Below are 109,004 nucleotides of genomic sequence, written 5' to 3'. Positions count from 1 at the left end.
GCTCACGGCGAATCAGCCCAGTTGTAGCGCATGACGAGCGTCTCCTCGTCGATTCGGTCGGCGAGCGTCTCCACCAGTTCGTCGCGTTCGAGGTCGCCGAACTGCTCCAGTTCGTACGGCTTGACCGTCACGGGGCTCGCCTCGCCGTTTGCGACGCGCTCCTGGAGTTTGGCGACGCCGTAGATGAGCGCCTCGGGGCGAGGCGGACAGCCCGGCACGTGGATGTCACAGGGGATGACCTCCTCTGCACCCTTGATGACGTTGTAGCCGCCCTGGAACGGACCGCCGGAGCACGTACACGAGCCCATACTGACGACGAACTTCGGCTCGGGCATCTGGTCGTAGACGCGGTGCATCCGCGGCGCGAACTTCGAGACGATGGTCCCCGGGACGATGATGACGTCGGCCTGGCGCGGCGACGCCCGCGGCACGCCGGCGCCGAAGCGGTCGAGGTCGTGTTTGACCGCGTAGGTGTGCATCATCTCGAGGCTGCAGCAGGCGATGCCGAACTGCAGCATGAACATCGACGACCCCCGGACCCAGTTCATGAACTTGTCGAACTTCGTGAGGATGAACGGCGACGAACCGAACGCCGTCCGAAGCTTCGAGTTGAACCGGTCGCGGCTCTCGGCTTTGCCCTCCTCGCGACTCGTCGGTTCCCGGAACTCCTCACCGCCGTGCGGGTCGACGGACGGTCCCCCCTCTGACGTGTAGTCTGCCTTGCGTTCGCTCATCCCACAACCCCCGGCCCTGGGTACGGGCCTTTCCGGTGGTTGGGCCGGTACCAGCATGAATGTTCGGGATAGATTCGATGGCGGAGCCGATGACGACTGCCCGGCCGCCGGCGCACGTCGCACGGCCCGGCGTCCGGACGTTGAAATAGGAAGGCGAGGAACCGTCCGGTGTGACGACGCAACGAGAGCGGCGGGGACGAGTCGCCGTGCTGTTCGCCGCGGGACTGGCGGTCGTCGCGCTCGCGGTCGGGCGACTCCGTGGAGCGGTCGCACGCGCCGAGTCGGTGCCGCTCAGCCCGCTGTTCGCCCGCTGGCGGGTCGGCGCGGACTACCTCGACCGCCACGGCGTCGCGACGGGCGACCCCCTGCCGGGAGAGATGGACGACGTCGCGGCGTACGAGAGCCCGGAGTTCGAACCGGACGCGCTCGACCCTGCAGTGCGACGGTTCTACGAACGCACCGCCGAGTACGACCTAGACTACTCGGTTCGCTGGCATCCGGGCTTCCGTCTCGGAGCGGCGCTCGCGGCGCGCGCGACGAGTCGCCTCGAACAGTTGAATCTCCCTGCGCCGGGCGGAATCGACGGGACGCTCCGGAGCCGCATCGTCGCGGTCGAGGAGCGCTCCGACCCCAGGGACGGCGCGCGGGCCTGGATACGGACCGACGACGACGGCGTCGCCGTCTTCGTCGCCGTCTACGCCAGCCACGTGTCCGGCGACCGTCGCTACGTCAACATCGCCGTCCCGCTCCCGGCCTCGAACCTGAGCACCGTCCTGCTCCCCCGAACCTGCGAGGACGGCGGCGTCGAGTTGACGACGCGGGCGGGCACCGACGACGAGGGACTCTACCTCGTCACGCCGCTGGGCGGCGTCGCGCTCCCGCTCGCCCAGCGGTTCCGGGTTCGCCCCGACGGCGACGGCGTTCGTGCCGTCCACGAGATGTGGGCGTTCGGTCGGCAGTTCCTCACCGTCGAATACGGGGCAGAGCCGACCGAGAACCGGCGTTCCGAGGGATAGAAGTATCCGGCTGGCGCGTGAGGCTTCGGCCATGAAGCTCGGAGATGCGGCGAGGGCGACGCGCTCGGTGCTCGTCGACCGCCCCGCGACGGTGCTGCCGGCGTTCCTCGCGGGCGTCGGGGTCGCGCTCGTCGCCCAGTCGGTCCCCCTCGTCGGCGTCGCGCTGGCGTTCGCCGTCCTCCTCGGGTCGGGCCGCATCGACCGCTTCCTCGAGACGGTGCGACGCGTCGACGTCGAGCCGACGGACGGCGTGAGCGACGCGACCGCGAGCACGCTCGCCGACGCGGTGCTGGCGCTGTTCACGCCGACGACCGTCGCGTTGCTTCTCGGCTCCGCGGCGGTCGGGCTGGTGGCGTTCCTCGTGGCGCGGGCGTTCGTCGGCGCGGCGCAGGTCCACGCCGTCGTGAGCGCGCTCGAAGGGGCGACGGACTCGCGTCCGATGGCGGCCGGCGTCGAGGGGGCGAGCGCGGACGGCTGGACGTTCCTCGGACTCGGCGTCGCACGGGCGCTCGCCCTGCTCGCGCCGACGGTCGCCGTGGGCGCGCTGGCGACGGTCGCGGCGAACGGCGGCGGTCTCGCGGCGGGACTGGTACTGTTCGTCGCCGTACTGGCGTGGCTACCGCTCACGTTCGCCGTCTACCTGCTGTTCGCGTTCGCGCCGCAGGCCATCGTCTTGGACGACGCGGGCGTCGTCGAGGCCGTGAAACGTGCTACGGGGTTCGTCCGACGCGAACCCGGGCGAGTGGTCGGCTACCTCGTCGTCGCGTTCGGGGCCGTCGTCGCGACCGGCGCGGCGGCGGTCGGCTTCCAGGCGCTCGGCGTCGGTTCTCTCCTGCAGGTGGCCGTGGCGTTTCTGGTCGCCCCCACCCTCGGCGTGCTGAAGACCGCGCTGTACCTCGACCCGCGCGACCCCGGACCGCCGACCGCGGTTGCCGGACCGGCAGAGAGAGGGGCGACCGGGGCGGCCACGGACGCGGTTGGAGAGCCGTCGAACGGGGCGACGGAGACGGGCGAGTCGGTCGACGCGACGGTGGCCCGCCGGACGCCGACGGACGGGAGCGGTCGCGGCTCCCTCGCGGACGCGTTCCGGCGCGGGTGGCGGGAACTCGTCGGCTTCGTCGCGGCCCGGCCCGGACTGGTCGCGGCCGCGCTCGGCCTGTTCGCGGTCGGCGTGGCGGGCGGGTGGACCGCCGCAAGACCGTATTCCACGCCCGTCCCGGGTTCGGTGAGCGAGAACGTGTTCGGACGACTCCCCATCGACACGTTCGTCAGCCTCACCGCGAACAACTGGACGGTCGCCATCTCGACGGCGTACGCCGGCCTCGGATTCGGAGTGCCGACGGCGGTCAATCTACTGTTCAACGGCGCGCTCGTCGGCGGCATCGTCGGTCTCGGTTCGGACCCGGTCGTGCTCGCTGCGCTCGTCGTTCCCCACGGCGTCGTTGAGATTCCGGCACTGTCGGTCGCCGCCGCGCTCGGCCTTCACCTCGGCGGAGCAGCGTGGTCGTACGTCCGCGGCCGGACGTCCGCCGACGCGCTCGCGGGAGAACTCGTCCGGACGTACTACGTCCTGCTCGGTCTGCTACCGCTGTTCGTCGTCGCGGGGTTCGTCGAGGCGTTTCTCACCTGGTGGGTCGCCAGTCTGGTGGCGTGAGCGCCGGGCCGTGTCGCCGCGGTTCGGCGCGTGCGCGGTCGGCCACGTCACCTCCCGGGTCGTCCGGACGGCCGGCGTCCACCTCGGTCCCGGATTCGTCGCCAGGGAGACCGTCGTGCGGTGGCGCTACCGGACGGGACGTGGCTCTCCGTGCGACGGTTCTCGACCGACGAGGGGGGCGGTCACTGTGCGAGTTCCGTGAACGCGTTCGTGTCGGCGTCGGTGCCCGCGACTATCAGTCTGTCCTCGGACTCGACGACGAAGTCGGGGCCGAGGTCGGTGGTCACCTCGCCGTCGCGTTCGACCGCGATGACGGTGCAACCGGTGCGTTCGCGTACGTCGGCCTCGCCGAGACTCTGGCCGACGAGGCGCGGGGCGGTCGTCCGGACGATCTCTATCTGCTTGTCCGGCGAGATGACCTCCTCGTCCTCCAGGATGGTCGAGGCGAGCATCCGCCCGCTGACGGTTTCGAGCGCGAGCACGTAGTCGGCACCGGCGCTGTACAGCTTTCCGATGTTGTCCGTCTCGTTCGCGCGGGCGACGATCTCCACCGTCGGCGAGAGTTCGCGGGCGACCAGCGTCGCGAAGATGGTCGTCGTGTCGTCGCCGAGCGCGAGGATGAGCGCGTTGGCGTGGTCGATGCCGGCCTCCAGCAGGACCGACTCGTCGGTCACGTCGCCGACCACGTCGACGCCCTCCTTGTTCTCGCGGTCGACGACGATGCTACGAAGCCCGGAGGTGACGAGTTTCTCGCTTACGGTCGAGCCGACCTCGCCGTAGCCGGCGACGATGGCCGAGCGCCGCGAGCGGGAGTACTCGTCGCCGAGCGTCATCTCTTTGAGGCGTTCGAGTTGTGACTCCCGGCCGGCGACCAGCAGGATGGTGTCCTCGTCGAGCATGGTGTCCGGCGACGGTGGCGTGTGGAACTCGCCGCGCGTCCACGTGCCGATGATGCTCGCGCCGGTCCGCTCGCGGATGTTGCTCTCGGATAGCTCGCGGCCGACGACCGCCGAGTTCTCCTGCACGGAGAGTTCGACGATTTCGAAGTCCTCGCCGATGGTGATGGTGTCACCGAGGTCGGTCGTCACCGAGGCGGTCACCTGCTCCGCGAGGCTCTCGCCGAGGAGGTGGCGCGGCGAGAACACCTGGTCGGCACCGGCGTACTGGAGGTAGCTCGCCAGGTCGGGGTCCTGGACGAGGCTGATGACCTCGACGTCGTCGCTTATCTCCCTGACGGCGAGGGTGATGCTGGCGTTCTGCTCGTCGGTCGCGTCCGCGACCACGGTGGCTGCAGTCGCGACCCGCGCGCGGCGGAGCACCTCGGCGGACTCGGGGTCGCCGTGTATCACGTCGAGGTTGCGCTCGTACAGGTCCAGCGACGTCTCCCGGTCTCGAACGACGAGGACGTACTCGCGGTCCCACGACCGGAGTTCGTCGATGAGCGTCTCGGCGCGCGGCGAGTAGCCACAGATGACGACGTGACCGCTGCGCTCGTCGATGGCCGTCGGGGGACTCACCCGCACCGCTTCCTGGACCCACGGCGCGACGAACAGCGGCAGCGCCATGAAGATGAGGAAGACGCCGGTCATCTGCATGGCGACCATCAGCAGTTCCATCTCGGTCGTCGTCCAGAGTCCGGCGTCCCTGCCGTATCCGGTCGTCGTGAACGTCTCGACGACGATGGCGAACGACTCTAGCAGGCTCCGTTCTCGCTCCTCGAACGTCGCCATCCCCCACGAGTAGGCGAAGGTGTACCCGACGACCACCGTGACGAACGCGCCGACGTAGAGCAGCGCCCGACGCTGCTGTCGAATCATCTCCGGTGTACGCTCTCTCGTGCGGGTCCTTTTACTCTGCTGTCTGGCGGGCGCGGCGAGGCGGTACGGAGGACGGTCGCGCCGGGACGACGGACGGGGGTGTGCGAGAGACGGCGAAGCGGCGGTGACGCGAAATCGACGACGTTCTCGCAGGCACGAAATACCAGTGCAGTGGGCGTTTCGACGCAGCCTCGGCGACACGAATTAAGGGGACGGTGGCTGAAACGACACCCATGGAGTGTCACTCGGAGGTGACGTATGGCGAAGAGTAGTCCGGAGCCGGAAAAACTGCGCGTCGGCGTCGTTGGCGGCGGGTTCATCGGCAAAACCGTCGGCGCGGGGTTCATGCAGGACCGTCGCTCCACGGTCGTCGCCATCGCCGACGTGAGCGAGGCGGCGCTCCGGGAGGCAGGAGAGGAACTGTACGTCGGCCACGGGTCCCAGTACGAGGACTACGAGACGATGCTGGACGAGGAGGACCTCGACGCCGTGCTCGTCGGGACGCCGCACGCGTTCCACTACGAGCAGGTGACCGCGGCGCTGGACCGGGACCTGCACGTCCTCTGTGACAAGCCGCTGACGACCGACCGCGAGCAGGCCCGCGAACTCGTCGAGCGCAGCGAGTCCGCCGACGAGGTGTTGATGGTCGGCTACCAGCGCCACCTCAACCCGGCGTTCGTCCAGGCACGCGAGCGCTGGGCCAACGGCGACCGAACGCCGACGTTCGTCACCGCCGAGATAACCCAGAACTGGATCGACCGCTTCGAGGACACGTGGCGCGCGAATCCCGACCTCTCCGGCGGCGGCAACCTCTACGACACCGGGAGCCACCTCTTAGACGCCGTTCTCTGGACGACGGGCCTGACCCCCACTGCGGTCCGCGCGGACATGGAGTTCGCGGACGAGGAGCGACGGGTCGACGTCGAGGCGCTGCTGAACGTCGAGTTCGCGGAGGGCGCGAGAGCGAGCGTCTCCGTGTTCAGCGACGCTCCGTGCGTTCGCGAACACATCCACACGTGGGACGACGAGGGCGCGATATATCTCGAGGGTCGCCAGTGGGAACCCCGCCAGTTGACGAAGATCGAGGAGGACAGCACGGACGTCGTCCCGTACATCCGGCGGGACCACGAGGATACCAAGGCCGAGACGTTCGTCGACTGCGTGCGCCAGGGGAAGACGCCGCCCGCCACCGCCCGCGACGCATTCGCCGTCACCGCGCTCACCGAAGCGGCCTACGAATCAGCCCGGAGCGGCGAGCGCGTCTCGGTCGACCTCGACGTCTGACCGCGGCGAACGCGGACTCGAACCCCACGGCTGACGGCACCGACCGCGCCCAGGAGACCCGACGCGTCGCTTCCCGGCGAGAATCGCGACGGTCGCGAGGCGGCACGCGACTACGGGCTTTGCGTTCGCCGGGGTTATCGCTTCTCCACGTCGGCCAGACGGTCCAGCAGGCGTTCCGCCAGGTCGTCTTCCCGATACCGCACGGTGTCGCTCCGGGCGTCGTACTCGACGAGGCCGGCGTCTTCCAGCCTCGGGAGTATCCTGTGATGGAGCGCGATGGTCGCCCGTTCCGAGTCGTCGAGGTCGTGAGCGAGAAGATGCTCCCGTAACTCCTCGAAGGAGGCGACGTCTCCGTCGGTATCCTGGAGGTAGTAGAGGACGAATCGGCGGTGCTGGTCGGCGACTACCTCGAGAAGTTCGTCGAACGACGTCCCCCCACTGCTTCCCTCACCCTCGTCACGACCGGAGCCTGTATCCGTCATCGTACAGTCCCTTCCCGTAATGTTCACGACGTTTACCTATTTATGAATTTCGCAAATGTCAGTTCGTAAATTCGAACCGGGGACCCCCCATACTGCCAATTTCGCATATTTCTCCAGAATATATTCACATACTAAACTATATTTTTCAATTGTTGCGAAAAGGCCATTAGAGAAGAGGTCCTTGGGATTCCGTGAAGAGTCGATGAACCCCGACGACACGGACAAGGGTATTCTCTACATGCTCCAGAACGATGCCCGTGACGTAACGACAGAAGCGATGGCGGAGGAGGTCGGCGTGTCGGCCAGTACGGTACGCAACCGCATCGAGAAGATGGAGGAGAGAGGCGTCATCCGCGGCTATCACCCGGACGTCGATTACGACAGGGCGGGCCTGCAACTCCACGTCTTCTTCATCTGCAGAGCGCCGAATCCGCGACGAGAGCAGCTGGCGAAGAAAGCCCGTGACGTGAACGGCGTCGTCACCATCCACGAGGTGCTGAACGGGGAGGAAAACGTCCAGATAGAGGCTGTCAGCACGGACACCGACGACATGGCCCGTATCACCGACGAACTCAGCGAGCGGGGCCTCGACGTCGTCAACTCCAAGGTGCTCAAGAGCACGCACATCCAGCCGTTCGACCACTTCGGCGAGCACATCGTCGACGAGGAGAATCATGAGTAATCGACCGACGACCGAAGTGGCCTCGCCCGAGTACGACCCCGACACGAAGACGTACCGCGTCGATTACGACCACGAGAGCGTTCCGCCGAGCGTTGTCATCCCCGCCGCGATACGAGACATAACGGGGACGGAGAGGACGGAACTCGACCCGCTGTACTGGACCGTCGACGGGGACGCGCTCGACGAACTGTTCCAGCCGGCCGTCGAGGGAGACGTCCGAGCGAACGGGAAGGTGGCGTTCACCTACCACGGCTACGAGGTGACCGTGTTCGAGCGGGGACGCATCGAGTTCCGACGCGACGACGAGACGGAGCGGCCGAGGGCCTCGACGGAATCGAACGGAGGGTAGCCGACGGACGCGTCGGTTCGGACGGACGACGGGCGGACGTCGACGAGCGTGCCGACGACCGCCTCGATTCTCACTCGTCCTCCACGAGCGCGAGGTACGGGTCGACGGCGGCGCATCGGTCGGTGGGGACGACCCGGCCCGCGTCGCAGCGGACGAACTCCGAATCTTTCAGTTTCGGCAAGTGATGGTGTCGAAGCGAAACGCGGAGGCGCTCGACCGGCGTCTCGTCTTCGTGACGAGCGACGGCGTCGGTCAGGGCCGCGAACTCACAGGGACCGTCCGCCCGAAGTCGCGCGAGGACGACTCGCCTGTGAGCGTGCCCCAACACGTCGAATATCGTCGTCGGTGAAACGCTCTCGTCTTTCTCGTTTTCTCCCATCCTTCCCAGGGAAGCCGCGGGTGCGTATGTGAAGTACGACTCTGGAAAGTTTTGCGCTCTCCTGTCCGTTGTAGCACGATATCGTCCATCACCTCGGCTCGGGAGCGCTCGCGGGCGGATCGAGGGGCGGCCATCCGTCGGCGACCCGGAAGACGGCGACGTCGTCGTTCTCGAACGCGAGGTGGTACTGGGGCGAGAAGAGCATCGTCGTCACCATCGCCTCGCCCCGGGTCTTCTTCATCCCTCGGATGGTGTACTTGCCCTTCGGGACGAAGACGTAGTCCGGATGGACGCCCGCCTGCTGCAGTTCCCCGGAGAGACAGAGGGCGTTCTCGCAGCGCGACGTCCGTCGGAACTGATGTAGCTGCTCGCGGTAGGCGTCCTGTCCCTCCCACTCCACGCCCCACGGTCCGACGAGGATGGTCCTGCCGGTCTGCTGTGGGAACCATTCGGCGGCGTCGCCGAGGACGACGAACCGGGCGTCCGGAGACGTGCTCCGTTCGGCCCAGTCCATGGCCGCCACCTCGCCGTCGTCGACGAACTGGGGGAGGGAGGGGCTGCCGGCGTGGGCGTCGACGCCGCCGGCGGCGTACAGCGCGCCGGTGCTCACGCCGAGCACGACGAACACGACGACGGAGAAAGCGACCGTCTCCTCCCTGTCGAGCGCAGCGGCCTCGCGTCGCAGACGCGGCAGGAGTCCGTCGAGGAGGAACGCCGCGCTGACGAGCGCGCCGACGAGGAAGACGAATCGCGGCTTCTCGACGGTGAGGATGACGGTGGCCAGCCACGCCGGCAGGAAGTAGCGCCGCCGCGCGAGGAGGTAGAGACAGCCGACGATTGGAACCACCTTCCATATCGACAGGAACAGCGTCTCGCCGAGGAAGCGCTGGATGAACTCCTCGACCGTCGGGATGCTACTGCCGATGCCGCCGTGGGTGCCCGCTGCGGCGGCGAACACCGCGGGGCCGTGGGTCGCGAGTACTTGCGCCCACCACGGCGCGGTGAGGACGACGCCGCCGACTGCGACTGCTGCTCCGTAGGCGAACCCCTGGACCGAGCGGTCGAAGCTGACGTACAGCAGGAGAACGCTCACGGCCAAGAAGACGGTGTACACCGGATGCGTGAGTATCGTCAGCGCGAACGCGGCCATCGCCGGTACGAGCCAGCGGCGTTCGGCGTACCGGAACAGTCGCAGACCGGCGTAGATGCCCGTCAGCGCGAACAGGGTGGCGGGCGCACGGACGATGCCGCCGGCGGAGATGTGCCACTGGAGCACCGGCGGGCTGACGGCGACGACGAACGCCGCTAGCGCCGCCTGGGTGCGTGAATCGAGCAGGTCCCGGGCGACAAAGTACAGCGGGACGAGGTAGGCCACGCTGACTACACCCGGGAGAAAGCGCGCGATGGTGACCGCTCGCAGGCCCGTCAGGTCCTGGAGCACCGCGAGGACGTAGAACATCAACGGCGGATAGGCGAAGGGAACGCCGTCGGCAGTGTAACCCGGGATACGCTCCGGAAGGGCGTACCCGTTGGCGACTATCTCCTCCGCGATGCGGAAGTACAGTCCCGCACCGAACGCGGGGTACTGGTGGGATTCGAGGTAGAAGAGGAAGATGCAGACGCCGGCGACGAGGGCGGGGGTCATCCAGAGGAGTTCACCGACCACCTTTCCCCGACCGTCGTCCATTATACGACTCTCCGTGGAGTCCGTCTCTTGGGTCGTGTGCGTCTGCTCCCGAGCCATGATTCGAAACGAGGTCGTCCCGTCGACGACCGCAGTCTCCGGAAACCCTGTCACCGGACACGTTCTTTGTTATCCAGTGGCTATCGTCGCGTAGGCCCAACCTATCCGTGGAGTTCCGTCGGTTTCACCGCTGTCAATCGACGGTAACGACGGATTGGCCACAGTTCACGGTGGTAAAAGAGGACGAACGCAGCGCCACCCGGTTCGGGCGGCCTACCGTCCGTCCACGCGTCGAACGCGGCGGGACTGCTACTCGTACCGCAGCGCGTCGATGGGGTCGGTTCGCGAGGCGTCCCAGGCGGGGTACAGCCCCGCCAGCGCTCCCACGACCAGCCCCACCACGACGGCGATGCCCAGCCACTCGAAGCGGACCGCGAGCGGTAGTCCGATGAGCTGCGCGGCGACGTACCCACCGCCGAGCCCGACGAGCGCGCCTACCGTCGAGCCGAAGACGCCGAGCAGCACCGCCTCCAGCAGGAACAGCTGGAGCACGTCGCTGTTCTGCGCGCCCACCGCTTTCATGATGCCGATCTCCCGCGTCCGCTCCGTCACCGACACAAGCATGATGTTCGCGATGCCGATGGAGCCGACGACGAGCGAGATGAGAGCGATGCCAGTGATGTAGGCGGTGAACGTGTTGCTCACCTGCCGGACCTGCGCGACGAGTTCGTCCTGGGTAGTGACCTTGAACGTGTACCCACGTCGCTTCAGCTGGCGGGCGTCGGACTGTTCGCCGAGGTAGGTGTACACGCGGCCCTGAACGGCGTCGACCTGCTGCGTACTCTTGGCGAGTACGAGTATCCGCCCGTAGACGCGCTGGTTCTCGTTCGCCGACGGACTGAAGACGGTCCGCTGGTAGAACGGGTCCGTCGGCGCGTATATCTCCGGCTGGGGCCCTTCCTGGATTCCGAGCGCGGACTGCTCGGTCGGTTCGACGATGCCCACCACGGTGGCGTTCAGCGGCTCGCCGTTGGCCGCTCGCGTGATGGTTATCGTATCGCCGACCGAGACGTTGCCAGCGGCGAACATCTGCGCCGCAGGCCGGTTCAGTACGACCTCGCGCTGGCCGCTCTGGAACGCACCGCCGGCGACGAACTCCTGGTTCCTGACGTCGAAGTACGACGGCGACGTCACCGTCACCCACTGACGGCTCACCGTCGAGTTGTCGTACTCGACGGTCGAGGCGGCGATGCCGCTCTGCGGGACCGCCGCTTCGACGCCGCGAAGCGACCGGATGCCGTTCACGTCGTGTTCGGTGAACACGGTCTCTCCGCCGCCGCCGAGGTCCGGAAGGCCGGTGTTGCCCTCCGACTGTGCAGAGACGTACAACGTCGCGGCGTTGCCTCCCGCCACGGTCTGGACGATGTCGGCCTGCAGGCTCGCTCCCAGCGTTACGAACGTGATGACGGCGGCGACGCCGATGATGACGCCGAGCGTCGTCAGCGCGGAGCGTAGCTTGTGCTCCCGGATGTTGCGCAGGCTGATGCGCAGGCTCTCGAGTGCGTTCATCCCCGGCCGTCTCGCCCCGCTCGATTCGACGGTGCGGCCGGCGGGGTCCCCTCGTCACCGTCGGTTGAGAACCTCCGGTCTGATAGCCCACCGTCGGTTGAGAACCTCCGGTCTGATAGCCCACCGTCGGTTGAGAACCTCCGGTCCGTCTGTGTTACTCTTCGCACGTTGTCGTTCCTCGATGCTGCCATTCCCGTTCCCCCGACCACGTTACGCGTTCACCGGACAAAAAGCCACGAGGTAGAAACGCCGGATTAATGGCCTGAAACGTCGGATTAGGCCAGAATCGGGGCGAGCCGAGAGAGCGAACGGGGAGACCCCGACCGTCGAGGAGAGAGGACCCGCGTCTCCTGTATCGGCTGCAGGCTCACGTGCTACGCTTCTTGTTTGAGGCCACGGTCTAGATAATCGAGAACGAGCGGCCAGGAGTTCGCTGCGGCCCGTGCATTCGCTCTCGAGGTGCCACCTCTCTCGTCGTTCGAGGGGCTGCCCGTGTAGTCGGCATACGGCATGCCGAACACGTGGCCGGCATTACAGTACGCCCGAAGGCCGTACGGATGTGAATAGTCGCGTCGTCGTAATCGACTGATAGTCAGTGCTGATACGGGAGCCGATGGCCACTCTCGATCGTCCACTCCAGCGAGCAACAGTACGGGTCCGTCGATATCCTCGACCGGAACGAGGACCCGTTGGAGGGTCTCGTCCGGGACGCGGGAACGAATCGAGTCCGGGAGAGATTCGAGCTCACAGCGGTGCTGATGGATGGCCTCGACCGCGTCGAAAACGGTTCCAACCGGGTCCGACCCTGCCACCGGCTTCCCGTTTCGAGTCCACGCGGGGCGACCGATGAACGCCCTCGGAGGGACCCCGGCAACCCCGTGGCCGACGACGCCCCCACCGGAGTAGCCGATCACCGTCGCCGGCCCGTCGTAGTTGGCTGCGGTCAGTAAGGCGGCTTCGACCCCACGTGAAATCCCGAGGACTCCGATTCCCCCGTCACGAACCGCCGGCCGATTCGTTAGCCACCGAATCGCGTTATCGAAGTATTCGAGCGGAATCTCTTTCAGCGATTCGGGCAACCCGGGCGCGTCGAAGTACTGCAACGCGAGAGTCGCGTATCCCTGCGTTGCCAGCATCTTACTCAGTCGATGCGGGACAGCGGCGTGCGAACCGTGAAGTGCGAGTACGGGCGGATGCGGCCCTGACGTCGATGGCTCGTAGAGCCATCCAACCAGTCCGTTCGTTTCGACTGGCTGTCGTGAGATTCCTGGATCGACGAGGACTCGACGCTGTGAGTCACGAGCTTCAGAGCGTTCGAGAGGGCCGGAGCGGGCCCGAAACGCAATCTCCGCCCTGGTCTGGTCGCCCATGACGAAATTAGACGGCGACGAGAAGAGGCCCGCTGAGGACAGTCGGTGAAGAATCATATCGATCTCCGATCGATCTGCCACCTGGAGACCCCTCTCCGACCCGTACCACTCCGACTTCGGCGCATTAGTCGTTAGGTGGGTAGTCGAGAGCGTGGCTTCCCCGTGGCTATCAGTCCGGAGTGACCACGAACCCTCGAACGTGCGGCCTCGCGCATCGTTGGCGACGAAATCGAGCGTAGCCGAGGTCTCTGGCTCGAAATCGGACAGGCGAACGCGAAGCGGGTCGCCGACCGTGGTCTGGGCCGGAGCCTGGATAGACCCCCTATTCCCGCCGAAGAGTGAACCAGTGAGACATCCGGCGGTAGCGACCGTGCCGATGGCCGCTACTGACGCCAGTAATTCGCGCCGAGAGCGACGTTCAGGAGCCATCTTGGTTAGACAAGAGCTATTTCGTTCAGGTTATCTTAAGATTCTTCTCCCGAGTACTGGATGTGCGTATCAGCTATCGGTCCGAGTACGATAGTGGTCTCATCGCATCCAGTCGCTCTCGAATAGAATCTGCATCAGGCGCTCGATAAATCCGTGCTTCGAGCACACCTGGTCTAGCCCGAACTCTCGACGAGAGCCCCTGCATCGAGAGCCACGATCTCACCTTCCGGCGACGGTGACAATGGTATAGCGCCATGCGGTTTAGGAGGCGAGCAGCGCCACGGCGCAGACGGCCAGCGCGACGCCTGCCACGTCTTTCGCCGACAGTGACTCGCCGAGGACGAGGACTGCGAGAACGGCCGCGACGACGAAGTAGAGTCCGGTGACGGTCGTCGCGACCGCCGCACTCCCGCTCTTCAGGGCGGCGTAGTAGCTTATCGCACCGACGCCGGAGAAGAGACCCCCGGCCAGCGCGTACGTGACGCCCGGCCCCGACAGCGACACCGAACCGGGACCGGCGGCGATGTATCCGAGCGCGACCGCGACGCCGCCGGCGTAGGAGATCACCATCGCCGCCTCGGGCGACAGCGTCTCCGTCGCCAGGTCGGCGAACAGCGCCCAGAACCCCCAGGCGACCATCCCGACGACCGCGAACAACACTGCCGTTCGCATGCGTCGACGGTCACGCGCCGACGAGGAATGGATTCCGGTATCGGCGAGACGCGAACGCTCGCCGGCCCCCGAAGCCGTCAGAAGGAGGACTCTACCGGTCGTGAGCCGTCGCTTTTCGCTGGCTCAGGACGAGCATAACAAACTGCCGGGCGGGCGACCGGACGGCCATGCGACGCGCAACACTCTTCGCCCTCGCGCTGGCGGTCGCGGCCGCAGGTGCCGTCGCGGCCGCCGGCGGCCACGCACACGTCCACGACCGCGAGAGCGTCCCCGACCGCGGCGCGGGAGCGGGCGTCGCGAGCGGTGCACCGACCGACGACGCGGCCCCGCCGGAGCGGTGGAACCGGACGTACGGTGGCGACGGCGAGGACACGTTCGCCGACGTGGTCCGGACGGAAGACGGCGGGTTCGTCCTCGCAGGCTGGACCGAGCGCGGCGGAGACCGCGACGGATGGGTGGTGAAGGTCGACGCGAGCGGCGACCGGCAGTGGACGCGAACGATAGGTGAGAGCGGAACCGACCGACTGTACGGCGTCGTGCGCACCGACTCTGGCTTCCTGCTGGCCGGCCGCTCGGACCGCGACGGCGGGGCGCGAGGCTGGATGCTCTCGCTCGCCCCCGACGGGTCGACGCGCGCCGACCGGACGCTCGGCACCGGCGCGTTCACGGCGATAGCGTCCGGCGGAAGCGACGGGGAACGGTACGCCCTCGCCGGATGGACCCGGACCGACGCCGGCGTCGGCGGCTGGCTGGTCGCGGTCGACGCCCGGGGGAACGAGGAGTGGGAACGGGCGTACCCGGCGCCGGACGGCTACTCGTCGGCGCGGCTGAAGGCGGTCGCACCCGCCCCAGACGGCGGCTACTTCCTCGGCGGCGACGCCAGCCGGGACGACAGCGACGCGTGGGCGCTCCGCGTCGGCCCCGACGGCGAACCGGCGTGGAACCGGACGCGGGGCGGTCCGGGCCAGGAGGCCATCTGGGCCGCGACGCAAAGTCAGAACTCGGGAGTAGTCCTCGCGGGCGAGACCGAACGCGGCGGCGCGCTCGACGGCTGGGTGCTGGCGTACGCCGCCGACGGGAGCCTCGCCTGGAGTCAGCGCTACGGCGGCCCCGAGCGCGACTGGCTCGACTCCGCGATGGCGGTCGACGGCGGCTACCTGTTCACGGGCGGGACGCTGACCGGCCGCGTCGGTAGCGCGGACGGGTTCGTCGTGAAGACGGCCGGCGACGGCTCGGTCCGGTGGAATCAGTCGTACGGCAGTTCCGCCTGGGACAAGCCGTGGCCGGCGGTGGAGACCCGCGACGGCGGATACCTGCTGGCCGGCCGGACCGAAGGGTTCGGCGCGTCGGGGAAGGACGGGTGGTTGCTCCGACTCGAGAGCGACGGTCAGTCCGCTGGAACGGACACCGCGAGTGACGAGACGGACGGGCAGTCGACGACCGAGGCGGGCGGAAACGATGCAGGGGACGGAGACGGGGGCGAGAGCACGTCGACGGCGACACCCTCCGCGGCAGGCGGAATAACCGACTACACCGGGGTGCTCGGCGTGGCCGCCGCCGGCGTCGTCGCCGTCCTCCTCTGGCGGAGACGCTACCGGAAGTAATCGCGATTACCGCCTCGCCGTCGGCGGAAATCCGGCGTTGTCGAACGGCCACGTCTGAATAACAAAGACGGCGACGGTAGTATCGGACGAGAGTAGAGATGTCCGGGGGCGACCAGCCGCGAAGCGACGACGCGAACGGCGGCGAACGCGGGCGGAGAACAGGACGCAGCGATGACGGTGGGCGCGAGAACGCGTCGAGTGGCCCGCGTTACCGGAGCGCCGCGGTGGTGGTCGTCGCGTGGTTGGTGGCGACGAGCCTGCTGGTCGGCGGCGGGGGACTGCTCGTCGGCTCCACCCCGGGCGACGCGACTGACCAGCGGACGACCGACCGACGGGGAGCGGTGCCGCGCGGACCGGCGGGCACCGTCCCGCTCGGGTACGCGGACGTGAAACTCTCGGGGACGGCTGCCGAGGAGCGCGCGGGCTGGAGCGTCGCGTCGGCGGGCGACCTGAACGACGACGGCGTCGACGACTTGCTCGTCGGGGCGCAGACCGACGACGAGGGGGGCGACAACGCGGGCGCGGTGTACGTCGTCTTCGGGCCGGCCGAGCGAGGGTCGGTGTCGCTCGCCGACGCCGACGCGAAACTCGTCGGCGAGAGCGAGGGCGACCGCGCCGGGTTCGCCGTCGCTGCGGGCGACCTGAACGACGACGGCGTCTCGGACGTTGTGGTCGGTGCACCGCTCGACGACGACGGGGGAAAGAACGCTGGCGCGGCGTACGTCGTCTACGGCGGCGATTCGCTGTCGGGAACTGTTCCGCTCGCCGAGGCGGACGCGAAACTCGTCGGAGCGGGGGCCCGCGACCGCGCGGGCTGGTCGCTGGCGACGATGGCGAACGCCTCGACCGGGAGTGACGATGGGGAGACGCCGGGGGTGCTCGTCGGCGCGCCGTACGCCGACGCCGGGGGCGCGGACGCCGGCGCTGCCTACCTCGTCGCCGGCGAATCGCTGGACGGGCCCACCGAGCTCTCGCCGGACAACGCTCGGAGCCTCGACGGGGCGGCCGCCACGTTCGTCGGCGAGAGCGAGGGCGACCACGCCGGCTTCGCCGTCGCCGCAGGTGACGTGGACGGCGATTCCGGGGCGGACGTGGTGGTCGGTGCGCCGAACGCCTCCACCACAGCGCCGGCCGCCGGCGCGGCGTACGTCGTCACCAACCTCCGTCGCTCGGGAACGGTCGACCTCGGCGACGCGAACGCGACGCTGACGGGGGCGAACGAGGGCGACGAAGCCGGCTTCGCGGTCGCGTCCGGCGGCGACCTGGACGGCGACGGTACCGCCGACGTGGTCGTCGGAGCGCCGTACGTCGACGACGAGGCGAGGGACGCGGGCGCGGCGTACGTCGTCTACGGCGGTGACCTGGACGGCGACCGCAGCCTCGCGGCAGCGAACGTGACGCTACCGGGCGAGCGCGCCGGTGACCTCGCCGGCTGGTCGGTCGCACTCCCTGCGGACGCGAACGGCGACGGGTTCGACGACCTCCTCGTCGGCGCGCCGTACGAGGACGAGGGCGGGACGGACGCCGGCGCCGCCTACCTGCTGTACGGGTCCCAGCTGGCGTCGACCCAGGAGCTCGCCGGGGCGCACGCGAAGTTCGTCGGCGAGAGCGAGAGCGACCTCGCGGGCTTCGACGCGGCGGGCGCTGGCGACGCCAACGACGACGGCGCTGGTGACCTGTTCGTCGCCGCGCCGTACGACGACTCGCGCGAGACGAACGTCGGGGCGGCGTACGTCGTGTTCGGCGGTGCGCCGCCGGGAGAGACCACTGCGACGGCGACGCCCGAGACGACGGTGACGAAGACGACGACCCGCGAGGAGAAGCCGACCGAACCGAAGCCGGGAGAGACGAAACCGACCAAGACGACGCCGAAACCCGAGCCGAGGCCGAAGACCGAGCCGCTGGACGTGACGGTCGCGTTCGACTGCACCAAGGCGACCGTCACCGCGGACCAGTACACGCGGGTCGTGCTCCGGTTCCGCGACGGTTCGAGGCAGGCGTTCACTGGCATCTACAGCGGGACGAACGTCTTCGCGGGAACGGCGGCAGACGAGGTCATCACCCGGATTCGGGTGTTCGACGGGCCGAACTCGTTCAAGGTGGTTCGCAACGACGTGTCCGGATGCGTTCCGAAACGGACGACGGGGGAAACGACCACGACCACGACGGAGAAGCCCCCGACTACCACCACGACGAAGGAAGAACCACCGACCACCACGACTACGACGAAGGAAAAGCCCCCGACTACCACCACGGCCACCACCACCACGAAGGAAGGGCCACCGACGACGACAACCACGACGAAGGAAGAGCCGCCGACCACGACTACCACGACCACGGAGAAGCGGCCACCGACCACCACGACTACGACTACGACGAAGGAGGAACCGCCGGCGGAGAACCACATCGTCGTCGTCGGGAACGCCGACGAGCCGGTCCGGTACGACTTCGTGGTCGAGGGTGACGCCGAGAAGACCGCCGAGAGCGGCGACGCGCCGGTGCCGGACGGGCGGATAACGGTCAGCGACGAGGACCGCATCGAGGCGATCTCCGGCGGCGGTTCCCGGGTCACGGGCGCGGTCGCGGGCGACGCCGACGCCTACCGGTTCACCGGCGACGTCTCGCGGTTCCGCATCGAGCTGACCGCGACGACCCTGGAGAAGGCGACCATCTACATGAACGGAGAGGCGGTTCAGCCGGCCGAACTCGGCGACAGTCCGGCCGCTGGAACGCCGGTGACCTACCTCAACTGCTCGGCGGCGCGCGTCGACGGCGAGTTCCCGGAGGTGCGGGCCCACGTCAGCTTCGTCGCCGACGACGGCGGGTTCGCCACGAGCCTCTTCTCGCTCGACCCCGCCAGCGGGACGACGCTCGTCCACCCCACCCAGTTCCAGGACCCGCCGTTCGGCCTGGACTACGTCGAACTGTACGCTGACCCCGCCGGAACCGACCTCCGGTTCCGGCCGTTCAACCCCTACGCCGGCCCGTGGTGTCTGGAAGCGCCGGCGGAGACGACCGCCACGACCGCGACGACAACTACGACGACCACCCCGGCCACTCCAACGACCAGGGAGACCACCACGACGGAGGAGAGACCACCGACGACGACGACCGAGACGACCACGCCCACTGAGACGACCACCCAAACGACGACGACCGAGACGACCACGCCCACTGAGACGACCACCCAAACGACGACCACGGAGACCACCACCGAGACGACCACCACGGTCACCGCGGCGGAGGAGCGGGTGACGGAGGAATCACCGACGACGGAGTCGACCGACGTCCCAGAGCCGGAGCCGACCGAGACGGCAGCGGCGGAGACGGAAGCGGTCGAACCCGTGGAGACGACCGAACCCGCGGCGTCCGAAGTCACGGAGACGGCGACCGTCGCGTCTGGGGATGGATAGTCGTGGAGCGACGGTCGCTAACGACGGAATCAGGGGAGGAGAAACGGTTCGACGAATGCGTTCTGCCGACGCTGCGACTGGTCGTACCTTCGCTGCATTCAACTGCAATCGGGATTCTTTTGTTCCTGTAACCAGTCTGGCACGGTAATCGAATCTCTTGGGACCAGAAACCATCCATGAAGAACGAACGAATCACCGAACGAGCGACGGACCTGGACCGGGACGCGAGGGCAGCGTACCAGGTCTCCGGTACCGACGAGGACGTGAGCACGAGAGTTATCCGAGCCGTCGAAGAGATAGTCGGCGACGACGAGTCGAACCGGACGTGGCTGTACGACAGCGTGGACCCGGACGCGCTCGACGCTATCTTCGACGACAAGCACGACGGAACGCCGCGAACGGACGGGAAAGTCGTGTTCACCGCACAGCGGTGTGAGATAGTCGTTCACGGCGACGGGTCGCTGGTCATCTACGCCCCCGAAGACCACGACCCCGAAGACGACTCCGGCACGACGCGCGATTCCCCCGACGGACCGCAGAACGAGAACGGTGGTTCGCCGAATCGAAGCGACGGTTCGTAGCGCCTGGGGAAGACCGAAACGGTATTGTGGTCCCAACCGTCACCACGGTCAAGGAACGATTGATGACCGACAATGGAGACGTTACCTTCCGGAAGATGCTACGCGAGTGGCCCGTACAGACCAGCCTGTTCAGTTTCGGTCCAGTCGTGCTCGCGGCCGCGCAACTACTCAACGGATTCTACTTCGGCAGCACGCTCACCTACCACGCGCTGTTCGGCGTCGTCATGGTCGCGTTCGCCGTGCTCGTCACGCGCCACCACCTCGTGACGTTCCGTATCCGACAGCTCGAAAACGAAAGCCGAAATTTCTAGGCCCGGGTCGGCGCGCCCGTTCTCGTCTCGCGTCCGGCGTACGCGTTGTACCCCGCGATGCCCGCGACGACGATGCCGGAGATGACGTCGCTCCAGAACGCCGCACCGATGTCCGCGATGACGAACGGGACGAGTATCATCCACAGCCCGAGGAGCGCGACGAATCCGGCGCTACCGACGCTGACCTCGTAGCCGTTCGTCATCCGGTAGTAGTTGTACCCCGCTATCAGGAAGATAGCGAGGCCGACGATTACGTTGTTCCAGTAACTTACGGTCGACATCGCGTCGTACACGAACGCGGAGACGAATATCCACGCGCCGACGAGCGACACGAAGCCGCTGAGCCACTTCAGGTTCGAATCCGCGGTCGTCTGCTCGGTCGTCCGCCTGCGTTCGGTTTCTGATTCACTCATACAACGAGGTACGATTCGTGACGTATAAACCGCGACGACCGTTTACGACTCGGAATCGAGCTTCGATAACTGTTCAACCGCTGCGGGGGGCCGACGACGAGGGCGCTACTGGGGAAACGCGTCGTTACACCCTCTCGGGGTCGTGTGACTCGAACCAGTCGGCGATGGCTTCCAGTCGGTGGACCGCTCTGTCCGGGTCGCCGATGGCGTGGTGTTCGTCGGGGTAGACGACCAGTTTCGCGGGAACGCCCTGCTTTTTCACGCTGACGTAGAGCTGTTCCGACTGGGACGGCGGACACCGCCAGTCCTCGCCGCCCGCGGTGACCAGCAGCGGCGTGTCGACGTCGCCCACGTCGGTGATGCTGGAGGACTCGTCGTACGCCTCGGGGTGCTCCCACGGGAGTCCGAAGTCGTTCTCCCACCACTTGTGGGCGTCGTCGGTGCCGTACGACGAGCGCAGGTCGTAGATGCCGTGTTCGGCGGCGGCCGCCGCGAACCGGTCGGTGCTCGTCACGAGGTAGCCGGTCGTGATACCGCCGTAGGAGAACCCGGTAGCGAAGGTTCGCTCGGGGTCGACCCAGCCGCGGTCGACGAGGTGGTCGACGCCCGAGCAGACGTCGTCCACTTCCCGGTGGCCCCAGTCGCCGCGGATGCTCTCGGAGAACGCCCGGCCGTAGGAGCTACTGCCCCGGTAGTTCGGCCGCAGGACGACGTACCCCCGGTCGGCGAGGTAGGCGTACTCGAACCGGAACTCGGGAGCGTCGTAGGAGACGGGGCCGCCGTGGATGGAGACGACGAGCGGACGCTCCTCGGGGTCGTCTCGGTCGAACTCGGGCGGGAGGTAGGCGATGGCCTCGACCGCGTCGCCGTCGTCGTTCTCGTAGGTGACTCGCTCGCACGCCGGCATCGCGTGACTCTCGACGAACGTCTCGTTCGACGCGGTCAGCCGCCTCGGTTCCGCGCCGTCGGCGTCGAGGTCGGCGACGTCGAGCGCGTAGCAGTCGGTCGGCGCGTCCGGTTCGGTGAGCGCCAGGGCCACCGCGTTGCCCGCGAGGTCGAACCCCCGGACCGTTCGGTACTCGCCCTGCGCGGAGAAGGTCCGCTCCGGGTCGCTCCCGTCGGCGAAACACCGCACGAGGCACGTGCTCCCCTCGTCACCGACGAGCGCGACCAGCGTCTCCTCGTCGGTCCAGCGAACGGTGCCGTCGCGGGCGACGGTACGGTCGAGCGACGCCGAGACGGACCGGTAGGTGGCGTCGTCGGCGCCGACGCGCTCGGCGACGTACACCTCGTCGGGCACGTGCCAGTTCGTCGGCGTGCCGGCGGCGAACGCGAGCCGGTCGCCGTCGGGACTCCATCGAGGGCCGCGAGCGACGACGTCGCCGTCCGTGAGCCGTCGGCAGTCGCCGCCGTCCGGGGCGACGGTGAACACGTCCATCGCGCTCTCGTCGTCCGGGCGCTCACCGTGGTTCGCGACGAACGCGATGCGGTCGTCGCCCCACGCGGGTTGCATCCCCGTCATCGGCTCGTACGCGCCGCCGCCGTGGGCGTCGTCGAGGCGACGTTCCTCGCGGGTGTCCACGTCCACGACGAAGAGATACGTCGCCACGTCGTCGAGGTAGCCCCGTCCGTCGGCCTTGTGCTGGAGACGTTCGAGTTCCACGGGACCGCCGTCGCGGCGTTCGCGGAGGTACTCGGCCTGCTCGTCGGTCGGGTCGCGGGACGCGACGACGACGCGGTCGCCCTCGGGTCCCCAGTCGAACTCGCGGACGCCCTCCTCCCGGGCGGTCACCTGCCGGGCGTCGCCGCCGCGTTCGAGGTCGAACAGCCAGACCTGCGACTGCGGTTCTTCCGCACCCGTGCCGGATTCGTCGCCGTCCTCCTCGGTGCTCTCCTCGTCGGCGTCGTCCCGAACGGCGAGCGCAGCGTCCTCCTCGCGGGCCGCGACGAACGCGAGTTTCGACCCGTCGGGCGACCACTTCGGCGACCCCGCGTCGGAGGCGCGCGTGAGTCGGTACGGCTCCCGGCTGCCGTCCGTCGGGACGACGAACAGCGAGCTTCGACGGTCGTCCTCCGAGCGGTCGAACTCGTCGGCGACGAACGCGAGTCGGTCGCCCGAGGGCGACAGTGCGACGTCCTCGACCAGCGTCAGGTCGTAGAAGTCGCCGAGGTCGAACGTGTCTGCCATGGTGGACGTCCGGACGCGGGGGTTATCAGTGTACGTCCTGCAGCAAACCGACGCCCGTCCGGACGGCACGGAGCAGGGTCCGCTGGTCGGAAACCCGACCGGCCCCGCGCGGCGAGCGTTCCGCCGGGCCCACCGACGAAACCATTACACCCGGGTCCGTACTCGGGCCATGCGCATCGTCGTCGTCGGGGGCGGAATCGTCGGACTCGCCAGCGCCTACTACCTCGCCGAGCAGGGCAACGACGTGGTCGTCTGCGAGCGGTCCTCGCTCGGCGCGGGCAGCACCGAACGCTCTGCGGGCGGCATCCGCCAGCAGTTCTCCACGCGCGTCAACGTCGAACTCTCGCGGGCGAGCGTCGACGTCTGGGAGGACTTCGAGGCGGAGTTCGGCGTGGACATCGCCTACCGCCGTCCCGGCTACCTCTTTCTCGCTCGCGAGGACGCCACTGCCGAGCGGTTCGCCGAGAACGTCGCCGTGCAGAACGACCTCGGCGTCCCGAGCGAACTGCTCGACCCCGAGGCGGCCCGCGAGCGCTGCCCCGAACTGCGCGCCGAGCAGTTCGTCGCCGCCACCTACTGTCCGACGGACGGGTTCGCCGACCCGCACCTCGCGCTCCAGGGGTTCGCCCGCGGAGCGCGGGAGGCCGGCGTGGACGTACGGACCGGCGTCGCGGTGACCGACGTGCTGCGCGGCGGCCGCCGCGCCGACGGCGGCGTCACGGGCGTCGAGACGGCGTCGGGCCGCGTCGACGCCGACTTCGTGGTCAACGCAGCCGGACCCTGGGCGCGGGAGGTGGCCGCGATGGCCGACGTCGACCTCCCGATCGCGCCGAAACGCCGACAGATAGCGGTCGTCGACCCGGAGACGCCCGTCCCGGCCTCGGTCCCGCTGACCGTCGACCTCGACACCGGCGCGTACTTCCGGCCGGAGCGGGAGGGTGCGGCGCTCGTCGGCGGTCACTTCTCGGCCGACGACCCCGACGCCGACCCGGACGCGTTCGACCGCTCGTCGGACCTCGACTGGACCGCGACGGCCGTCGAGCGAGCGGCGGACTGTGCTGGGTACTTCGGCCCGGACTCCCGCGTCCGACGGGGCTGGGCGGGGCTGTACGCCGTCACGCCCGACCACCATCCCATCGTCGAGGAGACGGTGCCGGGACTCGTCACCGCCGCCGGCTTCTCCGGCCACGGCTTCCAGCACGCGCCGGCCACCGGTCAGATCGTCGCGGAACTCGTCTGCGACGGGGAAATCTCGCTCGTCGACGCGTCCGGACTCGACAGCGCGCGCTTCGAGGAAGACCGCACCGTCGAGGAGCACAACGTGGCCTGACCGCGGGCGGGGCCGGGGCCACGTAACGCTCACAAACCCACCGGACGAACGCGAGGCATGGTCAGGATACTCTCGGATGCCGACGTGGCGGCGTGTCTCGACGTCGACGAACTCCTCCCGGTCGTCAGGTCGGCGTTCGTCAGCCAGGGCCGAGGCGAAGTCGAGCGGCCCGACCGCCCGCACTTCCCCGTCGGCGCGGGCATCGCGGGCGACGAACCGCTCGGCACCGGCCTCGCGATGCCGGCGTACGTCCACGGCGCGGACCACTACGCGACGAAACTCGTCGGCGTCCACGAGGGGAACGCGACCCGCGGCCTGCCGACCGTCAACGCCCAGGTCGTCCTCACGGACGCCGAGACCGGCCAACCTGCCGCGTTCCTGGCGGGGAACCGGATAACGAACGCCAGAACGGGCTGCATCGGCGGTCTCGCGGCCGCAGAGCTCGCGAACACGCCGGTCACGCTCGGGGTCATCGGCGCTGGGACGCAGGCCCGCTGGCAGGCGCGCTGCATCGCGGCGGCGACCGACCTCGCCGCCGTCCGCGTCTACTCGCCGAGCGATTCGAAGCGAGCCTGCGCCGAGGACCTCGACGACGAACTCCGCGCCCCCGTAGAGGCGGTCGAGACGCCGAGAGAGGCAGTCGCGGGTGCGACCGTCGTCGTCACGGCGACGACGAGCACGACGCCGGTTCTCGACGGCGAGGACGTGGACGACGGGACGCTCGTCGTCGCCATCGGCGCGTACACGCCCGAGATGCGCGAACTCGACGCGACGACCGTCGAGCGCGCCGCGCGCGTCTTCGCCGACGTCCCCGAGGAAGCGGCCGACGTGGGCGATCTCCGGGAGGTCGGGGTCGCCGAGGCGGATCTCGTCCCCCTCTCGGCGGTGTTCGAGGAACACGCCGGCCGGGAGTCGAACGACGAGATTCTGGTCGTCGAGAGCGTCGGGTCGGCGGTGCTCGACGCCGCCGCGAGCGAGCACGTCTTCGAGCGGGCGCAGACGACCGGACGGGGCACCGACGTCTCGCTGTAACGTACCGCCATCTACCGGATACCTGTCTATCTTCCCGGAAAGCTATCTCGACAGTACTCTCGTCGTTACCCGACCGCAGTCCGAAGTCCGCCGTCTAGGTAGTTATCTGGCAAGCTATCCAGATAGCTATCTGGTCGCAGTCGCCGGATCCTTCGAGGAAGGAGGAGGCCACCACGCGTCCACCGCAGCGACCGGCCGTCGTCGCGACGAGAGAACCTCGCCACCGACCTGACTCGACGTTCGAGAGCGTGCCGGTCGCCGCATTTCCGAATAGCTATCCAGGTAGCTACCCAGGATGCTGTCTGGCCCGCCGTAACGTCGGTGCTCGTTTCCGGCCGGAGACGGATATCCAGACAGCTATCTAGATGGATTTCTGTTCGCAAGAGATGACGCCGGTCCGTTGCCATCGGGTCAAACGGACAGCGTCCATCAGGTATTTGGACAGCTATCCAGACAGGTATCTGTATAGATATCTAACTAGATAGCTATCTGAATAGTTTGAGCCGGTTGTCTGACGAGAATTTATGAGGGAGAAGGGTATAACGACCGACCGTATGAAACGGGCCATTACACTCTGGAGCGAGTCCGGCGGCGTGGGCAAGACGACCATGGCGACCAACGTCGCCGCCGCACTGGGTCGTCGCGACGAGCGAGTGCTCGTCATCGACCTGGACCCCCAGCTCGGGAGCCTGACCGACCACGTAGGCAAGCAGGAGCTGAAAACCGGCGACCGGAAACATCTCGGCGACGTGTTGCTCGAAGAGGACGAGGACGTGGCGTCGCTCATCGTCGAAACCGGCGACTTCGACCTCGTTCCCTCCCACGAGGGGCTGGCGAACATCGAGAGCGAGATGGCCGCGCGCAACACCTCGTTGCGAGAGTTCCAGTTGCGGTCCGCACTGAAAGACGTCGCTGGCGAGTACGACTACTTCGTCATCGACCCGCCGGCGACGCTGAACGTGCTCGTCGACAACGCCCTCGTCGCGGCGCGGAACGTCCTCATCCCCATCGAACTCACGCGGAAGGGTAGCATCTCCATCGAGGGTCTCGAAGACACCCTGGACAGCATGGAACGCGGATTCCGGAAGTTCGACGACGACTTCACCCTCGGTATCCTCGCGGTGGTGCCCAACGAGGTCGGTGACTCGAACATCTACCGCGAAACGCGCGAAGAACTCGAAACGGCGGGGAAACCGGTGACGCCATTCGGCGTTCGCAAGCGAGACGTGCTGAAGGAAGCCTGGAAGCGCCAGATGAACGTCTTCGAGTTCGCCGAGAGCGACGAGACGAGGGATCTCCGCGAGTACGAACACGACCTCCTCGCTAACTTCGAGCATCTCGCCCAGATCGTCGAACAGGGGACCGTCGACGTACAGGAGGTGGAAGCATGACCAAAGACGACCGCTACGGCGCGACCGACGACGACTACGGCGACGAACTCGACGACTTCTCCTCTGGAGCCGTCGCGTCGACCACGGAGGACGAGGAGGAGCAGGAGGACGATGCGCTCCCGTTTATCTTCGCCCGACGGACGGTGAAAGCCGACCGCGAAGCAGTCCCCGTCTACGTCCAGGACGACACGGCAGCCGAGATCGAGGAGATCGAGCGCCAGCTCGGACAGCAGTTCGACGGCGACAAGGTCATGGCTCTCGACGTCCGCGAAGCGCTCGTTCGAGCGGGCCTCCAGAACGTCGACGACGTCGAGCAGGTCATGAAGGACTGGGGATACGGCCGCCGATAGCACGAGTCCACCTTCGTCTTGCGGTTATCCAGTTAGATACCCCGCCGGATGTTTATGTTTATATTTGACCATATATACAGAGAGATGTCTGTACATATTTCCGCCAATATATTCGGACACCTTTGCAGATGACTTTCCAAGTAAGTGAATGGGAATCTCCCTATCGATATCCGCCAGAAGAATGACCGAGTCGGTTTGCTCATCGTACCGAGCGACTGTACCGTCGAGCGGCGCTGCGCCTCTGGGGAGTACACCAGTCTCGGAGGAAAACGGGAGTGCTACGTCGACAGTACCCGTACCGGTGGAGAGACCATTCGTATTGTGCCGCTTGTGCAAAACCGTTAAGGCGGTCGGGCGACAACGTCGAACTGAATGAGCGACGAACTGGAAGACATTCGGCAGAAGAAACGGGAAGAGATACTGAGCGAAGACCAGCAGAGTGGGGGCGAATCCCCGAACGAGCCAGTCCCTGTCGAGGGGAGCTCTCACCTCGACGAACTCGTCGAAAGCTCGAACGTAGTGCTCGTCGACTTCTACGCAGACTGGTGCGGTCCATGCAAGATGCTGGAGCCGGTCGTCGAGAGCGTCGCGGCAGAAACCGACGCGGCGGTCGCGAAGGTCGACATAGACCAGCACCAGGGGATCGCCCAGCAGAACGGCGTCCAGGGCGTGCCGACGCTGTTCCTCTACGCGGACGGAGAGCCGGTGGAGCGGCTGGTCGGGGTCCAGGACGAGTCGACCCTGAAGAACCTGATCGAACAGCACGGAGGGTAGTCGGGTTCCACTCCGATGACGGACGCGGGAGCCGAACCTTGTCGCGTCGATACCCGGCCGGCGCGACGAGACGGTACTTGCCTCGGCCACGTCGACGCGGTCCCCCCGAGCCGACGCGCCGGAGTCACACCCACTCGGTGAGCGGAACGCCGACCGTGGAGTTTCCGTTCGGGATCCAGGCCGACCACTGGCCGACGAGTGCACGACGAGGACGGCCCTCCCCCGGACGGGGGACGCGACTACCGGCGGCGCTGGCCTCGCGCTTTTAAGACCACGGCGTACCAATAGGCGACCGATGGGCTTTCACACATTCGACCCGGACCGAGCAGAGAAGCTGGAGGACGAGTCGCGCTACCGGTACGTCTCCCGCGAGGAACTCGTCGGAAATCTCGACCCGGCAGACGACGACGTCGTCGCGGACCTGGGCAGCGGAACGGGGTTCTACACCGACGACGTCGCCCCGTTCGTCGGACGCCTTCACGCGGTCGACGTCCAGGAGGCGATGCACGACCAGTACCGCGAGAAGGGAGTCCCGGACAACGTCTCCCTCGTGACGGCCGACGTGGCGGACCTCCCGTTCGACGACGGCGAACTCGACGCTGCCTTCTCGACGATGACGTTCCACGAGTTCGCAGGAGCGGCGGCGCTCGAGGAGGTGGCTCGCATCCTCGACGGCGGCGGGCGGTTCGTCGTCGCCGACTGGACGGCCACGGGAGCGGGTGAGAGCGGCCCGCCGGTCGAGGAGCGATACGACCTGGACGGTGCGCGCGAACGGGTCACCGACGCCGGACTGACGGTCGAGTACGCGACCGAACGCCCCGAAACGTACCTCTTCGTCGCCAGTCGTTGAGATGCGACGCAGGTCCCTGCTGGGTGCGCTCGCGGCCGGCGTCGTCGGCTCGACCGCCGGTTGCGTCGGCCACCCGCTGCCGCCGCTCCGGGGCACCGTCGCCCGCAAGCGAATCGTAGCGGAGGACGGGACGTTGCTGGCCGTGACGAGGTCGGGAATCGACCCCCGGACGCGGCTGCTCAGCGAGCGGTTCCCCCGCGAGCCGATGGCCGGCAACGCGACGATCACGGAGAAACTCGCCGGCGAGATACGAGAGCGCCACGACGACGTCGGTTGTCGCGTGACGGTGCGTCACCGGAACGCGAACTACGTCGACGGCGTGGACTCCGGGGAGACGATGTCCTATCGCGCCACTCGAAGCACGTTCAACCAGGTGATGGCCGGAGACGGCATCGGGTTCCAGATCGGACTCGTCGACCGGCCGAAGCTGCTCGCGCCGAGCGAGATAGTCCGCTCCGGCCGGATCGTGGAGAAGCACCTCCTGGGGAGACGGAACCCCGACGACCGGAAGCCGACGGAAAAACGGTTGCTGACCGTGACCCGCGAGGGCGTCTCGACGAACCGGTCGGGGCTGTCTGGACGGACGGTGGGACGGCGGACGGCCAAGCGCCTGCTGAAGACGTTCGACGCGCTGGTGTACCGATTCGTCGTCGCTCACGACAGCCCCGGGAAGCGCCTCTACGAGACCGAACGGCCGCAGTTCGACCGGGCGCGCGTCGGCGAGACGGCGACGTTCAAGGTGAAAGGCGACGACGGGGGTAGAATCGCCGAGTTCGTGGACGGCGGTTGAGGGGCCCGGCGTCAGTCCGGAGAGACTGGAGAACGTACCCGTGACCTCCCCCCGAAACCGACTCCGTCCTCCGCGTCGACGTCGGACCGGTTCGCACCGCGACGTCCGGTGACATCGACGCGACGTTCGACGGTCGGACGAGGCCCGATACGAGCCGCCCGGCCTCGTAAACCACATACCGCGATATTCTTTCCTCGGGGAGTGAGGTCAGCGGTTCGGAGCCGGGCCGTCCGGTCCGGAGAAGCCGAGTTCAGCAGTTGAGTTCGCGGACGTCTACGTTCTCGTCCACCAACACCGTCCAGTCTTCGTCGTCGGCTGACATTTCGAGGGCGACGAGGAGCGGGTCGGTCCGGGAGACCGTCGGGGCCGAGAACGTACACCATTCGTGTTCCCAGAAGGGGGTCTCCTCGAGGTCGATTCCGCGTTCGAAGAGCGTCGCCGAGATGCGCGGGCGGTTCGACAGCACGAGTCCGAGCGGAGCACGTAGCTCCGCGGAACACCCCGAGCAGTCGAACGCGACCGGGAGGCTGTCCGAACGAGTCGCCGGCCCGGGACGCAGCACCGACGTCATCCGGTGAGAACAGAACGGACAGACGCCGGCGTCCGCGAGGCCGACGTACCGGCGCGTCCGCTGTGCGAACGCTTCGACGAAGTCCTCGAGCGAGAGATTCCGCACGGCACCGGGCGGGAAATCGAATCGGGTGAGCTGGCGGTCACACTCCCGACAGCGGACGATTCCCTCGCCATCGCGGTAGCCGATTTCGACGGGCGACGACGCACAGTTCCCGCAGGTAGAATCGATTTCGCGGAACGGTCGTTCGCCTCCCTGCTGGAGCACGCTGGCGGTGAGGATGTTGGTCGCCCACACGCCGCTCTGGGTAAGGTCGTACCCCTGGTCTGTCTTCCGGACGTGGCCGTCGCGGAGCTGTCGAAGGTGATAGTTGAAGCGTCCGCGGTCGTCGGCGGACGACCGTTCGAACAGGTCCGCGTACGAGAGCGGGGAGTCGGCCGTGGCGAGGGCGTCCAGGATTTCGAGTCGGGTGCCGTTCGCGAGGGTACCGAACGACTCGTGGCCGACCTCCGATATCGTATCAGCGTCCGGGTCGTTTCTGCCGGAATCCCGACGAGTCATACGACCACTTCCGGTTCTCCCGAGTAAGGCGTTCTGATTGTCCCGATGGGGAACGAAATTTCTCCGAATCGTTATGGCGATTTCCGCCCGAACGTGTCGTACGAAATACTATGCCAGGACACGTGTTCCTCGAAGGAGAGCGCGTCGACCTCAGAGTCGTCGAACAGGACGACCCCGACCGGACGGTCCTCGGCCACGTGAGAAACGACCCCGAGTTCCGCCGCACGCTCGGATTCGACGCTCCGTGGCCGGAGAGTCGCGTCGAGGAGTTCGTCGCCTCCACGACGACCGACGATTCGAGTACCAACCTTCTCGTCTGTCTCGACGGGGACGACGCTCCTGGAGACGGACGACGGCCGGACGGAGACGGTGAGGAGAACGTCGAGATAGCGGGAGCGGTCAACCTCTTCGACGTCGACCGCGTCGCCGGAACGCTCAGTTACTGGCTCTTCGACGAGTACCGCGGCGAAGGGTACGCGACGGAGGCCGTCTCGCTGGTCGTCGACCACGCGTTCGAGCGTCTCGGACTCCACCGCATCGAGGCCGAAGCGTTCACCGAGAACGAACCCTCTCGGCGACTGCTCGACCGACTGGGCTTCGTCCACGAAGGAACGGCCAGGGAGTGTCGCTTCGCGGGCGGCGAGTATCGCGGGAGGGAACGGTACGGGCTGCTCGAAGACGAGTGGCGCGACGAGGAGGGGACGCGATGATCACCGCGAGCGACGAACCGGCGCAGGTCGAGAGCGGGGAGCGGTCGTACGAGACGCTCATCTTCGACCTCGACCGAACGCTCGTCGAGCACGACCAATCGTTCGCGGACGTGTTCGAGGCCGCTTGCATCGCCGGCGGAATCGAGCCGTTCTGCGGACCGGAGGCCCTCGACCTCGCGACGAGGCTGGTCGGGAGACAGTCCACGGGCGTCGACGCCGAGACCTTCGACCGGCGGGTGTTCGAGACCGCCGCGGCGGCGGCTGGCGTCGCTATCGATTCGACGGAGTTCGCGAACGCGTACGACGACGCGCTCGACAACGGTGCCGTGTCGCTCCGACCCGGAGCGGACACGGCGCTCGCGGCAGCGGAGGACTACGATTCCGCCCTCGTGACGAACGGCCCGGAGCGCACGCACGCGACCAAACTCGAGGCCGTCGGTATCGAGGACCGATTCGACGCCGTAGTGTTCGGGAGCGACGTCGCTCGCGTCAAGCCGGCCGTAGACCCGCTCGAGCGCGCGTTGAAACGACTCGACTCGAAACCGAGCCGAACGCTGAAGGTCGGTGACTCGCTCGCGAAGGACGTCACGAGCGCGAACGACCTCGGCATCGACTCCGCCTGGGTTCCCTACGGGAATCGGACGCGGGCGTCGAGCGACCCGGAACCGACGTACGTCCTCTCGTCGCTGGCCGATCTACCGAGCGTTCTCTCGAAGTAGCGTACCGACGCGTCGTCCCGTGGGCAGCGGTCTCGAAACCGCCTCGTCTCGGCCTCTCGTCCTCACGCGTTGTCGACCTTCCGGATGGCCTTCTCGAACAGCGAGTACGGCTGTGCACCGACGATTTTGCCGGCCTTCTCCGACTCCCGGTCGAAGAAGATGAAGGCGGGCGTCCCCCGGATGTCGTTGCTCTTGGCCGCCTGAACGTCGGCGTCGACGCTCGCTTTCACCGCCTTCGTCTCCTCGTTCATGCAGGATTCGACCGCCCCGGCGTCGACGCCGGAGACGCCACGCGTTATCTCGAGCAGGTTCTTCTCTTTCGCCCACCCGGAGTTCTCCTTGCCCTGCTCGTCGAATATCTTCGCGTGCCACTGCTCGAACGCGTCGGGGTTCTCGTCCCGTACCGTCCGCCAGACGCACTTCGACATTCGAGCCGCCGTCTCGGACGCCTGACCGATGTAGGGGTTCTCCATCACGACCATCCGGAGCTTCCCTGGCTCGATGTAATCGTCGACGAGTTTCGGGAGGGTGTTCTGTTCGAACTTCTTGCAGAACGGGCACTGGTAGTCGGTCCAGTAGTAGACGTCGAGCGGCGCGTCAGCCGACCCCATCAGGGGGTTGCCTTCGAGGTCGACGTCGAACTTCGTCGTCTCGTCGCTGGCGTACAGCAGCGACGTCCCGGACGAGGCTCCGTCGTTCGAGTCGGAACCGCTGGGCGTGTCGCCCCCGTCATTCGAACTCCCGCCCATCGACGGGAGCGTGCTCGTGCATCCGGCCAGCGCGGCGAGCGACCCCGCCGCCGTCCCGAGCAACGCGCGTCGACTGCTCGATTCGTCGCTGTCGTACATGGCAATCGTCGTGTCGGAGGAGACACTCGGGACGTATATTCGTCTCGCTCGTTTTCAGGGTCGGAAGTCGCCGGGGGCGTTTAAACGGGGGAGGGGCGTCAGCAGGGACGTTACGCGTCGATGCGGCACGTTCGCGGGTCGCCGGCGCGGGCGAGGAACCCGACCAGGAGGAGGATGCCGCCGACGCGGAGCAGGTCGCCGTGGAACGGCATCGCGGCCAGCGCGCCAGCGAACCCGAGAAATCCGAGCAGTCCAGCGCCACAGCTCGCACAGCCCGAAGCGACGAGCCCCGGCAGGACGCCCGTCAGGTCCGAGAGACCGGACACGCCGGTCAGGCTCACCTGCGCCGCGGCGTTGACGACGGCGACGCCGGTCAGCACCGCGTACGACAGGATGAGTGCGAGCCCGAACCAGCCGTTCGTCGCCAGCACGTTCTCCGTCAGCAGGACGAGCGTGTCGTCGAACCACTTGAGGCCGGCACCGAGCATCTGCATCGACATCCCGGGGAACGTCGAGAGGATGAGGAGGACGTACGTCAGGACCGCGACGACGACGCCCCCGACGATGCGCGGGACGGAGGTCGTCGGGTACGTGAGCGCGTCCACCAGGTCGCTCCCCCAGCGGCGAACTCGTGCCTGTCCGGTCATGATTTCGCCCTCTGGAGTACCGCCTCGAAGCGGGGGTACGGCTGTGCGCCCTCTATCATGGGGGCCAGGTCGTTCGACGTCGGGTCGTCGAAGATGAACGTCGGCGTCGCCTGGACGCCCTTGGAGTCGCCCGCTCGCTCGTCCTCGTCGACGCTCGCCTTCACCGCCTGCGCGTCGTTCTTCAGGCAGGACTCGACCGCGCTGGCGTCCACGCCATTCACGCTCGCGGTGATGTCGAGGAGGTTCTGCGTCTTCGCCCACCCGGAGTTCGGTTTCTTCTGCGCGTCGAACATCGTCGCGTGCCACCGCTTGAACGCCATCGGGGCGTCCTCGCGGACCTGCCGCCAGACGCACTTCGACATTCGAGCCGCCGTCTCGGACGTCTTCCCGATGTTGGGATATTCGAGGATGACGAGCCGTACGTTCCCCGGTCGGATCTGTTTTTCGAGGAGTTTGGGGAACGTGTCCTGTTCGAACTTCTTGCAGAACGGACACTGGTAGTCGCTCCAGTAGTAGAGGTCGACGGGCGCGTCGGGCGACCCCATCACGGGATTGCCCGCGAGGTCGACGCCGTAGCTCGTCGTCTCGTCCGAGGCGTAGACCAGCGTCTCCGGGTCCCGCGAGTCGCTGCTGCCTCGCGTGCTCGACGTGGCAGAATCCGTCCCGGAGGAAGTTTTCGTACCCGTCGCGGTCGACGCCGCGCTCGTCCCAGGTCCGCCGGTCGTCCCGGACTCGCTCGTCGTGGCTCCCCCGTCGGAGCCCTGGAGGGCGCTCGTACAGCCCGCCAGCCCGGCGACCGACCCGGCTGCGACCCCGAGGAACGCGCGTCGACTGCTCGTCTCGCTGTCGAACATGATGAGTGCTCGTCTCGGACCGAACGCCCCCTGACTGAAAGCGCACTCGCTCGTTTTCAGGGTCGGAAGTAGTTCGGCACGTTTTAAAAGCCGAGGTTCGGTAATCAGTACGTGAGTGGGGAGCCGAGTCCAGCGGAACTCTTCGCGTTGCTGGACGACGAGTACGCGCGCGACATCCTCACGAAAACGAGCGAACGACCGATGTCAGCCCAGACTCTCAGCACCGAATGTGACGCGTCGCTCCCGACCATCTACCGCCGGTTGAACGACCTCGAAGCGTCCGACATGGTCGAGAAACGGACTCGTCCGGACCCCGACGGGAATCACCGCGCGGTGTACGAGGCCACCGTCGAGCGCGTCGAGATAGACATCGTCGACGGCGACCTCGAAGTGGAGGTCAGCGCGCGCGACGTCGCCGACCAGTTCACCCAGGTCTGGGAAGACATGCGAGGTGATTGAGATGCGGATGGAACTGCTCGCGGGAAAACTGTTCGTGATGGCGCTCGGACTCCTCATCGCCTACCAGGGCTTTCGGGGCTACCGGCGCAACCACAGCGAGCCGATGCTGTTCGTGGCGGTCGGGTTCGTCTTCCTCACCGCGGGCGGGACGATGGGCTGTTCGCTCATCCAGACGCTGGGCGTCTCGCCCGCGGCGTTCGGAGCGGCCCAGACCGTGCTGGTCGCCGTCGGCATGGGGTTCGTCCTCTACTCGCTGTACGGCTGACGACCGTCTTCGCGGCTGGCGTAGTCCGTCACGCGTCAGCGGTCACCGTGACCCGGACGGCGGCGTGCTTGTACTCGGGAATGTTCGCGACGGGGTCGAGTTCGTCCGGCGTCAGGACGTTCACCAGGGGGTCGGCGTAGTGGAACGTCGCGAACACCGTGCCCCGGCGGACGGCGGGGGTGACCTCGGCCCGGACGGTCACGTCGCCGCGGTCGTTCTCGACGCGGACCACCTCGCCGTCGTCGACGTCGCGCTCGGCCGCGTCGTCCGGGTGTATCTGGAGGACGTCCTCGCCGCGCATGCGCATCAGCGTCCCCGAACGGCGGGTGACGGCACCGCTGTTGAAATGCTGGAGCACCCTGCCGGTCGTGAGGACGAGTTCGTCGTCGGCCACGGGGTCGACCGGGTCGACGTGCTCGACCGGAACCAGCGCCGCGGTGTCGTCGCCGGACTCGAACTCGTCCGCGTGGAGGACGTCGACGCCCGACGACGCCCCCTCGGGGTAGGGCCATCGGAGGCTATCCGTGCCGATGGCGTCGTAGCTCATCCCGGCGTAGATGGGCGACACCCGCGTGAGTTCCTCGAAGACCGCCGCCGGGCCCTCGTAGTCGAACGCGGCGTCGGTGAGTCTCGCGCCCAGTTCGCTGACGACGGCGAGGTCGCGACGGGCGTCGCCCGGCAGGTCGGCGTTGGGTCGCATTCGCATCACCTGGCGGTCGGTGTTCGTCACCGTCCCCGCCTTCTCGGCCCACGAGCTTCCGGGGAGGACGACGTCGGCGTACTCCGCGGTCTCCGTGCGAAAGAGGTCGTGGACGACGAGGAACTCGACCGCATGGAAGGCGTCGGCGACGCGATTCGCGTTCGGCTCCGTGACGACCGGGTTCTCGCCGAAGACGTACGCCCCGCGGACCGTCTCGTCGAATCGGTGGGTCAGTTCGACCTCGGTCAGCCCGGGCGTCGACGGCGGTTCGGTTCCCCACTCCTCGGCGACGCGACGCCGCGCGTCGGCGTCGAGCACCGACCGGTACCCCGGTAACACGTCGGGGAGCGCGCCGACGTCGCCGGCACCCTGCACGTTGTTCTGTCCGCGAAGCGGATTCACGCCGGTGCCGCGCTCGCCGACGTTCCCCGTCAGGAGCGCGAGGTTCAACAGCGCGTGGACGTTGTCGGTGCCGCAGTGGTGCTGGCTCATCCCCATCCCAGTGAAGACGGCCGCGCGGTCGGCCTCGCCGTACAGCCGGGCGGCCGTTCGGAGGTCGCCCTCGTCGACGCCCGCGAGGGCGGCGTTCTCGCCGACGTCGACGCTTTCGAGGAACTCCCGGAACGTCTCGAAGTCCGTCACCCGGTCGTCGAGGAACGCCTCGTCGACCAGTCCCTCGTCGACGATTACCCTGGCCATCGCGTTGAGCAGCGGGATGTCGAACCCCGGACGAACCGGGAGATGGAGCGTCGCGGTCCCGGTGGTGTCGTTCGTCCGCGGGTCGACGTGGACGAGTTCCGTTCCGTCCCGGATGGCGGGTAGCAGGTACGACCGGAAGATTATCGGATGTTGCTCGGCGGGGTTGGCACCCGTGACGAGGAACACGTCGGCGTCGGCGAGGTCGGCGAGGGTGTTCGTCATCGCGCCGGCACCGAACCGGTCCTGCATCGCCGCGACGGTCGAGGAGTGACACAGTCGTGCGCAGTTGTCGACGTTGTTGGTCCCGAGCACGCGAGCGACCTTCTGGAGGAGGTAGTTCTCCTCGTTCGTGCAGTTCGACGACGCGAAGAACGCGAGCGCGTCGGCACCGTCCTCCTCGACGATTCCGCCGAACGCGTCGGTGATTCGAGCGAACGCCTCGTCCCACGACGCGGTGACGAGCCGACCGTTCTCGCGGACGAGCGGTTCGGTGAGTCGGTCTTCGTGGTCGACGACGTCGAACGCGGCGGCACCCTTCGGACAGATCTCCCCCCGCTCGTTCACCGGCGCCTTCCACCCCGTCGCCTTCCCCGACTTCGGAGCGTACTCGATTCCGCACCCGACGCCGCAGAACGGGCAGACGCTCGGCCGCGGTTCGAACGTTCGCTCCGGAGAATCGGCCATGGCGACAGTACCGACGACCGATAGCTTCGTTCTGACGGCCAGGCCGTCGAGCACGTCGCAAAACCCCGAACGTCGTCCGTCGACCGGCGCGGGACCCGTGCGCCGACTTCACGACTCGATGCAGCGCTGGACCTGCTCGTCGACGGCGACCAGGTGGCAGAGCGGATTGCCGGGATACACGACGGGGTTCTCCAGCACGCCCGCGAGAACGCCGGTGAACGGCGCGGTCACCTCGACGCTCTCGCGCTCGAACGGGTCGCCGACGGTGCAGACGACCTCCTCCTCCCGGACGAGCGCGCCGCGTTCGTGGTGCATGTCGACGATGCCGCCCTCGTCCGAGCGAACCCAGGTGGTGTCGGCCTGGTCGACGACGGTCCGCCACCCGGGCCAGCGGACGAGTTCCTGCCTGTCGACCCCGAACTCGGCGAACACGCTCCGGACCCCGTCGAGCGCGGCGTCGATGAGGCCGCGCTCGAAGCGGTGGGCCTCTCCCATCTCGACGGTGACGGTCGGGATGCCGTCCTCGGTCGCTTCCCGCCGGAGCATCCCGGAGGAACCGGACGAGGAGATGACGAGGTTCGTCCCGAAGGCGTTGGCGAGTCGAGCGACGTCGGGGTCGTCCATGTCCGCGCGGGCGTGGAGGACGTTCGTCCGGCCGCGCGTCGACGTGTGGAAGTCGATGCCGAAGTCGCAGGGCGCGACGAAGTTCTCGTAGATTCGGTAGGCGATGCGGCGGTCGTTGGTTCCCTCGGGGTCGCCGGGAAAGGCGCGGTTGAGGTCGCGGTCGTACCCGGGCAGGTAGCGTTCCTGGGCGACGAAACCGGGGACGTTCAGCACTGGCAGGCAGACGAGGGTCCCGCGGATTCCGGCGTGGTTCCACTGGTTGGCGACCTCGCGGACGACCTCGATGCCGTTGAGTTCGTCGCCGTGCAGGGCGGCCGCGAGGAAGACGGTCGGTCCATCGTCGGCGCCGTTGATGACGGTCACCGGCATGCGGACCGGGTCGCCGAGGTAGCTCTCGCTCGTCGGAAAGCGAACGTGGCGTGTCTCGCCCCGTTCGACGGTTCCCCCCTCGAAGGTGAACGGCTCCGTCATGGATGTACCGTCGACGGACGAGACATTGACCGTTTGCCCGGTCGACGCGGACCGTTCGAACGACGGACCCGTCCGGGGGAACCGGACGACGAGGCGTCCTCGGCGTCGACGGACGTAGCCCGGTCGACACCGTCGTTTCCGCTGTTTGGGCCGAGCCTCCGGGCCGACTACCGCGAGAGGACGGCGTTGACGCTGGCGCCGACGAGCAACAGGAGGCCGGCAACGTAGAGCCAGACGACGAAGAGGAGGACCCCACCGAGCGCGCCGTAGGTGGCGTACCGGGTCGCGTGCTCCGCGTAGACGCCGAACACGACCTGGAGTACGAGCCAACCGCCGGCGGCGACGACCGTCCCGGGGAGCGCCTCCAGCACCGATACCCGGACCGGCGGCAGGAGGTAGTACAGGGGAAAGAACGCCAGCAGGAGGCCGACGAACAGTTCGACCTGGTCGAGAAGACCACCCAACGGGAGCCACGCCGAGAGAAACTCCGTCGGGATGCTGACGACCACCAGCAGCACCGCCGCGACCGTCATCGCGGCGAACACGACGATACCGTCCCGCAGTTGCTCGACGAGCGACGGGTCGTTCGTAGCGTCGTAGATGCGGGAGAACGCGTAGTCGAGGCTCCGGAAGACCTTCACCGCGCTCCACACCAGCGCGAGAAAGCTGATGACGGACAGTTCGAGTCGCCCGGTGGAACCCGTGAGCGCGTCCCGGATGATGTCGCTTCCGGTCGGGGTGAGCGTGGTCACCCGTCGAAGGACCAACCGCGCGAGTTCTTCGCCGCGAAGCGTCGAAACGAGGACGAACGTCAGGAGGAGAATCGGGAGGATGGAGACGAACGCGTAGTACGCGAAACTGGCCGCCAGAAAGGAGATTCGATTGTCCCGGACCGTGATGACGATCTCCCTGAACGTGGCACCGACGCGCCGGGCCGAGGCGACCGAAATCACGACGGGCGTTCGGTGTCGACGGACAAAAGAGTGCGAGACGGTCCCGTCGGCGACGTCTCGGTAAGCGCCCACTACCGACCCCGTCTCGACGACTCCCGACCGAACGGAGACCGGACCGTCGAACGCGACTTCCATCGCCCGCCGCGAACGTCGGAGCGACACCCTCCACCGACGCGGCATCGGTGACCAGAGTCGGTCATCGAGAGCCGAAAGAGACCGTCCGTCCGCCGTTTCGGCCACAGCAGCGTTAAGCCGCCGTCGCGCCACCGTGAAGATATGCGAGCGTACAAGGCGAAGGCGGTCGAGCGGATCAGCCTTCCCGACCGAGAAGCGCGCGACCGGCATCTCCGGGAGGCGGGGTACAACGTCTTCAATCTCGACGCCGACGCGGTGTTCGTCGACCTGCTGACCGACAGCGGGACGGGGACGATGAGCGACGAGCAGTGGGCGGCGCTGATGCGCGGCGACGAGGCGTACGCCGGGAGCGAGAGCTTCCGGCGCCTCGAGTCCGCCGTCGCGGACGTGATGGGGTTCGAGCGCATCGTCCCCGCCCACCAGGGTCGCGGCGCGGAGAACGTTCTCTACGGCACGATAATCTCGGAGGGCGACTACGTGCCGAACAACACCCACTTCGACACGACGCGAGCGCACGTCGTCAACAGCGGCGGAGAGCCGGTCGACTGCCCGGTCGAGAGCGAGGCGGGCGACCCGTTCCAGGGGAACCTCGACGTCGCGGCGGTGCGGGACCTCGCCGACGAGGTGGGCGCGGAGCGGATTCCCGCCGTCGTCGTCACGATCACGAACAACTCGATGGCCGGCCAGCCCGTGAGCGTCGAGAACGTCCGGGCCGCGCGGGACGTGGCCGACGAACTCGACGCCAGACTCGTCGTCGACGCCTGCCGGTTCGCCGAGAACGCCTACTTCGTACGGCAGCGCGAACCCGAGTTCGAGGGCGAGAGCGTCGCCGACGTCGCCCGCGAACAGCTCTCGTACGCCGACGCCGTCGTCATGAGCGGGAAGAAAGACGGGCTCGCGAACGTCGGCGGCTTCGTCGGCGTGCGCGAGGACGACGACGAACTGTACGAGCGGACCCGCCAGCGCGGAATCCTCTACGAGGGGTTCACCACCTACGGCGGGATGGCCGGCCGCGACCTCGAAGCGATGGCGGTCGGACTGCGCGAGGCGGTCGAGGAGGCGTACGTCGAGTCGCGCGTCGAGCAGGTCGCGGAACTCGGCGAACTCCTCCAGGAGGTCGGCGTCCCCATCCGCACGCCGACCGGCGGACACGCGGTGTACGTCGACGCCGAGGAGTTCCTGCCGTCGATTCCGCGCGAGCGGTTCCCCGGCCAGGCGCTGGTCTGCGAACTCTACCGCGAGGGCGGCGTGCGCGGCGTCGAACTCGGCGAGTTCGCGTTCCCCGGCGAGAGCCGACCGCAGCTCGTGCGGCTCTGTCTCCCCCGGCGAACGTACTTCCGGGACCACCTCGAACACGTCGCGGAGACCTTCGCGGACGTCGCGGAGAGGCGCGGGGAGGTGTCGGGCCTGGAGGTCATAGACGAGCCCGAGATGGCCGAACTCCGTCACTTCAGCGCCGAACTGCGGCCCGTCGAGTGAGCGAGTTCGGTCGCCGTGACGCGACGAACGCCGACGCGACGGCGGCGACCCCGGCCCCATTGGGGTAGCGATTTAAGGCATCGTCTCCCACGAATCTACACAACGAAGTAGAGATGAACGACAACGACCGTGCCATCGTGGGCCTCGTCATGCTCGCGCACGCGATGGTCCACACGTTCGAACTCTCGATTCCGATTCTCGTTCCCGTCTGGCTGTCCGAGTTCGGGACGACCCGCGCGGCCATCGGGGTGGTCATCTCGGCCGGGTACGCCCTGTTCGGCATCGGCGCGCTTCCGGGCGGCGTCCTCGCGGACGCGTACGGCTCCCGGCGGCTCATCGCCGGCTGTCTGCTCGGGATGGGTGGCGCGTTCGCGCTGCTCGGCGTCGCCTCGTCGCTGTGGATAGTCACGCTCGCGTTGCTCCTCTGGGGCGTCGCGGCCAGCGTCTACCACCCGTCGGGGCTGGCGCTGCTGAGCAAGGGCGTCACCGAACAGGGGAGCGCGTTCGCCTACCACGGCATGGCCGGCAACTTCGGCATCGCGGTCGGCCCGCTGGTGACGACGCTGCTGTTGCTCGCGTTCGACTGGCAGACCGTCGTCGTCGTGCTCGCGCTCCCGGCGTTCGTCGCCGCCCTGGTCGCGCTCCGCGTGAACGTGGACGAGGCGGCGGCGGTGAGCGAGGGCGAGGCCGACGCCCGCGCCGACGGCGGCGTCTCCTCGATGTCGGAACTGTTCGCCGACTCGCGAACCCTGTTCTCGGGCTGGTTCGTCGCCGTCTTCGTCATCGTCATGATGTCCGGGCTGTACTACCGCGGCGTGCTGACGTTCCTCCCGGACCTGCTCTCCGGGCTCGCGCTGTTCGCGCCCGTCGAGGTGGCGGGCAAGTCGCTGGAACCCGCCCGCTACCTCTACGCCGGACTGCTGACGGTCGGGATGGCGGGGCAGTACGTCGGCGGCAAGCTGACGGACAGGGTCGAGAACGCTCGCGGCATCGCCGTCGCGTTCGGCGCGCTGGTGGTCGTCGCGCTGGCGTTCGTCCCCGCGATGGACGCCGGTCTGGGCCCGCTGCTCGCCGCCAGTTTCGTGCTCGGGTTCTGCCTGTTCGTCGTCCAGCCGCTCTACCAGGCGACCGTCGCGACGTACACGCCGCCGGGCGCTCGCGGCCTGTCGTACGGCTTCACCTACCTCGGCGTGTTCGGCGTCGGCGCGCTCGGCGCCGCCGTCGCCGGCATCGTCCTCCAGTACGCCTCGCCAGCGGCGCTGTTCGTCGTGCTCGCGGGGTTCGCCGCCGTCGCGTCGGCGCTCGGCGTCGTCCTGTCGGTCCGCGGTCCCGCTACGGACTGAAGAGGTGGCCGCCGACCTCCGACATCACCTTCTCCTCGGCCCGCGCGAGGTGTTCCCAGGCCGTGGTGGAGGCGATACCGACGGCATCGGCGATGTCCTCGATGCTCGTGTCCTCCTTGCGCCGGTAGTAACCGAGGTCGATGGCCGTCCGGAGCACCTCCTGCTGTCGATGCGTCAGTTCGTCGACGACCCGGGACAGTTCGAGTTGCTCGCGCTCGTTCACCTCGTCGAGTTCGACGTCCCTGACGAGGTCGGTCTCGTTGCCGGCGCTCTCCAGCGAGTCGATAATCTCGTGCAGGTCGTCGCCGTCGTCGAGATACAGCGTCCACCGCTCCCAGCCGGCGGTTATCGACGTGCCCGTCCGGTAGTGGACGCCCATGTCGGTGAGTCTCTGTGAGATGCTGTCCCACCGGTAGCTGTCGTAGGTGATGGCGACCAGCACGCGGGAGACGTCGAGCGGGGTCAGCGGCGACGCGTCGAGCACCGCGTCGGTCGCGGAGAAGTCCGCGAGGAACCCCTCGATGGACCGTTCCGGACCAGACATCTCGATGATGCGTTTGCGTTCGGCGGCGCTCCCCGTCATCGACGACACCGATTCGAGAGTCAGGTCGGGGTAGTCGGCGCTGACGTCGCTCTCGGGTTCGCCGTGGTGGCGCACCCGAAGCGTCACTTCTCGCATCGCATCCGGATATGGATTGGACGAAATTGAAGCTTACTCACGAAGAAGCTAGGAAATCGGCATCGCACTGGGCAAGCATCGTGGAAATTTTTGCCGCGTTCGGGGCCGACCGTCTATATTCGGCTACATACCGAAGTGGATTCCACTCCCTGTCCAGTTGTAACATGGGTTCCGGTAACAACATCTCCGACGCGGACCTGAGCGGACCAGTGGTCGACAGGCGGACGACGATGAAGCTACTCGGCGCGGCCGGCATGACGAGTCTCGCCGGTTGCACGGGCGGCGGTGGCGACGCCGACGCCGAACGCGGTTCCCTCGTCGGTCTCTTCGCGGACGCAGATGGAGAACGTCATGCTCGGCCCGACGGTGTGCTGGTCGATAACGTCCGACCCGGAACTATACGGCGGGTGTTTTAGGTGGATGTCAGCGTAGGAATACGTATGCCCGAACCCGATCTCGACCGCTTCACGTCGCGTCGCTCGACCGTCTACGCCGACAACGGCGTCGTCGCCACCAGCCAGCCCCTCGCCGCCGAAGCCGGCGTCGAGATTCTGCGGCAGGGCGGCAACGCCTTCGACGCCGCCGTCGCCACCGCCGCCGCGCTCAACGTCGTCGAACCGACGAGCACGGGGCTGGGCGGCGACGCCTTCGCGCTCTACCGGACCGCCGACGGAGACGTCGGCGCGATGCGGTCCTGCGGCGGCGCACCCGCCGAGGCGACGGTCGAGAACGTCCGCGCGTCCCTCCGGGACCGCGACGACGTGTCCGACTGGTATCCCGAGAACCGGGGCTACGCGGTCGACGACGGGGACGACGGCGACGACCTCGGGATACCGTTTCTCGGACCCCACACCGTCACCGTCCCCGGGACCGCGCGGGGCTGGGAGGCGACCGTCGAGCGCCACGGCCGCCGGTCACTCGGCGACGTGCTCCAGCCGGCCATCCGATACGCGACCGAGGGCTACCCCGTCTCGGAGGTCATCGCCCACTACTGGCAGGGAGCGGAGGACCTCTTCACCGACGACAACGCCCGGGAAGCGTACCTGAAAGACGGTCGCGCGCCGGCCGTCGGCGAACGAGTGCGTCTCCCCCGCCTCGGCGAGAGCATGCGGAAGATAGCCGAGCGCGGCGCGGACGTGGTGTACGAGGGCGAGATAGCCGAAGCGATAGCCGAGGAAGTCCAGTCGAAAGGCGGCTTCCTCACCGTCTCCGACCTCGCCGCCTTCGAACCGGAGTTCCCCGACCCGGTCTCGACCCGGTACAACGGCGCGGAGATATACGAACTCCCGCCGAACAACCAGGGGCTCGTCGCCCTCGAAGCGCTCAACGTCGCCCAGGAGGTCGGAGCGGGCGAGCATCCGCTCGACTCTCCCGAGCGCGTCCACTACTTCGCGGAGGCCACGAAGCGAGCGTTCCACGACGGCCACCGCTACATCACCGACCCCGAGTACGAGGAGGTACCGCCGCTCGCCTCCCGGTCGTGGGCCGAGAAGCGGTCGGCGGACGTCGACGCGACCGCCAGCGACGTGAGCTTCGGCGTCCCCGACTCCCACGCGGAGGACGCCGACACCGTCCTGCTCTGCGTCGCCGACGACGAGGGCAACGTCGTCTCGTTCATCAACTCCCGGTTCGCCGGCTTCGGCTCCGGTCTCGTCGCCGGCGACACCGGCATCGCGCTCCAGAACCGCGGGTCGTCGTTCTCGCTGGACCCCGACCACCCCAACAGCCTCGAACCTGGCAAGCGTCCGTTCCACACCCTCATCCCCGGCGTCGTCGACTTCGCACCCGACGAAGAGCGAGACGACTGGGCCGCCTTCGGCGTCATGGGCGGCTACATGCAGCCGCAGGGTCACGTCCAGGTCGTCAGCAACGTCGTCGACTACGACCTGCCGCTGCAGGCCGCGCTCGACCTGCCGCGGTGGCGCTACCGCGAGGACGGCTCGCTGGCGGTCGAGGGGCGCACCGACGGCAACCTCACGACGAAACTCACGCGGATGGGCCACGACGTGCGCGTGCTCGCGCCGACGCTGTTCGGCGGCGCACAGATAGCGAGGAACGAAGACGGCGTCCTCTCGGGCGCGACCGAACCGCGGAAAGACGGGACCGTCGCCGGCTACTGACCACTCTCCGCACTTCGCGTCGTCCCGGGACGCAGTGGCGGGTTTCGCTCCGGCTATCTCGGTAGTTACTCCTCGGAATCCTCGTCCTCTTCCTCGTCGGACTCCTCGATCTCGATCTCCATGGGCTCCTCCTCGGGAGCGAGCGCTTTCAGGTCCTCGTCGAGGTCGACCGCCCCGCTTCGTCCCCGGCCGACGAGGTACCCCGCGACGAACGAGAGTCCGAGCAGAACGAGCGTTCGCAGTCCGGACTCGCCGCTCCCAGCACGGTCGACGCCTGTCGTGTCGTCAGACATGCCTGACAGTTTGGGAGTGAGTGACTTTTCCGTTGTGGTCGACCGCGGGAGTCCGCAAGCCTTTCACCCGCCGACGCGAATCCTCGGACGTGAATCCGACGACGAGCGGCACGTTCCGGGTCCTCGACAGTCCCCGCACCGACGGCGAGCGCCTGCTGCTGGACGTCGACACGCACGACCCGACGTACGTCGCGGTCGACGATGCGGAGGAGCCGTTGCTGCCCGGCTACCTGCTGGACGCGACGCTGGAGTGGGTCGAAGGCGAACCGGAGCTCTCGACGGTCTCAGTGCGCGAATCCACCCTCTTCTCGTTCGCGGACGGCGTGACGAACCTCTTCGAGGCGGCGACGGAGGCGTGCCGCGAGGCCCGCACGGAGGGCGTCGCCTCCGACGTGACCCAGAGTACGGACGGCGACGTCAACGGTGCGCTGTACGCCTTCGCCGAGCAGGGCGGCGAGCGCGACCTCTTCGAGGAGTTCCGGACCGGCGTGCGGCCGCTCGAACCGCTGCTCGAACGCGCCGCGGAGGGTGCCGACGGCCCGCAGGAGGTGTTCGTCCTGCGACCCGCGGACGTCCCCTGCGTGGTGGTCTACATCGTCCTCCAGAAGGAGTCGATGCTGGCCGACACCGTCCGGGACACCTACGACTGTCCCAGGCCGGACGAGCCGTAGGACTACTCGGAATCGGTCGCGATAAAAAGTAAGTCCGGTCGTTCGCGGTCGGGTGGGAACTGCGTCGGCTCAGGCCGAGTCCGACGTTTCGGCGTCGACGGTGGGGTTCGAGTCCGCGTTCGCGGCGTCGCTCTCGGAGTTCTGCATCTCCGCCAGTTCGGTCTCGACTTCCTGTCGACCCTTCTTGAACTCGCCCATCGCCTCGCCCGTCGAACGAGCCAGCTTCGGAATCTTGTTCGCGCCGAACAGCAGGACGGCTATCAGCAGGATGACTGCCAGTTCCATCCCGCCCGGCACCGGCCCGAACAGGGGAATCATTTCGGCTACCATCTGTATAGAACACGCGGACGCAGTTATTTATAGGCTTTTTGTCTGTCAGTGTATTGTCCATTCTCTCGCCTCGGACGGGCGAGGACCCCGCCCGGCGGGACGACGGCGGTTCCGGCGCGGCTACGAAGGCGCGGCGTTGCCCCGTCGCTCGACGAAGTCGACGACCGCCCCCGTCCCCTGGAACCCCTCCGCCATCCGGTCGACGAGGTCGCCGTCCTCGAACAGCAGCAGGGTCGGCACGCTCCGCACGTCGAACCGGTCGACGAGGTCGAGGTCGTCGCCTGGATTCACCGTCACGACCGTCACGTCTGTGGCGCGGGCGACGTTCCCGAGCACCGGTTCGATGGCCTGACAGAGCGCACACCCCTTCGTGTAGAACTCCGCGAGCACGAGGTCGTGCTCGGCGACCAGTCGGTCGAGTTCCTCGCCGTCGGCGGCCTCGACGGGGCGGTCGGGGTCGTCTCCCTCGGACGCGTCTCCTGCCGACTCCTCGCGGAGCGTAGTGTCGTCGGTCACGGAACGGGCTACGCACTCGTCGTTCTTGTGTCGTTCGCCACCCCCGCCGCCCACGGCCTCGGACGGTCGATGGGGCGTTCACGCGCCCTCCCTCGCAGTTCTCGGAACGCGGTCCGGTTCGGGTCGAGCGCCGACGGCCGTCGGTCGTCGGAATCGGGCGGTCGACCCGCCGACGTCGGCGAAATCCCGAACCGACGCCGCTCCGTCGGCGACCGGGATAGCGGCCAAACTACCCGCCTTCGACAGTCGTTGGACCCTCCAGTGAAAAGGGACGGCACCAATGAGTTCACTGCGACGCGCGTGGCGCGGGTACCGCTCCGTACCCATCGTCTATCGCATCTCGGTCGGCTTTCTGCTCGGTGCGGTCGTCGGTCTCGTCGTCGGGCAACCGGCGACGCAACTGAAACCGCTCGGCGACCTCTTCCTCCGCCTGCTTGAGATGCTCGTCATCCCGCTGGTCGTCTTCACCCTGCTCGCGGGGATGGAACGCCTCTCGCCCTCGCGACTCGGTCGGGTCGGCGGCATCGTCGTCGGCCTCTACATGGCGACGACCGCCGTCGCCGGCGTCATCGGTCTCACGGTGGCGAACCTCCTGAACCCCGGCGTCGGCGTCGAGTTCACGGGCGGGAAAGCCGAATCCGCCGAGCCCCCGTCGCTGGCGAAGGTCGTCCTCGGCATCGTCCCGGAGAACCCCATCTCGGCGATGGCGAGCGGCGACCTCCTCGCGACCATCTTCTTCGTCGTCGTGTTCGGGCTCGGACTGGCCGTCGTCCGGGACACGGCCGACGACGAGGCCGTCCGGGAGGGCGTCGAGACCATCTTCCGGGCGGTCGACGCCGCCACGGAGGCGCTGTTCGCCGTCGTCTGGGGCGTCATGGAGTACGGCGTCGTCGGCGTGTTCGCGCTCGTCGCGGCGTCGCTGGGGTCCCACGGCGTCGACGCGATAATCTCGCTCGCGGCGCTGGTCGGAACCATCGCGGTCGCCATCGGCGTCCACATCGCCGTCACCTACCTCGGCGTCATCACCGCAGGGCTGCTCGGCCAGTCGCCCCTCGCCTTCCTCGACGGCGGGAAAGACGCCATGGTGACGGCGTTCAGCATCCGGTCGTCCAGCGGGACGCTCCCCGTCACCATCGCCGACGCCCGGGACAACCTCCGCATCGACGAGAGCGTCTACGGCTTCTCGCTGCCGCTCGGCGCGACCATCAACATGGACGGGGCCGCCATCCGGCAGGCCGTGACGGCGGTGTTCGCCGCGAACCTCGTCGGCGCGCCGCTGGGCATCACCGAGCAGGTGACCGTCCTCGCCACCGTGGTGCTCGTCAGCATCGGCACGGCCGGCGTCCCCGGCGCCGGACTGGTCATGCTCACCGTCATCCTCAACGCGGCCGGACTCCCGCTCGAGATAGTGGGGTTCGTCGCGGGCGTCGACCCCATCCTCGGCCGCATTGCGACCATGAACAACGTGACCGGCGACCTCGCGGTCTCGTCGCTGGCCGCGAAGTACAACGACGCCATCGACCTGACGGGCGGCGTCTGGGGCGACGGGGACGTGGCGGAGCGCTCCGGGGTCCTCGCTTCGAACGACTAGCCCGGTCCTCAGGCGTGGGTCTCTATCTCCTCGCGGAGTCACCGTTCGACCTCGGCGGGGTCGCGAGCGACACGGTTTTGTCGGCGGCGGGAGGGAGTTCGGTCGATGGTCGACGCCGACGACGGAACCGACGGGTCCGCGCCGACGACCGTCGCCCGGGAGCACGTCCTCTCGGACGGCCGCGAGACCGTCGCCGCCGTCCTCCGCTGTGCGGACGAGGTGACGGCGGCGTGGGACGGCGACGCCGCGACGGACCGGGTGGCCGTGGTCGACCCGCTCTCCCGGAGACTGACCGACGCGGGGCTGCTGGCTCGCTGTTCCGACCTGCTCTCGGACGCCGTCGCGGCGACCGGACTGTCGCTCGCCGCGTCGCCGGTTCCAGCGCCGCCGTACGTGGTGGTGACGAGTCGCGGTCCCGTCCTGCGGGGGACGACCGACGCCGGCCGGCTGGTGGTCGAGATTCGGGCGTTCGCGGTCGAGCGCGACGGCGAGGTCAGATACGTCCGCGGACCGGCCGACCCGGAGACGGCGGTCTCGGTCGCCGTCAGGTAGGCTCCGGCGGTTCGACGCGCGCCGTGCCCGCCGCCCCGCCGGCTATCGCGCCCTCCAGCGCCAGCGCGACCCCGCCGAGGGCGGCGACGAGGGCCGCGAGGGTCCGTCCGTAGCGGTCGACCAACCAGGGCGGGAAGTCGATCCTGGAGATAGCGAAGTTCAGTCCCCAGTACGCGCCGACCTCGGACCCGGGGTGGGTCATCGTGTAGTAGAGCACGGTCGCGAAGACGACGCCCCCGAAGGTACCCGCCACCAGTCCGTGGCGGAGGCCCGTCTTCCACGTTCCACCGGCGAGTCGTCCGGCGACGTAACCCCCGGCGATGCCGACGGTCAGGAGCGCCAGCCCGGCGGTCACTCGAACGTCGAGCGGGAGCGGCACCGTCGCCCCGAGCGCGATAGCGAACAGTTCGACGAGCGCCCCTGCAGCGACTGCGGTCCAGCGCACGTTCGACGGTCGGCGTCCGCCCCCGAAGTACCTTCCGCCTCGCGTGACGACCGGCGGTGGACGGGGCGCGCCCGTCGGCAGGGTTGCGGTGACCGCTTCGCCGTTCCCGTTCTGTTACACGTCGGCCGCGACGGGGGCAGAAATCCCGTCCCGGACGCGCGAGCGTCCAATCGCCTGCTGTCTCGCGGTACGATAGATGCACCCAGCTAACGTAACCGAAACGAGTATAAGTTTCATCCATCGCGTCACGATTCCAGAATACGTTTTGCTCGGCCGCATCGAGCGCAGCAAGCGCGTCGTCGAGATGATAGAGATGGTCGACGGGGTCCGCGAGCGGGGCCACGACACGCATCTCCACGTCATCGGCCCGACCGTCGACGAGGAGTACCGCCGCGAGGTCGAAGCGCTGGCGAGCGACCGCGAGTACGTCTATCTCGAGGGCGAACTCCCGCGCGAGGAACTGGTCGACCGCGTCTGCTCGCACCGCTACGGCCTCCACGCCAAGGAGTTCGAACACTTCGGCATGGCCGTCGCCGAACTCGCCGCCGGTGGGGCCGTTCCGTTCGTCCCCAACGACGGCGGCCAGCACGCCATCGTCGACGACCGCGAGGAACTGCTGTACGAGTCGCCCGCGGACGCGGTCGAGAAGATGGACCGCGTGCTCTCGAACCCCGACCTCCAGCGCGACCTCCGGAAACGTCCCGAGGAGATACGACGGCGGTTCGGCCCTGAACGCTTCCGCGAGGAGTTCCGCGCCGCCGTCGACGAATCGCTCGGTCGGTCCACGGACGCGACGGCCGAGACGTCCCCCGACCTCTCGGAGGTCCCGGGGCGGGCCGACTGACGTTCGACCCTACTCCCGCAGTTCGGGCGTCCAGACGGCCGGCGAGAGTCCGACGCTCCCGGTCCGATAGCGCGCCCAGGCGACGATAGCCGCCAGACCGACGACCAGGGCCGCGACGCCCACGAGCCCCGCTTCTGGACCGAACTCGCCCCCCGTCCAGCGGTCCGGACCCTGCTCCGCGACTGCGACGAGCGCGACGCCACGGCTGGTACCGCTCACCGGGAAGCCGAAGACCGGCCCCTGGACGAAGTTCCACGAGAGGTGGAAGCCGACCGAGACGCCGAGTTCGCCGGTCAGCACGTACCCCGCCGCGAGCACGACGCCGGCGAGCGCGACGTTCGCGGTGCTGACGGCGGTCGCGTTCGGGTTGCCGACGTGCAACAGACCGAACACGGCCGAAGAGAGGAGGGTAGCGACCGCGACGGCCAGCGTCGCGCCGAGTCCCCGGAGTCCCTCGGCGAGGTTCGTCAGGAGATACCCCCGGAGGAGCAGTTCCTCGCCGACGGCGACGAGGACGTACAACGCGAACGCGAGGGCCAGTCCGCCGACCAGCGACGCGGTCGGCCCGCTCGCGCCGGCGGCGCTCGTCCGGAGCGTCCCCGTCACCGCGAGCCAGCCCGCCCCGAGTTCGACGAGGAAGATTCCGGTCATCAGGGCCGCGCCGAGCGCGACGCCGAAGGCGAAGTCGACGCGCCACGCCCGGTCGAGGTGGAGGCCGAAGTCCGCGAACCGCCGGCGGTCGACCAGCCGTCCGGCGAGATACACCCCCACGACCGTCACGCCGGTCGTGAAGAGGACGCCCGCGAGCGAGAGGAGGAGCGAGTTCGCGGTGCCGGCGAAGAGCGAGGCCAAGGCTCCGGTGCGTGTCGTCGAGACCAGTGCCTGGAACAGCAGGCCGAAGACGACGGCGAGACCGACGAGCAGCACGGTGCCGGCGAGGAGTCGCCAGGGCATGCGAAGGCGGTCGCTGTCGGCGTTCCAGAACAGGGTGGTGAGCGCGCGCGGAAACACGGGCGCCGATAGGCCGCCCCGGAACAAAGGCGTCCCGGCGAGCAGACTTACGGGCGCGACGACCGTGGTGCCAGTATGCGCGAGGTCGAGATAACGTCTATCCATCAGATGACTCCGAGCGTGAAACAGTTCGAGGTCGTCGCCGACGAGCCGTTCGAGTACCGGCCCGGCCAGCACACACACCTTCACCTCGAACGGGACGAGGCGGGGTCCGCCGGCGACCATACGGGCGGCGATTCCGACGACCAATCCGGCGGCGAGGATTCTGACGACGGTTCCGACGGCGATTCCGACGACGATTCCGACGAGGTCGTCCGGCCGTACACTGCGACGTCGCTTCCCGGGACGGACACGATCACTCTCGCCATCAGGCGCTACGACGACGGAACGGCGTCGGTGTACATGCACGACCGCCAACCCGGCGACACCGTTCGCATCGAGGACCTGGACGGCAACCTCTACCTGCGCGACCGCGACGCGGACGTGACGCTCGTCTCCACCGGGACCGGCATCACGCCGATGATAGCGATGCTGAAGCAGTATCTGGACGAGGGAAGCGGGGACGTCTACTTCCTGTACGGCGAGAAGACCCAGGAGGACGTGATGTACCGGGAGACGCTCGACCAGTTCGAAGCCGACCACGAGAACCTGACCGTCGTCTACTCGCTCTCCGAGGAGGACTGGGACGGACCGACGGGCCACGTCCAGGAACACCTCGCCGACGTCGTTCCGGACGTGTCCGACACCGACTGCTACGTCTGTGGCGTCCCGGAGATGGTCGTCGAGACGAAAGACCGACTCGCCGAACTCGGCGTCCCGGACGACCGCGTCTACAGCGAGGGCTGGGAGGACGACGAGGTCGCCGACGAGTGATCGTGACGGCGCCGTCGGGCGTCGTCGGTCGGCCGGACCGAGAGGCGACCGTGCGGGAACAGTGCCAATTTATTTATTATAAGCTTCTTAACTTGTCGAGTAGGATGGGACATCCACCTATTCGGGTGCTCCACGTCGAGGACAACGAGTTCTTCGCGACGGTCGCCTCGGACGTCCTCGAAGCCGAAACTGACATGACCGTCTGCAGGGAGAGCAACGCGACCGACGCGCTCGCCCGACTCGACGACGAGCGCTTCGACTGCGTGGTCAGCGACTACGAGATGCCCGGCATGGACGGGCTCGAACTCCTCGACGTTCTCCGCGACGACTACCCCGAGATGCCGTTCGTGCTACTCACGGGCGTCGGGAGCGAAGACACGGCCAGCGAGGCCATCTCGGCGGGGGTCACCGACTATCTCCAGAAGGGCGAGGGCAAACGCCAGTTCGTGGTGCTGGCCAACCGCATCGAGAACGCCGTCTCTCGTCGGCGAGCCGAGAAGTCCGCGAGCAGGGTCGCCGACGTCAACGACCTCGTCTGGGACGTCAGCCAGTCGCTGTTGCAGGCGTCCTCCAAGGAGGAGATAGAACGCGCCGTCTGCGAGCGGCTGGCCGACTCCGAGCTGTACCGGTTCACCTGGGTCGGGAAGGTAGACGACGACTGCAACGTCGTTCCCCGGGTCTCCGCCGGCATCGAGGACGGCTGTCTCGACGACGTCGACTGCGGGGAGTCGGCCCCGGAGGCGAAGCTACTCCGCCAGGCACTGGAGCGGCGCGAAGCCCAGGTCACCCGGAACGTGGAGTCAGACCTCGCGTTCGCACCGTGGCGCGAGACTGGTCTCGAACGGGACTGCTGCTCCAAGGCAGTCGTCCCGTTCGACTACGAGGACACGACGTACGGCGTCCTGAACGTCTACGCCGACGAGTTGCACGCGTTCGGCGACACCGAACGGCGTATCCTCTCGAAGTTCGGCAACAGCGTCGCGTACGCGATGAACTCGATTCAGACGCGCCAGGAACTCGTCCGGCGCGAACAGCGACTGCAGGTGTTCAACCGCATCCTCCGGCACAACCTGCGAAACGACCTGAACGTCGTGCTGGGTCACGCCGACAACCTCGCCGAGACGATTCCCAGCGCCCGCGAGAGCGCCGACGTCATCAGGCGGAAGGCGTCGGAACTCATCGACGTCAGCGAGAAAGCCCGGGAGGTCGGGAAGACGCTCGACGGAGAGGGCCAAACCCGGAAAGCCGTCGAGTTGACGGCCGTCGTCGAGCGAATCCAGGAGAAACTACAGGACACGTATTCGGACGCGAACCTCTCGGCCGACGTGCCGGAGGAAGCGTGGGTGTACGGCGACAACACCCTCGACGCGGTCGTGAGCGAACTCGTCGAGAACGCCGTCGAACACAACGACAGTGACGTCCCGAACGTGTCCATCGCTGTCCGACAGCGGACCGCGGACGGCGACGACCAGGTCGAACTCACCGTCGCCGACGACGGACCCGGAATACCGGAGGAAGAACGCACCGTTCTGCTGGAGGGACGGGAGACGGCACTCCACCACGGAAGCGGACTCGGTCTCTGGCTGGCGAACTGGGTCGTCGGGAAGTTCGGTGGTAACCTCGAATTCGGTCACAACCAGCCCCGCGGCAGTGTCGTGACGATCCGTCTCGAGCGGGCCGATGGACGGGCGACCGACCGAATCGAAACCGGAAGTGCGACCGACTGATACGGAGCGGCGGTCCAGAATCGGAGACGCGTTACGCACGTTTATTTCCCTCTGCTCTACACTGTTTTAACAATAGATATATATTGGAGAAGGAACGAAGTAGAGTAGGATGAGTACGGAACTACCGTCGTTCATCGACCGTTTCCGACGACCGGAGTACACCGGCGAGAATCGATGTACGCCGTGCACCATCGTCAACGTCGCCATCGCCGTCGTCCTCGGTGCAGCGCTGACGCTCGTCGCTGTCCCGTTCGGAATCGGGGTCTTCGCGTTGAGCCTCGCGGCCATCTACCTCCGTGGCTATCTCGTACCGGGAACTCCCACGCTCACGAAGCGTTACTTCCCCGACTGGTTCCTCGCCGCCTTCGACAAGCACGAGACGGGCGAGACCGTCCCCCGCGAGAGCGACGTCGAACCCGAGAAGGTCCTCTCGACGGCCGGCGTCATCCGCCCGTGCGAGGAGATAGACGACCTCTGTCTCGACGACCAGTTCCGCAACTCGTGGCACGACAGCATGGCGCGCGTCGAGGAGGAGGGTGCCGAGAAGAGCGACCTCGGTGCCATCCTGGACGTCGACGAGGACGACCTGAAGTTCGAGGAGCACGACCAGGCGTTTCTCGCCCGCCTTGAGGGCCGCCATCTCGGTCAGTGGGAGTCCCACGCCGCGCTCGTCGCAGACCTCGCCGCCGCTCGTGAGCTTCGAGACCGGTACCCCGACTGGGAGGCGCTGACGGTCGACGACCAGAGCCGCGTCCTGAGCGGCCTGCGCATCTTCCTCGAGGAGTGCCCCGAGTGCGGTGGGACGGTCATGCCCGAACAGGAGACCGTCGAGTCCTGCTGTCGCTCGATGGACGTCGTTGCCGCGAACTGCCAGAACTGCGACGCGCGACTCCTCGAAGTCGAACAGGACCGGTAGCTCGATAGTCGTTCGCTGCCGAGAGCGTACGTCCCCCGGAGCGTAGGTCTCCTGAAGCGTATGTCCCCAGAACGTAAGCCCCAGAACGTAAGCCCCAGAACGTAAGCCCCCAGAACGTAAGCTCCTAGAACGTACGTATCCCGGCGAGCTTACTCCGTCGTTTCCGTTGTTTTACCGGCCTTCTGTCGTCCGAATCGACTGCGAACATTCTGTCCGCGGATTCGTGGTTCACGACGAAGGGTAGCTGTCCCGTTTCGTCCGGATCTGGTGGTTCTGTCCGGGACTGTGGTTTTCTCCGAACCTGGCCGGTTCGTCTGGTACTGGCTGTTTCGTCCGAGTCGGCCTCCTTCGTCTAGTTCTACCGTGTCGACAGCGGGCGAATGGCCGTCCCCTCGAAAGACCCACGGGTAAAGACGACCGAGATGCGACACCGGCGTTTCCGCTGTTTCGTCCGGGTCTATCTTGCGGTAGCGGGGATAGCGGCCGACTCGGCGAACGCACCTCCATCGTTTCCGCTGTCTCCAGGCGGCAGGGTCCAACGTTTCCGCCGTCACCCGGAAGTACGGCCCAACGTGGACGCCGTCCCGCGACGGCACGGCTCCACGTGCGTTGCACTCGGTGTCTCGGGGTCAGTACCCCGGTTCGGTGTCTCGGACCGCTTCGTGTCGCGTCGACGGTCGTACCGGTCCCTGCATCGTCGGACGAGAAGGGGATGTCGGGAAAGTGTGAGACGTGAACTGAAGAACGAGAGAAGAGAGGAAAAGCGAGGGAGCAGGGCGACGGGAAGAGCGAGAAAGAAGGAACGAAAAGGGGAGTCAGAGCGCGGAGAAGAGACAGAGACCCCGTTGTTTCCGCTGTTGGGACGACGTGAGGGTAACGAGACGGGATAGGGGACACCCACCCCACCGTTTCCGCTGTCTCGAGTGGGTCGGTGGAGTGGTCAGAGGGAGAGCAAGGATAAGAGGGTAGTCGAGGACGGAAAGCTCGCGGAAACCGTCGGTGGCGACGAACGCCGTGTCGGTGAAAATAGAGCCCTGGGGGACTTCAGAGCGCAACTAACGAACTCAACTAAGTTAGAACGAAGTAATATTTTCCTAGTGCGGAGAAAGTTTTGTCTGCTATGTCATAAAACCACCGGTGTTACAGAGACCCCTCACCCCACCCCCTCTCAATCCCGTCTAAACAACGGAAACGGCGGGGTGGGTGTCCCCCGTCCCTCCACGACGTTCTAACTGCTGTTCCGATTCTCGTCAGTCACTGTTTGAAACGTTCACTACCCGCAGTCCTGGACACTGGAAGGAGAGACCCACGTGATGCGACGCTCGCGAGTTACGACGCCATGCGACCCCGGAAAAAGTCGCCGTTCTCGGCAACGTCCAACGAAGACATCGGAAACGATGCACCTGCAGCTACCGGCGTATATTTAAATACTATCGGGACAGAAGAAACAGCGGACGCCACAGTTTTAAGTATCGTTCCGCGAAATGATTTTACAATGTCATCGTTCAGTTTCGACCGGGACAACTCCCTCTACAAGAACCGGGACGCGCTCCTGGAGGAGTACACCCCGAACAACCTGGTCGGCCGGGACGACGAACTTGAGGAGTATCACGCCGCGCTCCAGCCGATCATCAACGGGGAGGCCCCGTCGAACATCTTTCTCTACGGGAAAAGCGGCGTTGGCAAGACGGCCGCAACCCGTTTCCTCCTGAACCAGCTTCAGGAGGACGCCGCGAAGTACGACGATATCTCCCTGTCGGTCATCGAGATCAACTGCGACGGCCTCAACTCCAGCTATCAGGTGGCGGTTCGACTCGTCAACACGCTACGCGACCCGGCCGACCAGATCAGTAACACGGGGTACCCCCAGGCGCAGGTCTACAGCTTCCTCTGGGACGAACTCGACAAGGTCGGCGGCACCATCATCGTCGTCCTGGACGAGGTCGACCACATCAACGACAACTCCATCCTCTATCAGATTCCCCGTGCGCGAAGCAACGGCTACCTCGAAGACGCCAAGATCGGCCTCATCGGCATCAGCAACGACCTCTCCTTCCGGGACTCGTTGTCCGCGAAAGTGCGTTCGTCGCTCTGTGAGAAGGAGGTCTCGTTTCCGCCGTACGACGCCAACGAACTCCAGAAGGTGCTTAGCCAGCGCGAACAGGTCGCGTTCCACGACGGGGCGCTCGCCGACGACGTCATCCCGCTCTGTGCGGCCTACGGCGCCCAGGACGCCGGCGACGCCCGGCAGGCGCTCGACCTGCTTCTCGAAGCGGGTGACCTGGCGCGCAAGGACGCCCAGCAGGTGACCGAGAAACAGGTGCAGGAGGCTCGTCGGAAGCTCGAACGCGACCGGATAATGGAGGGGGTCGCGGACCTGACTCAGCACGCGCGACTCATCCTGTACGCTCTCACCTCGCTCGAAGCGGAAGGTGCCACGCCCGCGCGCTCGCGAGACATCCGCCCCCGGTACGAACAGCTCTGCAACCACATCGGCACCGAGGCGTTGACGAGCCGTCGGATGCGCGACCATCTCGCCGACCTGGCGATGCTCGGCGTCATATCCTCGACGGAGAAAAACGAGGGGATGTCCGGCGGGAAGTATCGCGAACACTCGCTCAAGCAGGACCTCCAGCTCGTCGTGAGCGCGCTGGAGGAGACCATCGAACTCGCCGGCGTTCACGAGAGCATCCGTCCCTACTACCAGACCGCGGCCGAGGAGAACGCGTAGCCCCGCTTCCGCTCGGGCGTCGAACACCGACGTTTCCGCTGTTATCGGTGCCGGCCGGTCGACCACGAACCGCACGCGGTGCAAGCCACGACCCCGCCGTTTCCGCTGTCAACTCCGTGGTTTCCGTTGTTTGCACCACCTACAGCGGTTTCAGTTACCCCGCCGTTTCCGCTGTTTTCCGCAGTGAACCAATCGAATACATCTCACTTCGTCCGACGTTTCCCCACCGTTTCCGCTGTTATCGACGGTTGCAGAGGCCGGTCGCGGCTGAACCCCCTTCGACGTCGGACACCACCGTTTCCGCTGTCTTCGCCGCCCGTGTCGTGGGTACCGTCGCTCGACAGTGACGCCGACGCTACTCGACTGACGTCACTCGACCGGACGCGGACGGCATCGACCGGACGCGCTCAAGCACGTCACTCGGTCGCACGGGCCGTCCTCAGCGTCCTCCGGGGCGCGATTCGGCCGACTCCTCGCGTCGCACGGACCTCTGTCGGAACGAGACGAACGCGACCGCGACCAGCAGCGCGCCGGCAGCGACGTCGCTCCAGCGGTTCGCTGCGCTCGCCGACCCCACGACGAACGGCTGTGCGACCTGGAGGAGACCGACGACGCCGACGAACCCGGCCGCGGCGGGCGTGACCGACCGTCCGAACAGCGTCAGCACGGCGGCGTAGCAGGCGACGACCAGCAGCGCGACGCCGGCGAGCACGTCGCTCCAGAAGTTCGGTGCCAGACTCGCCTCGAAGACGACGAACGGCGCGGCGACCAGCCAGATACCGAGTAGCGCGCTTCCCGCGGCGACCCAGTGACCTCGCATCAGCACGCTCCCTGCGCTCTCCGTGTCTTCGCCGTGCTTCGGTCCCCCCGTTCTCTCGTCGTTTCTCCGCCCCTCGGTTTCCTCTGCCTCTCCCGCACTCCTCTGCTCTTCCCCGCTCTCCGGTGTCATTGTTTCGTCAACCCCGCATTCCCGTCTCTCACACTCGGGAGCGTCCGACGTAAAACGAGTGGCTAGCGGTTACGCGGCCGCCGTGGGTCGGGGGCGGAGGTCGCGGCGCTCGTCACTCGTCCAGTACGTCGTCGACGCGCTCGGCCGTCTCGCTGGCCCGGATGTCGCTGTAGCTCTCGTGGGTGGTCGAGATGGAGGCGTGTCTGAGCGCGGACTGTGCGAGTTCCGCGTGGCCCTCCGAGTAGAGCTTGTGCCCCAGACCCCGGCGAGCGCCGTGGGGTTTGAGATACTCGCCGTCGACGTCCAGGTCCGCCTGCTCGCAGAGCCGCTTCATCAGGTCGCGCGCACCGCGGGTCGAGATGGCCGGCACGGTCACCTCGTACTCCCGGACCACCTCGTCGACGGGGTTCGCGTCCAGTATCTCCTCGATGCGCGCCTCGTCGTAGTCGCGGTCGCCGAGCTGGTCGCGCACGGCGGCGTACTTCGACGGGGCGTGGTCGGTCGGAAACACCGGAAATCGTGGTGTCGGGGGTTCCTGCACCCGGCGGTAGCGCTCCAGGGCCTCCGCGGCGCGCTCGGGCAACTGGGCGTACTCGTACTCGCGGGACTTCCCGAACACGCGGAGAGCGCCGCCCTCGACGTCGACGTCCTCCCAGGTCGCGCCGTCGCGGCGGTCGTCGGCGGGGTCGCGGAACACCTCCGCGCCGCGCACGCCCGAGAGCGCGAGCAGTCGTACCAGCGCCCGGTCGCGGTACGCACGCTCGCGTCCGACCGCCGCCTCCCCGTCCAGCGCCCGCTCGACACGGCGGTCCATGAACCGCAGGATGGCCTTGCGGTCGCGTTCGGACCAGAACTGCCGGTCCGCGTCGCCGGGGTCCTCGGGCAGTTCCGACTGGGCGCGCGAGACCGCGGCCGGGTTCCGGTCGATGAGTTCGTCGGCCTCGCAGAACCCGAGGAACGCCCGGACGTAGGCGTAGTAGGTGTTCGCCGTCGACGCCTTCAGGTCGTCGTCGCGGACGCGTCGCTTGAGGTGACGGGCGTAGCGGCGACAGTCGATGACCGCCACTTCCTCCAGCGTGGTCGCGTCGCGCTCGGTCGCCAGCCAGTTCGCCCACTCCCGGAGCGAGGAGTCGGCGATGGCGGCGGAGTTGCCCGCTTCGACGCTGGCGAGGTACTCCTCGATGGCGGTTGAGAGCGGCGTCTCGGTCGTGCCCGTCGCGGTCGCGTCCGTCATGTCAACCTCGGGTCGAAGGTGTCGGCCATCTCGTGGCCGCACCGCGGACACGTCAGTTGCGACCGCTCTGCGTCCTTGAACCGGCCGACCGGTCCGATGTACCCACACTCCGAACAGCGACGGATCGGTAGCTGTATCATCGCGGCGTCGTCTTCCTCTCGACGCGGCTTCCACAAAAAGCTACGTCCCGGGTCGGTTGGAGCGACTCGGATTCTGCGGCGGCAGTCCGACCGTCGTTCGACGCTACGCCGGCGACGGTAGCGACCGCTTCGAGCGGGGCGGCAGCAGGAAGTTCCCCCGGCGCTCGACGGTCATGTACTGGAGGATGCCGTTGTTGAGGCGCTGGCCGACCGACGACTTCTCGGCGACGTCGGTGCCGTTCATCGCGGTCCGGGTGTCCTCGAAGTCGCCGATGGCGCGCTGGAGCGACACGAAGTGGAGGCCGGCCTCGCCGCCGTCCGTCGAGTCGAAGTCGCGGCGGAGGATGAGCGGCGAGTCGTCCTCGCGGACCGTCGCGGACTTCTGGGAGTGGCCGACCATCCCGCGCTCGCGGGCCCGGTCGGCGACGTTCTCCGTACACTCCTCGTCCATTCCGCTATCGTCGCCGAGGTTCTCGCCGACGCCCTCGACGCGGTCCTCGGCGGCGTGGGCCGGACAGAACATCTTGGCGACGCGCTGTTCGCGACTGTCCTGCTCGTACCACTGGTCGAGGTGGAGCCGAATCTTCGAGACGTGCTGGGTGGCCCCGCCCCCGAACGGCCCTTCTCGAATCGTCACGCGGTCCTCGTCGGCCTGGTTCTTCTCGAACCCGGACTTGAACCCCATGTACAGCGGCGACTCCTCGGGCACGGGTTTCGAGTCCGGAATCCCCTGGACGTCCTGGTTGTCGGCGGGCAGTCCCGCGCCGACGAACCCCGTCCGGCGGTCGGCCTTCTGCAGGACCCCCGAGAGCGACGCCGCCATCTCCACGCCGTTCAACTCCGTCTTCTCCCCGAGCAGGGCCTCCTCGGCCGCCAGCGCGACCGCGGCGTGGTCGCTGGCGAGGTGGACGACGGCGTCCTGGCGGTCGAACGTCGGGTCCTCGAACGGGGCGAGCGCCGACGGTGACGGCAGGTCGACCGGGTCGGGCAGCGACTTCGGGAACCGGTCGAAGTACGACGGCGAGTAGCCGACAGAGAACAGCAGGCCGTCGTTCCCCCGGCGGTAGGCGCGTTCGAGGCTCCGGAAGGCCGTCTCGACCGTCTCGCGCTCGGCGGCGGTCGGCGTTCCGCTCCCCGCGTAGTTCAGGTAGAGCAGCACCTGGTGGCGTGCCGGCAGGACGTTCCCGTGGTCGTCCGTCGAGAGGGCGCCGTTCCACCCGTGCTGGCGGTCGGGCAGCGTCGAGAGGTCGTCCGGCCCCTTCGGCACGTCCGGCGCGCCGTTCCGGTCGAGGCAGGCCGACAGCGCCGCCGACCCTCCGATGGCGACGGCCGCCTTCACGAACTCGCGTCGCTGGATTCCGCGCTCGCTCATCGGTCGCTTCTAGCTACCACGCGCGAAAAGGGATTCTGGTACGGGCGTCGAAACCCGCGGAACCGTCCTCAAACGCCGTCCGACTCGTGGATTTTCTCTCCGCGGTGCAACCGGTCCGCAATGGTGTAGGTCTGTTCGGCCTCGCGCCGCGTCGGGAAGTGGGCGGCCATGTAGCGGGCGAGCGCCATCAGGACGACCCGTCGCTCACGCTCGCGGTCCGTCGAAACGAAGTCGCTCGCTTCGTCGCCGGACCGGAGGTCGAACTGCGCGAACGACGCTTCGAGGTTCTGGAGCGTGTGGAAGCCGGCGTCCTCGCGGAGCAGCCCCTCGCCGAGCGTCTCCTTGAGGTCGGCGGGGTCGCCGCCCGCCGCGAAGTGCTCCGCGACGAGGGTCGCGGCCTCGCGGACGCCGCCCTCCTCGTCGAACGTCTCCAGCAGTCGGTCGCGCAGGTCGGCCGGGTCGGCGTCGCTCTCCTCGACCTCGGGAATCGGCGCGGGCGGCGTGTTGAGGAAGCGGTCGAGGTAGACGCTCATCGCGCCCGCGAGGATTCCCCGGTAGAGCGCCGTCGAACTCGCTCGCCGGGCGGCCTGCTGGACCGCGTTGTTGTACGTGTACGTGTGATGGACCGTGTTCCAGTCGTTGAACTCGTTGCTCGTCCCGAACTGCGCGACCCGCAGGGCGGACGCGTAGGCGACGCGGTCAGCGAGTTGCTCGCAGCTCGCGCCGCCCCGGACGGCGTCGGTCAGGGCGTCGAGGACGGCGTGCGGGTCGTCGGACAGCAGCGTGTCGACGAAGTCGTCCGGTTCCGTCCAGTCGGCGGCGTCGCCGGCGGCGGCCTGGCCCTCGTCGACCATCGCCGGGAGGTCGTCGAAGGCGTCGAACAACAGCTCGCCGAGGTCGACCGGCTGGGTCCACGAGGAGAGCTCCTCGCTCCGCTGGGCGTTCGTGAGGCGGGGAATCACGCTCGGCAGTATCTCGTGGGCGTGCTCCCAGCCGACGCGGTCGACCATCTCCAGCGCCTTGTTGATGAAATCGAAGCTGTGGCCCGCGTCGAGGTAGAGGTGGTCAGTCGCGGCGGTGTAGAGGATGTCCGCCACCGTCTCCGGTTCGAGCGTGGCGATGGCGGTCTGGAGGCAGCGTTCGGCCCCGTCGTCGTCGCGCACCTCGACGCAGTCGCGGAACCACTTCCGCAGGCGCTCTTCGGTCACGTCGCGGGTGTCGAACGAGGGCTGGTCGAACTTCGGCGGTTCGCCCTGGCAGTCGTCCGCGACGTGGCGTAGCCCGGTGTACAGTGCCCGGGTTCGGTCCTCCGGCCGCAGGTCGGGGAGGACGTTCGCCATCGCCGAGTGGATGGTCAGCCCCGAACTCCATCCCTGCTGGCGGTATCGCGCGCCGAATCGAGCGCCGACGCGCAGCGGCTCCTCGGCGGGAACCCCCTCGTTCGCCAGTCCGATGGCCGACTTGGCGACGACGAGTCGCAGGTTCTCTTCCAGCCCCGTCTCCAGCCGGTTCTTCCAGTGCTCCTCCGGCGGTTCGTCCGGTTCCGGATGGGGGTTCACGTACACTTCTCCGTCGCGCTCCTCGACCGGGAACGACTGTACGTCGTCGGCCCAGGGGTCGAACGTGTCGCCGCAGGAGAGCTCGAACCGGGCGTGGTGCCAGTGGCAGGTGAGGATGCCGTCCTCGACGGTCCCTTCCGTGAGCGGAAACCCCATGTGCGGACAGCGGTTGTCGACGGCGCGGTACTCGCCCTCGTGGTGGAAGAGCGCAATGGACCGGCCGTCGGCTCTCACGAGCAGTCGTCCTTCCTCGCGCAGTTCGTCGGCGTCGGCGGCTTTCACGAAGGTTTCGCTGTCGGTCGCCATGTGTGTTCGATTGCCACGGGACCACAAAACAGTTCGCTGAACCGGATTTTTGTAATCGTACTGTCAGCTCGTCGCGCCTTCCTGGAGGCGCTCGTACCGCTCGGTGAACTGGGACTTGCAGGACGAACAGCAGAAGTGGTACAGTTCGCCGTCGATTCGCGTCGATTCGCCCTCGGTCGTGACGGTGTTACCGCACTCGACGCACTCGGGCGAGAAGTCGATGTCGCCGGGCTGGGGGTTCCACGTCGAGTCGACGAGCAACTGGACGTCGTACTCCTCGACCGCGTCTTCGCCGATGGCGTCGGCGAGCAGCGTCTCCACGTCGTGTTCCCGCAGGTTCGCCTTGCAGATGACGTGGGCGTCCGCGGTGACGAAGACGTGTTCGACGCCGTCGAACGACTCCAGCGCCGTCCGGACCTCCTCGACGTGCCCCGGTCGCGCGTGGACGGTGACCAGGAGCGAGAGACCGTCGGACAGCATCGCGTAGTCTAAGTCGGCGGTGAACCGGCGGATGACTCCCATCTCCGCCAGGCGGTCGACGCGGTCCGAGACCGTCGGCGGCGAGAGACCGACCTGGTCGGCTATCTCGTTGTACGGCCGCCGGGCGTCTGCGACGAGCAACCTGATGATTTTCCTGTCGGTGTCGTCGAGCTTTCTCATCGGTCGACAGTTCGCCGGCCGACATAAAACCGCTTTCGATGTCGGGCATCCAGTCGATATTTGACTGAATTTGCTGAACCGAAACCCAAATTCCGTTATTTTCCTAACTCAATTAGCGGCGGCCGTACAGCGAGTAGAGGATAGCGACCGTTCCGGAAGCGACGACGCGTCCGGTCCGCTGCCGACCGACGACTGCTCAGGCGCTGGCCGCGAGTTGCTCTTCCGTCGCGTCGTCGAGGAGCGCCTGCACGTCGACCGTCCGGCCCGTCTCGGCGGCCTCGTAGGCGGCCTCGGTCATCGCCGTCACCCGGACTCCGGTTTCGCCGGGGACGGCGGGTTCCTCCTCGCCCGCGACCGAGCGGACGAAGTTCGTCAGCTTCTTTCGGGTGAGGGGTTCGAACGCCGTCGACCCCTCCGCGGGGCGCACCGTCGACTCGTCGCCGTCGGCGTCGACGACGCGCAACCGGTCGCCGTCGTACTCGACGTGACCGTCGGTGCCCCAGACGACCATCCCCTCTTCTGGCGAGGCGGTGTCGCCGTCCGCGCTGACGCCGACGCTCGCCGTGACCCGGCTGCCGTCGCGGTCGAGCGTCGCGGCCAGCGCCGAGTTCACGTCCACGTCCTCGCCGCGGTCGTCCGTCACCGCCGCGACCGAGACGGGCTCCGTGCGGGACGTCCAGAGCACGGCGTCGAGCAGGTGCGACCCGGAGTCGTACAGCTGGCCGCCGCCGGAGAGGTCGGGGTTCGTGCGCCAGGTCCCCCGCTGGACGTCTATCCAGTCCTGGCCGAGATAGCAGTCCACCATGTGAACGTCGCCGATGCGACCCTCGTCGACGACGCGCCGGAGTTCCCCGAACAGGGGATGGAAGTGGCGCTGGTAGCCGACCTGGAGGACCCGGTCGCGCTCGTCGACGGCCTCCACGGGATCGACCGCGTCGGCCACGTCCGTCACCATCGGCTTTTCCACGAACACGTCCACTCCGGCCTCGAGGCAAGCGGTCGCCTGCTCGTGGTGGAGCGTGTGCGGCGTGACGATGGTGACGGCGTCGAGTTCGTCCCCCTGCTCGGCCAGCAGCGCCTCGTGGTCGGCGTACGCCGGTGCGTCGTACTCCGACTCGAAGCTCTCGCGGGCTTCCGGGGAGACGTCAGCGCCTGCGACGACGCGAACGCCGTCGACGTCGTCGAGAATCCCGAGTTCGATGCGTCCGAGTCCACCGAGGCCGATGGCCCCGATTCGAACGTCCATACCCCGGCGAGGATTCATGGTATATAGGATTATCGGCCCGTCGGCGCGGCGAGCAGCGAACGTCGACGACCCCGGTCGAAGCTCGCTTCCGCTTCGACGGCCTCACGTCGCGGCGCACCCCCACCGTTTCCGTAGCTTCGCCCCATCCTGCGGGCTCGCCCGGCCGATTACGGGACGCGAGTTTCGACCGTCTCCGTGCCGAACGCCGTCGCGACGAACGGGGCGAGTGCGGCACCGGACGTCCTCGACCGGCTGTCGGGTCCGCGAGGTAGTCGCGGAACGACTTCGTGGAAGGACCGTCGCCCGCTGGAGGGCACGCCAGTGGCGGAACCGTCACGGACACCCGCCGACGGTTTCAGGAAGCCACCACGGACCTGGTCCGACGGAGCAATCGCACGAGAACCGCCAGCGCTATCGTGCCCAGTATCCAGACGCCGACCGTCCGGACGCCCCCCATCGGGTCGCTCGTCGACTCCGTTCGCCCGATTTCGGCGCTCGCAGTTTCCCCGGACATACGGACGTGAGACGACGGACGACGGAATAAAACTGCTGGCGAACCCGTCCTACCGGATGTCCTCGCCGACGATTATCGTCCGCGAGACGAGATTGCGGTACGCGCGGCGCAACCGCTCGGAGAGCGCCTGGTGGGAGATGTCGAGTTCTGTCGCCAGTTCCTCGCCGGAGACGCTGCGGGGCACCTCGTAGTAGCCGTGTTCGAACGCCGTCACCAGCGCCTCGTACTGCTCTTCGGTCAGACCGTACTGGCTGCGTCGAGGTGCCGCTTCGAGCTGGTAAATCTGGTCGACGTCGAACGGAACGTCGTTCGTCTCGCAGAAGTCGTAGGTCGCCGACAGCGAGTCCCGGTCGGGGAAGAGCACGCGGAGCCACCACTCGTCGTCTTTCCCGACGGCGTCCATGATGGTCCCCTGGGCGTCCACGAGGACGTGGACGACGAACCGGGTGCGTTCGACCCACTCCATCCGGTAGAGCCACTCGTCGCCGAGGTCCGCGAGAAGTTCCACCTCGTCGGTCGTCGGGTCGTCGGACAGCGCCCGCTCTAGCTCGTCGGCCTGGTCCGAGTCGGCGGCCGCCCAGACGTACGGCATCACCTGACCGGCCTCCGGGGCGACGACGCGCTCGATTTCGAACTCGACCCCCTCGACCCGGTCCAGCGTCCTTTCCAGCGCGAAGTCGGACGCCGGAGTCCGCCCGACGACGATGGTCCCCATGGACCGACGTACGTTACCGGACGGGAAACCGTTGCTGGCACCGGACGCCGCTTCGGCCGTCAGTACGCTTCGTCAGGCGCAACGGGGCCGCAGAACGCCGAGTACCGGACGGCAAAGTACGCCGGGAACCGACGGCAACGGGACGGTCCCACCGTTCGTCGGCGTCGGGGGAGTTCGGAGACGACCGGCGATGGCTGGGTCGAAACGGGTTCGCCTCCTGCAGTTACTCGGGAGAGAGAACGGATAGCGGCCCGTCGACTCCCGGGACGTGACGACCACCACAAATGACACGCGCATGCGAACCGTAGCCCGGAACGGAGGTACTCCATGTACGACCGAATCCTGCTGCCGACGGACGGCAGTCCCGCCACCGAGAAAGCGATCCAGCAAGCGCTCGACCTCGCCGAGATGTCCGACGCGACCCTGCACGTCGTCTCGGTCGCAGACCGGTCCGCCGTCCCGCCGGACGTGCGCGTCGGTATGGTGCTCGACGAACTCGAGGCGAACGCGGAGGACGCCGTCGCCGAGGTCCGGAAGCGAGCCGACGAGGAGGGCGTCGCCGTGACGACGACGGTGATTCGGGGCGTGCCGCACCGCGCCATCCTCGACTACGCCGAGGACGAGGACGTCGACGTCATCGTGATGGGGACCCACGGCCGCCGGGGGCTGAACCGGTACCTCGTCGGCAGCGTCACCGAGAAGGTCGTTCGGCTCTCCGACGTGCCCGTGCTCACGGTCCGGATGACCGACTCCGGCGAGTGAGCGGCCCGCCGGTGGCGGCCGTCGACTGCGGTGGCGGTCGTCGGCTCGCTCGCTTCGCGAAGACGCTCCGTAACCGGTTAACGAGTTTATAATGAAGGTCGTGGACGTTCTTTCGTAAGTGTACGATGACTCCCGAAACGAACGCGCTCCCATCGACCGGACGCCGGGCGGACCGCACCGCGGAGACGCGGGCGAGCGACCAGGAGACGGACGGCACGGGGCGGACGCTCTCGTTGCGCGCGCTGCTTCCGGGACCGTACGTGAACTACCCGGAACGGGACCGTCGCCGCGACGGATAACGCGGAGTCATGTCGGTCGTCGGTCAGCGCGACAGAGCGGCGTAGAGACCGCCGAGCAAGACGCCGTAGACGAGATGTCCCACGAGACTCTGCGGATTGACGTTCGGGACGCCGGGACTCGGCAGGCCGACCAGGCCCATCCATATCGGCATGACGATGGCGGCGGCGACGAGCCAGAGGACGACGCCGTACGCCAGTCCGAGGCCGGTGACCGACGCGGTCGATTCGGCGTACTTCGACAGCGGCGGCCGCGAGACGACGGCGGCGAACACCAGCGCGAACGCCACGCTGTGGAGGAGATGCGCTATCCACCCCGCGGCGAGGCTCTCGACGCCGTAGAGCGCCCCGATGACGGGCATGATACCCATCACGAACTGTATCAGCAGCCCCATCGCGATTCCCGCGCCGACGCCGGCCAGGACGGCGCTGGTCCAGTCGACGGTTCCCGTCTCCCTTCGAACGGCGGTCTCCGTTTCTGATGCCATGTCCGTACCGACGACGGGCCGTGAAAAAGCGACGGCGCGGTCGTGCGTCTGGCGTTCACGACCGCCCGCGGTCCCGCGACGCTACTCCCCGGCCCGGAACCGGCGGGCGAGGTAGTACGCCACCGCGTAGCCGCCCGCGAACACGCCGCCAGCGCCGACGCCGACGGCCGCCGACGCGCTCAGCGCCCGTTCCGCGACGGCGACGACCACGGCGCCGAAGGCCGCGCTCGCGACGGCGACGACGGCGGCGTCCCGCGCGGCGCCCTCGGGCCAGCGCGCTTCGCGGTAGGCGTCGACGTCGAACTGCGGTTTCCATCCGGCGAACACGAGCAGCGGCATGGCGACCCCGAGGCCGACCACGACCGCGTAGCCGCCGGGAGCCCCGGCGGTCTCGGCGGCAGCGGCGACCGTCCCGGCCAGCAGCGCGCCGACGAACGTGGCGACGATGCGGTTCAACATGGCAGCGACTGCCGACGGCAGGGAGAAAAGCGTTACCCGTGCCACTCCAGCACGGTCGCGGCCCAGGTGTACCCGGTTCCCGCGGCGAGAAAGAGCACGACGTCGCCGGGTTCGACGAGCCCCTCCTCGCGGCCGCGGTCCAGCGCGAGCAACTGGTCGACGCTCTGGACGTGGCCGTACTCGTCCAGGTAGTAGCCGGGCGCGCCCAGTTCGTCGAGCAGCAGGTCGTGGAACGACCGCTTCACGTGGGTGAGCGCGACGAAGTCGAGGTCGTCGCGGTCGGAGCCCGACCGTTCGAGGGCGTCGTCGGCCACGTCGAGGAAGTTCGGCAGGCTGGCGTCCGCGAGACGCTCTTTCATCCCCTCGGGGTCCGCCACGTCGAGCGCGTGTAGCCCGGCGGCCACCGTCTCCCGCCTCGGTGGGTTCCGTGACCCGCCCGCGGGCATCACCACGTCCTCCGAGAAACTGCCGTCCGTGACGGCGGCGCTCTCGCGGACCGTGGCTCGCGGGTCGTCGGGGTCGGCCTCCAGGACCGCCGCGCTCGCCCCGCTGCCGAAGTTGAACATGAACGAGGCGTCCTCGTTGCCGTAGTCGACGAGGTCCTCCTCGCGGCTCGCGGCGACGAGCAGCATCGTCTCCGGGGCGTCCGCGAGCAGTTGCGCTCTCGCCGCCCGCAGCGCGACGGGCGCGCCGGCACAGAGCGCGTAGCTCTCGCTGGCGAACGCGCCCTCGGCACCGAGGCGTTCGGCGACGTTCGCGGCGGCGCTCCAGACGACGAAGTCCTTGTACTCGCTGCCGTGGTAGAGCACGGCGTCCACGTCCGCGGCCGCGACGCCGGCGTCGTCGAGCGCCCGTTCCCCGGCCGCCACGCACATGTCCGTGACGTGGTCCGAATCGGGGGGGCAGACGCGCTTCTCGCGGACGCCCATCTTCTCGACGACGACTTCTTCGGGAATCCCGCTCCGGTCGGCGATTTCGGTTCCGGAGACGGTCTCGTCCGGGACGTAGACGCCGTAGCCGGTGAGTCCGACCGTCACAGGTACCTCCGGACGTGCGCGGGGAGGCGTTTCGCGACCGGGCCGCCGAGCCTGTCCCGCACTGTGCCGAGCAGTCCGTTCGGCACGAACAGGACGAACAGGACGAACAGCGCGCCGACGTAGAGGCTGGCGTGGCCGTTCAGGAACGTCTCGATGCTCGTGCCGACCGTCATTCCGCCGTAGAGTTCGGTCGTCATCAGGCCCTCGCCGAGGTGCTCGCGGAGGTACGGCAGCAGGCCGCCGCCGCTGGCGGCCTTCGAGAGGAACTCCTTGATCGTCTCGCTGAACAGGTGACCGTACAGGGGCCCGGCCAGCGTGCCGAACCCGCCGATGATGGCGGCGAGCAGCGCGTCGCCGGCCACGAGGAAGTAGAAGGACTCCTCGGGCGAGACGCTGCGCTGGTAGCCCGCCAGCAGGCCGCCCGCGACGGCGGCGAAGAACGCGCTGATGGCGAACGCGCCGAGCTTGTACCGGAAGGTGTCGTACCCCACGGCGACGGCGCGCTCCTCGTTCTCCCTGATGGCGACCATCACGCGCCCGAACGGCGAGTGGAGGATGCGCTGCATCGCGAAGTAGCAGCCGAGCACGACGAGCCCGACCACGTAGTAGGAGACCTCCGTCGCGCTCAACTGGACGAACGCGAGCGACACCTCGTCGCCCGTCAACTGCCCGATGGCGAGGTTGAGCGCGTCGACCCCGGGGACGCCGACGTTCAGTCCGTCCATCGTGTCGACGAAAACGCCGTCCCGGGGGTTCGAGCCGACGTAGCTCCAGTTGCGAACCAGCACGTACAGCACCTGGGCGAACCCGAGCGTTATCATGGCGAAGTAGACGCCGGTCAGCCGGAACGACACCGCGCCGATGGCGAGCGCCAGCACCGCGGCGACGACGCCGGCCAGCAGGAGCAGTACCACGTACGGCGTCCCCGAGGGCACGAACGGCACCTTGCCGTTGGTCACGAGGACGACGAAGTACGCGCCGGTGCCGTAGAAGGCGGCGTGGCCGAACGACAGGTAGCCGGTGTACCCCGAGATGAAGTCGAAGCTCATCGCGAACAGCGCGAAGTACAGCACCGGCACCATCGTCTCGACCCGCGGCAGCAGCATCGTCGCCTCCGCGCCGACCGGCGAGTTCACCAGCACGTGGTGGATTCCGGGATAGACCGCGAGGACGGCGACGACCGCCAGGTGGGCGACGTGGTCGCGGGCGTACTCGACCGCCCACGAGTCGGCGGTGTCGGTGCCGTCCAGCGCGGCCCTCCCGGGTACCTCCGACTCGCCGTCGGCGGCCGTCTCCGCGTCGGTCTCGGTGCTAATGGCCGCCCACCTCCTCGACGCCGAACAGGCCCTGTGGACGCACGACGAGCACGACCACCAGGATGAGGAAGACGGTCATCTCCGGCAGGCCGGCGAAGCCGATGGCGTTGTTGAACCACCAGGTCGTGACGGCGTCCGCGAGGCCGACGACGAGCGCGGCGACCACGGTGCCGCGGAAGGTTCCGAGGCCGCCGACGATGACGACGACGAACGCCGGCAACAGCGTGTGCGACGCGAGGGGGACGCTCGCGCCCCAGTGGGGGTCCCACATCAGCAGGACGCCGGCCAGTCCGGCGAGGCCGGTTCCGAGCGCGAACACGACGGTGAACACCCGGCGCACGTCGATGCCGAGCGCCTCCGTCATCTCGGCGTCCTCGCTCCCGGCCCGGATGACGAGGCCGTACCGCGTCCGGGTGAGGAAGGCCCAGATGCCGGCGACGGCGAGGACGCCGACGCCGATCTCGAACAGCGCGAGGCCGCGCACCGAGAGCGGGCCGAGTCCCACCGACTCGGTCAGGACGGCGGGCTTCGTGCCGAACGCCGCCTGCCACTCCGCCATGGGCTGCATCCCGTAGAACTGGACGACGATGCGGACGAGTTCGTCCAGCACGAGCGTCAGTCCGAAGGTGAGCAGTATCTGGTAGATCGGCGGGCGGTCGTACAGCCGTCGGACGAGCCCCACCTCGATGCCGGCCCCGAGCGCCGCGAGCGCGGCGAACACGGCCGCGGCCGCGACGAAGAACAGCGCGAGGCGCGCGAACTGTCCGGTCCCCGAGGCGACGGCACTGACCATCACGAGGCCGCCGAGGTACGCGCCGATCATCGTCAGCGAACCGTGCGCGAAGTTCAGCACGCCCATCAGTCCGAAGATGAGCGTCAGTCCGCCGGCTATCATCACGTACAGCGCCGCCTTCGAGAGGCCGTCGACGAGCACCGAGGCGAGGTTCGACGGCCGGACGAACCGCCCCAGCGCGTCGACGAGCCCGGCGAGGACGACGTCTCCGACGAGCATCGGGTCGGTCATGCGCTGAGATGCCTCCTGAGTCGCTCGTCGTCGGCCGACGCGTCGTCGGCGTCGCCCTCCTCGACAACTCGACCGTTGTCCAGCACGTAGAACCGGTCGGCGAGGTCGAGCGCCAGGGGGAGGTTCTGTTCGACGAGCAGCAGCGTCGTGTCCTCGGCGGCGTCGGACAGCGCCTCCGCGACCGACTCGACGACGAGGGGCGCCAGTCCCTCGCTCGGCTCGTCGACGAGCAGGATGTCGTTGTCGCCGACGAGGCTCCGCGCGATGGCGAGCATCTGCTGCTGGCCGCCCGACAGCGACCCGGCGTCCCGGTCGCGGAACTCCTCGAGGTCGGGGAACGTCTCGAACGCCTCCGCGAGCGCCGCGTCGGCGTCGCCGTCGTCGGGCACCGCCACGCGGACGTTCTCCTCGACGGAGAGTTGCGTGAACACGCGGCGGTCCTCCGGAATCCAGCCGACGCCCATGTCGGCCACCTCGTGGGTGTCCCTGCCGACGAGTTCCTCGCCCCGGAGGCGGACGCTGCCGGAGCGCGGCGGCGTCAGCTGGAGCACGGACCGGAGCGTCGTCGTCTTGCCGACGCCGTTGCGGCCGACGAGGGCGACGACCTCGCCCGCCGCCACCTCGAACGAGACGCCCTCCAGCACGTGGCTCTCGCCGTAGTACGTGTGGGCGTCCTCCACGGTCAGCAGGCTCACGCGGCTCCCTCCCGCTCGTAGCCGCCGAGGTACGCCCGCTGTACCGCCGGGTCGCCCTGCACGTCCTCGGGCGGGCCGTCCGCGATGACCCGTCCCTGGTTCAGGACGACGACGCGGTCGCTGACCTCCATCACGATGTCCATGTTGTGCTCGACCAGCAGCACGGCGTGGTCGGTCGCCACGTCCTCGATGAGGTCGATGATGTCGCCGACGCTCTCGCTGGAGACGCCGGCGTTCGGTTCGTCCAGCAGGAGCACGTCGGGGTCGCCCGCCAGCGCGATGCCGACCTCCAGCTGGCGGGTCGCCCCGTGGCTCAGGCTCTCGGCGGTCGTCTCGGCCTCGTCGAGGAGTCCGACGCGGTCGAGGATGGCGCGCGCCTCCGCGACGTACTCGTCGAACGCCCCGGCGTTACGCCACGCGTTCGCCGCGTCGTCGCCCTGCGCCTGCGCGGCCACGCGGACGTTCTCCAGCACCGTGCTCGTCGGGAAGACGTTCGTTATCTGGTAGGACCGGTGGACGCCGAGGCTCGCGGTGCGGTGCGGCGGTGCGTCCGTCACGTCGCGCCACTCGCCGTCGGCGCGGAACTCGATGCTGCCCGCCGTCGGTTCGAGGACGCCGGTCAACAGGTCGAAGAACGTCGTCTTGCCGGCCCCGTTCGGGCCGATGAGCGAGCAGAGCTGGTCCTCTTCGAGCGCGAAGTCGACATCGTCGACGGCGACGAGTCCGCCGAAGCGCTTCGTCAGCCCCGCGGTCCGGAGCATGTTACAGCGAGCAACCCATCCCGTTCGCGTCCTTCGGAATCGTCGCCTTCGCCCCGTCGATGGTGGTGACGGGGTCGCCCGGCATGACGGCCGCCTTCCAGCTGTCCGACCACTCGTCCGTGGTCGGGACGGGGTTGGCGACGGTCATCGACGACCGGGCCTGGTTGTTGTACCCCTGGAAGACGTAGCCGCCCTCGCCCTTCGGCGTGTCCCTGACTGTCATGCCGCGCATCGCCTCGGCGACGTCCGCGCCCTTCGTCGACCCGCTCTCGCGGACGCCCTGGACCAGGGCCGAGGCGGCGGTGAACGTGCCCGAGGTGAACAGGTCCGGCACCGTGCCGTACGCCTTCCTGTACGTGTCCACGAACTCCGAGTTGATCTCGTTGTCGTACTGGTTCCAGTGGTAGCGCGTGGTGAACGGACCGAGCTTCGCGTTTCGAATCTTCTCCTTCGTCAGCGGCTCGCCGAGTACCTTCTGCATCGTCTGGCCGACGACGGCGTTCGTGATGCGCGTCGCGAACCCGCCGAACACGCGATAGCTGTAGTCGCCGGATAGGAACGAGGTGAACAGCGCGGGCAGCGTGGCGACGGTGAACCCGCCGACGATGCCCTCCGCGCCGGCGTCCTCGGCGCGGTCGAGCAGGCCCTTCCACTCGGAGTGGCCCTTCGGCACGAACTTCTTGCCGACGATCTCGACGCCCTCCTGCTTGAGGACCTCCTCGTAGTTGTTCACGACGGCCTTCCCGAAGCTGTACTTCGCGCCGAACAGGAACACCTTGCTCACGTCCGTCTCCTGGGCGACGTACTTCCCGCCGCTACGGGCGTCCATCGCGGTTGTCTCGCTCGCGCGGAACACGTTCGGTGCGCAGGTGTCCGCGTTCGACGTGACGCCCGCGGACGCCGCCGGCCCCGCGATGTACGGGACGTTCGTCTGCTTGGCGACCGTCTCGATGACGCGGGTGGCGGCCCCCGAGGAGGCACAGCCGAAGAGCACGTCGACGTCGTTTTTCACGAGGTTCGTCGCCAGTTGCTGGGCCTTCTTCGCGCTGAACTTCGTGTCCTGGACGTGAAGCTCGAAGTCCACGTCGCCGACCGAGACGGTCGTCGTCCCGGTCTTCACGCCCGTCTTCGGCGTGGCGTCGGCCTTGTACGCCAGTCCCGAGAGGAAGCCCCAGAGGCTCTGCTGTCCGTAGTACTTCAGGTCGCCAGAGACTGGCTGGAGTACGCCGACCTTGACCGTCCCCGATACGTCCGTCGCCGTCGTTTGCTGCGTTCCCGTCATGCCGCCGTCTCCCTTGTCGCTCGTCGTCCCTCCGTCTTCATTATTGCCGGTGCAACCCGCGAGTCCCGCCGCCCCCACGGCTCCCATGGAGGTGAGCAGGTCGCGTCGGTTCACGCCGTGGTTTACCATGACGTGTGTACCGGGAACGAGAAACGGCAAATACTGCTGGGTTAACATGTTAACGGTCGCGAGACGGGAAAAGTCGCCCCGGAGCCTCACCCGCTCCCGTTCCCAGTGCACCGTCCCGGGTAATGAACGCTGTGGCGGGTGTCCACGTTCGGCTTCGAGAGGGGGAGACGACCGCGTCGGTCCGTTTTCGACGGGCGTACCAGAACCCCTTTTCGCACGCCACGACTAGGGGCCGACGATGAACCGGCGTACGCTGTTGCGGACCGCGGGAGTCGGTGTGGCCGGGTCGATGACCGGCTGTGCGAACCTCTTCCAGACGCGCACGGTCGGTCGTTCGCCGCCGATGGTGCAGAACCGTCCCGACGCCGTCTACGTCCCCTCGCACGTCGAGGGGATGGAGATGGCCGGGATGGCGAAGCGGGGACGGCTCCGGCTGGCGCTGTTCTACAGCTTCCCCCACCGCTTCTGGCTGATGGGTGGCGGGACGGCGAAACGGCAGAAGAAAGTCGAGATACAGTCCGAGGACGACGTGCATCTGATGGCGTCGGCGTGGGACGCGAAGACGAAACGGGTGCTGCCGGCGGGCAACGTCCGAATCACCCTCTCGAACGGTGACTGGAGCGCCACGCGGACGATGTGGCCGATGCTCTCACAGAACATGGGATTTCACTTCGGCGACAATCTGAGCCTCGACGGCGACGGCACGTACGAGGCCGAAGTGAAGGTCGGCGGACTGGACTTCCGCAAGACCGGCGCGCTCGCCGGGCAGTTCGACGGGACGGAGACGCTGACGACGACGTTCGACTACAGCCAGTCCACGAAGGAGGACATCGCGTACAGGCGACTCGACGACCGGAAAGGCGAGCGCGACGCGGTCGACCGGATGGACATGAGGATGCCGGTCAGTCACGTCCCGAAGCGGGCGAATCTCCCGGGACAGTTCCGCGGCGAAGTGACGACGGGCGACGCACCGTTCCTGGTGAGCACCGTCGCGGACGGACCGCTGGCGAACGAGGGCACCTACCTCCTCGTCTCGCCCCGGACGCCGTACAACCGCTATCCGCTGCCGATGACGTCCCTGTCGACGACGCTGACCCGTGACGGCGAGACGTCGTTCGAGGGTGCGTTGACGCCGACGCTCGACCCGGACGCGGGGTATCACTACGGCACGAGCGTCGACGGCGTCGCGTCCGGCGACGAGTTGGCGATTCGCGTCGAGTCGCCGCCGCAGGTGTCGCGCCACGAGGGGTACGAGACGGCGTTTGTCGGGATGGAGACGAAGACGCTCGCGCTGTAGCTATCGGCGTCGAGTTCCGCCAAAACGAACGTCGTCGACGAGTCGAGTCAGAAAAAACCCGCCAGGTCCCATCGTCAGGCCAGCACTTCGTCGTCCTGTGCGGCCTCCAGCAGTTCCTGGTAGCGGTTGCGGATGGTGACCTCGCTCACGCTGGCGACGTCGCTGACTTCGCTCTGGGTCACCTTCTCGTTGGACAGCAGCGACCCGGCGTAGACGGCGGCGGCCGCCAGGCCGACGGGCGACTTCCCGCTGTGGACGCCCGTTCTCTTGGCCGTCTTCAGCAGGTCGTGTGCGCGGCGTTCGGCCTCGTCGCTGACGTCGAGGTCGGAGGCGAACCGCGTCACGTAGCTCTGGGGGTCGGCGGGCTGGATTTCGAGGCTGAGTTCGCGGACGATGTAACGGTAGGTGCGCTTGAACTCCATCGCGTCGATGCGACTGACTGCCGCCACCTCGTCGAGGCTGCGCGGGACGCCGACCTGGCGGGCGGCGGCGTACAGCGACGCCGTGGCGACGCCCTCGATGGAGCGGCCGGGAAGCAGGTCCTCGTCGAGCGCACGGCGGTAGATGACCGACGCCGTCTCCCGGACGTTCTTCGGCAGGCCCAGCGCCGACGCCATGCGGTCGATTTCGCCGAGCGCCTGCTTGAGGTTGCGCTCCTTGCTGTCGCGGGTGCGGAAGCGCTCGTTCCACTTGCGGAGACGCTGCATCTTCTCGCGCTGGCGGCTGCCGAGCGAGTTGCCGTAGGCGTCCTTGTTCTGCCAGCCGATGTTCGTCGACAGCCCCTCGTCGTGCATCATCTTGGTGGTGGGGGCACCGACGCGGCTCTTCTGGTCTTTCTCCTTCGAGTCGAACGCGCGCCACTCGGGGCCGCGGTCGACGCTGTCCTCCTCGACGACGAGGCCGCACTCTTCGCAGACGGTCTCGCCGTGCTCTTCGTCGCTGACGAGGTTGCCGCCGCACTCGGGACAGACCGTCTCGTCCTCGCTCTCCTGTTCTTGCTCGCTCTCGTGTTCGTGTTCGGTTTCGCTGGACTGTACGTCCGCTCCGCCGTAGTTTCGGATTCGAGTACCAGTCATGATGGATTGATGGGACCGCACTGTCGGATGCGCTGGCGGGTGCTCCCGGAATGGGGAAACCAAGAAAGTCCCGGGAGGTCATTCCCTAACCAGTAGTAAGGCCGAAAATGATATAAATGCTTCGGTAGATTGTGCAAGGTGGACCCGACTCCCGGCCGCGCTTTACTCCAGATTACCCCGGCGAAACGGCACGAACCTCCCGATACGCAGAAAACTGCCCTGTTCGGTGGGGGCAGTATTGCATTTCGTTCACACAACCATACGGCGGAACGCCACGGAACCTCGACGTGCTCGGCGATTCCGCGCGCACTTTGGAACGCGCTCGCACCGCTCTTCGACCGCGGACCGTCACGCCAGCCTCGGCGGTGTCGGGGTTCCGGCGTCGAACGCAGCGGTCACTCGTCGAGGTACGACCGGGCCCGTTCGTCGGACACCTGGTCGAAGCGCCGGTAGAACTCCCCGACGGCACCGAACCCCGGCGGCGTATCCACGCAGACGACCTCGTCGGCTTCAGCGCGGAGACGTTCGACGGAGGTCGGCGACCCGACCGGTGCGGCGAGCGTGACGTGGGCCGCATCGTCGTTCCTGACCTGTCGCAAGCAGGCGATTATCGTCGCGCCCGTGGCGATGCCGTCGTCGACCACGAGCACGCGCCGACCCGACAGGTCCGGAGTCGGTCGGCCACCGCGGTAGGTCTCGGCCTTCTCGCGGGCCGCCTCGGCCTGTCGCTCCCGCTCCCGTTCGACGTACTCCTCGCTCACCGACAGATTCTCGACGATGCCGTCGTTCACCCACGCGCTCCCGTCGGCTCCGACCGCTCCGATGGCGAGTTCCGGGTTCTGTGGTGCGCCCATCTTCTTCGCGACGACGATATCCAGCGGCGCATCGAGTCGGTCCGCGACCACCCGCCCGACGGGCAACCCCCCGCGCGGTACCGCGAGCACGATGTCCGCATCGACGCCGCGCTCCTCGAGCAGGGTCGCCAGTTGCTCGCCCGCGTCTCTCCTGTCGGTGAACACGGTTACCACCGTGGAGAGCACGACGTGCTCGCGAATAAATCCTCGCGCCGTCGTCGGCCTCGCCCGCGTCTCGGTCGGGCACACGTTTCGAGTCCCCGGACGACGATAGGGGGAACGAATGCAGCGAGTATCGCAGGCGACGGTGCTGCGCCACTGGTTACGGCTGGAATGTGCGAAGCCGGAGACGCCCGACTTCGCGGTCGAGTCGCTGTCCGAACGGGCCGCGCTGGACCACCTCCTGGACTGCAAGCCCGGTGCGGCGGCGTTCGTCTGGCGCGACGCCCCGGTTCGCTGGTACCGGACGACGCTCTCGCCGGAGGCGTTCGCGCGACTGCGCGTAATTGAGGGACCCGAGGGGATGCTGTGGCGGTCGCTCTCGCCGGACGGCACGGTCGTCGGCGCTGCGCGGCGCGTCGCCGGCGGCGACCCCGACGCGCTCGCGGCCGAAACGGGAGTCGACGTCGGGCGCGTCCTCGACGTTCGCGAGAACCCGCCGGACGAACCGCTGGTGCTGGCGCGACGCGAGGGCTGCGAGCCGCCGTACGTCGCCGACGGCAACTACCGGGCGACGGCCCGCGCCCTCGCGCTGGTCGAAACGGGCGAGTACGACCCGGTCGAGGCGTATCTCGGCGTCTGTTCGCGGCCGGTGCTGGAACCACTCCGCCAGCGCGCCTGCGCGCTCGTCCGGCGCGCGCTGGGGCGGTGGCCGCGGTAGCGCTACGCTCGCTCCAGGCTCGGGGAGAACGACTGGTCGCGGGCCACGACCGTGTCGGGGTCGACGCGGACGAACGACCAGCGGTCCGGGTCCAGCGCCGCGAAGCGAGGGTCCCACGCCGAGCGGGCCTCGCCGAGGTACCGCTCCAGGAGCCGGTCGACCCGGTCGTCGTCGAGCGGTTCCAGCGACGCCTCGCCGCGCATTCCGACGTGGATGACCCGTCCCGAGCGCACGTCGAAGTCGACGACGGCGAGCGCGACCTCGGGACGCTCGGCGACCCGTCGCGCGTACGACTTCCCCTCCGTGTCGCCGAGTATCCAGACTCGCTCGTCCTCCCAGAGGAACCACAGCGGCGAGACGCGCGGGTGGCCCTCCGGCGAGGCGGTGCCGAGGAAACAGAACAGCGGTCGGTCGAGGACCGCGTCGAGCGGCCCGTCGAGCGTGTTCTCGACTATCTCCATGTGGACGGTGCACGGCGGCTCCGGTCAAGGCGTTTTCGCGTCCGACGGCGATTCTCCGTCGCGTCGCCATGCAAAATTTGAAGACGTACCTGTCGGTACGAGCAAGTAAGATGGACGAAGAACAGCGGCTGTCGGTCGGACATCTCGTCGACGACGGAACGCCGGTGTCGCTTCCCGTCGTGGAGATTCTGACGGGCCGTGGCTTCGTGACGGGCAAGTCGGGGTCGGGCAAGTCCAACACGGCGAGCGTCGTCGTCGAACAGCTACTCGACGCCGGTTACCCGGTCTGCATCATCGACGCGGACGGCGAGTACTACGGCCTGAAGGAGGAGTACGAACTCCTGCACGCCGGGGCCGACGAGGAGTGTGACATCCAGGTCAGCGCCGAGCACGCGGAGAAGATCGCGGCGCTCGCGCTCGACCAGAACGTCCCCATCATCCTCGACGTGTCGGGCTACCTCGACGACGACGAGGCGGACGAACTCATCCGCGAGACGGCCCGACACCTGTTCGCCAAGGAGAAGAAGCTGAAGAAGCCGTTCCTGCTCGTCGTCGAGGAGTGCCACGAGTACATCCCGGAGGGCGGCGGAATGGGCGAGACGGGGAAGATGCTCATCAAGGTCGGCAAGCGCGGGCGCAAGCACGGCCTCGGCATCATGGGCATCAGCCAGCGCCCCGCGGACGTGAAGAAGGACTTCATCACGCAGGCGAACTGGCTGGTCTGGCACCGGCTGACGTGGGAGAACGACACGAAGGTCGTCAGCCGCATCGTCGGTTCGGAGTACGGCGAGAAGGTGCCGGACCTGGACTCCGGCGAGGCGTTCGTCCAGACGGACTGGACCGACGGGGGCGTCCGCCGCATCAAGTTCAACCGCAAGGAGACGTTCGACGCGGGTGCGACGCCCGGACTCGACGACTTCGAGCGGCCCGAACTGAAGTCGGTCAGCGACGCGCTGATGGACGACCTGGAGGGTATCACGGAGATGCGCGAACAGGAGCAGGACCGCGTCGCCGAACTCGAGAGCCGCCTCGAAAACAGGGACGAGCGCATCCGCGAACTGGAGGACGAACTCGAATCGGCCCGCAACGTCTCCGCCGCCGCGCGGAAGATGGCGAACGCTCTCGCCCACGGCGAGGTCGGCACGCCGGAGGACATCCAGCGGCGACTCCGCGAGAAGGACGAGCGCATCCGCGAACTCGAGGCGAAGGTCGCGGAACTCCAGGACGAACAGTCCGAACTCGGCGAGTTCGAGGCGGGCGTCGACGAGTCGGCGCCCGCCACGACGGACGGCGAGGCGGGCGAGGTGGACGACGCGGCGACTGCCGACTCGCCCGCAGTCGACGGCGCCGCGTCGTCCGCCGGCGAAACGGTCGGTGAGGAGGCGGAGGCGAACGAGACGGACGAAAAGGGGTCGGGCGACGAGAGGCCGGACGAGGAGGGGTCGAGCGAATCGGCTGTCTGGGATGCGGAGGACGACGAGGTGACGGCGTACCTGGAACGACTCCGCGAGCGCGGACACGAACTCCGGGACTCGGTGGTGACCGACATCAACCCCGAGACGGCGTCGCTCATCGACCTCGCCCAGTCCGAACCGGTGGTCGTCCGCATCGACTCCGCACGCCGCGAGTCGCTGTGTAACGAGGACCACTCCTGGGACGTCGTCGCCACGCTCGCCCGCGACGGTCCGATGACCGTCCACGAACTCGACGAAAGCGTCGCCGCGTCCGTCGAGCAGATTCAGAGCCTGCTGGCGGAACTCCGGAAGCGCTCGTTCGTCACGCGGGACGAGAACCGCGCGTACGCGCTGAACCGGGAGGCGATGGTCGCCGTCGTCGAGGACCCGGACGAGCGGATTCGAACCAGCGAACTGATCGCCCAGTGGCGCGAGTAGCGCTCAGCGCCAGCGGTCATCGACGCCGCCGTCGCGTTCGGCGTCGCGCAGGTCCCGGGGACTCCACTCGTCGGCCGCCCGGCACTTCGCTACGAGCGCGCCGAGTGCCGCGAAGAGCGCGGTAGCGACGAGCAGTTCCAGCACGAGGAACGCGGCGAAATCGACCATCAGTCCTCGTTCGCGCCGGAGTCACCTGTCGTTTCCGGCGACTCCGCTTCGTCTGCGGACCCGGATTCGTCCGCCGATTCGGGGGGATTCTCGCCTAAGCGAGGGCGCAGGAAGTGGACGGTCCCGGCGAGCATCAGTCCAACGCCGAGCGTCACGCCGACGTAGTCGAAGCCGGCGGACGCGACTCGAATCCCCGGCACGGCGAGGTACGCCGCACAGAAGACCGCGAGCAACAGGAGAACTAGCGACGACGGTCCGGGGAGTCGTCGGCCGTCGTCGTCTGATTCGGAGTCGTCGTTCGGTTCGGACACGCGTTGACCAGTCGTCAGACTCTGTCGTCTCCGTGGTTATAAACTTTCGTCAGCTTCTACCATTTCGAAGAGAAGTTGTGGTCGAAGGATAGATACTTCGAGGGTTCGAAGCGGCGGACGGCAGAGAGGCGGGCGCCGGAGCGGCGCGTCGTGTGGCGAGCAGATTCGACGGTGCCGTCCGATGCGGCTGGCCGTGCGACGGTCAGAGAGTGTCGTCAGAGCACTTCATCGAGGTTCGTATCCCGCCCGTTTCGACGGTGCCGTCGGCGCGAACGACCACGCTCGTCGACGAGTCGTTGCAGTCGAACCGCGACCGCGGGACCTTCGTCGTTTCCTTGACGCCCGCGATACGAGCGACGGCCTTGTATCGCCCGGGTCGCCGGAGTTCGACCGCCAGCAGCCCGCCGGGAGCGAGCGGGTACGTCCGACGGAGCAACCGGTCGGTCGAGGAGCCGAGCGGCGACGACGACGTGCGCGACAGCCCCAGCGCGAGGCGGCGGCGATCGCTCGACTCGTTCCAGAACCAGAGAAGGTGCGGCCGCGGGTCGCCAGACCGCTCCCGACCGACGGTCACCAGCGCGTTCGGTGGCGACTGCGTCTTCACGTTCGGTGGTCGCAGTCCGCGTTCGATTCGACCCGGCGACGTGTCGGTATCCACGGTCGTCGAGCGGAGCGACCCCGAACAGCCGGCCAACGAGACGGAGAGTGCGGTACCAAGGGCCGAGAGGAGCGCGCGTCGCGTGGAGGGCATACTCGACGGCTTCGCTCGCCCCGATAAATGTCTTCTGCACGACATACTCCCCGACCGTGGCGAGAAGGCTGATTAGTATCAGCGCCCAATCGCCCGTCGAATGGACGACGAATCCGAGCAGGAAACCGTCGGGGGATTCTGGAGCTACTACCGGCGATACACGAAGACAGCCGTTCACGCCGCCTCGGCCGCGGCGCTGACCGGTCTCGGGTACCTGACGACCGTCCACGAGGGGTTCGCGGTCCTGGCTGTCGCCGCGTACGTGCTACCGCCGGTCTACCTCTACGCGACGCGAGAGGAGAGCGAGCGCCCGCCGACCGACGGCGACGCCGACGAGTCGGCCGGCGAGAGCGACGCGGCCGATGCGCCGAGCGCCGGTGACGAAACGGCCCCGGACTCCGGGGAGGAACGGGCTTCCGAGGACCCCGAACTGGAACGCGACCGCTGGACGACCGCAACGGTGCCGACCGACGCGACGCTGCGCGCCGTCACCGCCGACGGTCGGCCCTGCGCGGTCGGCGACGGCGGCGTCGTCCTGGCGCGTGGCGGCGACGGCTGGCGGACGGTCGTCGACGACGGACCGGGCGCCGCCCGGAACGCGCTCCGGGGTGCTGACGCGACCGAGGACGGTCGGGTCTGGTTCGCGGGCGACGGCGGCGCACTGGGGCGACTCGACGCCGACCGCGTCACCGACCACTCCGCACCGGAGGAGATGACGAGCACCTGGAACGACGTCGCGGTCGCGGGACGGGCCGGCCGGGAAGCCGTCTACCTCGCCACCGGCTCCGGCGAAATCGTCCGCGGACGCAACGACGACGGCGACCTCTCGTGGGCCGCACCGGTCAAACCCGGAAGCGGGTCGAGCGTGGCCGCGGTCGCGTTCGACTCGCCCGAGCGCGGCGTCGCCTGCGACACCGGGGGCGGCGTGTACGAGACGACGGACGGCGGCCGCGAGTGGGAACGCATCGGCGCGGCGGACGCCGCCCTGCACGACGTGGCGTTCGCGGGCGAGACGCTGTACGCCGTCACCGACGACGGGTCGGCGCTGCGCTACGACGGCGACCGATGGACGCGCCGCTCCGTCGCCGACGCACCGCTTCTGGCGGTGGCGGGATACGACGGGAGCACGGAGCTGCTGGCAGTCGGCGAGGACGGCGTCTACCGGCGCGCCGACGACTGGGAGCGCGTCGACCTCCCGACGTTCGCGGCGTTCCGGTGCGTCGCGACCGGCGAGGGCGGGACCGCCGTCGCGGCGGGCGACGACGGGACCGTCGTCGAGCGAACTCAGGGCTCGTAGAACGCGTCGGGACCGTGGTCGTCCTGCCAGGCGAAGGCGAACAGCCGACGAGCGGGGAGTCGGTCCAGCGTTCGGCCGTCGTCGCTCTCACCGGTCGCGCCGTGCCAGCGTGCACCGTCGCCCCGGAAGTACGGACCCTCCTCCGGTTCGAAGGCGACCCCCGGATGCTCGAAGGCGTGGACGCCCTCGGCGGCGAAGACGACGGCGTCCGCGTCGCCGACGCTGGCGGTGACGACCCCGCCGGCCGCCTCGACGCGGGACAGCGGCACGCCGAGCGCGTCGCCGTCGCGTTCGAGGCCGACGACGACCGCCTTCGGGTCGAGGTCGTCGCGGTTCCACTCCCGCGAACCGTCGCCACGGTGTGCCGCCAGGCCGAAGCCGTCCGTCTCGAAGTAGTCGCGGTACGGCTCCTCGTCGTAGTCGATCTCCTCGACGCTGTCGCCGTCGCCGCTGGCCTCGCTCGCGCCGCCCGGCGGCCGGAGGACGACGCCGTCGTCGTGGCGCTCGCGGAATCTGTTCCAGGGGAGCATCGCCGCGGCGCGGACGGTCAGCGACTCGCCGGCGAGTTCGCCGGCGATGCACTCGCCGCTCGACTGTTTCCACTCCGACTCCGTCTCGCGGTCGTACAGGACGAGGTCGTCGTCGTCGAGCTTCCCGGAGACGCCGAACGTGAGCGTTCGCCCGGCCACCTCGCGGACGTAGACGACGGCGCTCCCGCAGAGGGGACACCACGTCACCGCTATCGGGTCGTCGACGTGGTCGTTGACGACCTCGTGGTAGTGGAGGTATCGGACGGGATAGGCGCGGGTCGGCCCGTCGTCGGACTCGACGACGATGACCCGGTCGCCGGGGTCGCCGTCGTACCCTCGTCCGAACGCCGGGTCGTCGACGCTCGGGATGGCGTCACGGGGTACGACCTGTCGTACGTTCATCGTCCGGACGTTCCGCGTTATCGCACAAAAGTTCGGGGGAGCGGTCGCTCTCCAGTTCCCGTCTCACTTTCTCCGGTTCCCGTCTCACTTTTCCCGGTTCCCGTCTCACTCCGGGAACGCGCCGGTCCACTCGTCGAGGCAGTCGTCGCTGCAGAAGTGACAGTCGACTCGCTCTACGTCGTTGGCGGTCACGTTGCGCCGCACCGTCACGCGGGGGTGGGCGTCGCTCGTATCGACGAGGCTGTTGCAGTTCGCACATTCGTCGAACTCGTCGTCTGGAGTATCGACGGCCATGGAGTCCCTACACAGTCGCCCGGAGTAAAGCTACTGCCCGTCGTCGGTTCCCCTACTCGCGGAGCGCGTCGGAGTCGTCCGACCGTACGGCGACGGTGTTCTCGAACGTCTCCCGGACGTCCTGGGCGAGCACGGAGAACGCCATCGCCCGGATGAACACCTCGTAGTCGGCGTGCGTGTCGGTCGCGTCCTCGGTGACCACGTCGTTGACGACGTCGATTTCGGGTTCCTTCTCGGAGAGCTCACAGATCCGCAACGATGTTTCGCTGTTCCAGAGGTCGACCACACAATCGCCCACGGAGCGGTAGAGGGCGGCCCGGACGCTCATTCCGGATTCGACGCGCGCGTCCACGTCGCTCGCGAGACGGCGCACGACGCGGCGGTACTCCGGCCTGTCGAAGTTCGCCATTCGGCGTAACGTTCGATTGACGGCTATTAATAGGTGGGTGACGGCCGTCTCGCTGTCGGCGAAGCCGAGCGTAGTTGGCCAAAAGATAGAATACCCGTTTATCCGTCGTTAGGACCCAGTATCTTTATAAAATGCTGCAGTGCTATTGAACTCCATGGCACGCGAACGAGGAAACGACAGATTACTGCGCCGTACGCGCTGGACGGCGTGGACGTCCGCCGGTAATCGCTGCTTGAACGGCGAGTCAGGGCAGGCACCGAGGCCGTATCCGGGCAACCTATGAGCGCCTCGTCAGACGCGCCACAGTCCCGGTCGGTCGACGACCGGGAGGACGCTCAGGCGTCGCTCTCCCGCGACAAGATATTCCACATCCTCCAGACCCAGCGCCGGCGCGACGCGCTCCGCTACCTGAAAGACCGGGAGGAGCCGGTGGAGATGCGGGCGCTGGCCGAGCAGGTGGCGGCGTGGGAGAACGACACGACGGTGGCCGCGCTCTCCTCCGACGAACGCCAGCGCGTGTACATCGCTCTCTACCAGTCTCACCTCCCGAAACTCGACGAGGAGGGCGTCATCGACTACAACCAGAGCCGGGGCATCGTCGAACGAGGGGTCCTCGCCGACGAGTTCGACCCCTACCTCGACGTGTCCGACGACGAGGACGGAGAGCAGGTCGAACCGGCGGAGACCGAGACGCAGTGGCTCGACTACTACCGGCACAGCACCGCGGCAGGCATCGTCGTCGTCCTGCTGTCCTGGCTCGGCGTTCCGCCGATGACGGTCCTGGGGACCGGTCAGTGGGGTGCGCTCGTCGTCGCCGCGTTCGGCCTCCTCTCGCTCGCCCACGTCGCGTTCGGCGACCGGGATTGACGGCGTTCTCACCCGGGCCGCTCACCGACCGCCGCGTTAGAACCGTCTCGAAAGCTCGGACAGCGAACCGAACGGACGCGAGCCGGGGGTCGTGCGTCGCCCTAACTCGGAACGGCGATGGTCGAGAAGAGTACGACGGTCCTGCCGGGGATTATCCCGACCGACGACGCCGGTCGAGAAACGGCGACGCACGCCGGGTGCGTCGCGGCGTTCGAGTACGTCTAAAGCCGAAGGGCGCAGCGACGCTTACGCGTACTGTTCGACGTGCTCTTCCAGCAGGTTAGCGTTGCGCACGTTGGCCTTCCAGAACGCGTCGAACAGGGTCCCGAGGACCGGGATGGATCCGACGACCGCGTCGAGAACGACGTTCCCGACCATCCGGGCGAGTTTGTCCTGGGGAACGCCCATCAGGTACCCCTCGAGCACGATGTACAGCGATATCACCGCGGAGAGAGCGTCGCCGCCGACCGGGAGCAGCCCCAAGACGGGGTCGAGCCCGAACCGGTAGTCGGTGCCCGGCACCCGGATGGCGTCGTCCATCACCGTACTCAGCGCCCGGACGCGCTCGATGGAGTCGCGTTTCTCCGGCGGTAAGTCGGCCGGCAAGTCGTCCGTCGTCAGGTCGCTCGACATGGCTATCGGTTTGGACGGACTACCTGTAGGCCCTTCGGCCGTCGGGCGACCGGGGAGTCTCCACCGGCTCGGCGGGACGGGTCGAATCGCTTAAGTAATGTCCGTGCCAGGTTGGGCCAGACATGGTCGTTCCGCTCGGGCACGTCGAGTCGCAGGTCAGCGCCGGCGTCGTGCAGTTCGTCGGGGCGGGCCTGCTCACGGTCTCCTCGGCGATCTTCGCCGTCTACGCGCTCCGGAACCGACAGCTCGACCGGCTCGAGTCCCAGCGACCGTTCTGGCGCTACCTGACGCTGCTCGGCGTGGCGGGAACGACGCACGGACTGACCGTGATGCTCGGGGCGGCGGTCCACGCCCGCTCGCTGGTCGCGCTCTCGCACGCGGCGCTCCTGTTCGCGACCGTCTTTCTGGCCTTCGCGATGCGAGAACTGTACTACAACAGCGCGCTGGCACCGCCGCCGGGGGACCGCGACGTCTCGCTTGCCCGACTACGACGGATAGAGACCGGGTTCGTCGGCGTCATCCTCGTCGAACTCGTCGTCGTGTTGCTCATCGACCAGGGGGCGGTGGCCGCGCTCGTGAAGGGAGCGGGAAGCCTGGCGTTCGCCACCTACGGCGTCGTCTTCGCCGAGCGACTCGAGTCGTTGACGCGGGGGACGCCCGTCGACACGCTTCGCCGCCATCTCGTTCCGGTGCTGGTCTGCACCGGACTGCTCGGGGTCGCGGACCTGGCCACGCTGTTCGGCGTCGGCCACGTCGTCGCCCGGAGCGTCCAGAGCGTCTTCGTCGTGATGGTCGGCGCGTTCCTGCTCACCGCGAGCATCCGCCTCCAGCAGAACGTCCACGGACTCTCGACGCCGGAGTGAACGTCCGACGGGACGACCTACAGCGGGCACAGCCGTCCCTTGTCGCAGTACGGACACCGCTCGTCGACCCCGTAGCGGACGCAGACGCGCCCGCACATCCGACACGCTCTCAGCGCTTCGCTGTTCGTCGCGTTCTCGCGCCGGGCGTCGACAGCCGCCTCCAGGGCTTCGAGCTTCGACTCGGCGTCCGCCAGCCGTCGCTCCAGCGACCGGAGTACGGCGCGCAGTTCGGCGGGGCTGGGGTTCGCCGGGCGGTCGAACCGTGGCACCGGCTCGTTGGCCGTCCGTCGTCGCGGCTCTCGCTCACCCGGCGTCTCGGGCAGACGCCGCCAGCGTTCGTTCGTCTCGAGCCGTGGTCGTCGTCCACCGTCGGGGTCGTCGCGGTCGTTCCGGGACATGGTTCTACCGCTCCGAGAGACGACGTGGTACCGTATCAAAGTCCGCGTGTCGCCCGCCGGCCGGTCGCGTTCGGGGGCGTCGTCGCCCGCTGTCGCGGCGAGACCCTGGTGGAGGAGCGGCTAGAGGGGCACGTCCTCCGGCCGGTTCACGGGAAGCGGTGCGTACAGCCGCTTGCGAGCGTCGGGCGCGTAGAGTCCCTCCTCGACCAGCCCCCTGTCTTTCAGTTTCGTCAGCGCGTCGCGGGTCGTCCGGGCGGGCAACAGCGCGTTCTCCCGTACCTGCCGCTGGGTCAGGGGTGCTTCCTCCTGGAGAACCCGGTAGACCAGTTTCGCGCTCGGTGGCAGTGCTAGAAGCCGCTCGAATCGTTCCTCGGGCGTTTCGTCACTGGTGCGTCCAGCAAAAACGACCACTGGTTTCGGACATACCGTTCGAGCTTTCACGCTCCAGCGTGTTATTTATTCCGGTCGTATCACCGGAACGGAAGTAAAAGAAGTTCTATATCTAATAGTTCGGATACTCCACAACCGCAAGATATAAAGATGCCATGGCGAATGATTCATTAGCGACCAGTACAGGTTGGAAATACCCGAATCCGTCAACTCAAATCATGGCTGCTGACGACCCTACGATTCTCGTCGTGGACGACGAGGAAGACGTGACAGACCTCTACACGACGTGGCTCGAGAACGACTACGACGTACGAAGCGCATACGAGGGAGAGAGTGCCCTCGAACTGCTCGACGACGGCGTCGACGTCGTGTTGCTCGACCGGCGGATGCCGGGTCTCTCGGGCGACGAAGTTCTCTCCGAGATCCGGGACCAGGACCTCTCTACCAGGGTAGTGATGGTGACCGCGGTCAAACCCGACTTCGACATCCTCGACATGGGCTTCGACGATTACCTTGTCAAGCCAGTGTTGAAAGACGACTTGCATCAGGTGGTCGAGGGGATGTTGACCCGCGTCGACTACGATGGACAGCTCCAGGAGTACTTCGCGCTCGTCTCGAAGAAGGCCGTCCTGGAGGCCGAGAAGGACGCCGAGGAGCTCAGCCAGAGCGAGGAGTATCAGGCGCTCATAGAGGAGGTCCACCAGCTCCGCCAGCAGGTCGACCACGCTCGCGCGAGCCTCAGCGACCACGAGGACTTCGTCGGCGCGTTCCGGGACCTCGAGTAGCGCGTCGACACGCCGGTCTTTTCGACTCCGCCCGTTCATCCGAAATAGTAAAGACACTGACCTCACAGGGAGGGGACATGAGGGACGAGGACACGGAGGAGATACTGGACGCGCTCGGTCTGGACGGGGAGACGGACCTACCGGCGTCCCCGGAGGCGCACTTCGAGCACCGCCTGCTGTCGGCCGTGGTGGACGCGCGCCGCGAGGACGTCGACTACTGGCGACTGTTCGAACTCCTGGAGCGTTACCAGCGCGCCGCGGTCCGGGCGGCGTTCCGGAGCGGCGAGTTCGGCTCGGAGTACGTCGGGAGGGTCGGCCAGGACACGGTGCAGTACTCGCAGGTCGTCCACGCGACGGCCCAGGCGATGACGGACGGCGCCGAGAAACGCGACGTGCTCGTCAACCTCGCCAGCGCCTACCGGCTGTTCGAACGGGAGTGGACCGGCGAAGGATGGTCGGCCGGGGGTTCGGCCGTCGCGCCGGGCGGAGCGGCCCGCGGTCGGGGAGACGAGACGGAGAGCGCGACGGGGACTGCCGACGACCGCGAGTCGTCGGGGATGGACGCGACTGGCGATGCGGTCACCGAAGAATGAACCTCGCGTACCCCTACCCGAGGTAGACGGAGACAGCGCCACCTGCGGTAAATGTTTTGTGTTCCGGGGGTCGGGTCAGGCTTCCTCGCCCGTGAACGACAGCGTGTAGACGTTCTCCGCGTACCGTTCGCCGCCGAGTTCGACCTCCCCCTCGTCGGTCTTCTCGAAGTCCAGACCCTCGTAGAACGCGTTGCCGGCCTCGTTGCCCGCGAGCACCATCGCCTTCATGCGGCGCATGTTGAAATCGAGCAGGTCGTCGCGCAGGCGCTCGTGTAGCGCGGTCCCGATGCCGCGACCCTGGTGGTCCGGGTCGACGTACAGCCGGAGGACGTACCCCTCGTCGTCCTGGCAGACGCCGTGACAGAACCCGACGACGTCGTCGTCTTCGGTAGCGACGACGAACGCGGTTCCGGGGCTGTCGAACGCCGACGCGAGCGTCTCGTCGGCGTACCAGTCGGCGACCGTCTCCTCGATGGTCTCCTCGTCGAGCAGGTCGTCGTAGGTCGCTCGCCACGCTCGTGATGCGACTCGGCGAATCGCTCCGGTGTCGGCTTCGGTCGCAGGTCGCAGTTCCATACCGTGGTTTCTCCGTGAGCAGTGGTAACGCTTCTGAACTACCAGCTCGGTTGCAGCAAGAAAAGTCAGCTTTCGGTCGTCGGGCGCGACTCGTTGAACGCGAGTTCCGCCCCGGGGCCGACGCCGGTGCGGTTGGCGAACCCCTGTCGCATCTCGACGACGTACTTCGCGGGCGCGTCGCTGGAGTAGCGCCTGAGTTCCGCGTCGGTGGCGTTCGGTTGCGGATCGGCGTGCGCGACGTCGACGACCGTCCCGTTCGCCGCGACGAAGACGATGTCCAGCGGGACGAGCGTGTTCTTCATCCAGAACGTCCGCGGGGCCGCCTGCCCGTAGACGAACACCATGCCGTGGTTCCGCGGGAGCGACTGGCGATACATCAGTCCGCGACTGCGCTCCTCGGGCGCGTTGGCGACCTCGAGCGTCACCGGGACGCGCTCGCCGTCGACGACGAACGCCGCGGAGACGTTCTCCTCGACGTCCGTCGTCCGGGGCGCCTCCTGGGTCGTCGTCCCGTCGCCCGGCAACCCCACTCCCGAACACCCTGCCAGCACCACCAGCGCGGCCAGCGCGACGGGCAGGGACGCGTTCGCTCTCATGACACCGGGCGACGACGGCCAGCGTCAAAAGTCCGGGTGTTCGTTCGACCCGGGCGAGGACGCTCAGAGCAGCGTGACGGCGAGGAAGCCGACGAGGACGGCGGCGGTCACGAGGAACTGGACGAGCGCCGAGGCGAGCATCCCGACGGCGGCGTAGACGCCGCTGCGAAGGCCCTGACGGGCGTTCCGCGTGCGGACGGCCTCCACGGCGAAGACCGCCCCGGTGACGCCGACGAGCATCCCGACCGGACCGGTGAGGAGCAGCGCGACGACACCGACGACCGCCGCCACGACCGCGGAGAGCCGCGACGCTCCGCCGGCGCGGGCGGCGGCGGCCCCGCCGAAGTAGTCGGCCGCGAACGCGGCGGCACCGACGACCGTCGCGGTCGCGACGAACGCCAGACCGGGCGCGCCGAAGTCGGTCGACCACCAGTAGAGATAGACGCCCGAGAGCGAGAGCGGTACGCCCGGGACCAGCGGAGCGACGCTGCCGACGACGCCGACGACGAGCAGCGCCACTGCGACGAGATAGAGGTCCATGCCCGGACAGGGGGCCGCTGGCCCCTTCACGGCTGTGGGCGTCGGCCCGCTCTGGCCGGACGGTCCCCCCGCCGGGAGCCAAACGTGATTGCCCGACAGCTTTTGAGTGTTCCCCGTCCGATATTTCAGTGGATGAGAGTACTCGTCGCTGGAGCCACGGGATTCGTGGGGAGTCACCTCCTCCCGGCGCTGGTCGAGCGCGGTCACGACGTCGTGGCGCTGACGCGGGACGCCTCCGACTACGACCCGCCGGCGGGCGTCGACGTTCTGGAGGCCGACCTGAACGACCGCGAGAGCCTGGAGGGCGTCTTCGAGGGCGTCGACGCGGCCTACTACCTCGTCCACTCGATGGGGAGGAGCGAGGACTTCGAGCGGGAGGACCGGCAGGCGGCGCGCAACTTCGTCGCGGCGACTCGCGGTTCGGGCGTCGAGCGCGTCGTCTACCTCAGCGGTCTCGGCGGTCACCGCGCGACGCTGTCGGACCACCTCGAGTCGCGTCGCGAGGTGGAGTACGTCCTCGGTACGGGCGAGTTCGACCTCACGGTCCTCCGGGCGGCCATCGTCGTCGGCGACGGTAGCACGAGCTTCCGCATCGTCCGCCAGCTCGCGGCGCGGCTCCCGCTGATGATCACGCCGCAGTGGGTGCGGACCGAGTGCCAGCCCATCGCGGTCGACGATATGGTCGCCTACCTCGCCGGAGTGCTCGACGTTCCCGAGACGGCCGGCGAGACGTACGAGGTCGGCGGTCCAGACGTGCTCACCTACGGCGAGATGGTCGAGCACACCGCCGAGATACTGGGCCACTCGCCGACGATGGTGTCGGTCCCGGTGCTGACGCCGCGGCTGTCGGCCTACTGGGTCGACCTGGTGACCGACGTCCCACGGGACGTCGCACATCCCCTCATCCGCGGACTGAAGACGCGTACCGTCGTCGACGACGACCGCATCCGGTCGCTCGTGGACGTGGACCTGACGCCGTTCGACGAGGCGGTCGAGCGGGCGGTCGCATGACGAACGAGGAGCAGCTCGAGGAGGCGACCCGGCTCTGGACGTACGAGGGCATCGTCGACGCCGTCCCGGGCGTCGACCTGCCGGACTGGGCGGCGGTCGTCGTCCAGTTCGCGCTGTTCGAGGGGGCGCTCCTCGCGCTCGCGTGGGCGTACGACCTCTGGCAGGGCGTGCTGGCGGGCACGGCGGCGGTCGTCGTCGCTACCGCGGGAAGCGCGCTGATGCTCACGCTCGGGCGCAGCATCCGGGAGCTGGAGACGCCGGCTGCCTACCGGGGACTCCTGTTCGGGTCGCGCATTGAGGTCGTGCTCGGCCTGCTGTCGTTCGTCGGGCTCGTCACGTACCTGTTCGTCTACGACCCCCGGCAGGGCGGGACGCCGCTGCTCGTCGAACTGCTCGGTCGGGAGCCGCCGCTTCCGGCCGTCTACTTCACGCTGCTGGTGCTCTGGGACGTCTGCTACCGCATCGGGACGGCGTGGTGGGCCAGCGTCGTCGGCTTCTGGGTGGCGGTGCGGTACTCCGACGAGTCGATGGCCGGAACCGACTTCCGCCGGGTGGACGTCCTCACCGTCGCGTTCGCCCTGCTCCAGCTCGTGCTCGTGCCGTTCGTCCGGGGGGAGCCGTTCCTCGTCCTCGCGCTCGTGGGCCACGTCGCCGCCGTCGTGATAGTCTCCGGGGCGGCGATTTTCGTCCGTTCCTGGTCCGGAACTATTTAACGGACGAGGGCATACTCCGGTACGTCACGGGCTGGCACGTATGTCCGAGCAGGAGCCGACGTTCACGATTCCGCACCGTCCGCAGCGACGGTACCCTCGCAGCGGCGGCGTCACCTACGAGGGCGAGACTATCTTCCGTCTCTCGCCCGACGCCGACCGCGAGGAGGCGCAACTGGCGGACCTCGTCGAGGGCGTGCTCGCGGGCGACGCCTACACGTTCGGCGACTGGTTCGACCTGCCGGCGCCGGTGTATCTCGTCCACGACGACGAACTCGACACGACCTTCACCGCGGTCGTCCGGAACGGCTCCGTCGAGTTGCACGTCCTGCCGGACACCAGTTCGGAGGGGCTGGCGGCGCTCTACCGCCGACTCGCTGCGGCCTCCGAGACCGACTGGTCGGTCGCCTGCGAGTCCTCGCCGTCCTGAAATCGGCCGGAAAAACGAGTTCGCGGTTCGCTGGCTCGGCGACCGGGTCGCGACTACCCCTTGCTCGCGCGACTGGCGGGGTCGTCGACCTCCGTCTCGATGGGCGAGCGGATGAGGTTGCCCCACTCCGTCCACGACCCGTCGTAGTTGCGCACGTCGTCGTAGCCCAGCAGTTCGTGCAGCGTGAACCAGGTTATCGAGGAGCGCTCGCCGATGCGACAGTAGGTGACGACCTCGCTGTCGTCGGTGATCCCCTGCTCGTCGTAGAGCGACTGCAGTTCGTCGGGGTCCTTGAACGTCCCGTCGTCGTTCACGTTCTCCTTCCACGTGATGTTCGTCGCGCCCGGGATGTGGCCGGCGCGCTGGGCGGTCTCGGGGCTGCCCTCTGGCGCTATCTTCTCGCCGCGGTACTCCTCGGCGGAGCGCACGTCGACGAGCGGCACGTCTATCTCCAGCGCGTCTTCGACGCCCTCGCGGTAGATGCGGATTCCGTCGTAGGGGCCGCCGGCGTCGTACTCCTGGGCCGGGAAGTCGGGTTCCTCGTCGGTCGTCTCGTAGTCGTTGTCGAGCCAGTACTTGCGGCCGCCGTCCAGCAGGTAGACGTCGTCGTGGCCGTAGTACCGGAACTGCCAGTAGGTGTAGGCCGCCCACTGGTTCCACTCGTCGCCGTAGAGGACGACCGTGGAGTCGTCGCTGATGCCGGCCTGTCCCATCTTCTCGGCGAAGTCGGCCTTCTTCAGGATGTCGCGCTGGAACGAGTCCTGGAGGTGCGGGCCCCACCGGAATCCGACCGCACCCGGGATGTGTTCCTCGGCGTACGACTCGTCGTAGTCGATGTCGGCCTCGACGAGGCGATACTCGGGGTCGTCGCTCTGGAACTCCTCCAGTCGGTCCGCGACCCAGTCGGCACTCACGAGCGCGTCGCTCGCGTAGTCTGGCATACACGCCAGTGTCGAGTTTCGTTCTCCTTTGTCTTTGCCCCAAACCTCACGGAGGCCGAAAATACTGGTGAGAGAACCGGTTCGCTCCCGGACAGGTCCGCTCACTTCGCGTCCGTCCGGCGGGCGGACAGCACCGGCACGTCGGTGTGGCGCAGCACGGTCTCGGTGACGCTGCCGACGAGGTACCGCTCCAGCCCCGACCGTCCGTGGGTGCCCATCGCTATCAGGTCCGCGCCGCGCTCGCCCGCGACCTCGCGGATGGTCGACGACGGGACGCCCTGCTGGACGGTCGTCGTCACCTCGACGCCGCGCTCCGCTCCGGCCGCCGCGACGGCGTCGGTCGCTCGTTCGCCGAGGTCTTCGAGCGCCGCCAGGGCGTTCACGTTCGCCTCCGGGAACACGTCGTCGTCGACGAGCACGTTCCGGACGTCGACGACGAACAGCGCGTGGACCGTCGCGTCGTACCGTTCGGCGACGGTCAGCGCGTGAGCGACCGCGGGGCTGACGCCCTCGCGGCCGTCGGTGGCGACGAGCACGTCGTCGTACTCGGTCGGCGTCCCGGTCCCGTCGTCGGTCCCGGTCGCGCGGAGGCTCAGCACGGGCACGTCCGCCTGTCGAAGCACGCGCTCGGTGACGCTGCCGACCAGTATGCGGTCGAGACCGGTCCGTCCGTGGGTGCCCATCGCTATCAGGTCGACGTCGTAATCGTCGACGTAGTCGAGAATCGCTGCCGAGGGAACGCCCGTGACGACGTCGGAGACCGTCGCGACGCCCGCGTCGTCGGCCCGTTCGGCGACGGTCGCGACCGCTTTCTCACCGGTGGCTTCGAGGCGGTCTTCCTGCTCGCGGGCGACGTCGTCGAGGTCGGCGATGCCCGAACTGTACCGGCGCGCGTCGACGACGTGAAGCACGTGCAGCGTCGCGTCGAACGCGGCCGCCAGGGCCGTCGCGTGTCTCGCCGCTCGGTCGGACGGCGCGCTCCCGTCCGTCGGAACGAGAATCCGTTCGTACGCGCCGACGTCCTGCTCGTATGCTGTGGTGTCGGTCATGGTTCGAGGTTCGAACGCGTCGCGGTCGGTTCGCCGTCGTCGTCCGCCGCCGGACGTTCGGGTGCCCTCACGGCTACCGCTTCGACCCGGAGACGGGAATCAACTCCCCGTCCTTCGCGTGCCGGAATCGTCGCGCCTTCGCTCCTCCGTCCGGAACGTCGCCGCGGACCCGTCGGCGGTCAGGGGACGTAGTGCTCTTCCAGGTCCTCGTCGATAGCGAACCGGAGGTCCGCCTCCAGCGACGCCACCCGGTCCGTGAGTTCGACGGTGTCGGTGTCGGCGTTTCGCTCGAGCAGGCCCGCCTGGGTCAGTTTCGGCAGGTGCGTGTGGACGAGCGAGATACAGACCCGTTCCAGGCGGTCGTCGTCGAGGCTGTCCGGGGGCGAGTCGAACTCCCGACGCGCGACCGCCCGCGTCAGTTCGTCGAGCGGGACCGGACGACGTTCGCCGAACAGGTACGCCAGCACGTGCCGGCGACGCTGGTCACGGAGGATGTCGAAGACGAGGTCCGGCGTCAACTCCGGTCGAGTCCGTTCGCGCTGGTTCGCCATTGTTTCCACCTGTTTTCTCCTACGCCGTGGACAGGCATATACTTGGACCTCGATTATCGGTGTGTGACAATCCCCGTCCCGCGCCGGTCGCGTCCCGACGCGGGGTCGCGCGACCCGGGGACGGGTCGCCCGCGGCCGGCGGTCGGCCTCCGGTAGTTCTTCGGAGGTGGCCGTCGATGGACCTGGACGGCGACGGACTCCCCGCCCGGTTCCGGGACGGGCGGGCGACAGCGCGGACGTGGACTTAGACGAGCAATGGAACGACTGGAATCTGACGACCGAGAGGCGACCGTGACGTCGTGGCACAGCGCGTCGCTCGACGGCGTCTTCGACCGACTGGAGACCGACGAGGACGGCCTGACGGCGGACGAGGCCGAGCGTCGGCGCGACGAGTACGGCCGCAACGTGATACGACGCGGCGAGTCGGTGTCGCCGCTCTCCCTGTTCGTCGCGCAGTTCCAGGACTTCCTCGTCTACCTGCTCGTCCTCGCCGCGCTCCTGTCGCTCGGCGTCGGACTCCTCCCCGGCGAGGAGCCCAACTACGTGGACGCGACGCTCATCACGCTCATCCTCGTCGCCAACGGCGTCTTCGGGTTCGTCCAGGACTATCGCGCCGAGCAGTCGATGGCGGCGCTCCGGAAGCTATCCTCGCCCGACGCGACCGTCCTTCGCGACGGCGAGAAGGTGACCGTCGACGCGTCGGCGGTCGTCCCCGGGGACGTCGTGTTCCTCGAACAGGGTGACGCGGTACCGGCCGACGCGCGTCTGCTGTCGGCGACGAATCTCGAAACGGACGAGGCGGCGCTGACCGGCGAGAGCACCAGCGTCTCCAAAGAGCCGGGGACGACCGACCCGGACGCGCCGCTCGCCGAGCGGACCAACATGGTGTACATGAACACGAACGCGGTGAAAGGCCGCGGGACGGCGGTCGTCGTCGAGACGGGGATGGACACCGAGGTCGGGGGGATAGCGACCCAGCTACGGGAGGCCGAGGATACCGAGACGCCGTTCCAGCGGGAGGTCGACCGCCTCGGCCGGCGCATCGGCTACGGCGTCGTCGCGCTCGTCTTCCTCGTGACGCTGATTCAGCTCTCGTTCACGTCGGCCGGCCCGATAACCATCCTCCTCACCGGCATCACGCTGGCGGTCGCGGCGGTTCCGGAGGGGCTACCGGCCGTCGTGACGCTGACGCTGGCGCTCGGCTCCCGGAAGCTACTCGACCGGAACGCGCTCGTCCGTCGGTTGCCGGTCGTCGAGAGCCTCGGTTCGGTCGACACCATCGTCACCGACAAGACGGGGACGCTCACGGAGAGCCGGATGACCGTCAGACGGCTCTCGTTCGGCGGGGCGACGTACGAGGTGACGGGCACGGGCCTCGAACCGGACGGCGAGTTCCGCCGGGACGGCGAGGCGGTCGACCCCGACCGTCTCGCGCCGCTGCTGCGCTGTGGCGCGGTCTGTAACGACGCCGAGCGAGCGCCCGACTCGGAAGACGAGGAGTACTACGGCGACCCGACGGAGGTCGCGGTGCTCGTCGCGGCGGCGAAAGCCGGTCTCGACGGCGACCACGAACGGCTCCGGGAGATTCCGTTCTCCTCGGAACGCAAGCGGATGACGGTCGTCGCGGACGAGGGCTGCGGACTTCCCGGCGCGGCGGACGCCCCGACGGCGTACGTGAAGGGTGCGCCCGAGACCGTACTCGAACGCTGCGACCGCATCGTGGCGGACGGCGAGGTGCGCGAACTGACGGACGAGCGCCGGCAGGCCGTCCTCGACGAGAATCGGGCGTTCGCGGGCGACGCGCTCCGGGTCCTCGGGTTCGCGTGCCGGACGGTCGAGGACGCCGACGCCGACGCGGACGCCATCGAGAACGACCTCGTCTTCCTCGGCCTCCAGGGGATGCTCGACCCGCCCCGCTCGGAGGTGCGCGAGGCGGTCGCGGACTGCCGGCGGGCCGGCATCCGGGTCGTGATGGTGACCGGCGACAATCTCGCGACCGCGACGGCCATCGGCGAGGATATCGGGTTCGACCCGGAGGGCGCGATGACGGGCGCCGAGGTGGCCGAGCTATCGGACGCGGAACTCGCCGAGGCGGTTCGGTCGGTCGAGATTTTCGCCCGCGTCGAACCGGAACACAAGGTGACCATCCTGCGGGCGATACAGGAGAACGGCCACAGGGTCGCGATGACGGGCGACGGCGTCAACGACGCGCCGGCGCTGCGCAACGCCGACGTCGGCGTGGCGATGGGCGTCCGCGGCACCGACGTCGCCAAGCAGGCGTCGGACGTGGTGCTGCAGGACGACAACTTCGTCACCATCCGGGACGCCATCGCCGAGGGACGGGGCATCTTCGACAACGTCCGGAAGTTCGTCAACTACCTGCTGTCTGCGAACGCGGGCGAGGTGCTCGTCGTGTTCGTCGGCGTGCTCGTCGGTGCCGTCCTCTTTCCGCGAGCGTTCGCCAGTCGGTCGGAGGCGCTCGTCCTGACGCCCGTGATGTTGCTGTGGGTCAACCTCGTCACGGACGGCCTGCCCGCGCTCGCGCTCGGGGCCGACCCGAAAGCCGACGACGTCCTGGACCGCTCCCCCCGCGGCGACGACGAACCGGTCATCGACACCCGGATGATGGTCTCCATCCTGACCATTGGCGCGCTGATGACCGTCACCGGTCTCGCGCTGTTCTTCTTCGGCCTGTCGAGAACCCGGGACCTCGTCGTCGCCCAGTCGCTACTGTTCACCTTCCTCGTCACCATCGAGATGGTGCGCATCCAGTCGATTCGCTCGCGATACGACCAGGAATTCTTCTCGAACCGCTGGCTCGTCGGCGCGATACTGGTGACGCTCGCGCTCCAGTTGCTCGTCCTCTACACGCCCCTGCACGTCTTCTTCGACGTGGTCCCGCTCTCGCCCCGGGGCTGGACCTGGATCGGCGTCGCGTTCCTCGCCTTCCTCGTCGCCGACGCCCTCGTCTCGCGGCTGTACGACCGCACCGTCGCCGACGACCGCCGACCCGGGTCGCCTCGGCACGAGGACTAAGCCGCTCAGCGCCGTATCGGGGGTATGGCCAGGCGACTCGCGGACGGGGTGTGGTTGCTTGAACTCGCCGACGTTCCGGTCTTCGGCGCGAACGCGTTCGTCGTCGACGACGGCGAGGTGACGCTGGTCGACGCGGGCCTGCCGCGAGCGGGCCTGCCCAGCGAACTCGCGGACGCGGGCTACGACCCCGCCGACGTGGACCGCGTGCTCGTCACCCACTACGACGTGGACCACGTCGGCGGTCTCCGGGACCTCGCCCTCGACGCGCCGGTCCACGTCGGGGAGCGCGACGCCGCGCTCGTCGCGGGCGCGTACGACCCGCCGTGGCTCCACCACAAGGGGGCGTTCCACCGCGTCGCGCGCCGACTCGTCTCGCTCCCGGCGACGCTCGACGTCCGCCCGGTCGCCGACGGCGAGCGCGTCGGCGGGTTCACGGCCCACCACACGCCGGGGCACAACCCCGGACACACGGTCTACGTCCACGAGGCGCTCGGCGTCGGCCTGCTCGGGGACCTCGTCTGGGAGCAAGACGGCGACCTGACGCCGCCGAGGTGGTGGGACTCCTACGACGTGGCTCGACTGCACCGGAGCATCCGGCGGTTCGCCGGTCGCGAACCCTCGCTCGCGGTGGTCTGTCCCGGTCACGGCGACCCCGTCGTCGGCGGCGGGTCGGCGCGGCTGACCGACCTGGCCCGACGGCTCTGACGACCGCCGGCGCACCTGCCGGGGCCGCCCCCGCTCCAGTCCGTGGAAAGGAGCGACTACCGCGGTAGGCTCGGCCACACGAGGGCAAAGCACACCACGGACGCCGCCGAACCCACGCTCGGAGGGTGGAAGGGTTGAGATATCTCGTCACGGGTGCGACGGGCGCTATCGGCAGTGCAGTCGTCGAACAGATTCTCGGAAGTCGGGCGTCGGAACCGGACGACGTGCCCGAGGCGGACCCGCGACTCGGGGCGGACGACGTCCTGCGCGTCTTCGTGCGGAACGCCGACCGCTTCCGCGACCGGTTCCCGGACGCGCCGGTCGAGGTCGCGGAGGGGAACGCGCTGACGCCCATCGACGTGCGGAGTGCGGTGGCCGACGTCGACGTCGTCGTCCACTGCGTCAACTTCCCCATCGCTCGCTACCACCAGAACGTCGAGGCGGCGAGGCTGCTCGTGACCGCCGTCGGCGAGGACCGCCCGCATCTCGTCTTCCCCGGGAACACCTGGGTGTTCGGCTCGCCGGACCCGCCGATAACGCCGACGACGCCGTTCGACCCGCCGTCGCGACTCGCCAGGTTGAAAGCCGAGACGGACGCGGTGCTGACGAACGCGCCCTTCCCGACGACCGTCGTCCACCTGCCGGACTTCTACGGCCCGTACGTGACCAACGACCTCGTCCGACCGCTGTTCGCCCGCCCCGTCGCGGGTAACAGCGTCGTCTTCCCCGCGCCGGTCGACGTGCCGCACGAGTTCGTCTACGTGGCCGACGCGGCGCGCGCGCTGCTCGCCGTCGCGGGCGAGGAGACGGCCGAGAACCGCCGGTACACCGTCGGGACGGAGCCGACGACGGTCCGGAAGTTCGTCCGGCGGGCGTACGACGCCGCGGGCACGGACGGCCGCGTCTGGGGCCTGCCGCCGTGGGTCGTCCGCGTCGCGGCGCTGTTCAGCGACCGGGTCCGCGCTGTCGCCGACATCCTCCACGTCTTCGCGACGGACGTGACGATGAGCGGCGCGGCGATTCGGGAGGACGTGGGGTTCGAACCGCGAGTGGGGTACCGCGAGGGCGTCCGGCGAACCGTCGCGTGGTACGACTCCGAGGGGGTTTAACAGTCGTGGCTCCGAAACCTCACAGGATGACAGCTCTATCGAACCGACGCTCGCGCGCGCTCCTGGCCGCGGTCGGCCTGGGCGTCGGCGGGTACGCGTTCGCCGTCGCCGTCGTCCTCGTGGCCGGCCTCGTCCTCGCGGCCGCGGGAGTTCCCGTACTCGACAGCCCGTCGCTCCTCATCGGTCTCTCGGTCGTCATGGGGCAGGGCGTCGGCTTCGGTCTGTTCGCGCTGCTGTATCTCCGGTACACGGGGCGCGGCCTCTCGTACGTGAAGGCCCGCGTTCCGACGCTCCGCGACCTCGGCTGGACCGTCGGCGGCTTCGTCGTCTTCTACAGCGGCCTCGTCGCCGTCTCGGTGCTGTTGTCGTCGCTCGGCATCCAGTCGGCCCAGAACGAGATAACCCAGATCGGCGAGCAGGACCCGACGGTGTTCCTGATCCTGATTCCGCTCTCGCTGCTGCTCATCGGTCCCGGCGAGGAACTCCTCTACCGGGCCGTCGTCCAGGAGCGACTCCGCGAGGCGTACGGTCGCTGGGTCGCCATCGCGGTCGCCAGTCTCATCTTCGCGCTCGTCCACGTCTTCTCGCTGCAGGGCGGTGCGGGCGGAAAACTCGCGTACCTCGCCATCCTGTTCGTCCTGTCGCCCATCCTCGGCGCGGCGTACGAGTACACCCGGAACCTCGTCGTCCCGGCGGTCATCCACGGGCTGTTCAACGCCGTCCAGTTCGGCCTCGCCTACCTGACGATGACCGGCCAGATGCCCGGGACGTAGCGTCACTCCCCGTACCAGCGGCGAATCTCGAACTCGGCGTACCCGCCGTAGGCGATTTCGAGCGACCCCATCCACCAGTTCCAGCGCTCCGGCAGCGAGCGGTCGTCCGGGGCGTCCCGCAGGTGCTCGACCACCGCCGCTGGCGTGAGTTCCGCGCCCGCGTCGTTCCGGTACGTGCCCGAATCGGCGAGGTCGCCGGCCTGCCGGACGACCACGCGGCGAGCGCCCGGCGGCGCGTCGAACGCCTCCTCGAGTCGGCGGTCGAGTTCGGTCGCGTCCATCGCCCTTTATTGGGTCGCCGTGCGTGGTAACTCCTGTGACTACCGAACGACCGACCGTGTTCGCGGTGGACGAGTACGAGGCCCAGCAGTTCGACGGCGTCCTGATACAGGACGACGCCGTCGTCTGTCTCGACGCCGGGGAGCGCGCCCGGGTCATCCCGATGGACAAGGTGAACCACGTCGACGCCGACCCGGACCTCCTGCTGACCGGCGCGGAGGTCCCCGACTCGTTCTTCGGCGGCGCTGAGTACGCCTTCGTCGACCCGTCGAAGTTCGACCGCCTCCAGGAACATCTCGACGCCATCGAACGCGAGAACTACTGAGGTCGGCCGCCTCGACCGGTGACGCCTCGAAGTCGCCGTCGATTCCCTACCCGTCCAGCGTGCGCTCGACGGCGGCCAGGACGCGGTCGGCGTCCGGACGGTAGTCGTCCTCGCGGGCGAACAGGGGGTACGGAACGTCGTAGCCGGTGACGCGCTCTACCGCCGTCTCGAGGTGGTAGAACGCCTCGTCGTTGATGCGGGCGATTATCTCGGCCGCCATCCCCGCGGTGCGCGGCGCTTCGTGGACGACCACGCACCGGCCGGTCTTCCGCACCGATTCGACGAGGGCGTCGTCGTCCAGCGGGACGATGCTGCGGAGGTCGAGCACCTCGACGCTCGCGTCCGCGTCCTCGGCGGCAGCCGTCGCCTCGCGGACCATCGCGCCCCACGCGACGACGGTGACGTCGTCGCCCTCGCGCACCGTCCGGGCCTCGCCGAGCGGCACGACGTGGTCGCCGTCGGGCACGTCCTCGCGGGTCGCCCGGTAGAGCCGCGTCGGCTCCATGAACACGACGGGGTCGGGGTCCCGTATCGAGGCGGTCAGTAGCCCCTTCGCGTCCGACGGGGTCGCGGGGACGACCACCTTCAGGCCGGGGACGTTGGCGAACCCGGCCTCGAAGCTCTCCGAGTGGTGTTCCAGCGCCCGGATGCCACCGCCGTACGGCGTCCGAACGGTCATCGGACAGCCGTACCGGCCGCGGGTCCGACTCCGGATGCGGGCGACGTGCTGCTGGAGCTGGTGGAACCCCTGGTAGAGGAATCCCTGGAACTGTATCTCCGGGACGGGCGTGAAGCCGGACGCGCCCAGTCCGACGCCGAGACCGATGATGGCGGACTCCGCCAGCGGCGTGTCGACGACGCGGTCGGGGAAATCGTCGATGAGGCCCTCCGTCGCCCGGAACACCCCGCCGTTGACGCCGACGTCCTCGCCGTAGACGACCACCGACTCGTCGCGCGCGAGTTCCTCGCGGAGCGCCTCGCGGACGGCCTCCACGATGCGGAGTTCACTCGCCACGCTCGAACGCCTCCCGTTGGCGCTCGACCGACCGCGGCGGGTCGGCGTAGGCGAACTCGAACATGTCGGCCGGGTCGACGTCCGCCTCGCCCGCCTTCGCGCGCTCGATGGCGTCGGCGAGTTCCGCCTCTATCTCCTCGTCTATCCGCGCCACCGCCTCGTCGTCGAGCACGCCCTCCTCCAGGAGGTACGCCTCGAACCGCTCGACCGGACCGCGACGCCCCCACTCCGTTTCCTCATCCTCCGTGCGGTAGACGGCGGGGTTGTCCGAGGTGGTGTGCATCGACAGCCGGTAGGTGAGCGCCTCCACGAACACCGGGTCGCCGGCCCTCGCCCGTTCGAGAGCGTCGCTGACGACGCCGTAGACGCCGAGCAGGTCGTTGCCGTCCACCTGCACGCCCTCGATGCCGGCGGCGACCGCCTTCTGCGCCAGCGTCTCGGTGCGCGTCTGCTGCGCCCGGGGCGTCGAGATGGCGTACTGATTGTTCTGGCAGAGGAAGACGACGTGGGCGTCGAACACGCCGGCGACGTTCATCGCCTCGTACACGTCGCCCTCGCTGGTCGCGCCGTCGCCGAAGTAGGTGAGGGTGGCGGCGTCCTCGCCTTCGAGTTCCTGTCCCCATCCGATTCCGGCGGCGTGGAGCGGTTGCGTTCCGACAGGGACGGCCGGCGGCATGTCGCGGTTCTCGTCCGGAATCTCGGCCCCCTCCTCCATCCCCATCGCGTACCACAGCAGCGCGTGCGGCGACGCGCCCCGCGTGAGGAAGGCGGCACTCTCGCGGAACGAGGGAACCATCCAGTCCTCGTCGGCGAGCGCGAGCGCGCTCCCGACCTGTGCCGCCTCCTGGCCGATGGCGGGGGCGTACGTTCCCAGTTCTCCGCGGCGCTGGAGCGCGATGGCGCGCTCGTCCAGTCGCCGCGAGCGTTTCATCTGCCGGTACGCCTCGCGCAGCCGTTCGTCCGAGAGGTCCGGCGCGAGTTCCCGGTCGACGGTGCCGTCTTCGGCGAGCACTTGCACGGAGTCCACCCCGAACTCCGCGATTCGTTGGCGCGGCATGGCGACCGAGCTACGACGGCCCCTCACTTATGTCACCTTGCCGCGGACACCGCTCCCGAGCGCGGTCCCCGTCCACACCAGTTTTCACTCCGGCGGGAGTAGTCTCCCCCGATGTACGACCGGATTCTCGTCCCGACCGACGGTAGCACCGCGACGCGGGAAGCGGCGAAGCACGCCATCGACGTCGCCGGCAAGTACGGCGCGACCGTCCACGCGCTGTACGTCGTCGGCACGGAGCGACTGGAGCGTTCGGACGCCACCCGCGAGGAACTCGAAGTCGAAGGCCGGGAGGCGACCGAGGCCCTGGTCGACCGGGCCGACGACGCGGGCGTCGACGTCGTCACCGCAATCGAGGACGGCCGCCCCTCCGACCGCATCCTCGAATACGTCGACGACGAGGACGTCGACCTCGTCGTCATGGGTACTCGCGGCCGGACCGGCGTCGGCCGCGTCCTGCTCGGCAGCGTCGCCGAGCGCGTCGTCCGCCGGGCCGACGTGCCGGTGATGACCGTCCGGGCCTCCGGCGAGCGCGCCGTCGAGACCGCGGAGGAGGCCGTCGCCGTCGCACGGGACGCCCTCGAAGCGGAGGGCCACGACGACGCGTCCGTCACCGAGGAGCCGTATCGCGCCGCCAACACCTGGATCGTCCGCGCCGAGGGCGACGGCGACGCGTTCAACGTCCACGTCGACCCCTCCTCCGGGGACACCAGCGTCGCTCGCATCCGACGGCGCGACTGACCCGCCTTCCGCCCGCGACGGGAGCTTTTACCTCCCGGGGCGCGTGGCTCCGCCCATGACCCAGGCGTTCGAGGAGCGAACGCGGCGCTGCCAGCAGCGACTCCGGGCGGTCGAGGCCGATGCGGTCGTCCTGTTCCCGAGCACGAACCTCTTCTACCTCTCGGGCTTCCGCGAGGACCCCGGCGAGCGCCACCTCCTCCTCTTCGTGCCCGCGACGGGCGACCCCGCGTTCGTCGTTCCGGAGATGTACGACGAACAGGTCGCCGAGGCGTCGTGGGTCGACGACGTGCGGACCTGGAGCGACGGCGACGACCCGCGCGAACTCGTCCGCGAGGCCGCGACGGACCTCGCCGTCGCCGACGGCCGCCTGCTGCTCGACGACCGCATGTGGGCGCTGTTCACCCAGGACCTCCGCAGTGCGCTGCCCGACGCCGAGTTCGGCCTCGCCAGCGAGGTGCTGGCCCCGCTGCGCGCCCGGAAGGACGACGCCGAAATCGACGCCCTCCGGGAGGCCGGTCGGGTCGCCGACGAGGTCTGCGTCGCGGTCCGCGAACTGGGCGAGGAGGCCGTCGGAACGACGGAGGCCGAACTCGCGCGGGAGATCGAGTCGCGTCTCGCGGACGCGGGCGGCGAGGACCCCGCCTTCGAGACCATCGTCGGCTCCGGCCCGAACGGCGCGAAACCGCACCACGGCCACGGCGACCGCGAGATAGGGTACGGCGACCCCGTCGTGCTCGACTTCGGCGCGTTCGTCGACGGCTACCCCGGCGACCAGACGCGGACAGTCGTCTTCGCCGGGTCGCCGCCCGAGGAGTTCGACCGCGTCCACCGCGCGGTGCTCGAAGCCCAGCGGGCTGGCGTCGAGGCGGCCGGACCGGGCGTCCCGGCCGAGGCCGTCGACCGCGCCGCCCGCGAGGTCGTCGAGTCCTACGGGTACGGCGACCGGTTCGTCCACCGGACGGGCCACGGCGTCGGCCTCGACGTCCACGAGGAGCCGTACGTCGTCGAAGGCAACGAGACGGAACTCGAACCCGGCATGGTGTTCAGCGTCGAACCCGGCGTCTACCTGCCCGGCGAGTTCGGCGTCCGCATCGAGGACCTCGTCGTCGTCACGGAGGACGGCTGCGAGCGCCTGAACGACTCCCCGCGTACCTGGCAGCCGCTCTGACGGCCGGGGTGGTGGTCGCCAGCAGGACTAACCGCGAGCAGGTCGTCGGTGCGGTCATGGACCGAACCACCGACGTTCGCGGCGCACTGGCCGACGTTCGGGTCGGCGTGGAGCGAAAGCGCGAGGTCGTGGCGGTGCTCGAAGAGTCGCGGGAGGCCGTCAGCGAGGGACGCGTCGCCCTCGCGGAGGGCAAGCAGGCGGCGCTCGAACGCCGCGACCGCCTCCGTCGTCGCGTCGCGGGCGTCCAGCGCGCCGTGGAGTTGCTCCAGCAGAACGGCGGCGACGCCGACCTTCGGGACGTTCTGGCCGCGCTCGGCGGTCGTCCGGAGGCCGGGTCCGGCGCGTCGCTCCCGCCGCAGCGCTCGTCCGACGCCGAACGGTCCCGACCTACGCCGTCTCGCTCGGCCTGACGTTCGCGTTGTGCCGGAAGATGTTCTCCGGGTCGTAGCGGGCCTTCACTTCCCGGAGCCGCTCGGCGTTTCCGCCGAACGACGCCCGCTCCTCCTCGGCGTCGAACATGGCGAAGTTGGCGTACTCCTCGCCCGTCGAGTGCGGTTGCATCGCGTCCCAGAACGACTGGACCCACTCGACGTTCGCCTCGTCCTCGGCCGGGTCGGCCCACGTCCCGTCGATGCTGAGCAGGACGGGCGCGCTGCGCTCGCCGAACGCCGTGGCCTCCGGGTCGACGTCGGCGATTGCGCCACCGCGGGACCGAATCGGGATTATCGAGCGCGCCGACGGTCGTCGTCTGGCGTACTCCGTGATGGTCCGGACGGCGTCCTCGTTCAGGTCCGGGAGGTAGTGGGACTTCCAGTAGTACCGGTCGCCGCTCGGGAAGTACTCGTCGAGCATCGACTGGACCGCGACGTACGGCATCGGATCGCTGATGTCGAGCAGCGGCGTCGCCAGCTCCCGGAGCGGCGCCATCGCCTCCTCGCCGTCCTCGACCGGGCCGGCGTACATCCCCATCGTGGCGACGAACGGCGTTCCGTGGAGTTCCTCCGGGAACGGCGCGTGGTCGGGAGCCGTCCAGAGTACGGCGTCGGCCGTGACCTCGCGCGGCGCATCGTCGACCAACTCGTGCCACTGTCGAATCACGTCCTCGGCGTCGTCGAGCGGATAGAACGTCCCGAGGAAGTACACCTCCGGGCCGAGTTCGTGGCAGTCGAACTCGAAGCACGTGACGACGCCGAAGTTGCCGCCGCCGCCCCTGAGCGCCCAGAACAGGTCCTCGTTCTCGTCGGCGCTCGCCCGGCGGACCTCGCCGTCGGCGGTGACGACCTCGGCGGCACGCAGGCTGTCGCAGGTCAGCCCCCACAGCCGGCGAGTCCACCCGTAGCCGCCGCCGAGGGTCAGCCCCGCGACGCCCGTCGTCGAGACGACGCCGCCCGGGACGACGAGCCCGAACGACCGGGTCTCGTGGTCGACGTCGCCCCACGTCGCGCCGCCTTGGACCTGCGCCACGCCCTCGTCCGGGTCCACGAGCACGCCGGTCATCCCCGAGAGATCCACCACGACGCTGTCGTCGGCGACGGCCGTCCCGGCGACCCCGTGACCGCCGCCCCGGACCGCCACGGAACGGCCGTGCTCGCGTGCGAAGGCCACCGCCGCTCGCACGTCCGTGACTCCCGTCGGCCGCGCGACGAGTGCCGGTCGTTCGTCTATCATTCCGTTCCACACCTCCCGCGCACCGTCGTACTCCGGGTCGTCCGGAGTTAGAATCGTCCCCCGGAACCCCGTTTCGAGCGCCTCTGCTTTGCCCTCCTCTATCGTGTCGATTGCCATTCGTCGTTCCCCCGGCGGAGGTTCGCCGAACGACGAGATAGCTCTAACGGGAGCTAGCACTCCACACGTGTAGTCGCTAACGACCGGTCACTCGCCGGTCGTGGCGTCGTCCCGGTCGACCGACGGGAGTCGGTAGACGTCCACCTCGTCCCCCGTCCCGGCGTCGCGGTTCGCGACGGTCGCCATCGTCTCGCGGGCGAACGCTTCGACGTCGTCGAGTTCCTCGGCGTCCGGACCGCTTTCGAGGAGTCCCACGGCGACCGTCGCTCCGCTGCCCCGCGCCGTGGCCTCGGTCACGAGGACGCCCCCGTCGTTGCCGACCTCGCGGAGTTCGGCGTTCCCGTCGGCGGTGCGACCCGCGACGATGGCGTCGACGCCCTCGTCGGCGGCGACGTCGGCGGTCGTGCGGGTGAGCCGGTCGAGTGCCATCGATTCGTCGTGCTCCGTCTCGTAGGACCGGAGCTCCGACTCCACGCGGCTCGCGAACTGCCGTATCGAGCCGGGGTCGCCGACGGCGGCCACTCCCGCCCGGTCGAAGTCGTGGACGCGCTGGACGCCGTCGCTCGCCGTCGTCCCGTCGTGGGTGTATCGGCGGTCGCCGGCGAGGACGACCCCAGCGGTCGTCTCGATTCCGAGTATCGTTCCCACGCCCGGCGTATCGGCCCGCGACGAAAAGAGCGTTCCGTCCGAACGGGCCGTCCATTGTTTTCTTACGCGCGTGCATGGCCGGACTCGTTTTCGACCACCGGATGTTCCCGGTCGCAACCGTTCGTTTCCCGGTTTCAATGGCACAGTTCCTTTCGGCGCTCGTTCGCCGATTCCCCGAAACGGTCCATTGCGAGATACTACCAATCATCGGGGATTATCTTCGATTTGCGAACCCGTCCGGCGAGTCGATTTCGATGTGCTTAAACGTATCCGGGGTTTTCGTAGTAATGTGAACGCCGTCGCGGGCTTCGACCCGGGCCTGACGGGCCTGGTTCGAAGGCCTTATATGTAGACGGTGCTTCGCTTGGAACGCGAAGGGCGAACCCGGTTCATCCGGGTTCGCTATGCAGACGCCAAGGTGAGCCGTGCTCGGCCCCCCGAGCCACGTTTTGCTCGCCGATGACGGCGTCGTTTCCAGTATGAGGACTCCACCCCTGCGGTCCGCCGTACACGATGGGGTCTGACGTGAGCCCTGACAGCCGATAGTCTGTCGACACCTCAACACGACATTGTCGCTATCATGCGACGTCTCCGCCAGACCCACTGAGTATGACGCTCAGGACCATTCCGGTTGATCCTGCCGGAGGCCATTGCTATCGGAGTTCGATTTAGCCATGCTAGTCGCACGAGTTCACACT

The 109,004-nt window shown here is 68.2% G+C and carries 116 protein-coding genes and 1 rRNA gene (1 of these 117 running past the window's edge); 53 read left to right on the top strand and 64 right to left on the bottom strand.

Features of this window, described 5'->3' with window-relative positions; genetic code table 11:
- Together ACTF4R_RS12205 and ACTF4R_RS12200 are read right to left on the bottom strand one after the other, a co-directional pair.
- Positions 1-6, bottom strand: partial view of an NADH-quinone oxidoreductase subunit D gene (locus ACTF4R_RS12205; RefSeq protein ID WP_440008138.1) — the start only. The gene continues 1,641 nt to the left of window position 1, outside the view; only the first 6 of its 1,647 coding nucleotides appear in the window; its start codon is at positions 4-6; its stop codon lies beyond the left edge, outside the window.
- The gene (locus tag ACTF4R_RS12200; RefSeq protein ID WP_433631384.1) at positions 3-734 is read right to left on the bottom strand and encodes an NADH-quinone oxidoreductase subunit B; all 732 of its coding nucleotides are present in this window, start codon (positions 732-734) and stop codon (positions 3-5) included. Before ACTF4R_RS12200 ends, ACTF4R_RS12205 begins: the two co-directional genes overlap by 4 nt.
- Before the next feature lie 170 nt (positions 735-904).
- Here ACTF4R_RS12200 and ACTF4R_RS12195 point away from each other — a divergent pair, with 170 nt between their 5' ends.
- Positions 905-1,750, top strand: coding sequence for a hypothetical protein (locus ACTF4R_RS12195; RefSeq protein ID WP_440008137.1), 846 nt, complete (start codon positions 905-907; stop codon positions 1,748-1,750).
- Positions 1,751-1,781: 31 nt separating this feature from the next.
- Positions 1,782-3,404 (top strand): stage II sporulation protein M, encoded by a 1,623-nt coding sequence (locus ACTF4R_RS12190; RefSeq protein ID WP_440008135.1) that lies wholly within the window; start codon positions 1,782-1,784, stop codon positions 3,402-3,404.
- 182 nt (positions 3,405-3,586) lie between these two features.
- On the opposite strand, the gene ACTF4R_RS12185 is transcribed toward ACTF4R_RS12190, so the two are convergent.
- On the bottom strand, positions 3,587-5,221 hold the full coding sequence (locus tag ACTF4R_RS12185; RefSeq protein WP_440008134.1) for a potassium channel family protein: 1,635 nt from the start codon (positions 5,219-5,221) through the stop codon (positions 3,587-3,589).
- Between the two features lie 258 nt (positions 5,222-5,479).
- On the opposite strand from ACTF4R_RS12185, the gene ACTF4R_RS12180 reads away from it, so the two are divergent.
- Positions 5,480-6,505 carry a Gfo/Idh/MocA family protein gene (locus ACTF4R_RS12180; RefSeq protein WP_440008133.1) on the top strand — a complete coding sequence of 342 codons (1,026 nt, stop codon included), beginning with the start codon at positions 5,480-5,482 and terminating at the stop codon, positions 6,503-6,505.
- Between the two features lie 134 nt (positions 6,506-6,639).
- On the opposite strand, the gene ACTF4R_RS12175 is transcribed toward ACTF4R_RS12180, so the two are convergent.
- Positions 6,640-6,987 carry a DUF7344 domain-containing protein gene (locus ACTF4R_RS12175; RefSeq protein WP_440008132.1) on the bottom strand — a complete coding sequence of 116 codons (348 nt, stop codon included), beginning with the start codon at positions 6,985-6,987 and terminating at the stop codon, positions 6,640-6,642.
- Between the two features lie 202 nt (positions 6,988-7,189).
- Here ACTF4R_RS12175 and ACTF4R_RS12170 point away from each other — a divergent pair, with 202 nt between their 5' ends.
- Both ACTF4R_RS12170 and ACTF4R_RS12165 read left to right on the top strand, forming a co-directional pair.
- Complete coding sequence (locus ACTF4R_RS12170; RefSeq protein ID WP_440008131.1) at positions 7,190-7,669, top strand: Lrp/AsnC family transcriptional regulator; 480 nt, start codon at positions 7,190-7,192, stop codon at positions 7,667-7,669.
- Positions 7,662-8,018 (top strand): HalOD1 output domain-containing protein, encoded by a 357-nt coding sequence (locus tag ACTF4R_RS12165; RefSeq protein ID WP_440008130.1) that lies wholly within the window; start codon positions 7,662-7,664, stop codon positions 8,016-8,018. Before ACTF4R_RS12170 ends, ACTF4R_RS12165 begins: the two co-directional genes overlap by 8 nt.
- A 70-nt stretch (positions 8,019-8,088) precedes the next feature.
- Here the strand turns inward: ACTF4R_RS12165 and ACTF4R_RS12160 are convergent, their stop codons facing one another.
- The 5 genes from ACTF4R_RS12160 to ACTF4R_RS12140 form a co-directional block, all read right to left on the bottom strand.
- Positions 8,089-8,397, bottom strand: a complete 309-nt coding sequence (locus ACTF4R_RS12160) for a DUF7344 domain-containing protein (protein ID WP_440008129.1) — start codon at positions 8,395-8,397, stop codon at positions 8,089-8,091.
- An 88-nt stretch (positions 8,398-8,485) separates the two neighbouring features.
- Positions 8,486-10,084, bottom strand: coding sequence for an ArnT family glycosyltransferase (locus ACTF4R_RS12155; protein ID WP_440008128.1), 1,599 nt, complete (start codon positions 10,082-10,084; stop codon positions 8,486-8,488).
- Positions 10,085-10,390: 306 nt separating this feature from the next.
- Positions 10,391-11,650 (bottom strand): ABC transporter permease, encoded by a 1,260-nt coding sequence (locus ACTF4R_RS12150; protein ID WP_440008127.1) that lies wholly within the window; start codon positions 11,648-11,650, stop codon positions 10,391-10,393.
- A gap of 374 nt (positions 11,651-12,024) precedes the next feature.
- On the bottom strand, positions 12,025-12,786 hold the full coding sequence (locus ACTF4R_RS12145; protein ID WP_440008126.1) for an acyl-CoA thioester hydrolase/BAAT C-terminal domain-containing protein: 762 nt from the start codon (positions 12,784-12,786) through the stop codon (positions 12,025-12,027).
- Positions 12,787-13,710: 924 nt separating this feature from the next.
- Positions 13,711-14,121, bottom strand: a complete 411-nt coding sequence (locus tag ACTF4R_RS12140) for an EamA family transporter (protein ID WP_440008125.1) — start codon at positions 14,119-14,121, stop codon at positions 13,711-13,713.
- Between the two features lie 167 nt (positions 14,122-14,288).
- Between ACTF4R_RS12140 and ACTF4R_RS12135 the strand changes: the two genes are divergently transcribed.
- From ACTF4R_RS12135 to ACTF4R_RS12120, 4 genes are all read left to right on the top strand, one after another.
- Positions 14,289-15,725 carry a hypothetical protein gene (locus ACTF4R_RS12135; protein WP_440008124.1) on the top strand — a complete coding sequence of 479 codons (1,437 nt, stop codon included), beginning with the start codon at positions 14,289-14,291 and terminating at the stop codon, positions 15,723-15,725.
- A 98-nt stretch (positions 15,726-15,823) separates the two neighbouring features.
- Positions 15,824-19,138, top strand: a complete 3,315-nt coding sequence (locus ACTF4R_RS12130) for an integrin alpha (protein WP_440008123.1) — start codon at positions 15,824-15,826, stop codon at positions 19,136-19,138.
- 176 nt (positions 19,139-19,314) lie between these two features.
- Entirely contained in the window at positions 19,315-19,719 is a 405-nt protein-coding gene (locus ACTF4R_RS12125; RefSeq protein WP_440008122.1) for a HalOD1 output domain-containing protein, read from the top strand.
- A 62-nt stretch (positions 19,720-19,781) separates the two neighbouring features.
- On the top strand, positions 19,782-20,030 hold the full coding sequence (locus tag ACTF4R_RS12120) for a hypothetical protein (RefSeq protein ID WP_440008120.1): 249 nt from the start codon (positions 19,782-19,784) through the stop codon (positions 20,028-20,030).
- On the opposite strand, the gene ACTF4R_RS12115 is transcribed toward ACTF4R_RS12120, so the two are convergent.
- Positions 20,027-20,443 (bottom strand): SPW repeat protein, encoded by a 417-nt coding sequence (locus ACTF4R_RS12115; RefSeq protein ID WP_440008119.1) that lies wholly within the window; start codon positions 20,441-20,443, stop codon positions 20,027-20,029. The genes ACTF4R_RS12120 and ACTF4R_RS12115 overlap by 4 nt on opposite strands.
- Before the next feature lie 124 nt (positions 20,444-20,567).
- On the bottom strand, positions 20,568-22,631 hold the full coding sequence (locus ACTF4R_RS12110; RefSeq protein WP_440008118.1) for a prolyl oligopeptidase family serine peptidase: 2,064 nt from the start codon (positions 22,629-22,631) through the stop codon (positions 20,568-20,570).
- Positions 22,632-22,800: 169 nt separating this feature from the next.
- Here ACTF4R_RS12110 and ACTF4R_RS12105 point away from each other — a divergent pair, with 169 nt between their 5' ends.
- The 7 genes from ACTF4R_RS12105 to ACTF4R_RS12075 all read left to right on the top strand — a co-directional run bounded on the left by ACTF4R_RS12105 (position 22,801) and on the right by ACTF4R_RS12075 (position 29,148).
- On the top strand, positions 22,801-23,961 hold the full coding sequence (locus tag ACTF4R_RS12105; RefSeq protein WP_440008492.1) for an NAD(P)/FAD-dependent oxidoreductase: 1,161 nt from the start codon (positions 22,801-22,803) through the stop codon (positions 23,959-23,961).
- 57 nt (positions 23,962-24,018) lie between these two features.
- On the top strand, positions 24,019-24,993 hold the full coding sequence (locus tag ACTF4R_RS12100) for an ornithine cyclodeaminase family protein (protein WP_440008117.1): 975 nt from the start codon (positions 24,019-24,021) through the stop codon (positions 24,991-24,993).
- A gap of 554 nt (positions 24,994-25,547) precedes the next feature.
- Positions 25,548-26,384 carry a ParA family protein gene (locus ACTF4R_RS12095; protein WP_440008116.1) on the top strand — a complete coding sequence of 279 codons (837 nt, stop codon included), beginning with the start codon at positions 25,548-25,550 and terminating at the stop codon, positions 26,382-26,384.
- The gene (locus ACTF4R_RS12090) at positions 26,381-26,734 is read left to right on the top strand and encodes a DUF7970 domain-containing protein (protein ID WP_440008115.1); all 354 of its coding nucleotides are present in this window, start codon (positions 26,381-26,383) and stop codon (positions 26,732-26,734) included. Before ACTF4R_RS12095 ends, ACTF4R_RS12090 begins: the two co-directional genes overlap by 4 nt.
- A 372-nt stretch (positions 26,735-27,106) precedes the next feature.
- A complete protein-coding gene (gene trxA, locus ACTF4R_RS12085) occupies positions 27,107-27,508 on the top strand; it encodes a thioredoxin (protein ID WP_440008114.1) in 402 nt (133 codons plus the stop codon).
- Positions 27,509-27,803: 295 nt separating this feature from the next.
- Positions 27,804-28,358, top strand: a complete 555-nt coding sequence (locus ACTF4R_RS12080; RefSeq protein ID WP_440008112.1) for a class I SAM-dependent methyltransferase — start codon at positions 27,804-27,806, stop codon at positions 28,356-28,358.
- A gap of 1 nt (position 28,359) precedes the next feature.
- Entirely contained in the window at positions 28,360-29,148 is a 789-nt protein-coding gene (locus tag ACTF4R_RS12075) for a hypothetical protein (RefSeq protein WP_440008110.1), read from the top strand.
- Between the two features lie 250 nt (positions 29,149-29,398).
- Here the strand turns inward: ACTF4R_RS12075 and ACTF4R_RS12070 are convergent, their stop codons facing one another.
- Complete coding sequence (locus ACTF4R_RS12070) at positions 29,399-30,280, bottom strand: DUF7351 domain-containing protein (RefSeq protein WP_440008109.1); 882 nt, start codon at positions 30,278-30,280, stop codon at positions 29,399-29,401.
- A 110-nt stretch (positions 30,281-30,390) separates the two neighbouring features.
- Between ACTF4R_RS12070 and ACTF4R_RS12065 the strand changes: the two genes are divergently transcribed.
- Together ACTF4R_RS12065 and ACTF4R_RS12060 are read left to right on the top strand one after the other, a co-directional pair.
- Positions 30,391-30,990: a GNAT family N-acetyltransferase gene (locus tag ACTF4R_RS12065; RefSeq protein WP_440008107.1), complete on the top strand. Its 600-nt coding sequence runs from the start codon at positions 30,391-30,393 to the stop codon at positions 30,988-30,990.
- Positions 30,987-31,709 carry an HAD family hydrolase gene (locus ACTF4R_RS12060; protein WP_440008106.1) on the top strand — a complete coding sequence of 241 codons (723 nt, stop codon included), beginning with the start codon at positions 30,987-30,989 and terminating at the stop codon, positions 31,707-31,709. The genes ACTF4R_RS12065 and ACTF4R_RS12060 overlap by 4 nt, the downstream gene beginning before the upstream one ends.
- Positions 31,710-31,771: 62 nt before the next feature.
- Here the strand turns inward: ACTF4R_RS12060 and ACTF4R_RS12055 are convergent, their stop codons facing one another.
- The 3 genes from ACTF4R_RS12055 to ACTF4R_RS12045 form a co-directional block, all read right to left on the bottom strand.
- The gene (locus ACTF4R_RS12055; protein ID WP_440008105.1) at positions 31,772-32,557 is read right to left on the bottom strand and encodes a DsbA family protein; all 786 of its coding nucleotides are present in this window, start codon (positions 32,555-32,557) and stop codon (positions 31,772-31,774) included.
- Between the two features lie 110 nt (positions 32,558-32,667).
- Positions 32,668-33,204, bottom strand: coding sequence for a hypothetical protein (locus ACTF4R_RS12050; RefSeq protein ID WP_433631466.1), 537 nt, complete (start codon positions 33,202-33,204; stop codon positions 32,668-32,670).
- Positions 33,201-34,058 (bottom strand): DsbA family protein, encoded by an 858-nt coding sequence (locus ACTF4R_RS12045; protein ID WP_440008103.1) that lies wholly within the window; start codon positions 34,056-34,058, stop codon positions 33,201-33,203. Before ACTF4R_RS12045 ends, ACTF4R_RS12050 begins: the two co-directional genes overlap by 4 nt.
- A gap of 111 nt (positions 34,059-34,169) precedes the next feature.
- Between ACTF4R_RS12045 and ACTF4R_RS12040 the strand changes: the two genes are divergently transcribed.
- Together ACTF4R_RS12040 and ACTF4R_RS12035 are read left to right on the top strand one after the other, a co-directional pair.
- A complete protein-coding gene (locus tag ACTF4R_RS12040; RefSeq protein WP_433631471.1) occupies positions 34,170-34,517 on the top strand; it encodes a helix-turn-helix domain-containing protein in 348 nt (115 codons plus the stop codon).
- Position 34,518: 1 nt separating this feature from the next.
- On the top strand, positions 34,519-34,782 hold the full coding sequence (locus ACTF4R_RS12035; protein WP_440008102.1) for a DUF7521 family protein: 264 nt from the start codon (positions 34,519-34,521) through the stop codon (positions 34,780-34,782).
- 28 nt (positions 34,783-34,810) lie between these two features.
- On the opposite strand, the gene fdhF is transcribed toward ACTF4R_RS12035, so the two are convergent.
- The 3 genes from fdhF to ACTF4R_RS12020 all read right to left on the bottom strand — a co-directional run bounded on the left by fdhF (position 34,811) and on the right by ACTF4R_RS12020 (position 38,913).
- A complete protein-coding gene (fdhF, locus tag ACTF4R_RS12030; protein WP_440008101.1) occupies positions 34,811-36,865 on the bottom strand; it encodes a formate dehydrogenase subunit alpha in 2,055 nt (684 codons plus the stop codon).
- A 108-nt stretch (positions 36,866-36,973) separates the two neighbouring features.
- Positions 36,974-37,960, bottom strand: coding sequence for a succinylglutamate desuccinylase/aspartoacylase family protein (locus tag ACTF4R_RS12025; RefSeq protein ID WP_440008100.1), 987 nt, complete (start codon positions 37,958-37,960; stop codon positions 36,974-36,976).
- Positions 37,961-38,127: 167 nt separating this feature from the next.
- Positions 38,128-38,913, bottom strand: a complete 786-nt coding sequence (locus ACTF4R_RS12020) for a YihY/virulence factor BrkB family protein (RefSeq protein WP_440008099.1) — start codon at positions 38,911-38,913, stop codon at positions 38,128-38,130.
- 276 nt (positions 38,914-39,189) lie between these two features.
- Here ACTF4R_RS12020 and ACTF4R_RS12015 point away from each other — a divergent pair, with 276 nt between their 5' ends.
- Together ACTF4R_RS12015 and ACTF4R_RS12010 are read left to right on the top strand one after the other, a co-directional pair.
- Positions 39,190-40,527 carry a tryptophanase gene (locus ACTF4R_RS12015; RefSeq protein WP_440008097.1) on the top strand — a complete coding sequence of 446 codons (1,338 nt, stop codon included), beginning with the start codon at positions 39,190-39,192 and terminating at the stop codon, positions 40,525-40,527.
- 113 nt (positions 40,528-40,640) lie between these two features.
- The gene (locus tag ACTF4R_RS12010; RefSeq protein WP_440008095.1) at positions 40,641-41,870 is read left to right on the top strand and encodes an MFS transporter; all 1,230 of its coding nucleotides are present in this window, start codon (positions 40,641-40,643) and stop codon (positions 41,868-41,870) included.
- Here ACTF4R_RS12010 and ACTF4R_RS12005 read toward each other — a convergent pair.
- Entirely contained in the window at positions 41,860-42,549 is a 690-nt protein-coding gene (locus ACTF4R_RS12005; protein ID WP_440008093.1) for a helix-turn-helix domain-containing protein, read from the bottom strand. The two genes, ACTF4R_RS12010 and ACTF4R_RS12005, sit on opposite strands and share 11 nt — an antisense overlap.
- 440 nt (positions 42,550-42,989) lie before the next feature.
- On the opposite strand from ACTF4R_RS12005, the gene ACTF4R_RS12000 reads away from it, so the two are divergent.
- Entirely contained in the window at positions 42,990-44,669 is a 1,680-nt protein-coding gene (locus tag ACTF4R_RS12000; RefSeq protein WP_440008091.1) for a gamma-glutamyltransferase family protein, read from the top strand.
- Between the two features lie 65 nt (positions 44,670-44,734).
- Here ACTF4R_RS12000 and ACTF4R_RS11995 read toward each other — a convergent pair whose 3' ends face one another.
- Positions 44,735-44,962 (bottom strand): hypothetical protein, encoded by a 228-nt coding sequence (locus ACTF4R_RS11995; RefSeq protein ID WP_433631514.1) that lies wholly within the window; start codon positions 44,960-44,962, stop codon positions 44,735-44,737.
- 89 nt (positions 44,963-45,051) lie between these two features.
- On the opposite strand from ACTF4R_RS11995, the gene ACTF4R_RS11990 reads away from it, so the two are divergent.
- Positions 45,052-45,633 carry a DUF6663 family protein gene (locus tag ACTF4R_RS11990; RefSeq protein WP_440008089.1) on the top strand — a complete coding sequence of 194 codons (582 nt, stop codon included), beginning with the start codon at positions 45,052-45,054 and terminating at the stop codon, positions 45,631-45,633.
- Positions 45,634-45,702: 69 nt separating this feature from the next.
- Here the strand turns inward: ACTF4R_RS11990 and ACTF4R_RS11985 are convergent, their stop codons facing one another.
- Both ACTF4R_RS11985 and ACTF4R_RS11980 read right to left on the bottom strand, forming a co-directional pair.
- Entirely contained in the window at positions 45,703-45,963 is a 261-nt protein-coding gene (locus tag ACTF4R_RS11985; protein WP_113276641.1) for a Sec-independent protein translocase subunit TatA/TatB, read from the bottom strand.
- 120 nt (positions 45,964-46,083) lie between these two features.
- Entirely contained in the window at positions 46,084-46,479 is a 396-nt protein-coding gene (locus tag ACTF4R_RS11980) for a thioredoxin family protein (RefSeq protein ID WP_440008088.1), read from the bottom strand.
- Between the two features lie 280 nt (positions 46,480-46,759).
- Here ACTF4R_RS11980 and ACTF4R_RS11975 point away from each other — a divergent pair, with 280 nt between their 5' ends.
- Positions 46,760-48,070, top strand: coding sequence for a dicarboxylate/amino acid:cation symporter (locus ACTF4R_RS11975; RefSeq protein WP_440008087.1), 1,311 nt, complete (start codon positions 46,760-46,762; stop codon positions 48,068-48,070).
- Between the two features lie 105 nt (positions 48,071-48,175).
- Positions 48,176-48,622, top strand: coding sequence for a DUF7988 family protein (locus ACTF4R_RS11970; RefSeq protein ID WP_440008086.1), 447 nt, complete (start codon positions 48,176-48,178; stop codon positions 48,620-48,622).
- Here ACTF4R_RS11970 and ACTF4R_RS11965 read toward each other — a convergent pair.
- Positions 48,615-49,067, bottom strand: coding sequence for a hypothetical protein (locus ACTF4R_RS11965; protein ID WP_440008085.1), 453 nt, complete (start codon positions 49,065-49,067; stop codon positions 48,615-48,617). The two genes, ACTF4R_RS11970 and ACTF4R_RS11965, sit on opposite strands and share 8 nt — an antisense overlap.
- A gap of 265 nt (positions 49,068-49,332) precedes the next feature.
- Here ACTF4R_RS11965 and ACTF4R_RS11960 point away from each other — a divergent pair, with 265 nt between their 5' ends.
- Positions 49,333-49,911: a glycosyltransferase gene (locus tag ACTF4R_RS11960; protein WP_440008084.1), complete on the top strand. Its 579-nt coding sequence runs from the start codon at positions 49,333-49,335 to the stop codon at positions 49,909-49,911.
- A 9-nt stretch (positions 49,912-49,920) separates the two neighbouring features.
- On the opposite strand, the gene ACTF4R_RS11955 is transcribed toward ACTF4R_RS11960, so the two are convergent.
- On the bottom strand, positions 49,921-50,922 hold the full coding sequence (locus tag ACTF4R_RS11955; RefSeq protein ID WP_440008083.1) for a CPBP family intramembrane glutamic endopeptidase: 1,002 nt from the start codon (positions 50,920-50,922) through the stop codon (positions 49,921-49,923).
- A gap of 75 nt (positions 50,923-50,997) precedes the next feature.
- On the opposite strand from ACTF4R_RS11955, the gene ACTF4R_RS11950 reads away from it, so the two are divergent.
- From ACTF4R_RS11950 to ACTF4R_RS11935, 4 genes are all read left to right on the top strand, one after another.
- Positions 50,998-51,795 (top strand): ferredoxin--NADP reductase, encoded by a 798-nt coding sequence (locus tag ACTF4R_RS11950; RefSeq protein WP_440008082.1) that lies wholly within the window; start codon positions 50,998-51,000, stop codon positions 51,793-51,795.
- A 104-nt stretch (positions 51,796-51,899) separates the two neighbouring features.
- Positions 51,900-53,522, top strand: coding sequence for a response regulator (locus ACTF4R_RS11945; protein WP_440008080.1), 1,623 nt, complete (start codon positions 51,900-51,902; stop codon positions 53,520-53,522).
- A gap of 109 nt (positions 53,523-53,631) precedes the next feature.
- The gene (locus ACTF4R_RS11940; RefSeq protein ID WP_440008078.1) at positions 53,632-54,438 is read left to right on the top strand and encodes a DUF8054 domain-containing protein; all 807 of its coding nucleotides are present in this window, start codon (positions 53,632-53,634) and stop codon (positions 54,436-54,438) included.
- 1,495 nt (positions 54,439-55,933) lie between these two features.
- A complete protein-coding gene (locus ACTF4R_RS11935; RefSeq protein ID WP_440008077.1) occupies positions 55,934-57,169 on the top strand; it encodes an orc1/cdc6 family replication initiation protein in 1,236 nt (411 codons plus the stop codon).
- Between the two features lie 439 nt (positions 57,170-57,608).
- On the opposite strand, the gene ACTF4R_RS11930 is transcribed toward ACTF4R_RS11935, so the two are convergent.
- The 9 genes from ACTF4R_RS11930 to ACTF4R_RS11890 form a co-directional block, all read right to left on the bottom strand.
- Entirely contained in the window at positions 57,609-57,989 is a 381-nt protein-coding gene (locus ACTF4R_RS11930; protein ID WP_440008076.1) for an SPW repeat domain-containing protein, read from the bottom strand.
- A 241-nt stretch (positions 57,990-58,230) separates the two neighbouring features.
- A complete protein-coding gene (locus tag ACTF4R_RS11925; RefSeq protein WP_440008074.1) occupies positions 58,231-59,352 on the bottom strand; it encodes a tyrosine-type recombinase/integrase in 1,122 nt (373 codons plus the stop codon).
- Complete coding sequence (locus tag ACTF4R_RS11920) at positions 59,349-59,528, bottom strand: paraquat-inducible protein A (RefSeq protein ID WP_147253181.1); 180 nt, start codon at positions 59,526-59,528, stop codon at positions 59,349-59,351. The genes ACTF4R_RS11925 and ACTF4R_RS11920 overlap by 4 nt, the downstream gene beginning before the upstream one ends.
- Positions 59,529-59,595: 67 nt before the next feature.
- Entirely contained in the window at positions 59,596-60,864 is a 1,269-nt protein-coding gene (locus ACTF4R_RS11915) for a DUF7405 family protein (protein WP_440008073.1), read from the bottom strand.
- Between the two features lie 68 nt (positions 60,865-60,932).
- Positions 60,933-62,729 (bottom strand): Rieske 2Fe-2S domain-containing protein, encoded by a 1,797-nt coding sequence (locus ACTF4R_RS11910; RefSeq protein WP_440008072.1) that lies wholly within the window; start codon positions 62,727-62,729, stop codon positions 60,933-60,935.
- Positions 62,730-62,792: 63 nt separating this feature from the next.
- Positions 62,793-63,389 carry an AsnC family transcriptional regulator gene (locus ACTF4R_RS11905; RefSeq protein WP_440008071.1) on the bottom strand — a complete coding sequence of 199 codons (597 nt, stop codon included), beginning with the start codon at positions 63,387-63,389 and terminating at the stop codon, positions 62,793-62,795.
- A gap of 196 nt (positions 63,390-63,585) precedes the next feature.
- Positions 63,586-64,635, bottom strand: coding sequence for a Gfo/Idh/MocA family protein (locus ACTF4R_RS11900; protein ID WP_440008069.1), 1,050 nt, complete (start codon positions 64,633-64,635; stop codon positions 63,586-63,588).
- A gap of 355 nt (positions 64,636-64,990) precedes the next feature.
- Positions 64,991-65,149 carry a hypothetical protein gene (locus tag ACTF4R_RS11895; protein WP_440008068.1) on the bottom strand — a complete coding sequence of 53 codons (159 nt, stop codon included), beginning with the start codon at positions 65,147-65,149 and terminating at the stop codon, positions 64,991-64,993.
- A gap of 49 nt (positions 65,150-65,198) precedes the next feature.
- Positions 65,199-65,864 (bottom strand): helix-turn-helix domain-containing protein, encoded by a 666-nt coding sequence (locus tag ACTF4R_RS11890; protein WP_440008066.1) that lies wholly within the window; start codon positions 65,862-65,864, stop codon positions 65,199-65,201.
- Between the two features lie 327 nt (positions 65,865-66,191).
- Between ACTF4R_RS11890 and ACTF4R_RS11885 the strand changes: the two genes are divergently transcribed.
- Positions 66,192-66,626, top strand: coding sequence for a universal stress protein (locus ACTF4R_RS11885; protein ID WP_440008065.1), 435 nt, complete (start codon positions 66,192-66,194; stop codon positions 66,624-66,626).
- Positions 66,627-66,751: 125 nt separating this feature from the next.
- Entirely contained in the window at positions 66,752-66,925 is a 174-nt protein-coding gene (locus ACTF4R_RS11880; protein ID WP_440008064.1) for a hypothetical protein, read from the top strand.
- A gap of 23 nt (positions 66,926-66,948) precedes the next feature.
- On the opposite strand, the gene ACTF4R_RS11875 is transcribed toward ACTF4R_RS11880, so the two are convergent.
- The 8 genes from ACTF4R_RS11875 to ACTF4R_RS11840 form a co-directional block, all read right to left on the bottom strand.
- Positions 66,949-67,410 carry a histidine kinase gene (locus ACTF4R_RS11875; protein WP_440008062.1) on the bottom strand — a complete coding sequence of 154 codons (462 nt, stop codon included), beginning with the start codon at positions 67,408-67,410 and terminating at the stop codon, positions 66,949-66,951.
- 81 nt (positions 67,411-67,491) lie between these two features.
- Positions 67,492-67,869: a hypothetical protein gene (locus tag ACTF4R_RS11870; RefSeq protein WP_440008061.1), complete on the bottom strand. Its 378-nt coding sequence runs from the start codon at positions 67,867-67,869 to the stop codon at positions 67,492-67,494.
- Positions 67,870-67,901: 32 nt separating this feature from the next.
- A complete protein-coding gene (locus ACTF4R_RS11865) occupies positions 67,902-68,906 on the bottom strand; it encodes a 3-oxoacyl-ACP synthase (RefSeq protein WP_440008060.1) in 1,005 nt (334 codons plus the stop codon).
- Positions 68,903-70,057, bottom strand: coding sequence for a branched-chain amino acid ABC transporter permease (locus ACTF4R_RS11860; RefSeq protein ID WP_440008491.1), 1,155 nt, complete (start codon positions 70,055-70,057; stop codon positions 68,903-68,905). Before ACTF4R_RS11860 ends, ACTF4R_RS11865 begins: the two co-directional genes overlap by 4 nt.
- 160 nt (positions 70,058-70,217) lie before the next feature.
- Positions 70,218-71,246 carry a branched-chain amino acid ABC transporter permease gene (locus ACTF4R_RS11855; RefSeq protein ID WP_440008058.1) on the bottom strand — a complete coding sequence of 343 codons (1,029 nt, stop codon included), beginning with the start codon at positions 71,244-71,246 and terminating at the stop codon, positions 70,218-70,220.
- Positions 71,243-71,941 carry an ABC transporter ATP-binding protein gene (locus ACTF4R_RS11850; RefSeq protein WP_440008056.1) on the bottom strand — a complete coding sequence of 233 codons (699 nt, stop codon included), beginning with the start codon at positions 71,939-71,941 and terminating at the stop codon, positions 71,243-71,245. The genes ACTF4R_RS11855 and ACTF4R_RS11850 overlap by 4 nt, the downstream gene beginning before the upstream one ends.
- The gene (locus tag ACTF4R_RS11845; RefSeq protein WP_440008055.1) at positions 71,938-72,702 is read right to left on the bottom strand and encodes an ABC transporter ATP-binding protein; all 765 of its coding nucleotides are present in this window, start codon (positions 72,700-72,702) and stop codon (positions 71,938-71,940) included. Before ACTF4R_RS11845 ends, ACTF4R_RS11850 begins: the two co-directional genes overlap by 4 nt.
- 1 nt (position 72,703) lies before the next feature.
- Positions 72,704-74,113: an ABC transporter substrate-binding protein gene (locus ACTF4R_RS11840; protein WP_440008054.1), complete on the bottom strand. Its 1,410-nt coding sequence runs from the start codon at positions 74,111-74,113 to the stop codon at positions 72,704-72,706.
- Positions 74,114-74,351: 238 nt separating this feature from the next.
- Here ACTF4R_RS11840 and ACTF4R_RS11835 point away from each other — a divergent pair, with 238 nt between their 5' ends.
- On the top strand, positions 74,352-75,410 hold the full coding sequence (locus ACTF4R_RS11835) for a DUF7350 domain-containing protein (RefSeq protein WP_440008052.1): 1,059 nt from the start codon (positions 74,352-74,354) through the stop codon (positions 75,408-75,410).
- 74 nt (positions 75,411-75,484) lie between these two features.
- Here the strand turns inward: ACTF4R_RS11835 and ACTF4R_RS11830 are convergent, their stop codons facing one another.
- Positions 75,485-76,486, bottom strand: a complete 1,002-nt coding sequence (locus tag ACTF4R_RS11830; protein ID WP_440008051.1) for a transcription initiation factor IIB — start codon at positions 76,484-76,486, stop codon at positions 75,485-75,487.
- 395 nt (positions 76,487-76,881) lie between these two features.
- Positions 76,882-77,505 carry a phosphoribosyltransferase gene (locus tag ACTF4R_RS11825; RefSeq protein WP_440008490.1) on the bottom strand — a complete coding sequence of 208 codons (624 nt, stop codon included), beginning with the start codon at positions 77,503-77,505 and terminating at the stop codon, positions 76,882-76,884.
- A gap of 118 nt (positions 77,506-77,623) precedes the next feature.
- Here ACTF4R_RS11825 and ACTF4R_RS11820 point away from each other — a divergent pair, with 118 nt between their 5' ends.
- Entirely contained in the window at positions 77,624-78,220 is a 597-nt protein-coding gene (locus ACTF4R_RS11820; protein WP_440008050.1) for a hypothetical protein, read from the top strand.
- A 2-nt stretch (positions 78,221-78,222) separates the two neighbouring features.
- Here ACTF4R_RS11820 and ACTF4R_RS11815 read toward each other — a convergent pair whose 3' ends face one another.
- The gene (locus tag ACTF4R_RS11815; RefSeq protein WP_440008049.1) at positions 78,223-78,681 is read right to left on the bottom strand and encodes a pyridoxamine 5'-phosphate oxidase family protein; all 459 of its coding nucleotides are present in this window, start codon (positions 78,679-78,681) and stop codon (positions 78,223-78,225) included.
- Between the two features lie 110 nt (positions 78,682-78,791).
- On the opposite strand from ACTF4R_RS11815, the gene ACTF4R_RS11810 reads away from it, so the two are divergent.
- Entirely contained in the window at positions 78,792-80,573 is a 1,782-nt protein-coding gene (locus tag ACTF4R_RS11810) for an ATP-binding protein (protein WP_440008048.1), read from the top strand.
- A gap of 3 nt (positions 80,574-80,576) precedes the next feature.
- Here the strand turns inward: ACTF4R_RS11810 and ACTF4R_RS11805 are convergent, their stop codons facing one another.
- The 3 genes from ACTF4R_RS11805 to ACTF4R_RS11795 form a co-directional block, all read right to left on the bottom strand.
- Positions 80,577-80,741, bottom strand: coding sequence for a hypothetical protein (locus ACTF4R_RS11805; RefSeq protein WP_440008046.1), 165 nt, complete (start codon positions 80,739-80,741; stop codon positions 80,577-80,579).
- A complete protein-coding gene (locus ACTF4R_RS11800) occupies positions 80,741-81,052 on the bottom strand; it encodes a hypothetical protein (RefSeq protein WP_440008045.1) in 312 nt (103 codons plus the stop codon). Before ACTF4R_RS11800 ends, ACTF4R_RS11805 begins: the two co-directional genes overlap by 1 nt.
- Positions 81,053-81,254: 202 nt before the next feature.
- Positions 81,255-81,803, bottom strand: a complete 549-nt coding sequence (locus tag ACTF4R_RS11795) for a hypothetical protein (protein ID WP_440008043.1) — start codon at positions 81,801-81,803, stop codon at positions 81,255-81,257.
- Between the two features lie 100 nt (positions 81,804-81,903).
- Between ACTF4R_RS11795 and ACTF4R_RS11790 the strand changes: the two genes are divergently transcribed.
- Positions 81,904-83,100, top strand: coding sequence for a WD40/YVTN/BNR-like repeat-containing protein (locus tag ACTF4R_RS11790; RefSeq protein ID WP_440008042.1), 1,197 nt, complete (start codon positions 81,904-81,906; stop codon positions 83,098-83,100).
- On the opposite strand, the gene ACTF4R_RS11785 is transcribed toward ACTF4R_RS11790, so the two are convergent.
- From ACTF4R_RS11785 to ACTF4R_RS11775, 3 genes are all read right to left on the bottom strand, one after another.
- Complete coding sequence (locus ACTF4R_RS11785; protein ID WP_440008041.1) at positions 83,088-84,032, bottom strand: DUF3179 domain-containing (seleno)protein; 945 nt, start codon at positions 84,030-84,032, stop codon at positions 83,088-83,090. The two genes, ACTF4R_RS11790 and ACTF4R_RS11785, sit on opposite strands and share 13 nt — an antisense overlap.
- A 105-nt stretch (positions 84,033-84,137) precedes the next feature.
- Positions 84,138-84,326, bottom strand: a complete 189-nt coding sequence (locus ACTF4R_RS11780; RefSeq protein ID WP_440008039.1) for a DUF7576 family protein — start codon at positions 84,324-84,326, stop codon at positions 84,138-84,140.
- A 52-nt stretch (positions 84,327-84,378) separates the two neighbouring features.
- Positions 84,379-84,735, bottom strand: a complete 357-nt coding sequence (locus ACTF4R_RS11775; protein ID WP_440008038.1) for a hypothetical protein — start codon at positions 84,733-84,735, stop codon at positions 84,379-84,381.
- Positions 84,736-85,014: 279 nt separating this feature from the next.
- Between ACTF4R_RS11775 and ACTF4R_RS11770 the strand changes: the two genes are divergently transcribed.
- Complete coding sequence (locus ACTF4R_RS11770) at positions 85,015-85,602, top strand: DUF7344 domain-containing protein (protein ID WP_440008036.1); 588 nt, start codon at positions 85,015-85,017, stop codon at positions 85,600-85,602.
- Between the two features lie 246 nt (positions 85,603-85,848).
- On the opposite strand, the gene ACTF4R_RS11765 is transcribed toward ACTF4R_RS11770, so the two are convergent.
- Positions 85,849-86,235 (bottom strand): DUF4112 domain-containing protein, encoded by a 387-nt coding sequence (locus tag ACTF4R_RS11765; RefSeq protein WP_440008035.1) that lies wholly within the window; start codon positions 86,233-86,235, stop codon positions 85,849-85,851.
- Positions 86,236-86,357: 122 nt separating this feature from the next.
- Between ACTF4R_RS11765 and ACTF4R_RS11760 the strand changes: the two genes are divergently transcribed.
- Positions 86,358-87,098: a hypothetical protein gene (locus ACTF4R_RS11760; protein WP_440008034.1), complete on the top strand. Its 741-nt coding sequence runs from the start codon at positions 86,358-86,360 to the stop codon at positions 87,096-87,098.
- Between the two features lie 17 nt (positions 87,099-87,115).
- On the opposite strand, the gene ACTF4R_RS11755 is transcribed toward ACTF4R_RS11760, so the two are convergent.
- Both ACTF4R_RS11755 and ACTF4R_RS11750 read right to left on the bottom strand, forming a co-directional pair.
- Entirely contained in the window at positions 87,116-87,496 is a 381-nt protein-coding gene (locus ACTF4R_RS11755) for a hypothetical protein (RefSeq protein WP_440008033.1), read from the bottom strand.
- Positions 87,497-87,616: 120 nt separating this feature from the next.
- Positions 87,617-87,907: a hypothetical protein gene (locus tag ACTF4R_RS11750; RefSeq protein ID WP_440008032.1), complete on the bottom strand. Its 291-nt coding sequence runs from the start codon at positions 87,905-87,907 to the stop codon at positions 87,617-87,619.
- 197 nt (positions 87,908-88,104) lie between these two features.
- Here ACTF4R_RS11750 and ACTF4R_RS11745 point away from each other — a divergent pair, with 197 nt between their 5' ends.
- Both ACTF4R_RS11745 and ACTF4R_RS11740 read left to right on the top strand, forming a co-directional pair.
- Complete coding sequence (locus tag ACTF4R_RS11745; protein ID WP_440008030.1) at positions 88,105-88,671, top strand: HalX domain-containing protein; 567 nt, start codon at positions 88,105-88,107, stop codon at positions 88,669-88,671.
- A gap of 77 nt (positions 88,672-88,748) precedes the next feature.
- Complete coding sequence (locus ACTF4R_RS11740; protein WP_440008029.1) at positions 88,749-89,264, top strand: hypothetical protein; 516 nt, start codon at positions 88,749-88,751, stop codon at positions 89,262-89,264.
- A gap of 75 nt (positions 89,265-89,339) precedes the next feature.
- Here the strand turns inward: ACTF4R_RS11740 and ACTF4R_RS11735 are convergent, their stop codons facing one another.
- The 3 genes from ACTF4R_RS11735 to ACTF4R_RS11725 all read right to left on the bottom strand — a co-directional run bounded on the left by ACTF4R_RS11735 (position 89,340) and on the right by ACTF4R_RS11725 (position 90,976).
- Positions 89,340-89,840: a GNAT family N-acetyltransferase gene (locus ACTF4R_RS11735; RefSeq protein WP_440008027.1), complete on the bottom strand. Its 501-nt coding sequence runs from the start codon at positions 89,838-89,840 to the stop codon at positions 89,340-89,342.
- A gap of 65 nt (positions 89,841-89,905) precedes the next feature.
- Entirely contained in the window at positions 89,906-90,436 is a 531-nt protein-coding gene (locus ACTF4R_RS11730; RefSeq protein ID WP_440008026.1) for a DUF192 domain-containing protein, read from the bottom strand.
- Positions 90,437-90,499: 63 nt separating this feature from the next.
- Complete coding sequence (locus ACTF4R_RS11725; RefSeq protein WP_440008025.1) at positions 90,500-90,976, bottom strand: DUF456 family protein; 477 nt, start codon at positions 90,974-90,976, stop codon at positions 90,500-90,502.
- A 132-nt stretch (positions 90,977-91,108) separates the two neighbouring features.
- Here ACTF4R_RS11725 and ACTF4R_RS11720 point away from each other — a divergent pair, with 132 nt between their 5' ends.
- Genes ACTF4R_RS11720 through ACTF4R_RS11710 form a run of 3 tightly spaced genes read left to right on the top strand, consistent with a single transcriptional unit; the run spans position 91,109 to position 93,127 of the window.
- Positions 91,109-91,987 (top strand): NAD(P)H-binding protein, encoded by an 879-nt coding sequence (locus ACTF4R_RS11720; protein ID WP_440008024.1) that lies wholly within the window; start codon positions 91,109-91,111, stop codon positions 91,985-91,987.
- Positions 91,984-92,700: a DUF7530 family protein gene (locus ACTF4R_RS11715; protein ID WP_440008023.1), complete on the top strand. Its 717-nt coding sequence runs from the start codon at positions 91,984-91,986 to the stop codon at positions 92,698-92,700. The genes ACTF4R_RS11720 and ACTF4R_RS11715 overlap by 4 nt, the downstream gene beginning before the upstream one ends.
- Positions 92,701-92,740: 40 nt before the next feature.
- Positions 92,741-93,127 (top strand): hypothetical protein, encoded by a 387-nt coding sequence (locus ACTF4R_RS11710; RefSeq protein ID WP_440008022.1) that lies wholly within the window; start codon positions 92,741-92,743, stop codon positions 93,125-93,127.
- Between the two features lie 53 nt (positions 93,128-93,180).
- Here the strand turns inward: ACTF4R_RS11710 and ACTF4R_RS11705 are convergent, their stop codons facing one another.
- The 3 genes from ACTF4R_RS11705 to ACTF4R_RS11695 form a co-directional block, all read right to left on the bottom strand.
- Positions 93,181-94,068 carry a sulfurtransferase gene (locus ACTF4R_RS11705; protein ID WP_440008021.1) on the bottom strand — a complete coding sequence of 296 codons (888 nt, stop codon included), beginning with the start codon at positions 94,066-94,068 and terminating at the stop codon, positions 93,181-93,183.
- Positions 94,069-94,169: 101 nt separating this feature from the next.
- A complete protein-coding gene (locus ACTF4R_RS11700; RefSeq protein ID WP_440008019.1) occupies positions 94,170-95,117 on the bottom strand; it encodes a universal stress protein in 948 nt (315 codons plus the stop codon).
- 179 nt (positions 95,118-95,296) lie between these two features.
- Positions 95,297-95,668 (bottom strand): DUF7344 domain-containing protein, encoded by a 372-nt coding sequence (locus ACTF4R_RS11695; RefSeq protein WP_440008017.1) that lies wholly within the window; start codon positions 95,666-95,668, stop codon positions 95,297-95,299.
- A 255-nt stretch (positions 95,669-95,923) separates the two neighbouring features.
- Here ACTF4R_RS11695 and ACTF4R_RS11690 point away from each other — a divergent pair, with 255 nt between their 5' ends.
- The 4 genes from ACTF4R_RS11690 (at position 95,924) to ACTF4R_RS11675 (ending at position 101,291) form a co-directional block, all read left to right on the top strand.
- Entirely contained in the window at positions 95,924-98,704 is a 2,781-nt protein-coding gene (locus tag ACTF4R_RS11690) for a cation-translocating P-type ATPase (RefSeq protein ID WP_440008016.1), read from the top strand.
- Between the two features lie 24 nt (positions 98,705-98,728).
- Complete coding sequence (locus tag ACTF4R_RS11685; RefSeq protein ID WP_440008015.1) at positions 98,729-99,409, top strand: MBL fold metallo-hydrolase; 681 nt, start codon at positions 98,729-98,731, stop codon at positions 99,407-99,409.
- A 134-nt stretch (positions 99,410-99,543) separates the two neighbouring features.
- Complete coding sequence (locus ACTF4R_RS11680) at positions 99,544-100,518, top strand: NAD-dependent epimerase/dehydratase family protein (RefSeq protein WP_440008013.1); 975 nt, start codon at positions 99,544-99,546, stop codon at positions 100,516-100,518.
- A gap of 26 nt (positions 100,519-100,544) precedes the next feature.
- Positions 100,545-101,291 carry a CPBP family intramembrane glutamic endopeptidase gene (locus tag ACTF4R_RS11675; protein ID WP_440008012.1) on the top strand — a complete coding sequence of 249 codons (747 nt, stop codon included), beginning with the start codon at positions 100,545-100,547 and terminating at the stop codon, positions 101,289-101,291.
- Between the two features lie 2 nt (positions 101,292-101,293).
- Here ACTF4R_RS11675 and ACTF4R_RS11670 read toward each other — a convergent pair whose 3' ends face one another.
- Positions 101,294-101,572: a WNWW family protein gene (locus ACTF4R_RS11670; RefSeq protein WP_440008011.1), complete on the bottom strand. Its 279-nt coding sequence runs from the start codon at positions 101,570-101,572 to the stop codon at positions 101,294-101,296.
- 35 nt (positions 101,573-101,607) lie between these two features.
- Here ACTF4R_RS11670 and ACTF4R_RS11665 point away from each other — a divergent pair, with 35 nt between their 5' ends.
- Positions 101,608-101,895 carry a hypothetical protein gene (locus ACTF4R_RS11665; protein WP_113276693.1) on the top strand — a complete coding sequence of 96 codons (288 nt, stop codon included), beginning with the start codon at positions 101,608-101,610 and terminating at the stop codon, positions 101,893-101,895.
- A 46-nt stretch (positions 101,896-101,941) separates the two neighbouring features.
- On the opposite strand, the gene ACTF4R_RS11660 is transcribed toward ACTF4R_RS11665, so the two are convergent.
- Complete coding sequence (locus ACTF4R_RS11660) at positions 101,942-102,910, bottom strand: alpha-ketoacid dehydrogenase subunit beta (protein WP_440008009.1); 969 nt, start codon at positions 102,908-102,910, stop codon at positions 101,942-101,944.
- On the bottom strand, positions 102,900-103,967 hold the full coding sequence (gene pdhA / locus ACTF4R_RS11655; protein ID WP_440008007.1) for a pyruvate dehydrogenase (acetyl-transferring) E1 component subunit alpha: 1,068 nt from the start codon (positions 103,965-103,967) through the stop codon (positions 102,900-102,902). Before pdhA ends, ACTF4R_RS11660 begins: the two co-directional genes overlap by 11 nt.
- A gap of 111 nt (positions 103,968-104,078) precedes the next feature.
- On the opposite strand from pdhA, the gene ACTF4R_RS11650 reads away from it, so the two are divergent.
- The 3 genes from ACTF4R_RS11650 to ACTF4R_RS11640 are packed head-to-tail and all read left to right on the top strand — an operon-like array spanning position 104,079 to position 106,283.
- A complete protein-coding gene (locus ACTF4R_RS11650; protein WP_440008006.1) occupies positions 104,079-104,705 on the top strand; it encodes a universal stress protein in 627 nt (208 codons plus the stop codon).
- A 55-nt stretch (positions 104,706-104,760) separates the two neighbouring features.
- Entirely contained in the window at positions 104,761-105,873 is a 1,113-nt protein-coding gene (locus ACTF4R_RS11645; protein ID WP_440008005.1) for a M24 family metallopeptidase, read from the top strand.
- A 56-nt stretch (positions 105,874-105,929) separates the two neighbouring features.
- The gene (locus ACTF4R_RS11640) at positions 105,930-106,283 is read left to right on the top strand and encodes a hypothetical protein (RefSeq protein WP_440008003.1); all 354 of its coding nucleotides are present in this window, start codon (positions 105,930-105,932) and stop codon (positions 106,281-106,283) included.
- Here the strand turns inward: ACTF4R_RS11640 and ACTF4R_RS11635 are convergent.
- Both ACTF4R_RS11635 and ACTF4R_RS11630 read right to left on the bottom strand, forming a co-directional pair.
- On the bottom strand, positions 106,261-107,658 hold the full coding sequence (locus tag ACTF4R_RS11635) for an FAD-binding oxidoreductase (RefSeq protein WP_440008002.1): 1,398 nt from the start codon (positions 107,656-107,658) through the stop codon (positions 106,261-106,263). The two genes, ACTF4R_RS11640 and ACTF4R_RS11635, sit on opposite strands and share 23 nt — an antisense overlap.
- Positions 107,659-107,745: 87 nt before the next feature.
- On the bottom strand, positions 107,746-108,306 hold the full coding sequence (locus ACTF4R_RS11630) for an Ntn hydrolase family protein (RefSeq protein ID WP_440008000.1): 561 nt from the start codon (positions 108,304-108,306) through the stop codon (positions 107,746-107,748).
- A gap of 624 nt (positions 108,307-108,930) precedes the next feature.
- Between ACTF4R_RS11630 and ACTF4R_RS11625 the strand changes: the two genes are divergently transcribed.
- A 16S ribosomal RNA gene (locus tag ACTF4R_RS11625) occupies positions 108,931-109,004 on the top strand; the annotation flags it as partial.

Origin of the sequence: Halomicrococcus pelagicus (assembly GCF_051917725.1) — an archaeon.
GTDB lineage: Archaea > Halobacteriota > Halobacteria > Halobacteriales > Haladaptataceae > Halomicrococcus.
The sequence above is the reverse complement of the archived record's forward strand: the minus strand, read 5'-3'. Positions and strand labels throughout refer to the sequence as shown.

What these genes read in the sequence shown, in the direction of transcription:
- ACTF4R_RS12200 (WP_433631384.1), bottom strand. Translation starts at nt 734, where the DNA reads ATGAGCGAACGCAAGGCAGACTACACGTCAGAGGGGGGACCGTCCGTC.
- ACTF4R_RS12190 (WP_440008135.1), top strand. Translation starts at nt 1,782, where the DNA reads ATGAAGCTCGGAGATGCGGCGAGGGCGACGCGCTCGGTGCTCGTCGAC.
- ACTF4R_RS12185 (WP_440008134.1), bottom strand. Translation starts at nt 5,221, where the DNA reads ATGATTCGACAGCAGCGTCGGGCGCTGCTCTACGTCGGCGCGTTCGTC.
- ACTF4R_RS12180 (WP_440008133.1), top strand. Translation starts at nt 5,480, where the DNA reads ATGGCGAAGAGTAGTCCGGAGCCGGAAAAACTGCGCGTCGGCGTCGTT.
- ACTF4R_RS12175 (WP_440008132.1), bottom strand. Translation starts at nt 6,987, where the DNA reads ATGACGGATACAGGCTCCGGTCGTGACGAGGGTGAGGGAAGCAGTGGG.
- ACTF4R_RS12170 (WP_440008131.1), top strand. Translation starts at nt 7,190, where the DNA reads ATGAACCCCGACGACACGGACAAGGGTATTCTCTACATGCTCCAGAAC.
- ACTF4R_RS12165 (WP_440008130.1), top strand. Translation starts at nt 7,662, where the DNA reads ATGAGTAATCGACCGACGACCGAAGTGGCCTCGCCCGAGTACGACCCC.
- ACTF4R_RS12160 (WP_440008129.1), bottom strand. Translation starts at nt 8,397, where the DNA reads ATGGGAGAAAACGAGAAAGACGAGAGCGTTTCACCGACGACGATATTC.
- ACTF4R_RS12155 (WP_440008128.1), bottom strand. Translation starts at nt 10,084, where the DNA reads ATGGACGACGGTCGGGGAAAGGTGGTCGGTGAACTCCTCTGGATGACC.
- ACTF4R_RS12150 (WP_440008127.1), bottom strand. Translation starts at nt 11,650, where the DNA reads ATGAACGCACTCGAGAGCCTGCGCATCAGCCTGCGCAACATCCGGGAG.
- ACTF4R_RS12145 (WP_440008126.1), bottom strand. Translation starts at nt 12,786, where the DNA reads ATGCTGGCAACGCAGGGATACGCGACTCTCGCGTTGCAGTACTTCGAC.
- ACTF4R_RS12140 (WP_440008125.1), bottom strand. Translation starts at nt 14,121, where the DNA reads ATGCGAACGGCAGTGTTGTTCGCGGTCGTCGGGATGGTCGCCTGGGGG.
- ACTF4R_RS12135 (WP_440008124.1), top strand. Translation starts at nt 14,289, where the DNA reads ATGCGACGCGCAACACTCTTCGCCCTCGCGCTGGCGGTCGCGGCCGCA.
- ACTF4R_RS12130 (WP_440008123.1), top strand. Translation starts at nt 15,824, where the DNA reads ATGTCCGGGGGCGACCAGCCGCGAAGCGACGACGCGAACGGCGGCGAA.
- ACTF4R_RS12125 (WP_440008122.1), top strand. Translation starts at nt 19,315, where the DNA reads ATGAAGAACGAACGAATCACCGAACGAGCGACGGACCTGGACCGGGAC.
- ACTF4R_RS12120 (WP_440008120.1), top strand. Translation starts at nt 19,782, where the DNA reads ATGACCGACAATGGAGACGTTACCTTCCGGAAGATGCTACGCGAGTGG.
- ACTF4R_RS12115 (WP_440008119.1), bottom strand. Translation starts at nt 20,443, where the DNA reads ATGAGTGAATCAGAAACCGAACGCAGGCGGACGACCGAGCAGACGACC.
- ACTF4R_RS12110 (WP_440008118.1), bottom strand. Translation starts at nt 22,631, where the DNA reads ATGGCAGACACGTTCGACCTCGGCGACTTCTACGACCTGACGCTGGTC.
- ACTF4R_RS12105 (WP_440008492.1), top strand. Translation starts at nt 22,801, where the DNA reads ATGCGCATCGTCGTCGTCGGGGGCGGAATCGTCGGACTCGCCAGCGCC.
- ACTF4R_RS12100 (WP_440008117.1), top strand. Translation starts at nt 24,019, where the DNA reads ATGGTCAGGATACTCTCGGATGCCGACGTGGCGGCGTGTCTCGACGTC.
- ACTF4R_RS12095 (WP_440008116.1), top strand. Translation starts at nt 25,548, where the DNA reads ATGAAACGGGCCATTACACTCTGGAGCGAGTCCGGCGGCGTGGGCAAG.
- ACTF4R_RS12090 (WP_440008115.1), top strand. Translation starts at nt 26,381, where the DNA reads ATGACCAAAGACGACCGCTACGGCGCGACCGACGACGACTACGGCGAC.
- trxA (WP_440008114.1), top strand. Translation starts at nt 27,107, where the DNA reads ATGAGCGACGAACTGGAAGACATTCGGCAGAAGAAACGGGAAGAGATA.
- ACTF4R_RS12080 (WP_440008112.1), top strand. Translation starts at nt 27,804, where the DNA reads ATGGGCTTTCACACATTCGACCCGGACCGAGCAGAGAAGCTGGAGGAC.
- ACTF4R_RS12075 (WP_440008110.1), top strand. Translation starts at nt 28,360, where the DNA reads ATGCGACGCAGGTCCCTGCTGGGTGCGCTCGCGGCCGGCGTCGTCGGC.
- ACTF4R_RS12070 (WP_440008109.1), bottom strand. Translation starts at nt 30,280, where the DNA reads ATGACTCGTCGGGATTCCGGCAGAAACGACCCGGACGCTGATACGATA.
- ACTF4R_RS12065 (WP_440008107.1), top strand. Translation starts at nt 30,391, where the DNA reads ATGCCAGGACACGTGTTCCTCGAAGGAGAGCGCGTCGACCTCAGAGTC.
- ACTF4R_RS12060 (WP_440008106.1), top strand. Translation starts at nt 30,987, where the DNA reads ATGATCACCGCGAGCGACGAACCGGCGCAGGTCGAGAGCGGGGAGCGG.
- ACTF4R_RS12055 (WP_440008105.1), bottom strand. Translation starts at nt 32,557, where the DNA reads ATGTACGACAGCGACGAATCGAGCAGTCGACGCGCGTTGCTCGGGACG.
- ACTF4R_RS12050 (WP_433631466.1), bottom strand. Translation starts at nt 33,204, where the DNA reads ATGACCGGACAGGCACGAGTTCGCCGCTGGGGGAGCGACCTGGTGGAC.
- ACTF4R_RS12045 (WP_440008103.1), bottom strand. Translation starts at nt 34,058, where the DNA reads ATGTTCGACAGCGAGACGAGCAGTCGACGCGCGTTCCTCGGGGTCGCA.
- ACTF4R_RS12035 (WP_440008102.1), top strand. Translation starts at nt 34,519, where the DNA reads ATGCGGATGGAACTGCTCGCGGGAAAACTGTTCGTGATGGCGCTCGGA.
- fdhF (WP_440008101.1), bottom strand. Translation starts at nt 36,865, where the DNA reads ATGGCCGATTCTCCGGAGCGAACGTTCGAACCGCGGCCGAGCGTCTGC.
- ACTF4R_RS12025 (WP_440008100.1), bottom strand. Translation starts at nt 37,960, where the DNA reads ATGACGGAGCCGTTCACCTTCGAGGGGGGAACCGTCGAACGGGGCGAG.
- ACTF4R_RS12015 (WP_440008097.1), top strand. Translation starts at nt 39,190, where the DNA reads ATGCGAGCGTACAAGGCGAAGGCGGTCGAGCGGATCAGCCTTCCCGAC.
- ACTF4R_RS12010 (WP_440008095.1), top strand. Translation starts at nt 40,641, where the DNA reads ATGAACGACAACGACCGTGCCATCGTGGGCCTCGTCATGCTCGCGCAC.
- ACTF4R_RS12005 (WP_440008093.1), bottom strand. Translation starts at nt 42,549, where the DNA reads ATGCGAGAAGTGACGCTTCGGGTGCGCCACCACGGCGAACCCGAGAGC.
- ACTF4R_RS12000 (WP_440008091.1), top strand. Translation starts at nt 42,990, where the DNA reads ATGCCCGAACCCGATCTCGACCGCTTCACGTCGCGTCGCTCGACCGTC.
- ACTF4R_RS11995 (WP_433631514.1), bottom strand. Translation starts at nt 44,962, where the DNA reads ATGTCTGACGACACGACAGGCGTCGACCGTGCTGGGAGCGGCGAGTCC.
- ACTF4R_RS11985 (WP_113276641.1), bottom strand. Translation starts at nt 45,963, where the DNA reads ATGGTAGCCGAAATGATTCCCCTGTTCGGGCCGGTGCCGGGCGGGATG.
- ACTF4R_RS11975 (WP_440008087.1), top strand. Translation starts at nt 46,760, where the DNA reads ATGAGTTCACTGCGACGCGCGTGGCGCGGGTACCGCTCCGTACCCATC.
- ACTF4R_RS11970 (WP_440008086.1), top strand. Translation starts at nt 48,176, where the DNA reads ATGGTCGACGCCGACGACGGAACCGACGGGTCCGCGCCGACGACCGTC.
- ACTF4R_RS11950 (WP_440008082.1), top strand. Translation starts at nt 50,998, where the DNA reads ATGCGCGAGGTCGAGATAACGTCTATCCATCAGATGACTCCGAGCGTG.
- ACTF4R_RS11945 (WP_440008080.1), top strand. Translation starts at nt 51,900, where the DNA reads ATGGGACATCCACCTATTCGGGTGCTCCACGTCGAGGACAACGAGTTC.
- ACTF4R_RS11940 (WP_440008078.1), top strand. Translation starts at nt 53,632, where the DNA reads ATGAGTACGGAACTACCGTCGTTCATCGACCGTTTCCGACGACCGGAG.
- ACTF4R_RS11935 (WP_440008077.1), top strand. Translation starts at nt 55,934, where the DNA reads ATGTCATCGTTCAGTTTCGACCGGGACAACTCCCTCTACAAGAACCGG.
- ACTF4R_RS11930 (WP_440008076.1), bottom strand. Translation starts at nt 57,989, where the DNA reads ATGCGAGGTCACTGGGTCGCCGCGGGAAGCGCGCTACTCGGTATCTGG.
- ACTF4R_RS11925 (WP_440008074.1), bottom strand. Translation starts at nt 59,352, where the DNA reads ATGACGGACGCGACCGCGACGGGCACGACCGAGACGCCGCTCTCAACC.
- ACTF4R_RS11915 (WP_440008073.1), bottom strand. Translation starts at nt 60,864, where the DNA reads ATGAGCGAGCGCGGAATCCAGCGACGCGAGTTCGTGAAGGCGGCCGTC.
- ACTF4R_RS11910 (WP_440008072.1), bottom strand. Translation starts at nt 62,729, where the DNA reads ATGGCGACCGACAGCGAAACCTTCGTGAAAGCCGCCGACGCCGACGAA.
- ACTF4R_RS11905 (WP_440008071.1), bottom strand. Translation starts at nt 63,389, where the DNA reads ATGAGAAAGCTCGACGACACCGACAGGAAAATCATCAGGTTGCTCGTC.
- ACTF4R_RS11900 (WP_440008069.1), bottom strand. Translation starts at nt 64,635, where the DNA reads ATGGACGTTCGAATCGGGGCCATCGGCCTCGGTGGACTCGGACGCATC.
- ACTF4R_RS11895 (WP_440008068.1), bottom strand. Translation starts at nt 65,149, where the DNA reads ATGTCCGGGGAAACTGCGAGCGCCGAAATCGGGCGAACGGAGTCGACG.
- ACTF4R_RS11890 (WP_440008066.1), bottom strand. Translation starts at nt 65,864, where the DNA reads ATGGGGACCATCGTCGTCGGGCGGACTCCGGCGTCCGACTTCGCGCTG.
- ACTF4R_RS11885 (WP_440008065.1), top strand. Translation starts at nt 66,192, where the DNA reads ATGTACGACCGAATCCTGCTGCCGACGGACGGCAGTCCCGCCACCGAG.
- ACTF4R_RS11880 (WP_440008064.1), top strand. Translation starts at nt 66,752, where the DNA reads ATGACTCCCGAAACGAACGCGCTCCCATCGACCGGACGCCGGGCGGAC.
- ACTF4R_RS11875 (WP_440008062.1), bottom strand. Translation starts at nt 67,410, where the DNA reads ATGGCATCAGAAACGGAGACCGCCGTTCGAAGGGAGACGGGAACCGTC.
- ACTF4R_RS11870 (WP_440008061.1), bottom strand. Translation starts at nt 67,869, where the DNA reads ATGTTGAACCGCATCGTCGCCACGTTCGTCGGCGCGCTGCTGGCCGGG.
- ACTF4R_RS11855 (WP_440008058.1), bottom strand. Translation starts at nt 71,246, where the DNA reads ATGACCGACCCGATGCTCGTCGGAGACGTCGTCCTCGCCGGGCTCGTC.
- ACTF4R_RS11845 (WP_440008055.1), bottom strand. Translation starts at nt 72,702, where the DNA reads ATGCTCCGGACCGCGGGGCTGACGAAGCGCTTCGGCGGACTCGTCGCC.
- ACTF4R_RS11840 (WP_440008054.1), bottom strand. Translation starts at nt 74,113, where the DNA reads ATGGTAAACCACGGCGTGAACCGACGCGACCTGCTCACCTCCATGGGA.
- ACTF4R_RS11835 (WP_440008052.1), top strand. Translation starts at nt 74,352, where the DNA reads ATGAACCGGCGTACGCTGTTGCGGACCGCGGGAGTCGGTGTGGCCGGG.
- ACTF4R_RS11830 (WP_440008051.1), bottom strand. Translation starts at nt 76,486, where the DNA reads ATGACTGGTACTCGAATCCGAAACTACGGCGGAGCGGACGTACAGTCC.
- ACTF4R_RS11820 (WP_440008050.1), top strand. Translation starts at nt 77,624, where the DNA reads ATGCAGCGAGTATCGCAGGCGACGGTGCTGCGCCACTGGTTACGGCTG.
- ACTF4R_RS11815 (WP_440008049.1), bottom strand. Translation starts at nt 78,681, where the DNA reads ATGGAGATAGTCGAGAACACGCTCGACGGGCCGCTCGACGCGGTCCTC.
- ACTF4R_RS11810 (WP_440008048.1), top strand. Translation starts at nt 78,792, where the DNA reads ATGGACGAAGAACAGCGGCTGTCGGTCGGACATCTCGTCGACGACGGA.
- ACTF4R_RS11805 (WP_440008046.1), bottom strand. Translation starts at nt 80,741, where the DNA reads ATGGTCGATTTCGCCGCGTTCCTCGTGCTGGAACTGCTCGTCGCTACC.
- ACTF4R_RS11795 (WP_440008043.1), bottom strand. Translation starts at nt 81,803, where the DNA reads ATGCCCTCCACGCGACGCGCGCTCCTCTCGGCCCTTGGTACCGCACTC.
- ACTF4R_RS11790 (WP_440008042.1), top strand. Translation starts at nt 81,904, where the DNA reads ATGGACGACGAATCCGAGCAGGAAACCGTCGGGGGATTCTGGAGCTAC.
- ACTF4R_RS11785 (WP_440008041.1), bottom strand. Translation starts at nt 84,032, where the DNA reads ATGAACGTACGACAGGTCGTACCCCGTGACGCCATCCCGAGCGTCGAC.
- ACTF4R_RS11780 (WP_440008039.1), bottom strand. Translation starts at nt 84,326, where the DNA reads ATGGCCGTCGATACTCCAGACGACGAGTTCGACGAATGTGCGAACTGC.
- ACTF4R_RS11775 (WP_440008038.1), bottom strand. Translation starts at nt 84,735, where the DNA reads ATGGCGAACTTCGACAGGCCGGAGTACCGCCGCGTCGTGCGCCGTCTC.
- ACTF4R_RS11770 (WP_440008036.1), top strand. Translation starts at nt 85,015, where the DNA reads ATGAGCGCCTCGTCAGACGCGCCACAGTCCCGGTCGGTCGACGACCGG.
- ACTF4R_RS11765 (WP_440008035.1), bottom strand. Translation starts at nt 86,235, where the DNA reads ATGTCGAGCGACCTGACGACGGACGACTTGCCGGCCGACTTACCGCCG.
- ACTF4R_RS11760 (WP_440008034.1), top strand. Translation starts at nt 86,358, where the DNA reads ATGGTCGTTCCGCTCGGGCACGTCGAGTCGCAGGTCAGCGCCGGCGTC.
- ACTF4R_RS11755 (WP_440008033.1), bottom strand. Translation starts at nt 87,496, where the DNA reads ATGTCCCGGAACGACCGCGACGACCCCGACGGTGGACGACGACCACGG.
- ACTF4R_RS11745 (WP_440008030.1), top strand. Translation starts at nt 88,105, where the DNA reads ATGGCTGCTGACGACCCTACGATTCTCGTCGTGGACGACGAGGAAGAC.
- ACTF4R_RS11740 (WP_440008029.1), top strand. Translation starts at nt 88,749, where the DNA reads ATGAGGGACGAGGACACGGAGGAGATACTGGACGCGCTCGGTCTGGAC.
- ACTF4R_RS11735 (WP_440008027.1), bottom strand. Translation starts at nt 89,840, where the DNA reads ATGGAACTGCGACCTGCGACCGAAGCCGACACCGGAGCGATTCGCCGA.
- ACTF4R_RS11730 (WP_440008026.1), bottom strand. Translation starts at nt 90,436, where the DNA reads ATGAGAGCGAACGCGTCCCTGCCCGTCGCGCTGGCCGCGCTGGTGGTG.
- ACTF4R_RS11725 (WP_440008025.1), bottom strand. Translation starts at nt 90,976, where the DNA reads ATGGACCTCTATCTCGTCGCAGTGGCGCTGCTCGTCGTCGGCGTCGTC.
- ACTF4R_RS11720 (WP_440008024.1), top strand. Translation starts at nt 91,109, where the DNA reads ATGAGAGTACTCGTCGCTGGAGCCACGGGATTCGTGGGGAGTCACCTC.
- ACTF4R_RS11715 (WP_440008023.1), top strand. Translation starts at nt 91,984, where the DNA reads ATGACGAACGAGGAGCAGCTCGAGGAGGCGACCCGGCTCTGGACGTAC.
- ACTF4R_RS11710 (WP_440008022.1), top strand. Translation starts at nt 92,741, where the DNA reads ATGTCCGAGCAGGAGCCGACGTTCACGATTCCGCACCGTCCGCAGCGA.
- ACTF4R_RS11705 (WP_440008021.1), bottom strand. Translation starts at nt 94,068, where the DNA reads ATGCCAGACTACGCGAGCGACGCGCTCGTGAGTGCCGACTGGGTCGCG.
- ACTF4R_RS11700 (WP_440008019.1), bottom strand. Translation starts at nt 95,117, where the DNA reads ATGACCGACACCACAGCATACGAGCAGGACGTCGGCGCGTACGAACGG.
- ACTF4R_RS11695 (WP_440008017.1), bottom strand. Translation starts at nt 95,668, where the DNA reads ATGGCGAACCAGCGCGAACGGACTCGACCGGAGTTGACGCCGGACCTC.
- ACTF4R_RS11690 (WP_440008016.1), top strand. Translation starts at nt 95,924, where the DNA reads ATGGAACGACTGGAATCTGACGACCGAGAGGCGACCGTGACGTCGTGG.
- ACTF4R_RS11685 (WP_440008015.1), top strand. Translation starts at nt 98,729, where the DNA reads ATGGCCAGGCGACTCGCGGACGGGGTGTGGTTGCTTGAACTCGCCGAC.
- ACTF4R_RS11675 (WP_440008012.1), top strand. Translation starts at nt 100,545, where the DNA reads ATGACAGCTCTATCGAACCGACGCTCGCGCGCGCTCCTGGCCGCGGTC.
- ACTF4R_RS11670 (WP_440008011.1), bottom strand. Translation starts at nt 101,572, where the DNA reads ATGGACGCGACCGAACTCGACCGCCGACTCGAGGAGGCGTTCGACGCG.
- pdhA (WP_440008007.1), bottom strand. Translation starts at nt 103,967, where the DNA reads ATGCCGCGCCAACGAATCGCGGAGTTCGGGGTGGACTCCGTGCAAGTG.
- ACTF4R_RS11650 (WP_440008006.1), top strand. Translation starts at nt 104,079, where the DNA reads ATGTACGACCGGATTCTCGTCCCGACCGACGGTAGCACCGCGACGCGG.
- ACTF4R_RS11645 (WP_440008005.1), top strand. Translation starts at nt 104,761, where the DNA reads ATGACCCAGGCGTTCGAGGAGCGAACGCGGCGCTGCCAGCAGCGACTC.
- ACTF4R_RS11640 (WP_440008003.1), top strand. Translation starts at nt 105,930, where the DNA reads ATGGACCGAACCACCGACGTTCGCGGCGCACTGGCCGACGTTCGGGTC.
- ACTF4R_RS11635 (WP_440008002.1), bottom strand. Translation starts at nt 107,658, where the DNA reads ATGGCAATCGACACGATAGAGGAGGGCAAAGCAGAGGCGCTCGAAACG.